Annotated in this window: 81 protein-coding genes, 1 tRNA gene and 2 pseudogenes; 53 read left to right on the top strand and 31 right to left on the bottom strand. The window is 58.1% G+C overall.

All coding sequences use genetic code 11. The features are described from left to right. Positions 1-163: 163 nt before the first annotated feature. From Q0K10_RS04285 to Q0K10_RS04270, 4 genes are all read right to left on the bottom strand, one after another. Positions 164-919: a YebC/PmpR family DNA-binding transcriptional regulator gene (locus Q0K10_RS04285; RefSeq protein WP_294503636.1), complete on the bottom strand. Its 756-nt coding sequence runs from the start codon at positions 917-919 to the stop codon at positions 164-166. A gap of 95 nt (positions 920-1,014) precedes the next feature. Continuing rightward, entirely contained in the window at positions 1,015-2,451 is a 1,437-nt protein-coding gene (locus Q0K10_RS04280; RefSeq protein WP_294503632.1) for a sigma-54 dependent transcriptional regulator, read from the bottom strand. A gap of 13 nt (positions 2,452-2,464) precedes the next feature. Next, positions 2,465-4,114: an Rne/Rng family ribonuclease gene (locus Q0K10_RS04275; RefSeq protein ID WP_294503630.1), complete on the bottom strand. Its 1,650-nt coding sequence runs from the start codon at positions 4,112-4,114 to the stop codon at positions 2,465-2,467. A 43-nt stretch (positions 4,115-4,157) separates the two neighbouring features. Next, positions 4,158-5,114: a methionyl-tRNA formyltransferase gene (locus tag Q0K10_RS04270; RefSeq protein WP_294503627.1), complete on the bottom strand. Its 957-nt coding sequence runs from the start codon at positions 5,112-5,114 to the stop codon at positions 4,158-4,160. A 77-nt stretch (positions 5,115-5,191) separates the two neighbouring features. Between Q0K10_RS04270 and folK the strand changes: the two genes are divergently transcribed. From folK to Q0K10_RS04225, 9 genes and pseudogenes are all read left to right on the top strand, one after another. Then, on the top strand, positions 5,192-5,671 hold the full coding sequence (folK, locus tag Q0K10_RS04265; protein ID WP_294503624.1) for a 2-amino-4-hydroxy-6-hydroxymethyldihydropteridine diphosphokinase: 480 nt from the start codon (positions 5,192-5,194) through the stop codon (positions 5,669-5,671). Positions 5,672-5,758: 87 nt separating this feature from the next. Next, positions 5,759-6,139 carry a hypothetical protein gene (locus Q0K10_RS04260; protein ID WP_294503621.1) on the top strand — a complete coding sequence of 127 codons (381 nt, stop codon included), beginning with the start codon at positions 5,759-5,761 and terminating at the stop codon, positions 6,137-6,139. A gap of 42 nt (positions 6,140-6,181) precedes the next feature. Next, complete coding sequence (locus tag Q0K10_RS04255) at positions 6,182-6,742, top strand: hypothetical protein (RefSeq protein WP_294503618.1); 561 nt, start codon at positions 6,182-6,184, stop codon at positions 6,740-6,742. A 61-nt stretch (positions 6,743-6,803) separates the two neighbouring features. Continuing rightward, positions 6,804-7,151, top strand: coding sequence for a YkgJ family cysteine cluster protein (locus Q0K10_RS04250; RefSeq protein ID WP_294503615.1), 348 nt, complete (start codon positions 6,804-6,806; stop codon positions 7,149-7,151). After that, the gene (gene gmk / locus Q0K10_RS04245; RefSeq protein ID WP_294503613.1) at positions 7,151-7,774 is read left to right on the top strand and encodes a guanylate kinase; all 624 of its coding nucleotides are present in this window, start codon (positions 7,151-7,153) and stop codon (positions 7,772-7,774) included. Before Q0K10_RS04250 ends, gmk begins: the two co-directional genes overlap by 1 nt. After that, entirely contained in the window at positions 7,767-8,315 is a 549-nt protein-coding gene (locus Q0K10_RS04240) for a flavoprotein (protein WP_294503611.1), read from the top strand. The genes gmk and Q0K10_RS04240 overlap by 8 nt, the downstream gene beginning before the upstream one ends. A gap of 212 nt (positions 8,316-8,527) precedes the next feature. Further along, the gene (locus Q0K10_RS04235; RefSeq protein WP_294503608.1) at positions 8,528-9,577 is read left to right on the top strand and encodes a LacI family DNA-binding transcriptional regulator; all 1,050 of its coding nucleotides are present in this window, start codon (positions 8,528-8,530) and stop codon (positions 9,575-9,577) included. Positions 9,578-9,695: 118 nt separating this feature from the next. Further along, positions 9,696-10,418 (top strand): annotated as a pseudogene (locus tag Q0K10_RS04230) (prepilin-type N-terminal cleavage/methylation domain-containing protein); the annotation flags it as partial. Continuing rightward, positions 10,418-13,450, top strand: coding sequence for a hypothetical protein (locus tag Q0K10_RS04225; protein ID WP_294503602.1), 3,033 nt, complete (start codon positions 10,418-10,420; stop codon positions 13,448-13,450). The pseudogene Q0K10_RS04230 and the gene Q0K10_RS04225, both read left to right, overlap by 1 nt. A 90-nt stretch (positions 13,451-13,540) precedes the next feature. Here the strand turns inward: Q0K10_RS04225 and Q0K10_RS04220 are convergent, their stop codons facing one another. Then, positions 13,541-14,332: an AraC family transcriptional regulator gene (locus Q0K10_RS04220; RefSeq protein ID WP_294503599.1), complete on the bottom strand. Its 792-nt coding sequence runs from the start codon at positions 14,330-14,332 to the stop codon at positions 13,541-13,543. Between the two features lie 71 nt (positions 14,333-14,403). Here Q0K10_RS04220 and Q0K10_RS04215 point away from each other — a divergent pair, with 71 nt between their 5' ends. Next, positions 14,404-15,525 carry a uroporphyrinogen decarboxylase family protein gene (locus Q0K10_RS04215; RefSeq protein ID WP_294503597.1) on the top strand — a complete coding sequence of 374 codons (1,122 nt, stop codon included), beginning with the start codon at positions 14,404-14,406 and terminating at the stop codon, positions 15,523-15,525. A 26-nt stretch (positions 15,526-15,551) separates the two neighbouring features. On the opposite strand, the gene Q0K10_RS04210 is transcribed toward Q0K10_RS04215, so the two are convergent. Next, on the bottom strand, positions 15,552-16,958 hold the full coding sequence (locus Q0K10_RS04210; protein WP_294503595.1) for an MATE family efflux transporter: 1,407 nt from the start codon (positions 16,956-16,958) through the stop codon (positions 15,552-15,554). Between the two features lie 121 nt (positions 16,959-17,079). Between Q0K10_RS04210 and cutA the strand changes: the two genes are divergently transcribed. From cutA to xseA, 3 genes are read left to right on the top strand one after another with little or no spacing between them, the layout of a single operon-like run. After that, positions 17,080-17,409, top strand: coding sequence for a divalent cation tolerance protein CutA (cutA, locus tag Q0K10_RS04205; protein WP_294503593.1), 330 nt, complete (start codon positions 17,080-17,082; stop codon positions 17,407-17,409). Continuing rightward, complete coding sequence (locus tag Q0K10_RS04200) at positions 17,406-18,032, top strand: site-2 protease family protein (RefSeq protein ID WP_294503590.1); 627 nt, start codon at positions 17,406-17,408, stop codon at positions 18,030-18,032. Before cutA ends, Q0K10_RS04200 begins: the two co-directional genes overlap by 4 nt. Before the next feature lie 10 nt (positions 18,033-18,042). Beyond that, positions 18,043-19,236 carry an exodeoxyribonuclease VII large subunit gene (gene xseA / locus Q0K10_RS04195; protein ID WP_294503587.1) on the top strand — a complete coding sequence of 398 codons (1,194 nt, stop codon included), beginning with the start codon at positions 18,043-18,045 and terminating at the stop codon, positions 19,234-19,236. Positions 19,237-19,242: 6 nt separating this feature from the next. On the opposite strand, the gene Q0K10_RS04190 is transcribed toward xseA, so the two are convergent. Further along, positions 19,243-22,371 (bottom strand): DEAD/DEAH box helicase, encoded by a 3,129-nt coding sequence (locus Q0K10_RS04190; RefSeq protein WP_294503584.1) that lies wholly within the window; start codon positions 22,369-22,371, stop codon positions 19,243-19,245. A 226-nt stretch (positions 22,372-22,597) separates the two neighbouring features. Here Q0K10_RS04190 and Q0K10_RS04185 point away from each other — a divergent pair, with 226 nt between their 5' ends. The 4 genes from Q0K10_RS04185 to tsaB are packed head-to-tail and all read left to right on the top strand — an operon-like array spanning position 22,598 to position 26,958. Then, positions 22,598-24,679, top strand: coding sequence for a 2-hydroxyacyl-CoA dehydratase (locus tag Q0K10_RS04185; RefSeq protein WP_294503581.1), 2,082 nt, complete (start codon positions 22,598-22,600; stop codon positions 24,677-24,679). Positions 24,680-24,696: 17 nt separating this feature from the next. Beyond that, on the top strand, positions 24,697-25,047 hold the full coding sequence (locus Q0K10_RS04180) for a cupin domain-containing protein (protein ID WP_294503577.1): 351 nt from the start codon (positions 24,697-24,699) through the stop codon (positions 25,045-25,047). A 25-nt stretch (positions 25,048-25,072) separates the two neighbouring features. Then, entirely contained in the window at positions 25,073-26,293 is a 1,221-nt protein-coding gene (gene lysA / locus Q0K10_RS04175) for a diaminopimelate decarboxylase (RefSeq protein WP_294503575.1), read from the top strand. Beyond that, positions 26,290-26,958: a tRNA (adenosine(37)-N6)-threonylcarbamoyltransferase complex dimerization subunit type 1 TsaB gene (tsaB, locus tag Q0K10_RS04170; RefSeq protein ID WP_294503573.1), complete on the top strand. Its 669-nt coding sequence runs from the start codon at positions 26,290-26,292 to the stop codon at positions 26,956-26,958. Before lysA ends, tsaB begins: the two co-directional genes overlap by 4 nt. Here tsaB and Q0K10_RS04165 read toward each other — a convergent pair. Together Q0K10_RS04165 and Q0K10_RS04160 are read right to left on the bottom strand one after the other, a co-directional pair. Further along, positions 26,931-27,584 carry a hypothetical protein gene (locus Q0K10_RS04165; RefSeq protein ID WP_294503571.1) on the bottom strand — a complete coding sequence of 218 codons (654 nt, stop codon included), beginning with the start codon at positions 27,582-27,584 and terminating at the stop codon, positions 26,931-26,933. The two genes, tsaB and Q0K10_RS04165, sit on opposite strands and share 28 nt — an antisense overlap. A gap of 1 nt (position 27,585) precedes the next feature. Then, a complete protein-coding gene (locus Q0K10_RS04160) occupies positions 27,586-28,224 on the bottom strand; it encodes a hypothetical protein (RefSeq protein WP_294503569.1) in 639 nt (212 codons plus the stop codon). 431 nt (positions 28,225-28,655) lie between these two features. On the opposite strand from Q0K10_RS04160, the gene Q0K10_RS04155 reads away from it, so the two are divergent. From Q0K10_RS04155 to queA, 3 genes are read left to right on the top strand one after another with little or no spacing between them, the layout of a single operon-like run. Then, the gene (locus Q0K10_RS04155; protein WP_294503566.1) at positions 28,656-30,224 is read left to right on the top strand and encodes an alpha-isopropylmalate synthase regulatory domain-containing protein; all 1,569 of its coding nucleotides are present in this window, start codon (positions 28,656-28,658) and stop codon (positions 30,222-30,224) included. Positions 30,225-30,252: 28 nt separating this feature from the next. Further along, a complete protein-coding gene (locus Q0K10_RS04150; protein ID WP_294503563.1) occupies positions 30,253-31,107 on the top strand; it encodes a rhomboid family intramembrane serine protease in 855 nt (284 codons plus the stop codon). A 12-nt stretch (positions 31,108-31,119) separates the two neighbouring features. Continuing rightward, positions 31,120-32,184 carry a tRNA preQ1(34) S-adenosylmethionine ribosyltransferase-isomerase QueA gene (gene queA / locus Q0K10_RS04145; RefSeq protein WP_294503560.1) on the top strand — a complete coding sequence of 355 codons (1,065 nt, stop codon included), beginning with the start codon at positions 31,120-31,122 and terminating at the stop codon, positions 32,182-32,184. A gap of 10 nt (positions 32,185-32,194) precedes the next feature. Here queA and Q0K10_RS04140 read toward each other — a convergent pair whose 3' ends face one another. Next, positions 32,195-33,904: a TIGR01212 family radical SAM protein gene (locus tag Q0K10_RS04140; protein WP_294503556.1), complete on the bottom strand. Its 1,710-nt coding sequence runs from the start codon at positions 33,902-33,904 to the stop codon at positions 32,195-32,197. A gap of 72 nt (positions 33,905-33,976) precedes the next feature. Here Q0K10_RS04140 and Q0K10_RS04135 point away from each other — a divergent pair, with 72 nt between their 5' ends. Beyond that, a complete protein-coding gene (locus tag Q0K10_RS04135; RefSeq protein WP_294503553.1) occupies positions 33,977-35,125 on the top strand; it encodes an FAD-dependent oxidoreductase in 1,149 nt (382 codons plus the stop codon). Between the two features lie 7 nt (positions 35,126-35,132). Here the strand turns inward: Q0K10_RS04135 and Q0K10_RS04130 are convergent, their stop codons facing one another. Continuing rightward, positions 35,133-36,290, bottom strand: coding sequence for a helix-turn-helix domain-containing protein (locus Q0K10_RS04130; RefSeq protein WP_294503550.1), 1,158 nt, complete (start codon positions 36,288-36,290; stop codon positions 35,133-35,135). Positions 36,291-36,495: 205 nt separating this feature from the next. On the opposite strand from Q0K10_RS04130, the gene Q0K10_RS04125 reads away from it, so the two are divergent. From Q0K10_RS04125 to Q0K10_RS04110, 4 genes are all read left to right on the top strand, one after another. Next, positions 36,496-37,191, top strand: coding sequence for a type II secretion system protein (locus Q0K10_RS04125; RefSeq protein ID WP_294503547.1), 696 nt, complete (start codon positions 36,496-36,498; stop codon positions 37,189-37,191). An 18-nt stretch (positions 37,192-37,209) separates the two neighbouring features. Next, complete coding sequence (locus Q0K10_RS04120) at positions 37,210-42,351, top strand: glycoside hydrolase family 2 TIM barrel-domain containing protein (protein WP_294503545.1); 5,142 nt, start codon at positions 37,210-37,212, stop codon at positions 42,349-42,351. A 164-nt stretch (positions 42,352-42,515) separates the two neighbouring features. Further along, positions 42,516-42,977, top strand: coding sequence for a substrate-binding domain-containing protein (locus Q0K10_RS04115; RefSeq protein WP_294503542.1), 462 nt, complete (start codon positions 42,516-42,518; stop codon positions 42,975-42,977). Further along, entirely contained in the window at positions 42,974-43,231 is a 258-nt protein-coding gene (locus Q0K10_RS04110) for a hypothetical protein (RefSeq protein ID WP_294503540.1), read from the top strand. The genes Q0K10_RS04115 and Q0K10_RS04110 overlap by 4 nt, the downstream gene beginning before the upstream one ends. A gap of 53 nt (positions 43,232-43,284) precedes the next feature. Here Q0K10_RS04110 and Q0K10_RS04105 read toward each other — a convergent pair whose 3' ends face one another. The 8 genes from Q0K10_RS04105 to Q0K10_RS04070 are packed head-to-tail and all read right to left on the bottom strand — an operon-like array spanning position 43,285 to position 51,292. Then, a complete protein-coding gene (locus Q0K10_RS04105; RefSeq protein ID WP_294503538.1) occupies positions 43,285-44,616 on the bottom strand; it encodes an MFS transporter in 1,332 nt (443 codons plus the stop codon). Further along, positions 44,561-45,517, bottom strand: coding sequence for an NAD(P)H-quinone oxidoreductase (locus tag Q0K10_RS04100; RefSeq protein WP_294503536.1), 957 nt, complete (start codon positions 45,515-45,517; stop codon positions 44,561-44,563). Before Q0K10_RS04100 ends, Q0K10_RS04105 begins: the two co-directional genes overlap by 56 nt. A 12-nt stretch (positions 45,518-45,529) precedes the next feature. Continuing rightward, positions 45,530-46,657, bottom strand: coding sequence for a Gfo/Idh/MocA family oxidoreductase (locus Q0K10_RS04095; protein ID WP_294503534.1), 1,128 nt, complete (start codon positions 46,655-46,657; stop codon positions 45,530-45,532). Between the two features lie 4 nt (positions 46,658-46,661). Next, positions 46,662-47,681 carry an NAD-dependent epimerase/dehydratase family protein gene (locus tag Q0K10_RS04090; protein ID WP_294503531.1) on the bottom strand — a complete coding sequence of 340 codons (1,020 nt, stop codon included), beginning with the start codon at positions 47,679-47,681 and terminating at the stop codon, positions 46,662-46,664. A 36-nt stretch (positions 47,682-47,717) separates the two neighbouring features. Further along, positions 47,718-48,482 (bottom strand): SDR family NAD(P)-dependent oxidoreductase, encoded by a 765-nt coding sequence (locus Q0K10_RS04085; RefSeq protein WP_294503528.1) that lies wholly within the window; start codon positions 48,480-48,482, stop codon positions 47,718-47,720. A gap of 6 nt (positions 48,483-48,488) precedes the next feature. After that, positions 48,489-49,247: an SDR family NAD(P)-dependent oxidoreductase gene (locus tag Q0K10_RS04080; RefSeq protein ID WP_294503525.1), complete on the bottom strand. Its 759-nt coding sequence runs from the start codon at positions 49,245-49,247 to the stop codon at positions 48,489-48,491. Positions 49,248-49,258: 11 nt separating this feature from the next. Next, the gene (locus Q0K10_RS04075) at positions 49,259-50,272 is read right to left on the bottom strand and encodes a Gfo/Idh/MocA family oxidoreductase (RefSeq protein ID WP_294503523.1); all 1,014 of its coding nucleotides are present in this window, start codon (positions 50,270-50,272) and stop codon (positions 49,259-49,261) included. Between the two features lie 12 nt (positions 50,273-50,284). After that, positions 50,285-51,292: a zinc-binding dehydrogenase gene (locus tag Q0K10_RS04070; RefSeq protein ID WP_294503519.1), complete on the bottom strand. Its 1,008-nt coding sequence runs from the start codon at positions 51,290-51,292 to the stop codon at positions 50,285-50,287. 195 nt (positions 51,293-51,487) lie between these two features. Between Q0K10_RS04070 and Q0K10_RS04065 the strand changes: the two genes are divergently transcribed. The 8 genes from Q0K10_RS04065 to Q0K10_RS04030 all read left to right on the top strand — a co-directional run bounded on the left by Q0K10_RS04065 (position 51,488) and on the right by Q0K10_RS04030 (position 60,636). Continuing rightward, the gene (locus Q0K10_RS04065) at positions 51,488-52,486 is read left to right on the top strand and encodes a LacI family DNA-binding transcriptional regulator (RefSeq protein ID WP_294503516.1); all 999 of its coding nucleotides are present in this window, start codon (positions 51,488-51,490) and stop codon (positions 52,484-52,486) included. A 58-nt stretch (positions 52,487-52,544) separates the two neighbouring features. After that, positions 52,545-53,747, top strand: coding sequence for a tRNA uracil 4-sulfurtransferase ThiI (gene thiI / locus Q0K10_RS04060; protein ID WP_294503513.1), 1,203 nt, complete (start codon positions 52,545-52,547; stop codon positions 53,745-53,747). Between the two features lie 73 nt (positions 53,748-53,820). Beyond that, complete coding sequence (gene pilB, locus Q0K10_RS04055; protein WP_294503511.1) at positions 53,821-55,536, top strand: type IV-A pilus assembly ATPase PilB; 1,716 nt, start codon at positions 53,821-53,823, stop codon at positions 55,534-55,536. An 18-nt stretch (positions 55,537-55,554) separates the two neighbouring features. Beyond that, on the top strand, positions 55,555-57,249 hold the full coding sequence (locus tag Q0K10_RS04050) for a GspE/PulE family protein (RefSeq protein WP_294503508.1): 1,695 nt from the start codon (positions 55,555-55,557) through the stop codon (positions 57,247-57,249). A 41-nt stretch (positions 57,250-57,290) separates the two neighbouring features. After that, positions 57,291-58,544 carry a type II secretion system F family protein gene (locus Q0K10_RS04045; protein ID WP_294503506.1) on the top strand — a complete coding sequence of 418 codons (1,254 nt, stop codon included), beginning with the start codon at positions 57,291-57,293 and terminating at the stop codon, positions 58,542-58,544. Between the two features lie 115 nt (positions 58,545-58,659). Continuing rightward, positions 58,660-59,754, top strand: coding sequence for a mannose-1-phosphate guanylyltransferase (locus tag Q0K10_RS04040; RefSeq protein ID WP_294503503.1), 1,095 nt, complete (start codon positions 58,660-58,662; stop codon positions 59,752-59,754). Continuing rightward, on the top strand, positions 59,751-60,467 hold the full coding sequence (locus tag Q0K10_RS04035) for a type III pantothenate kinase (RefSeq protein ID WP_294503500.1): 717 nt from the start codon (positions 59,751-59,753) through the stop codon (positions 60,465-60,467). Before Q0K10_RS04040 ends, Q0K10_RS04035 begins: the two co-directional genes overlap by 4 nt. A gap of 85 nt (positions 60,468-60,552) precedes the next feature. After that, positions 60,553-60,636: transfer RNA gene (locus tag Q0K10_RS04030), tRNA-Leu, on the top strand. 65 nt (positions 60,637-60,701) lie between these two features. Here the strand turns inward: Q0K10_RS04030 and Q0K10_RS04025 are convergent. The 3 genes from Q0K10_RS04025 to Q0K10_RS04015 all read right to left on the bottom strand — a co-directional run bounded on the left by Q0K10_RS04025 (position 60,702) and on the right by Q0K10_RS04015 (position 63,412). Next, positions 60,702-61,754, bottom strand: coding sequence for a LacI family DNA-binding transcriptional regulator (locus tag Q0K10_RS04025; protein WP_294503498.1), 1,053 nt, complete (start codon positions 61,752-61,754; stop codon positions 60,702-60,704). Continuing rightward, positions 61,751-62,614: a peptide chain release factor N(5)-glutamine methyltransferase gene (prmC, locus tag Q0K10_RS04020; protein ID WP_294503495.1), complete on the bottom strand. Its 864-nt coding sequence runs from the start codon at positions 62,612-62,614 to the stop codon at positions 61,751-61,753. The genes Q0K10_RS04025 and prmC overlap by 4 nt, the downstream gene beginning before the upstream one ends. A 90-nt stretch (positions 62,615-62,704) precedes the next feature. Continuing rightward, positions 62,705-63,412, bottom strand: coding sequence for a 16S rRNA (uracil(1498)-N(3))-methyltransferase (locus Q0K10_RS04015; RefSeq protein WP_294503492.1), 708 nt, complete (start codon positions 63,410-63,412; stop codon positions 62,705-62,707). 257 nt (positions 63,413-63,669) lie between these two features. Here Q0K10_RS04015 and Q0K10_RS04010 point away from each other — a divergent pair, with 257 nt between their 5' ends. From Q0K10_RS04010 to Q0K10_RS03970, 9 genes are all read left to right on the top strand, one after another. Next, positions 63,670-64,272, top strand: coding sequence for a V-type ATP synthase subunit E family protein (locus tag Q0K10_RS04010; protein WP_294503489.1), 603 nt, complete (start codon positions 63,670-63,672; stop codon positions 64,270-64,272). 33 nt (positions 64,273-64,305) lie between these two features. Further along, positions 64,306-64,857 carry a DUF2764 family protein gene (locus Q0K10_RS04005; protein WP_294503486.1) on the top strand — a complete coding sequence of 184 codons (552 nt, stop codon included), beginning with the start codon at positions 64,306-64,308 and terminating at the stop codon, positions 64,855-64,857. A 27-nt stretch (positions 64,858-64,884) separates the two neighbouring features. Then, the gene (locus tag Q0K10_RS04000) at positions 64,885-66,639 is read left to right on the top strand and encodes a V-type ATP synthase subunit A (RefSeq protein WP_294503482.1); all 1,755 of its coding nucleotides are present in this window, start codon (positions 64,885-64,887) and stop codon (positions 66,637-66,639) included. Next, entirely contained in the window at positions 66,632-67,933 is a 1,302-nt protein-coding gene (locus tag Q0K10_RS03995) for a V-type ATP synthase subunit B (protein ID WP_294503479.1), read from the top strand. Before Q0K10_RS04000 ends, Q0K10_RS03995 begins: the two co-directional genes overlap by 8 nt. 18 nt (positions 67,934-67,951) lie before the next feature. Continuing rightward, entirely contained in the window at positions 67,952-68,572 is a 621-nt protein-coding gene (locus tag Q0K10_RS03990; RefSeq protein ID WP_294503476.1) for a V-type ATP synthase subunit D, read from the top strand. Positions 68,573-68,737: 165 nt separating this feature from the next. After that, on the top strand, positions 68,738-69,817 hold the full coding sequence (locus tag Q0K10_RS03985) for a 3-deoxy-7-phosphoheptulonate synthase (RefSeq protein WP_294503473.1): 1,080 nt from the start codon (positions 68,738-68,740) through the stop codon (positions 69,815-69,817). Positions 69,818-69,831: 14 nt separating this feature from the next. Next, complete coding sequence (locus tag Q0K10_RS03980; protein ID WP_294503470.1) at positions 69,832-71,307, top strand: FGGY-family carbohydrate kinase; 1,476 nt, start codon at positions 69,832-69,834, stop codon at positions 71,305-71,307. A gap of 30 nt (positions 71,308-71,337) precedes the next feature. After that, positions 71,338-73,110, top strand: a complete 1,773-nt coding sequence (locus Q0K10_RS03975; protein WP_294503466.1) for an ABC transporter substrate-binding protein — start codon at positions 71,338-71,340, stop codon at positions 73,108-73,110. A gap of 21 nt (positions 73,111-73,131) precedes the next feature. After that, entirely contained in the window at positions 73,132-73,644 is a 513-nt protein-coding gene (locus Q0K10_RS03970; protein WP_294503462.1) for a hypothetical protein, read from the top strand. 13 nt (positions 73,645-73,657) lie between these two features. On the opposite strand, the gene Q0K10_RS03965 is transcribed toward Q0K10_RS03970, so the two are convergent. The 7 genes from Q0K10_RS03965 to dnaN all read right to left on the bottom strand — a co-directional run bounded on the left by Q0K10_RS03965 (position 73,658) and on the right by dnaN (position 82,846). Continuing rightward, a complete protein-coding gene (locus Q0K10_RS03965; protein ID WP_294503460.1) occupies positions 73,658-74,896 on the bottom strand; it encodes a beta-galactosidase in 1,239 nt (412 codons plus the stop codon). Next, on the bottom strand, positions 74,893-77,358 hold the full coding sequence (locus tag Q0K10_RS03960; RefSeq protein ID WP_294503459.1) for a beta-galactosidase: 2,466 nt from the start codon (positions 77,356-77,358) through the stop codon (positions 74,893-74,895). The genes Q0K10_RS03965 and Q0K10_RS03960 overlap by 4 nt, the downstream gene beginning before the upstream one ends. 1 nt (position 77,359) lies before the next feature. Then, complete coding sequence (locus Q0K10_RS03955; protein ID WP_294503458.1) at positions 77,360-78,541, bottom strand: substrate-binding domain-containing protein; 1,182 nt, start codon at positions 78,539-78,541, stop codon at positions 77,360-77,362. Positions 78,542-78,552: 11 nt separating this feature from the next. Further along, positions 78,553-79,311 (bottom strand): DUF1559 domain-containing protein, encoded by a 759-nt coding sequence (locus tag Q0K10_RS03950; RefSeq protein ID WP_294503455.1) that lies wholly within the window; start codon positions 79,309-79,311, stop codon positions 78,553-78,555. Between the two features lie 392 nt (positions 79,312-79,703). Continuing rightward, the gene (locus Q0K10_RS03945; protein WP_294503453.1) at positions 79,704-80,666 is read right to left on the bottom strand and encodes a radical SAM protein; all 963 of its coding nucleotides are present in this window, start codon (positions 80,664-80,666) and stop codon (positions 79,704-79,706) included. After that, complete coding sequence (gene recF, locus Q0K10_RS03940) at positions 80,659-81,738, bottom strand: DNA replication/repair protein RecF (protein ID WP_294503449.1); 1,080 nt, start codon at positions 81,736-81,738, stop codon at positions 80,659-80,661. Before recF ends, Q0K10_RS03945 begins: the two co-directional genes overlap by 8 nt. 13 nt (positions 81,739-81,751) lie before the next feature. After that, entirely contained in the window at positions 81,752-82,846 is a 1,095-nt protein-coding gene (gene dnaN / locus Q0K10_RS03935; RefSeq protein ID WP_294503446.1) for a DNA polymerase III subunit beta, read from the bottom strand. Positions 82,847-83,371: 525 nt separating this feature from the next. Here dnaN and Q0K10_RS03930 point away from each other — a divergent pair. From Q0K10_RS03930 to Q0K10_RS03880, 11 genes are all read left to right on the top strand, one after another. Then, complete coding sequence (locus Q0K10_RS03930) at positions 83,372-84,016, top strand: SIS domain-containing protein (protein ID WP_294503444.1); 645 nt, start codon at positions 83,372-83,374, stop codon at positions 84,014-84,016. Then, positions 84,013-84,723, top strand: a complete 711-nt coding sequence (gene uppS / locus Q0K10_RS03925) for a polyprenyl diphosphate synthase (RefSeq protein ID WP_294503442.1) — start codon at positions 84,013-84,015, stop codon at positions 84,721-84,723. The genes Q0K10_RS03930 and uppS overlap by 4 nt, the downstream gene beginning before the upstream one ends. A gap of 46 nt (positions 84,724-84,769) precedes the next feature. Continuing rightward, positions 84,770-85,690 (top strand): CDP-archaeol synthase, encoded by a 921-nt coding sequence (locus tag Q0K10_RS03920; protein ID WP_294503440.1) that lies wholly within the window; start codon positions 84,770-84,772, stop codon positions 85,688-85,690. Between the two features lie 73 nt (positions 85,691-85,763). Continuing rightward, complete coding sequence (locus Q0K10_RS03915; protein ID WP_294503437.1) at positions 85,764-86,246, top strand: Lrp/AsnC family transcriptional regulator; 483 nt, start codon at positions 85,764-85,766, stop codon at positions 86,244-86,246. Further along, the gene (locus Q0K10_RS03910) at positions 86,209-87,408 is read left to right on the top strand and encodes an aminotransferase class I/II-fold pyridoxal phosphate-dependent enzyme (protein WP_294503436.1); all 1,200 of its coding nucleotides are present in this window, start codon (positions 86,209-86,211) and stop codon (positions 87,406-87,408) included. The genes Q0K10_RS03915 and Q0K10_RS03910 overlap by 38 nt, the downstream gene beginning before the upstream one ends. 25 nt (positions 87,409-87,433) lie before the next feature. Beyond that, the gene (locus tag Q0K10_RS03905) at positions 87,434-88,138 is read left to right on the top strand and encodes a hypothetical protein (protein ID WP_294503435.1); all 705 of its coding nucleotides are present in this window, start codon (positions 87,434-87,436) and stop codon (positions 88,136-88,138) included. A gap of 45 nt (positions 88,139-88,183) precedes the next feature. Continuing rightward, positions 88,184-88,759: an ABC-type transport auxiliary lipoprotein family protein gene (locus Q0K10_RS03900; protein WP_294503434.1), complete on the top strand. Its 576-nt coding sequence runs from the start codon at positions 88,184-88,186 to the stop codon at positions 88,757-88,759. Positions 88,760-88,783: 24 nt separating this feature from the next. Continuing rightward, positions 88,784-89,479, top strand: coding sequence for an FAD-dependent thymidylate synthase (thyX, locus tag Q0K10_RS03895; RefSeq protein WP_294503431.1), 696 nt, complete (start codon positions 88,784-88,786; stop codon positions 89,477-89,479). Position 89,480: 1 nt separating this feature from the next. Continuing rightward, complete coding sequence (pdxA, locus tag Q0K10_RS03890) at positions 89,481-90,452, top strand: 4-hydroxythreonine-4-phosphate dehydrogenase PdxA (protein WP_294503428.1); 972 nt, start codon at positions 89,481-89,483, stop codon at positions 90,450-90,452. Further along, positions 90,446-91,414, top strand: a complete 969-nt coding sequence (locus Q0K10_RS03885; RefSeq protein ID WP_294503424.1) for a peptidylprolyl isomerase — start codon at positions 90,446-90,448, stop codon at positions 91,412-91,414. Before pdxA ends, Q0K10_RS03885 begins: the two co-directional genes overlap by 7 nt. Before the next feature lie 137 nt (positions 91,415-91,551). Further along, positions 91,552-94,446, top strand: a complete 2,895-nt coding sequence (locus Q0K10_RS03880) for a protein kinase (RefSeq protein ID WP_294503421.1) — start codon at positions 91,552-91,554, stop codon at positions 94,444-94,446. Between the two features lie 89 nt (positions 94,447-94,535). Here the strand turns inward: Q0K10_RS03880 and Q0K10_RS03875 are convergent, their stop codons facing one another. Then, on the bottom strand, positions 94,536-95,336 hold the full coding sequence (locus tag Q0K10_RS03875; RefSeq protein ID WP_294503418.1) for a carbohydrate kinase: 801 nt from the start codon (positions 95,334-95,336) through the stop codon (positions 94,536-94,538). A 77-nt stretch (positions 95,337-95,413) separates the two neighbouring features. Beyond that, positions 95,414-95,876: pseudogene (locus Q0K10_RS03870) on the bottom strand (hypothetical protein); the annotation flags it as partial.

The raw sequence follows: 95,876 nt of genomic DNA, 5'->3' as shown, positions 1-95,876 counted from the left end.
TGTAAGTTAATCGCCATAAATTACACGCCGCAAGCAGAAACCGCGAACGTCAGCTATTTATCATACCATCTCCTTTCACTTCCTGTTCGCCATGAAAAAAGGGCGGCCTGCCGGATTTCGTTTCCGGAGCCGCCCTTCGGATCGATACGCAAAGAGAAAAACCTTACTCCTCTTCGAGCTGATCGGCAATCGCGTCGGAGATCTCGTAGTTCGCCGTCACCTGCTGGACGTCGTCGAGATCTTCCATGCGTTCCACGAGACGCATCACCTGCCGCGCAGTCGAAACGTCGGTCAGCTCGGTCACCATCTCCGGCTTGCGGATCACCTCGGCCTCTTCGGTCGGAATTCCCTTCTCTTCAAAAAGCTTCACAAGCGCTTCAAAATTCTCGGGATCGGCCCAGATCTCGGCCACGCCGTCCTCCACGACCAGATCGTTCGCACCGGCGTCGAGAACCAGATCCATGAGCTTCTCCTCATCCGCCCATTCGCCCGTGATCGTGAAGTGCGCCTGCCGCTTGAACATACGCGCAACCGCGCCGGAACCGGCCATATTGCCGCCGTTGCGGTCAAACACCATGCGGACGTCGCTGATCGAACGGTTCCGGTTGTCGGTCAGGCATTCGACGATGACCGCCACGCCGCCGGCCGCGTACCCTTCATAGACGATCTCCTCATAGACCACGTCGCCGAGTTCCCCGGCGCCTTTTTTGATCGCGCGCTCGATGTTCACGTTCGGCATGTTGACCGCCTTCGCGGCGACCAGCGCGGAACGCAGCCGCGGATTGGCGTCGGGATCCGAACCGCCCATCTTCGCGGCGACCATGATCTCCTTGGCAATGCGGGAGAACGCCTTGCCCTTCACTTTATCGGCGGCTTCCTTCTTGTGCTTGATATTCGCCCATTTACTATGCCCGGACATTTTTAACTCCAATCGGTTGGGTTTTGAACATAATTCTATTAATTTAACTCCGGAGCCCGAAAATTTCAAGCGGTGGACCGTATAAAGTCAAACCGTCATTTCGCGAGCTTGCGATGCAGCGTCCGGCGACTGATGCCGAGCAGCTTGGCCGCGGCGGTCCGGTTGCCGTTGCACTTGCGCAACGCCTCGTCGATCAAAATCCGTTCGTTTTCATCCAGTTTCAACGGCTTTTCCGCGGGGGGGCGGGTCGCCATGTCCGGCGGAAGAAGCTCCCCGGCCGTCTCCGGATGACGCACGCTCGCAGGAAGATCGCGCACCTCGAGCAGCGGCCCCCGCGCAAGCACGACCATCGACTCGATGCAGTTGCGAAGCTCCCGGATGTTCCCCGGCCACGGATAGTTGATGAGCGCCCGGAGCGCCTCCGGCGAGATCCCCGTGACAGGACGGTTGTTCTCACGCGCAAACTCCGCGGCGAACCGCGCAACCAGTTGCGGAATCTCCTCCCGGCGCTCCCGCAACGGCGGCAGCGGAATGTTCACCACGCTGAGCCGGTAGAAAAGATCTTCCCGGAAACGATTCTCCATAACCATTTTCCGCAGATCGCGGTTCGTCGCGGAAATCAGCCGGACGTCGACCTTGACCGTCTCGGTTCCGCCGACCCGCTCGAACGAACGGCTCTCAAGTACGCGCAGAAGTTTCACCTGCGTTGCAGCGTCAATCTCTCCGATCTCGTCGAGGAAAATCGTTCCGCCGTCGGCCGCCTCGAAACGGCCGATGTGCCGCTCCTGCGCCCCCGTGAACGCGCCTTTTTCATATCCGAAAAGTTCGCTTTCCAGCAGCGTCGAAGTCAGAGCGGCACAGTGCACTGCGACAAATTCGCCGCGTCTGCCGCTTCGTTCGTGCAGCAGCCGCGCAATCACCTCCTTGCCGGTTCCGCTCTCGCCGGTAAGAAGTACGGTCGAACGGGTCGGCGCAACTGTGTTGACCAGACGCATGACCTCCGCCATCGGATCGCGCCCGTCTTCGGTCGGTTCCGGCAGAACATACTCCGGAGCCAATGCGACCGGACGATGCGGCTCAGGCAGTGCCGGAGCGTGAATTTCCGGCTCCGGCTCCGGCATTTCGACAAGCTCGGCACGGGGGGCTTCAACGGAACGTTTGCGGCGCTCGTCGAGCGCCGCGCGGACGACCGACTCAAGTTTGTCGAGTTTGACCGGTTTCGTCACGAAATCGAACGCCCCCTGTTTGACTGCCGAAACCGCATCCTCAATCGAGCCGTAGGCGGTCAGCAACACACAGGCGGGGGGATCCGGCTGGGCGAGCACGGCATGGAGCACCTCCATACCGTCGTGCTTCGGCATGCGCAGATCGGTCAGTACGAGATCGAATTTCTGTGCGGCCAGCTCTTCGAGCGCATCTCCGCCGTCCGCGGCGGTCGTGACCCGGTAGCGGCGGCCGAGATAACGCGCCATCGCTTCACGGGTGTTGTGTTCGTCGTCGACGATCAGAAGTTTCGGGCGATCCTCTTCCATCGGCCGCCTCTGCTCAAAACAGCTCCGCTCCGGTGTCCGGGTCGACCAGCCGGAACTCCTCGTAATGGAGCATCGGATCGGCGCGGAAACTCAGATCGTGATTGTACTTTTCTTCGATATCGCTCAGGAGTTTCGCATCCTCGTTGCGCAACCGAGCAAGGACGTCCGGGTGCATGATGACCCGAACCGGAACATCCTTATAGCGCTTTTCGCGCAGAACGGAGTTGAGCCGCCGCTGAATTTCGACGCTCATCGTCAGCGGCGACTTGACCCGTCCCGTTCCGGAACAGTAGGGGCAGGGATTGTAGACCTGGTCGAGAATGCTTTCGTGTTCGCGCTGCCGGGTCATCTCCATCAAGCCGAGCTTCGAAATCGGCAGAACCTTGGTCTTGGCACGATCGTCCTTCACAAGTTTCTTCATCGTGCGCAGCACTTCGTCGCGATCCTTCGCGCTTTTCATGTCGATGAAGTCGAGTACAACCAGTCCGCCGATATTGCGCAGCCGCAGCTGCCGCGCAATCTCCGCGGCGGCTTCGAGATTCGTCTTGAGGATGAACTCCGGCTGATCGGTTCCCTTGCGGCCGCGGCCGGAATTCACGTCGATCGCGATGAGCGCCTCGGTCTCATCGATGCAGATGTAACCGCCGCCCGGCAGACGCACTTCACGCTGGTAGACCTCCCGCAGCTGATCGTTGATCTTATAGTGGTCGAAAACCGGTTTCGGGGAGTTGTAGAGCGTAACTTTCCCGGCCATTTTCGCGCCGCCGATCCGCCGCAGAGTGTCGGCGATCTGTTTGCAGGCCGCCTTGTCGTCGACGACGATTCCGCCGATCTCATCGGTCATGAAATCCCGGATCGTGCGGGCGACGAGGTCCGGCTCGGTGAACACCAGTGCCGGAGCCTTCATGGTCTCCATCGCGTGTTCGATTTTGCGCCAGTAGTCGAGCAGCAGGTCAAGGTCCCGCTTGAAAAATGCCGCCTTTCTTCCCTCGCCGACCGTGCGGCAGATGAGTCCCATCCCTTCCGGGAGTTCGAGCGATGAGAGAATCTTGCGCAGCCGGTCGCGCTCCTGCGCCCCTTCGATGCGGGTGGAGAGCCCGATGTGCTCGCTGTACGGCATGAGCACGAGGTAACGGCCCGGGATCGACATGTTCGTCGTAACCCGCGCGCCCTTCGTTCCAATCGGGGACTTCACGACCTGCACGAGCAGCTCCATGCCGGGCTTGAAAAATTCCGGAATATCCGCGACGGTCAGCTTCTTCTTGCGCCGCAGCGCTTCGGAGAGCGCCCGGCTGCCGGGCCTTCCCTCCTGCCGCTTGCGCCGTTTGGCGGCGATGGGAGCGTCGGTTCCGGTGCCGCGGGCGGCGGCCTCCTCCTCTTCCTCGGCCTCCTCCTCGCTAATGCGCTTTTCGAGCAGTTCATCGCCTCCGGGGAGCATTTCGTGGTAGTGGAGAAAGGCGTTCTTCTCCGCGCCGATGTCGATGAACGCCGCCTGCAGCGAGGGTTCAAAGTTGATGATTCTCCCCAGATAAATGTTTCCGACCTTGGGACCGGAGTCGTCCCGTTCGATCTGATACTCCTCGAGGCGGCCGTCGTTCAGCATCGCGAAACGGCGCTCCAGCTTCTCGCAGTTCAGAATCATCTGCTTGCCGCTTTTTTCCATGTCTGTGTTCCATCAAAAAAATTGTTTCATCATCCGCAGCGATTCACTGCGGCAGGAATTCGGGAATTTCGCCGCGCAACCCGTTCAGCCAGGCGGTTGCGGGCATGCTGCGCCGTCCGGGAGGCGCAAGTTCGAGAATTTCAATCGCGCCGCGCCCGCAGGCCACGACCAGTCCGTATTTATCGGCGCGAAGCACTTCCCCGGGGCGGCCGGCAAGATCGCGACGCATCGCGACCCGCAGCAGCGTGACCGATTCCTCCCCCTTCGAAGTGCGGACCCGGCTGAATGCGCCGGGCCACGGGCAGTAGGCGCGCACCATCGCCTCGATCTCCTGGCAGAATCCGGTCCAGCGGATCAGCCCGTCCGCCTTGCGGATCTTCGTGCACACGGTGGCGCTGACGGAATCCTGCGGCACGGCGCGAAGCTCGCCGCGGCAGATGCTGCCGAGAACCCCGGGAGCGGCTTCCGCTGCGATGCGACCGAGTTTGAACTCCAGTTCACTCGCATATTCCGTGTGATCGAGCGGGAGCGGAATCGTCTGATAGACCGCTCCGGTATCGAGACCGCGCTCCATGGCCATGAAGCAGACTCCCGTCTCGGAGTCCCGGTTCAGAATGCACTGGGTAATCGGGGAGGCGCCGCGGTAACGCGGCAGCAGAGACGCGTGGATGTTGACGCACCCGGACGCCGGAAGCGCCAGGATTTCCGCCCGCAACAGCTGGCCGAACGAAATCACCAGAATCAGGTCGGGCTCTTTCCGCCTCAGACCCTCAAGAAACGCCGGATCGTTGACCGAGCCGATGCGTTCCGCTTCAATCCCGATCTCGGCCGCGGCGGAAGCAACCGGCGTCGGCGTCGACCGACGGCTGCGCCCGGCCGGGCGGTCGAGCTGTGTACCGACCCCGACAAGCGCAAGCCCGGGCGACGACGCGATCGCCTTCAACACCGGACACGCGATAACGCCGGACCCCAGAAAATAAATTTTCGGCCTGTCTGTCATAAAATCTCTATTGCAAAAAACCAATACCCGTGCGATTATAAATATAAATGCAATATCGGGAAAAGGCTAACGACAAAATGGTAAAATCCACAAAATTTGCAATCATGCTCGGCGGAAACCTCGGAGATTCCGCAAAAATCTTCCACGACGCAGTACGGAAACTCGCCGCGGCGGGCTGCGACGACCTCCGGATGAGCCGCATCCACCGGAGCGCGGCAGTCGACTGCGTACCGGGAACGCCCGACTTCTGCGACGCGGCGTTGACCGGCACCTGGAAGGGCGATGCCCTCGAACTGCTGCGCCTCTGCCGGAGACTCGAACAGGAGGCGGGCCGCCCGGCCAACCACTCCAGCCGGGAGTCGCGGACGCTCGACCTCGATTTGATTCTCTTCGGAGACGAGATCCGCAATACGCCGGAACTCACGCTGCCGCACCCGCGGGCGCAGCTCCGGCGATTCGTGCTCGAACCGCTGGCGGAACTGATCCCGGAGACCCGTTTCCCGGACTCCGGGCGGAAAATCGAGGAATGTTTGAGAAATTTGCCGCCCGAGGATTGACAGCCGGGAGATTTGCAATATATTATCTTTAACAGGATAAGAAACTGCAAACATTAACTTCACCGATACGCGGAGGCGGACTATATTATGAGAGCCGAAATGCTGATTGCAGTCATCATAGCCGTACTGTTTCTGGCGATCTTGATCTTCATACTGGTGCAGCTCACCCGTTTTCTTGCGAAATTTGAACAGGAGCGCCGCGATTTCGACGAGGATCTTATCGGCCTGGCCGGACAGATCAAGAAGATGCAGACCACGCTGGCCGAGATTCTGATCGAACAGAGGCGGATCACCCGCCTCACCGTGGAGGGACTCGATCTGAAGAAGGCGGAGATGACCGGAGACTTCGAGATCATCGAAGAACCTCTCCCCGGTACGGGTGCGGCCTCTCCGCAACCTCCGGAGCCTCCGCCGTTCACCGCACCGCAGCGGCAGGGCGGCCCGCGCTTTCCGGAGTTGATGAAATAATGTTTTTTTCGTGATGAATCAATCTTTTCAGGAGTACTTAAGATGAAGAAATTTCTGATGGTCGTCGGCATCGCCGGCCTTCTTTTCACCGGCGGAATCGCAAAGGCGGACACCAATCGCATCCTCGAAAAAATCGTGCTCTACCCGGCCAACCTCGTGATGGACGCGCTCGACACCTTCACGGTGAATGTCGGCATCGGACCGGTGCTTGAGGCGCGACTTCAGGCAACCGCGGCGATCTGGGGCGGCGGGCGCGTCGGGCTCTGCGGCAAAGTGTACAAGGCGTACAACCGCCAGTACGGACTCGGCGTCGAAGACGGCTGGTACTGGGAGTTCGTCTCCATCGGCGAGGAGAACCTCGGAGTTCTGGAAAGCACGTCGCTCGTAAACAAATACACCGAGAACCGCACCGGCTTCCCCGAGCCGTTCAATCCGGTCTACCGCAACGGCAGCCGCGACTACTGGGCGATCGGCGGATCGCTCGGCGGTCTCGTCATCGGCGACCTCTACATCCATCCGGTCGATATCGCGGACTTCATCACGGGAATCTTCTTCTACGACCTGAAGGGGGATGACCTGATTTTCGACGATTTCACCTGGTGATTGCCGAAGTACCGGAAAAAGCGGGGCGGGGCGGATTGCGTCCTGCCTTTTTCAGCAGAATATGAAACACTTCGAATGTATCCGCTGCGGAAACTGCTGCCGCTGGCCCGGGTGCGTGAAGGTAAGCGACTCGGAAATTGACGCCATCGCCGCGTTTCTCGGGCTGGAAGTCCCGGCGTTCATCGAGCGATATACGGCGCTGATGCCGGACCGGCAGGGACTCACGCTGATCGAAAAACCGGACGGAAGCTGCGTCTTTCTGGAGGAGGAAGCAGGAGTGAGCCGGTGCCGAATCCATCCGGTCAAGCCGGGCCAGTGCGGAACGTTTCCGCGAAAATGGAACTTTCCGGGATGGGAAGCGGAGTGCGCCGGAGCGAAGAGAGAGAAGGAGCGGGAGGAAAATTTGTGATGAACGACAGAACTGGAACAATCATTGTGCTTTCCGGCCCCTCCGGCGTCGGCAAATCGACACTGGTGGGCAAGGTTCGCGAAGCGATGCCGGAGCTGCAGTTCTCCATCTCCTGCACGACGCGTCCGCCGCGGATCGGCGAGCAGGACGGCGTCCACTACTATTTTCTCTCGCACGAGGAGTTCGCCCGGCGCGTCGAACACGGGGAGTTCGTGGAATACGCGCAGGTCTTCGCAAACCGCTACGGCACGCTCAAAAGCGAAGTGCTCGGCCGGATTCGCGGCGGCAACTCCGTCATCCTCGACATCGACGTGCAGGGGGCTATGCAGATCCGTCGCGCGGCGGAGACCGACCCTGAACTCAAGCGAAACACGGTATTCGTCTTCATCGGCCCTCCCTCGATCGGAACGCTTGAAAAACGGTTGCGCGGAAGAGCGACCGACTCCGAGGAGCAGATCACGCTCCGGCTCGAAAACGCGCGCCGGGAACTCTCCTTCTGGAGAAGTTACGACTATCTGGTCATCAACGGCGATCTGGAAACCGCCGCGGCCGAAATGATCGGGCTCTTCCGCAGCTTCGCGCTGCGCACGGCCGCACTCCCGGAGGGGCTGTTCGATGCGTAATCCGAATCTAGTCGCACTCGGCGTGACCGGCGGAATCGCAGCCTACAAGGCGGCGGAACTGTCGAGCATGCTCCGCCGGAACGGCTTTGAACTCCAGGTGTTGATGACGGAAAACGCGACCCGTTTCGTCGGGCCGTTGACCTTCCGCACGCTTTCTCAGCGTCCGGTGGTTACCTCGCTCTGGGAAGTGCCCGAGTGGCGTCCGGAACACGTCGCTCTGGCGGATGAAGCGGCAATTTTCGTCGTGGCGCCCGCAACGGCAAACTTCCTCGCCAAATATGCGAACGGCATTGCGGATGACGCTTTGACCACTTTCGCCGCGACCTTCGACGGTCCGGTGCTGCTGGCTCCGGCAATGAATCCGAAAATGTGGGCGCATCCGGCCTGTCAGGCGAACGTCGAGCTGCTCCGTTCGCGCGGCGTCCGGTTTGCCGGCCCCGAGTCCGGCCGCGTCGCCTGCGGCGAAGGCGGGGTCGGGCGCATGGCCGAACCCGCGGCGATTTTCGAAGCGGTCCGGAATCTGATCGCACCTGCGGAATGATTTCCAAACCATCTTGCGCATGAATTTTTCCAGCCCCCCTCTTTTTTTACGCAACGATAGAAAACTGTTTGCGTAAAAATCAATTCAACTGCATTTTTTTTATTTTTTTCTTGATTACCTCTTGACATTTAGCGGGAAATGAGTCATAATAAAAATAGAAAACGGTTTTCTAAACTGCGCAATTGACATATACGATTGACAGGAATTTCATCATGACTTTAAAAGAGATCGCAGCCGAACTGGGCGTATCGACGTCGACCGTCAGTCGCGTGCTGAACGGCTGCCACAAGAACTTCACCGTGAAGCCGGAATTGCGCAAACGGATTCTCGACCGGGTTGCGGAACGCAATTACCGGCCGAATCCGATGTATCAGGCGATGCGCAAAAAGGAGAATCAGCAGATTGCGATCTTCCTGCCGGATTATCTGGAAACCACGCTGGAAACCGACATCAGCAGCGGCGTGGACGCGCTGAACAACAGTTTGTTTGAAAAAGGGTACAGCGTTCACTACCTGGTCCGGCCGCTCGAACAGCGCGCAACTTACGGTCTGCCGCAGTGGAAAGTCGCCGGAGCGGTCGCGCTGGACGTGCGCAAAAGCGAACTCATCCGGGAACTCGACGAGAGCAGGCTGCCCTATGTGGTTTTGAACGGCGTCGCCGGTCCCCGCGGCAGCGCGGTGCAGGCGGACGATACGGGCAACATGGAGTGCGCATTGAAGCACCTTTACGAGCTCGGCCACCGGAAGATCGGTTATCTGAACCCCTATCGCGATCCGGAGCTGATTCCGATCAGTTTTTCCGAGCAGCATTACAGCGTGATCCGGCGAACCGCGACATATTTCGACTTCTGTCTCACGAACGGGCTGCCGGTGCTCGAGAGTGCGAAAGACTGCACGGCGACGACGGAAGAGGCGGTCGAAGAGGGGATTGCCCGCGGATTCACCGCTTTCGTCACCTACTCCTTCGAACTGTACATGGAGGTCTGCCACCACCTCTACGCCCGGAATCTGCGGGTTCCCGCGGATGTGAGCCTGGTCACATTCAACAATCCGCCGCTGGCCCGTTATGCAACTCCCCCTGCCACATGCGTGGAGATTCCCTCCCGCGAAATGGGGATTGAGGCGGGAAACCTTCTGCTCCGACACCTGGAAAACCCGGATGAGAAACGAGAGAAAATCCGAATGCTCCCCGGAAAACTGATTCTCCGCAACTCCACCGCTCCCGCAGCGGAAAAGCTGGAATCCGGGAGACTGCATCGTTGATTTCAAGAGACAGGCCATTTAACAACAACCCTCATCAAGGAGAAAATTCCATGAACAGAAAAAAACCAACGGTTCCCGTACAGGAACAGCCGCAACGAAATGCAGTAAACATCTTTTTACATTGATCGAGCTCCTCGTGGTGATTGCGATCATTGCGATTCTCGCCTCGATGCTGCTGCCGGCACTGAATCAGGCGCGCGGCCGCGCACGCGACACGAGCTGCCTCAACAACGTCAAGCAGATCGGCAGCTACATGCAGATGTATATCGACGACAACCGCGGTTTCGTCATGTGCTACTGGAAAAACGGCTGGACCGGCGCCAAGTGGCAGGATCTGCTGATGCTCTATCACCGCAGCGGCTCGGAGCTCCGGGACTGGGGGCATTATGACGCCGACCGGAAGCGTCCATACGGAATTTTCGCGTGTCCCTCCTCCGAGTACGATCCGGGCACAGATTACGACGCGGGACGGTTGTCGCGCCACTACGGGATCAACCGCCTGTACGCCAGCGACAACGGCATGTGGGACGATTCGATGGTGGTGAAAGTCTCCCGCCGTCCCGACAAGTTGATGAAACTCTCTGAACGGGCGATGGTGTTCGACATCGACCACCTCACCGCCTGGGCTCCGATGACCGCGCCCGACACCTGGGAACTCCTGGGCCTGTGGAAAGGTACGGAACTTGAATGTCGTCCATTCCGCCACAGCAGCGTCTCGTTCAACGTCGTCTACGCCGACGGCCACGCGGGGAACCGCAAACGCAACGGCCTACCCGGCAATCGCTGGGAAAGCCCGGCCTTCTGGGGACTCCCCGGCGAACTTACTGCGGATGACATCTGATGAAAAAACTGTTGCTCTTCTGTGCCGCTGCCTGCGGGCTGTTCTGCGCGGGCGGCGAGATTGAGTTTCTGCCGGGCGATGCGTTCCGGGTGGAACATGCGCTCTTCAAGGTGATCCGTTATACGGCGGGCTGGAAGGCCTCGGTCTATCCGGGGGAAGAAGGGGGCAACCGGCTCCAGCTGATCCGCAGCGGAGAGTCGTATGAATACCGGTTTCACTCCGATCCGGCTGCGCCGACCGCCTCGCTCTCGCTGCAGATGACGATTCCGGCCTACCGTTTTTTCGGGAAGCCGGTCATCGTCAACGACGAAACCGAATTTCTCTACCCGGAGAAGGCGGCGGACTCCCCGCTGCTGGCGGGTTACGACAAGGTCAAAACGCTCGATGTGCCGCTCTCGGCAGGCATTCTGAAATTCAGCTTCCCGTCGCCGATTTCCGTGCATCTGCTCGACTTCCGGATGTTCCAGCTTGAGGATTACGCCCTGCGGCTGCTTTTCTCGCCCACGGAGGGGGAGATCGCCAAAGCGAACCTGAAGTTCCGGATGCGCTATGTTCCGTACCCGTCGACTCCGCTCAACCTGCGCCGCGCCGCGAACATGGGATTTTCGGACGAAAAGGCCGACGACCGCAAAGGCGGCTGGACCGACCAGGGCCCCGACAACGACTTGAGCAGCCTGAAACCCGAAACTCTCGAGGCCTCTCCCGCCCGGTTCGAGATTCTCGACCCCGCGAAAAACGGCGGGAAATCCTGCATCGCCCTCGGTGGCGGCGGACGCGAATATTTCCCGCGCAAGGCGGTCGTTCCCGGTGCCGGGAAACGGTTTCGCACGCTTTTTCTGCTGCACGCCCTCGCCTGGGCGCGGAACGGCGAAATCGGATCGATCACGCTCGAATTCCTGAACGGAACGACGCATGTGATTCCGGTCTCGGGTGGACGCGACGTGGGCGACTGGTGGAATCCCTCCTCCTGCGCGAACGGTGCTGTGGCGTGGCGCGGTTTTTCCCGCGAAGGAAATCCTGTCGGGCTCTTCCTCTCGGCATTCCCGGTCCCGGATAAGCCGATCCGTTCGATCCGTCTGGAATCCAATGGAAACTCGGTCTGGATGGTTGCGGGCATGTCCGGGTCGACGAAGCGGGCCGCCGTCGAAGCTCCGCTCGAATGGTGCGCCGTTCGCGGCGGCGACTGGCGAATGTTCGAGAGTCAACGTGAAATCGAGCCGGGTTCGGCGCTCGACTTCTCGTTCCTGCTCGATGCTCCCGCCGGAAAATATGGACGGGTCGTGACGGTCGGAGACCACTTCGAACTCGAAAACCGCCCCGGAGTACCGATCCGGTTCTACGGCGTGAACATCTGCATGGGCGCGAACTTCGTCACGCATGAGGAGGCGGAAATCCTCGCGGAACGGCTGAGCCGGATCGGTTACAACGCGGTGCGCTTCCATCACTTCGACGAGGCGATGACGAAAGAGAATCTCGACGGGTTCTTCTACCTCTGGTCGGAACTCAGAAAGCGCGGTTTGTACCTGACGCTCGACTGCTACATCGGGCGGGTCGTCCAGCCTTATTCGATGAACGACTACAAGCTCGCGGCCATGCTGCTGCCGGAGGTCAACAACAACCTGCGGGAGTTCTGCCGGATGCTGCTCGCGACGCCGAACCCCTACACGGGCACGACGCTCGGTGCCGATCCCGCCTGTCTCGGGATCAGCATCATCAACGAGAACTCGATCTTCCACAACATTCTGAACGCGACCCCCGAAATGCGCAAAGAGTACGACAACGCTTTCGCGCAGTGGGCGGTCCGGAACAGCGAAATTGTGACGGACGCGAACCGGAAAGCGCTTTATCACCGCTTCCTGCGTGACGTCTATTCGAACTATTTCGAGGGGATGAAGCGCTTTTTCGGCGAACTCGGCGTCACTGCGCCGCTGACCGACCAGAACTACATCATGTCTCCGAGCCTGGTCGGGATGCGCTCGAAGTACGATTACGTCGACAATCATCAGTATTGGGATCACCCGGTTTTTCCGGAGGTCGAATGGCAGTTCCCGGTGCGACTCTCGAACCTGAGTGCGCTCACGGGACGGCTTTCGGTGCCGGCGGCGCTCGCCCCGGCGCGTGTGCTCGGGAAACCTTACACGGTCACGGAGTTCGACTACTGCTATCCGAACGCCTGCCGGGCGGAGGGCGCGGTGCTGACCGGCGCCTATGCGGCGCTGCAGAACTGGAGCGGACTCTTCCGCTTCGACTATTCGAACAGCGCAGACAGCATGTTCCGGAGCACGACGATCGATATCTTCGATGTGGTGAACGACCCGGTCCGACTGCTCTCCGAGCGGATCGGCATGGCACTGTTCACCCGCGGCGACGTGACTCCGGCGGAGATCAAATATCCGATCGGCGTCCCGGCGGAGACGGCGGAATACATCGCCGGATACCCGCGGCAGCTCAATGAGCTCGCGCTCGTCGCCGGAATCGGCTCGCAGCCGGAGGAGGCGCTGCGCTATCCGGAACTTCCGGACGGGAAAGCGGAGTCGGTCTCCTCCGCAACCGGAGAACTGAAAGCGGACTTCCGGCAGAACACCTTCTCGGCCGTGACGCCGCGTTCGGAGGCGTTCGTGCTCCCGGAAGGGGCGAAGGGGGCGGGCAAAATTCTGGAGGTGGTTGCGAGCAAGGGATTCGGGGTCTTTGCGGTGATCTCACTGGACAACGCACCGCTGACGCAATCGAACCGGCTGCTTGTGCTTCAGCTGACTGATGTGCTCTCGGAAGGGGCCCGTTTTGCTTCGGCCGACCGCAAGCTCTACCTGGAGCGTCCGGCAAATTCCCCCGGGCTGCTGCGGCACGGCACGGCGGAAATCTCGCTTGCCCTGCCGGGGACAGACTGGAAACTCCACGCGCTCGGACTCTCCGGAAAACGGCTCATGGAAATCCCGTTCCAGAACCGCGGCGGCAAGCTCTCGTTCGTCGCCGACAATTTCTCCGGAGACAGCACCATCTGGGGATATGAACTCGTTCGCAACGGGAAGTGACGGAAAATTCCGTCATCTGAAAACAAGCAAATCTGAGGAGAAGTGACGGCTTTTGCCGTCACTTTTCCGTTATACGGCCAAGATAACGGTCTAAATTGCCGACGGCGGCATCCCGAACACCTTTCGAAATACGCGCGAGAAATAAAATGCACTCGAAAAACCGAGCCGGTCAGCCGTCTCCTTGACACTGAGCTGTTCGTCATGGAGCAGCGCATAACCGCGTTCGGCCAGCTCCCGGTGAACGTATTCACCGGGAGAAATGCCGAGTTCCTCCTTGAAGAGCGCATTGATTCTCTGTGGCGTCAAGTGGAATTCACGGGCGAGATCGAGCCGCGTCGGATGTTCCGTAAGGTGGCGTTCAAGAAAATCGAGCATCGACTCGAACCGCTCATTGCCGCGGTCATGACTCGGCTGCTCAAACAAGTAGAGCCAGATCACCCGCCCGAGAGCCGAAAGCAGCTCCTCCGTTCGCCTCCCGGGGTGATGAAACAGCCGATCGGCACGGCGAAACAGTTCCGGCATCGCCAGATCCGGAGAGAAGGCAGTCAGGCGCGGCGGAACTTCCGCCCCTCTGCCGGGATCGATGTGAATGCAGCTGAAAAACGCCCCCGCGGGATCGCCGTCAAGCCGGTAGACGTGCTCTTCGCCGGGACGGATCGACAAAATTTCCCCCGGACGCTGCCGCACCCGTTCACCCGTTTTGCAGTTCATGAACTCGAACTCCCCGCGCAGCGACAAAATCAATTCGTACTCGGAAAGCCGACGCGGCCCCCAGACCGGGTTGCCGATTCCCCCCAGCGAGCGGTAATTCACAAAGCGGATCCGGAGAGCATCGTCCGCCTGAGTATTACGATCGTAGATATGAATAACACTTTCAACCATTGCCGCCGACACTGTTTTTTAGTATAATAATACATATCGCAAATCATTTCAAGTCGAAAGGGAAGTAAAAAATGGCGATCAAGCCGCTGCTGCCGCCCTGGCCGGGAACGATGACCGGCCGGGAACGTTTCCGCCGCCAGATGAATTTTCAGAGCGTCGACCGGAGTTTCAACATGGAATTCGGTTACTGGAACGAAAATTTCACGCTCTGGCCGCTCTTCGTGGAGAACGGCATTCACAACAACGAGGAGGCGGATCTCTTCTTCAGCTTCGACCGGATCGCCACGATCGACGCCAACACCTGGATGTCCCCGCCTTTCGAGGAGAAGGTGATCGAACGACGCGACGGGATGAACATCATCATCAATCATGACGGGCTGCTCGCGGAGGTTCCCGCAGACGGGCACGATACGATTCCGCATTTTCTCAAATCAAGCATCGTGACCCCGGACGACTGGAAGCGGTGCAAGGAGGAACGGTTCCGGCGCGACGATCCGGCGCGCATTCCGGACATCGAGGCGCTCAAGGCGGCCCACCCCGCCGACCGCGACTATCCGCTCGGCGTCTGGTGCGGTTCGATGATCGGCCGCATCCGCGACATGCTGACGTTCGAGGGACTCGCCTACGCGGTCTACGACTACCCCGATATGGTCGAGGACATGGTTGAGACCTGCTGCGTGCTCGTGGAGGATTTTCTCGACCGGGTGCTGCCGCATTTCGACTTCGATTTCGCCTCGGGCTGGGAGGACATCTGCTTCAAGAACGGGCCGATCGTCTCGGTCGACTTCTTCCGCGACGTGGTCATGCCGCGCTACAAGCGGATCCGGCGCAAGCTCGACGCTTACGGAATCGACCTCTGGTACACCGACTGCGACGGCGACGTGCGGCCGCTGCTGCCCTATTTCCTCGAGGGAGGAATCAACTGCCTCTTCCCGTTCGAGGTGATGGGTTGTTCGCATCCGGGCGAACTGCTCGACCGCTACCCGGGCGCACTGCGGATCATGGGCGGCGTGGACAAGATCCAGCTCGGCGCGGGACGCGAGGCGATCCGGCGCTACCTCGAGACGCTCGTTCCCTACGTCGAACGCGGCGGCTTTATTCCGTTCTGCGACCACCGCTGCCCGCCGAACGTTTCCCCGGACGACTATCTCTACTATCTCGACCTCAAGCAGAAGATGTTCGGGATGAAGTAAATTCCGGAACCGTGGGGCGCGGAAGTTCAGGCACGTTCGATCATCCTGATCTTCCGCCACTTTCCGGAGCTGAACCGCCAGAGAAAGACCATCGCGTCAATCAGCCCGCAGACCGCGACGAATCCCCACACGACATAGATCGATACCGGATACACCCGGGTCAGGATGAACATGCCCGGCACGAGAATTCCCCACGCCGTGAGGCTGTTCAGCAGGAAAATCGCGAGCGTATCCCCCGCGCCGCGCAATCCCCCCATGAAGATGAATTTGATGCTGTCACAGGCGTTGAACATCGCTGCCGCGGTCAGCACGCCCGTGCAGATTTTCGTAACCTCGGCGAAATCAACGGCCGAATCCCCTCCCGGCGCAAAGAAGGAGGCGAGCGCTTCCGGGAAACAGAGGTAGACCGCCAGCCCGAAGAGCGCGTAAAGCGCCGCGATCCGCCACGCGCGGTAGACCGCTTTTTCCGCGATGCCCTGCCGTTTGCGCCCGATGTACTGCCCGGTCACGATCGCGGTTGAATCGGCAAGCCCCGTCAGCGGCAGGAAGAAGAGGTTGTTGATCGAGAGTGCGATCCCGCTGGCCGCGAGTGCAACCGGTCCGAGCGTGCCGACGAGAAAGGTCAAAAGCGTGAAGGCCCCCGTGTCGACGAGCGTCTGAAATCCGGCCGGAATACCGAACCGGAAGAGTTTGAGCACGAGATCCGGATGGAACTCCCACCGCTTCCGGGTCGGAATTTTCCGCTGATTCTGGCAGAAGAAGTAGACGATGACCGCCGCCGCACTCGCCGCCGCACAGATGCTCGAAGCAAGTCCCGCACCATAGATCCCGAGCGGCGGAAGTCCGCAGTGGCCGAAGATGAACATCCAGTTCAAAGGCACGTTCAGCAGACAGCCGCCGATGTTGATGAGAGCGACCGGCAGCGTCCGCCCCTGCCCGGAGAAAAACGCATAGAACGGCGCCGCGATGCAGACGAAAACCCCGCTCGGCAGCAGTGAGGTGAAGTAGTCGATCTCCCGGCCGACGATCTCCGGGTCGTGGTCGGTGTTGCGGAGGATCGTCAGACCGATCACCGGTATCACGAATGTGATGAACAATCCCGCCACGATCGAAACCGTCTGCCCCGCCCAGACCGCGCGCAGCAGATTGGTCCGGTCGTTCGCACCGTGATACTGCGCAACCATCGCGGAGGTGAAGTTGCAGGTCACCATGAAGAAGCAGAAGAGTGTGAAATAGAGGATTCCTCCCGGAATCGCCGCCGCCACGTCGAGCGTCGAATTGCGCGCCAGGAACCAGCGGTCGACAAACTGCATGATGCTGTTGCTCGCCGTCATGAAAATCAGCGGATAAGCGATCCGGCAGATTTCGAGATAGCCGCCGCGGCCGATGAAATTCCGGCGGTTGAATGCTTTTCGTATTCCGAACAGTTCCATATCAGACTCTCCGCAAATGGATGCAGGAGAGGTAACATAGTCCGCTTTTGCCGGAAAGCAAGCGGAAAAACGGTTCTTTCGATTGATTTAACGGGCCGGAGCGGTTATATTCTTTTTTACGATGGAATATTTCAAACTTGAACTGTATGTTCCGGTCGATTACGCCGGAAAGGTGAAAGCGGCTCTTGCGGCGGCGGGCGCCGGGAGGATCGGGAATTACGACTCCTGCATCTGGGAGTGCCCGGGCGTCGGCCAGTTCCGGCCGCTGCCCGGCAGCGCGCCGTTCCTCGGGCGCGAAGGCGAGATCGAGCGCGTGCCGGAGAACAAGCTCGAAATGGTGGTCGCGGCCGACTGTCTCGACGCCGTTCTCGCCGCGCTGCGGGCGACGCATCCGTATGAGACACCGGCGTTTCAGTTCTGGCCGGTCAACCTGGGAATGGAGGAGGAATGAATCTCTTTATCAATTATCTGTTTCGTGATCCGCAATTTTTCTTCACGTGGCTGGTGTTTGTGATCTTTTCGATCTGCTGTCACGAGTTCATGCACGCATACGTCGCGTTGAAGCAGGGGGATTCGACGGCGGCGGACGCGGGACATCTCACATTGAATCCGCTCAAGCAGATGGGGCTGTTTTCGCTCATCATGCTCGCGGTGGCGGGAATCGCCTGGGGAGCGGTTCCGGTGCGCCCGTACCTGATGCGCCGCCGTCACAGCGACGCGCTCGTGGCATTTGCGGGACCTGCGACGAACTTCGCGCTCTACCTTGTGTTCGGAGTACTCTGCTTTCTCACCGCGATCTTCTCCGACAAAGAATATCCGGTGGAGATGCTCCAGCTCGCAAGTCTGCTCAATATCGTCCTCTTTCTGCTGAATCTCCTGCCGATTCCGGGGCTGGACGGCTGGACGATTCTGCGCAGTTTCGTGCCGCGCATCGGGGAACTGAGTTCCGAGCTCATGAACGGAATCTTCTTCATTCTGTTCTTCCTGGTCTTCTTCTCCTTCGGCATTCTCTGGAAAATCGGCGCTGTGATGACGGAGCTGTTGCTGTACGGACTCGTGCGGGCATTCGGGTGAGGAGGCGGCCATGGAGAATCAGCAGCAGATCTGGAGTGTGTCGGACGTGAACCGCGCGGTTCGCGAGATCGTCGAGGGAGCGCTGCTCCCGTTCTGGATGGCCGGGGAGGTCGGGTCGCTTACGCTGCACCGGTCCGGCCACGCCTACTTCACGATGAAGGACGCGAAGAGCCAGATCAAGGCGGTCTACTTCAACGGAGCGGCAACCTGTTCCCGGCTCGGCATCATGAACGGCACGTTGATCGAGGCGTTCGGCAACCTCTCGGTCTACGAGGTGCGCGGCGAATATCAGTTCGGCATCCGGCAGCTGCGCCGCGCCGGAATCGGCGAACTCCAGAGACGGTTCGAGGAGCTCAAGCGCAAACTTGCCGCCGAGGGGCTCTTCGACCCGCAGCGCAAGCGGCCGATCCCGAAACTGCCGGAGCGGATCGGGGTCGTGACCAGCCCGACCGGGGCGGCGATCCGCGATTTCCTGCAGATCATCAACCGTCGGTTTCCAAATGTGAACATCCGGATCTATCCATGCGCGGTGCAGGGGGCGGGAGCCGCCGCGCAGGTTGCACGCGGCGTGGAGTTCTTCAACCGGACCGGCGGCGCGGACGTGATCGTGGTCACGCGCGGCGGCGGCAGCATGGAGGATCTCTGGCCCTTCAATGAGGAGCTCCTCGCACGGGCGGTCGCCGCAAGCCGCATTCCGGTCGTGAGCGCGGTCGGTCATGAGATCGACTTCTCGATCTGCGATTTTGCGGCCGATCTGCGCGTGCCGACTCCGTCGGCGGCGGCGGAGCTCGTCATCGGCCGCCGCGAGGAGATGGTGCGCGAACTCGAACGCAGTGAAAAAGATATGCGGTACGCGCTCGATTCGGCGCTGAATCAGGCGAAGGCGCGGCTGGAGCGCGCGGCCGGAAGTTTCGTCTTCCGCGAACCCGTGCATCTTGTGCAGATGCGCCGCCAGCAGCTCGACGAACTCGACACGCGGCTCGGAACAGCTGCCGAACGGCTCCACACGCAGCTGCGTTCCCGACTTGAACGGCTTGAGAGCACGCTCACGGCGCTCGATCCGCGGCGGCAGCTTGAACGCGGCTATGCGATCCTCTTCGACGACAGCGCGGGAAAACCGGTCACGAGCGCCCGGAACGTCCCGTCCGGAATCCATCTTACCGCCCAGCTCGCGGACGGCGATCTGCGTGTCGTAACCGAATAAGCCGCCTCAGGCGTCGAGCAGGAAGCGGAGTTCCTCGATCGAGAGAGTACCGGCAGCGGCCTCCGGCGAATCGACGACGGAATCGAAGATCTCCTGCTTGCGGCTCTGCAGTTCGAGGATCTTCTCTTCGATCGAATCGCGCACCACGAGTTTGAGACTGCTCACCGGGCGGGTCTGACCGATGCGGTGGGTCCGGTCGGCGGCCTGAAGTTCGACAGCGGGATTCCACCACGGATCGTAGATGATGACCGTATCGGCACTGGTCAGATTCAACCCGGTTCCACCCGCCTTCAAGCTCAGGAGAAAGAGCGGAATCGCGGGGTCGTTGTTGAAGTGGTCGACGTGCTGCTGCCGGTTGCGGGTACCGCCGTCGAGGTACTCGAACGGGATGCCGCTCTTCTCCAGCTCGGGAATCGCAAGCGCGAGCAAACTCGTGAACTGACTGAAGAGCAGAACCTTGTGATTGCTGTCGAAGTGTTCGTGCAGCAGTTCGAGCAGCAGCTCCATCTTTGCGGAAGAGACTCCGTTTCCCTCGCCGCCGGGAAGCAGCGCGGGGTGGCAGCAGATCTGCCGCAGCCGCAGCAGCGTGCTGAAGATCGCCGCATTGCCGCGCGTGTCGTCCTTTTTGAAGGAACGGAGCGTCCGACGCCCCTCTTCAAGCACGGCGTTGTAAAGCTCCCGCTGGTCGGGTTCCATTTCGCAGTAGATGGTCCGTTCGAGTTTCGGCGGCAGATCCGGCGTGACCATCGCCTTCGTGCGCCGCTTGACGATGGGGGCGATACGGGCCGCGAGATCGCGCTGCAGCTGTGGATCATCCTTGATCCCCGCATAATAACGGCGAAACGCCGTGAGAGAGCCAAGCATGCCCGGCTGGAGGAAATCGAAGATGCTCCAGAGATCTTCCGGAGAATTTTCGAGCGGCGTACCGGTCAGCACAATGCGATGGGCGCCGTCGATGCTCTTGCAGTTCTTCGCGTTTGACGAGCCCGGATTTTTGATGTGCTGCGCCTCGTCGAGCACGACGAAGCTGAAACTGTAATGCCTGAGTTTCGCGCCGGAAAGCCGCGCGGCCGCATAGGAGAGGATCACCAGATCGTACTCCGGCAGCGATTTCCAGAGCGAATCGCGTTCGGCTCCGTCGTGCGGGGAAGCGACCTTGAACTCCGGAATGAAGCGGGCCGCTTCACGCGCCCAGTTGTCGATCAGCGAAGCGGGGCAGACGATGAGCGCCGGAGCCATGCCGCGCTTCTTGCGCGACGCGAGCAGCGCGAGCAGCTGCACGGTTTTGCCGAGCCCCATCTCGTCCGCGAGGATGACGTTGTAATTCCGGTCGGTCATGTACTGGAGAAACCGGACGCCCTCCTCCTGGTATTTGCGCAGCGTCCCCTCAAAGCGGAAGTCCGGAGTGAGATCGTACCCCGTTGAGGCGTCGTCGATGCCGCCGCCCGCGAGTTCCGGCACCACGGCGCCGGGAATGTCACGCACAAGAAACGTAAAATACTCCGCCGCGAACGATGCGACCTCGAATGTCCGCCCGATCGGATCGAGTTTGCGGATCGCGCCGCCTGCCGCGAGGAAGAAGCGCTGCAGCGCCGGAGAGAGCTTGACCATCCCCGCGCCGGGGAGCGCAAGAAATCCGGTGCCGGACTTCGCCGCTTCGAGACAGTTTTTCCAGTCGGCGGGGACACCTGCGCCGGAGAGCGTATACTCGATCGCCCAGCCGTCTGCCAGTTTCGCAGACATGCGGCAGGAGAATTCGAGTTCCGGCAGTCCGGCAGTGCCGCGCAACTGTCCCGCGAGACGGGCGGAGAGCGCCAGCCCTTCGTGGGTTGCGAGAAACTCCGGCAGCGCCCGGTCGAGAAAGATGCCGATCCGGTCCGCGCCGGAGATGAGAAAATTCCCCTCCGACGGGACGAACCCGAACATTGCAAGATCGTTTTCGAACGCGAGTTCGCCGTTTTCGTCCCGCCGCCAGAAGTGATCGTTCTCCTGAACAAGCCGTCCCGATTCCGGGAGGACGCACTGTTTTCCGCCGTCCGGAGCGTCGTAGAGGTAACGGAGCGAAAGCGTGAATTCCCCCGGCGCGGAAAGTTCCCCGTCCAGCAGAATGCCCGGAGCACGTGTGGCAAGTTCGAAGTCGTCGACCCGGATCACCGGCAGCGGAAACTCCGCGAGAAACTCCTCGACGCTCATCCCCGCCGGCGGCTGCTGAACCCCGGAGCGGAAGAAGTTGCGCAGCCAGCTGATCTCGCAGACTCCGGGAACGAAGAAATACTCCCCCTCGCGTCCGATCCAGCATCCGGAACGGCCGGTGATGACCTTCGCGCCGGCAGTTGGAAGTGCCGCGCCGTTGACCCGGATTCCGGGAGACATGGAGCTCTTCGACCCGTGTCCGGAAACGAGCAGAACCGCTTCGGCGAATTCACCGCGCACATGCAGCTTGCGCCCGTCGCGGGTGAAGCGCGGAAAATTCACGAGACTGTGAAAAAACTCGGCCGTCATCTCGGAATTGAGCAGGATCTGGGAGTTCTCCGCTTCGCCGTTGATCGCGAGAAAACGGATGATCTGCTGTTCGTGCAGCGAAAAATATTCCAATTTCAATGTGACGGTCAGCGATTTATCGAAATAGAGCTGACGCAGATTGTTCAGATTGCCGATGTATTCGCGGCCGGCGCCCTTCAACTTCACCGCGAGCGCGGCGTTCTCCCACTTGCTCGGAACATGCGGAAACGCGGAGGCGGCATCGATGGAGAGCTCGGCCTGCGGTTTGCGGGCCCGTTCGACAAGCTTCGGAAGACTCTCGCAACGAAGGCCGCCGTAATAGGAGGGGGCCTCCTCTTCGCCGCGTTTTCTCGCGGCCGGGTTGAATCTCCCGGCGTAGAGGATGAGCGCCACGGCATGTTCACAAAGCTTTCCGCCGGCGGGGGAGCCGCAGCTGCAGACGGCGGCGGGAGTGTCTCCGGTCCGCACCCGGCAGTCAACTCCGCCCTCGTTCAAATGAAAATGGCCGCAGAGTCTGCCTTCGCGATCACGCCAGGCTCCCGTGAGGCGGCCGTTTTTCAGCAATCCTTTGGCCGCCTTGAGCTCCGCCGGACCGGAGATCTCCTGTAATCTTTCCTCAAAGCTCTTCTTCATCGGTTTTCCAATTCCATATCCGTGTGTCCGAAATTCCGATCATTTCTCCCGCGATTCGAAACATGAATTATTTAACATAGCGCCATTCCATGGATTTTCCAGTTTATTCCGGGATCAAGTTGGAAAAAATTGCAAATGTGGTGTATAGTAATCATTAGCAAAGTGATTATGAGACTCAAACCCGGGGAGCGCCACCCCGTGATTCAAATGGCGGAATTTTAATTTTATGGGAAATCTCTATCTTGGAATCGACATCGGTTCGACGACATTCAAGGCTGTCCTTCTGAACGAGAAGGGACAGGTGCGTCAGGCTCTTTACCGCAGGACGCGTCCGGTCGACACCGGGCGCGTGCGCTGCTCCGGCGTGTGTGCAAAATGCGGAGCCTGCAACTTCGGCCAGCTGCGGCAGACCGTCGACAAATTTCTCCTGGACGCCGGGGTCAAGGGGCTCGGAGAGATCACCTGCACGGTCGTGACCGGCAGCCAGATCGTCGAAGATACGCACGACTTTCTGCCTTACGACTTCCAGGTCAGTGAGGTGACCGCCCACGTCGCGGGCGCACGTCACTACTATCCCGACTGCAAGGCGATTCTCGACGTCGGCGGCCAGGACAGCAAGGCGATGGTCTACAACGACAAGATGCACATGTGGAACTACAAAATGAGCGGGATCTGCGCCGCCGGAACCGGAGCGTTCCTCGACAGCGTCGCAATCAAGCTCAACGTTCCGGTCGAGGAGATGGCCGACCGTGCGAACTACGGCAGCGACCTTGAATTTTCAAGTGTCTGCGCGGTGCTTTCGGCGACCAGCATCAACAAATTCAAGAACCGCTTTCCGATGGGCGACATCATCGGCGGAGCGTGCCGGGCGCAGGCCCGCACGATCATGTCCGGCGTCGGGGAGCTCTTCCTCAACTACAAGGGGGACATCGTCTTTCAGGGCGGCGTCGCCTACAACCGGGCCGTGGCGCACTATCTCAAGGAGATCACCGGCAACAACATCATCACGCCGGAGCTCCACGGAGTGATGGGCGCGCTCGGCTCGGCCTGCCTCGCGCGGCAGTTCCACACGCTGCGCGGCAAGCTCGACGTGACGCGGGGACTTCCTCCGCCGGAGCGCCATCTTGAATCGATCAATCTGCGCGCGAAAGCGACCCGCAAGGATTTCCTCGGTCACGGCAAGGAGCCGCTCGTCTGGCGCAACCTCTTTTTCCCGACCGAGATCTTGAATGCGCTCGGCGTGCGATCGCTGACGCTCGAAACCTATGCGGCGCTCTTCGCCCGCAGCCGCCACAAGGTCAAGCGCGCATTCGACCATGCGGCATGCAAGGGTTTTTCGGGGGAAACCTGCTCGTTCCTGCGTGTGCTGGAAGGGTCCCAGCTGCCGCGTCCGGCGTTCGGGGTTTCGACCTCGCAGCCGTGCCAGCAGGGGGAGCGGATCTTCCGTGACCTCGGACGCAATTACGGCCTTTCGGACCGCTTCTTCTCGCTGCAGACGCCGGCGGCAGGTGCGGACGACACGCTCGCGGTCGAACATCTCGCCGAGGAGATCGACCGCGCCGTGAACCTCATGGAGAAGGCGATGAACCTGAAGCTCGACCCGAAGCGGCTCGCCGAAGCGTGCGAACTTTCGAATGAGGCCCGCCATTATTCTCTGCTGGCGAATGAGCTGCGTTTCAACAGCCCGCCGTTGATCCGCGGCGCGCAGGCGATCTACTTCGCTTCGATCTTCAGCCAGCTCTGGGGACGGCCGGAACTCGTCGACATCCAGAAGAAACTCTTTGAGGAGCTTACGCAGATCCGCGAAGAGATCGGCGACTCTGTGAAACTTGAGGATACGCACCGGCTGCTCTGGCTGCATCTGCCGCCGTTCTACGACACGTCGCTGCTCGATTACATTGAACTCAACCGGCGCGCGCCGATCGTCTTTGAAGAGGTGAACTACATCGGCTGGGAACCGCTGGACGCGTCCGATCCGTACCGGTCGCTTGCAAAAAAGATTCTGACCACTGGATTCATGGAGCCGTCGCAGCGCGTAAAGACCATCGTCGAACAGGCGCCGAAAGCTCACTTCAACGGCTGCATCCTCTACAATCACGGTTTCGGCCGCTGTTCGATGGCGGACAGCTCGTTTGTGAAACATCTGCGCGAGGAGCTGAACAAGGCGGAGATTCCGCTGCTCGTGCTCGACGGTGACTGCGTCGATCCGACCATCGACCCGTGCAGCACCGAAACCAAGATCTCCGCCTACATCGAAGCGCTGAACGAACAGCGGTACGGCAATATCTTCGGTGCATTGAAATCGTAATTTGACAGGAGTGAAAAATGATCCGCCGAAACGGAGAGTACAAAGTCGAGTTCCGCGAGGAGATGCGCGGGGGCAAGGGGACCGTCAAGCTCGAGGAGTTCTGGGCGCCGAAAACCGAAATGCGGTCGAAGAACCGGATGTTTTCGCGCCTGACGCTGAATCCGGGCTGCTCGATCGGTTTCCATCCGCACGATGCGGAGGAGGAGATTTTCGTGGTGATCCGCGGCCGCGCCGAGGCGGACGACAATGGCGAAGTCGTCGAACTCGGCCCGGGCGATACGATCCTCACCGGCAACGGAGACGGCCACGCGATCCGTTGCATCAGCGAAGAGCCGCTTGAGCTCATCGCGGTCATTTCCACCTACTGAACCGAACGGAAGGAGCAACGTTGAAATGTTGAATCGGGAGCTTCTTCTCGCACTTGCGAAAGAGTACGATACGCCGCTGTTCGTCTACGATGGCGACATGGTTGTTGCGCGGTATCGGGATCTTTTCGGTTTCATTCCGTATCCGGGGCTGAAGATCTGCTGCGCAATGAAGGCGAATTACAATCCCGGGCTGCTCGCGCTGCTGCGCGATGCGGGAGCGGGGCTCGATACGGTCAGTCCCGGCGAAGTGATCATGGCTCTGAAACTCGGTTTCCCGAAAGAGCGGATCATCTACACGGCCAACAACATGACCGACGAGGAGTTTGAACAGGTTCTCGCGACCGGCGTGGTGATGAACATCGGTTCGCTGTCGCGGTTGCGGAAGATCGCGAAGACGCACCCCGGCATCTCATTGTGTCTGCGTTTCAATCCGGACGTCTGTGACGGGGACAACGCCAAAACGATGACGGGCGGCGACCTGACCAAATTCGGAATCCTGCTCGAATCGGTGGAGGAGGTCAAGAGCCTCGTCCGCGAGGGAAATCTGAAGGTCATCGGCCTGCACGAACACACGGGCAGCGGCCTGCAGCGGGCGGAATCGGTCTACCAGTCGATGGAGAATCTGATGGCGATCGCGACGCCGGAGAACTTCCCGGATCTCCAGTTCCTCGACTTCGGCGGCGGCTTCAAGGTTCCGTACAAACCGGGCGAGGCACGGATCGATTACGTCGCGATGGGTGCGGAGATCACGCGCCGGTTCGAAGCGTTCACGCAACGTTACGGCCGCAAGCTCGACATGCTGTTCGAGCCGGGCAAATACATCTTCGCCGAGGCGGGATATCTGCTGACCGAAGTCAATACGCTCAAGCGCAACCGCAGCCGCCTGATTGCGGGATGCGACTCGGGCTTCCCGCAGCTGATCCGGCCGGTGCTTTACGATGCGTACCACGAGGTGTGGAATCTCAGCAATCCGGACGGGAAGCCGCAGGTCTACGACGTTTGCGGCAACATCTGCGAGACGGGCGACCGGTTCGCCGAGCAGCGTGAACTGCCGGAGATCCGGGAATATGACATTCTCGCGATCCGGAACGCCGGAGCGTACTGTTATTCGATGGGCGGGGTCTACAATCTCCGGGCGATGCCTGCGGAGGTGGTGGTCTCCGGCGGAAAGGTCGTCTATGTCCGGAGACGGCTGAGCTCCGAGGAGCTCTGCGACCAGATTCTGAAAGAGGGCAGATCGTTATGAACGGCAATTTTGCGGCGGCGCTCGACCTCTCGGGACGGGAGGCCGGTTTTGCGCTGCTGGACGGGACGAAAATACTTTTGTCGGCCACGCGGCCGATGCGGGGGCGCGATTCGGCGCAGCTTGCGGCCTGGGCCGCCTCGGAACTGGACAAGGCGGGGATCGGGCTCAATTCGGTCGCGAAGTGGAGCGTCGGCTCCGGGCCGGGGAGTTTCACCGGCATGCGGCTTGCGGCGGCGCTCGTGAACGGCTGGACCTTCGGCAAAACGGGAATCGAGACGAGATGTGTGCCGACTGCGGTGGCGCTCGCGGCGAATCTCGCCGCTCCGGCGGAAGGGAGCCGCATCGGCGCGCTCTTCGACGGGCGGAATCGCGAGCTGATTTTGTTTGAGATGGAGATCCGCAACGGGGAACCGGTTCCGACCGGGCTGGAAAAGGTGCTGAACGCGGAACAGGCGGCGGAGTTTTTCGCCTCTTACCCGGCCGATCACCTGATCGCGCTCGAGGCGGAGCGGCCCGCGCTTGAGAAACTGCTTGCGCCGGAAGTCGCGGCGAAAATCGAAGCGTTCGATTCGGTCAAGCCCGAGGCGCTTGCGCTCGCGCAGTACAAGCCGTTCGACAACAAGCTCGCGGACCTGGTCTACATCCGCCCCGCCGTATTCTCCTGAGCGGGCGGAGGGTCGCGAAATATGTTCCGGATGCGTTCCTGCTTCAACTCCGCGAACTCTTCCGGCGAGAGGATATTCTCGATTCGCAGCTGTTCAAGGATTTCGAATGCCTGCGGATCCCACCCGCAGGTTATGCAGTGCATCTGCATTTCGAAAGAAGAGTAACGCTTCAGGGCGGTCTCCAATTCGGCCAGGAACGCTGTTTGTTCGGCCGTTTTTCGGCGTGGAACCGGAATTCCGAAACGGTTGCCGTTCTCGTATTCGATCAGATACCAGACCCCCATCCGTTTCCCCCGGCTGGCCCCCGTTTCTGACGAGGAGGTATACGTGAGGAGCATCAGAACGAGCGCGGCAAACGCGAATCCCGTCAGAATTCCGGCAGTCGCGCCGCTGGAGGCGAATCCGGCGGCCGTCAGTAGCTGGAGCATGCTCGCGGTTCCTCCATACCGGAGAAACCGCCAGAAATTCGCGGTATAGTGGTAACAACTCAGAACCGGGAGCTGTCTGCGCAGAGGGATGGTATAGTTGACCTGCTGTCCGCCGGAACGGTCCTCCACGAGCAGACTTCCTTTCCGCAGCCACAAGCGCATTTTCCCGAAACGGGTGAAGTTGGCGGAATCGGTCATACTATTCAAAACCTATATTTCGCTGCAATCCGTTTCCGCCGAACAGCTTTCGGCAGATTTTATCATATTTTTCCCCGGTGAGGATGCCGTCAGCTTTCAGGGAATCGAACTCCCGGCGCAGCTTTTCGACCTGCCCGTATCCATTCAGGTCCGGCCGGTAAAAGCAGAATTTACCGGCGATCTTCCGTTGCAATTCCCGGACGAACGGTTCGGCGGCGACATCGGTTCCATACGGAAACCAGATGAAGAGCTTCCGGTTATTCAGGCTGCTGGAGAAGACCACCGCCTTCTCGCGTTTGAATCTCCGGAGAATCCACAGGACGGACGATGCAATCACCATAATTGCGGCGAAAACCAGATAGAACAGCGCGTTTGAACAGATTTCCCGCCAGCTTTCCCCCGAGAATACGGCGGTCAGAAACGGCAGTGCGGCACCGATCAAACAGAATATCGCTCCATTTCTGTAATTTTTCGCCGGCGTGGAGATGGAATCGTAATCGGGGTTGAATTCCGGGAGCCAGAACCATTCCACCCATTCGGAATTCCAGCTTTTCCCGCTCAGGCAAACCCAGTTTCCATCGTCGGATTCCCGGTACCTGATCCGCAAAACCGGTGGCTTACGGTAAAGATGTTCAAGCATAATCGGCTCCCCTGGTTTCAGATGCTTAAGATACATTCGGGCCGTTTTTTTTCAAGAGAAAGTTTTTCAAAAAGATTTTTCGCTTTCTGCCGGCAAGAATTCCGGCGGGGAAAGGTTGATTTTTCCGGGAAACATAGTATATTGTAAAGAAATTTATTTCCATTGTCGTATTTTTTTATTTGCGGGGGAGTTCCGATGCGTTTTGCCAGACCGGTACCGAAAAACCGGATCATGCTGATTCCGATCGGCATTAGTCGGGGTCATGCCGGTGCGTGCGCCGGGATGACCCGTAAAATGCGTTCGGGAGCTGCCGGATAGACAGGTTGCAAAACCGCAGAAAGTGGAAGAAAGACCATGCCGCACCCCGGATTGGAATCGCACGGCATGGTCTTTTTGTACATGGAAACAGGAAAAATCAAGGTTGAAATCAGATGAAATCCAGACATAGATCCGACAATTACGTGGAAATCATGGATACCACGCTGCGCGACGGCGAACAGACGCCGGGAGTGGCGTTCACCCCTGCGGAGAAGCTCGAACTCGCGAAGATGTTCATGAACCGGCTGAAAGTGGACCGGCTCGAAATCGGCTCGGCCCGCGTATCCGACGGCGAACGGGACGCGGTTTCGACGATCCTCAAATGGGCGGAGCACCGCGGCTGCCTCGAATCGATGGAGATCCTCGGATTCGTCGACGGCGGACGGTCGATCGACTGGATCCGTGAAACCGGCGGGAAAGTCATCAATCTGCTGACGAAAGGCTCTGAAAATCACTGCCGCGTTCAGCTGCGCAAATCGCCCGCCAAACACTTTGAGGATGTCGTCAACGAGATCCATTATGCGGAACAGCAGGGGATCAAGGTCAACGTCTATCTGGAGGACTGGTCGAACGGCATGCGCCACAGTTTCGCGTACGTCCACGAATTTCTGACCCGGCTGCAGGGGCTGCCGGTCGAGCGGATCATGCTGCCGGACACGCTCGGAATTCTCGACCCGACCGAGGTGGCGACCTATCTGGAGTGGCTCTACCGCGCATTTCCCGATCTGCGGCTCGACTTTCACGGGCACAACGACTACGGCATGGTGACGGCGAACAGCCTCGCGGCGGTCCGGGCGGGCGTGAACGGAATCCACACCACGATCAACGGACTCGGCGAGCGGACCGGCAATCAGGCGCTCGCCCAGCTCGTGGTCGCGATCAACGACATGACCAACCGCAGGGTGCGGGTGGTCGAGATGGAGCTTCAGCATGCGTCGGAACTCGTGCAGAGCATCTCCGGCAAGCGTTGCGCGTGGAACTATCCGGTGGTCGGATCCGACGTCTTCACGCAGACTTGCGGCGTCCACGCCGACGGCGACAAAAAGGGAAACCTCTACGCGAATCTGCTCTTGCCGGAGCGGTTCGGGCGGCGGCGCAACTATGCGCTCGGCAAGCTCTCCGGCAAGGCGTCGATCGACCAAAACCTCGAGGCGATGAATCTCGAACTCGCGCCCGAAGTGCGTCAGAAAGTGCTTCAGGAGGTGATCCGGCTCGGGGACAAGAAGAAGAGTGTCTCCCCGTCGGACCTGCCGTTCATCATCGCGGAGGTCCTGAGTTCCCCGCTGGAATCGCGGTTGAAAGTCGTCGATTATGAAATCAGCACCCGCTCCGGCGGCACACCGAAAGCGCGTGTCGCGGTGGAAATGGACGGCGTGAAAGCCGAGGCGACTTCCCCGGGCGACGGCGGTTACGACGCATTCATGCGGGCGCTGCGGAAGTGCATGAAGACTTTCAACCTCACGCTCCCGAAGCTGGTCGACTACGAAGTGCGCATCCCGCCGGGGGGCAAAACCGACGCGCTCGTCGAAACCACGATCACCTGGGCGCTCCCGGGAAAACACGTCACGACCACCGGCATCGATCCGGATCAGATCGTCGCTGCCATCTTCGCAACCGAAAAGATGCTGAATCTGCTGCTGCCGGGAAAACCGGCGGAAAGCGGCGCGGCAGAAACACGCTGAACAGAAACATCGAAAGGAATCGTTTTTCATGGCTTTATACGACCGAGGCTATATGCGCGGCTCCTCGCCCGGAGAGCAGGCCCTCTCCGGGATGGGGATGATTATGGTGTTGATCGCCATCAACGTTGTTCTGTTTCTGGCGGGAAATATTCTGCCGGGCCTTGCCGAGATGTTGCTGCTCACGCCGCAGGGAATCCGCAGCGGGCGGATTTATCAGCTCGTCACGGCGGGGTTTCTGCATCTGGAATTTTTCCATCTTTTCTTCAACATGTGGGGGCTCTATCTGTTCGGGGGGCTGGTCGCGCCGCACATCGGCGGCAGGCGCTTTTTGTTGCTCTACCTGATCGGAGCGGTCACCGGGAATCTGCTTTATCTGGTTTTAAACTGGCATTCGGCGGGGGGATTGCTCGGCGCTTCCGGGGCGGTGTTCGCGGTGATGGTGGCGGCGGCACTGCTTGAGCCGAACCAGCAGTTCTACATCTTTCCGCTGCCGGTTCCGATGAAGACGCGGACGCTCGTCATCTGCTACACGATCCTCGAAGTGATTCTGCTGGCCAACAACAAGGACGGCATCGCCCACCTCGCGCACCTCGGCGGTGTGATCGGCGGTTATCTCTACATGAAGTTGAGCTTCGGCAACCGTCTTTCCTGGGATCCGTTCCGGCGGAAACCGGCGGCATGGCGTCCGCAATTCCGCGGCGGCGCTCCGGAGCCGCCGCCCGTCGGAAGAGCGGGGAACGCGGCGCAGTCCGGCGGGCCGGTCGGAGCGCGGGAACTCGACGCGCTGCTCGACAAAGTGTCGCGCTACGGCATCAACAGTCTTTCCGAGTACGAACTTGCCCGGCTGCGGCAGGCGCGCGAAGAGATGCGCGGCGGAAAGTAGGACGAATCGATCATGCTCAGCACCTCGCTTTTCGACTACGATCTCCCGCCGGAGCTCATCGCCCAGCATCCCGCCGAACGGCGGGACGGGTCGCGCATGCTCGTGCTTGACCGGGTAACCGGGGCGTGTGAAATCCATCCGTTCGGGGCGATCCGGGAGTATCTTTCGCCCGGAGACGCGCTCATCTACAACGATACGCGCGTTCTGCGCGGCCGCATGTATGCGCGCAAGAACGGCGATCCGGCCGGAGCGAAATTCGAGCTGCTGCTCGTGCAGGCGCTCGACCCGGAGCGGCGGCGCTGGAACGCGCTGCTCAAACCCGGCAAGCGCGCATTGCCCGGCGTCTTCGCTCAACTGCTCGAAAACGACGGAACGCTCAACGAAAACGGCGACGGCTTCACCGTTCTCGGCCGCAGCGGCGACGGCGGATTCGAGATCGAATTCAATACGCCCGATTCGGACCGGCTCCAGGCGCGTTACGGCCACATTCCTCTGCCGCCTTACATCACGCGCGGCGACGAAACCGCCGACGCGGAACGTTATCAGACCGTCTACGCCGAAAAAGCCGGAGCGGTCGCCGCACCGACCGCGGGACTTCACTTCACGCCGGAAATCCTGGCCGACCTCACGGCAAAGGGGGTGCGGGAAGCGGCTGTGACACTGCACGTCGGCCCCGGAACCTTCAAACCGGTTTCGGTCGAAAATGCCGAGGAGCATCAGATGCACTCCGAGGAGTATTTTCTGACACAGGAGACGGCGGAGCTCATCAACGCGACCCACGCGGCGGGAAAGCGCGTGCTCGCGGTCGGAACCACAACCGTGCGGACGCTCGAAAGCTGCGCCGATCCGGATGGAACCGTTCATCCCGCCCACGGCAATACTCGGATTTTCCTCTATCCGCCCTATCGGATCCGGGCGGTGGATCTGCTGCTGACGAACTTCCATCTGCCGAAGAGCACGCTGCTCATGCTGGTTTCGTGCTTCTGCGACCGCGAGAAAGTGCTTGCGGCATACGAGCTCGCGATCCGCGAAAAGATGCGCTTCTACAGCTACGGCGACTGCATGCTCCTGAAGTGAGTCTCTCAGCTTATGCCTTGAACCACTTCGGGACGCCGCGGCGGCGGAGGCGGGCGACGGTGGCTTCACGGCGGCGGAAGAGCTCCTCGCGGCTCCCCGCGAGCGTCGGGTCGCGGTAGGCGGTTCCGGCGGTCGAGCGCAGGATGATGCCGCGCTCTTTCTCCGGGAGCGGCAGCGGCGGCAGCGCCGGATCGAACGCCGCGACCGTACCGCCGCGCTTGCGGCCGAACGGCTCCGACTCCCCGACCGCAAGTCCAGCCCGCAAAAGCGCACCGCGATACGGAAACGCACTGCAGTAACTCACGATCACGCCGTCGTGTTTCAGCAATCGCGCGAGCTGCCGCACGAAATCATAGCTCCACAGCTCCGGGTTGCAGTCCGGCGAAAAGCCGTCCTGAAAGATCACGTCGAAACTCCCCGGTTCAAGCCGGGAGACCCTATCGCGCGCGTCGCCGCAGAGCAGTTCGACCCGGCCTTCGCCTTCTACAAAACACCCGGTCTGCGCGAGCGCTTCGACGAGGCGGAATTCAAGGCTTTCCGAAGGATAAAGTCCGCGGGCCGCATGCAGAACGCGCGGATCGTTCTCGAGTGTGACGATTTCGCAGTTTCCCCCACAGCGCAACGCTGCACTGCAGTTCGTCCCGAGCCCGAACCCGATGTCGAGCACGCGGACCGGTTTCCCGCCGGCGAGCCGTTCCCGCAGCCGGGACGGCTGAACGAACTTCCGCTCCGCCTCGGTCGCCGCTCCCGCGAGCGAATGAAAATGCTGACGGAATCCGGGATGGTAGAGCGTCGGCGAACCGTCGCCGGTCGTGACCCCCGCGAACCCGCCGTTCGAGGGGGGATTCCGGAACTGTTCCCGGAAGAAATCGAGAAAACGGCTCTTGGACATCCACCAGCGCGGCGTGATGATCCGCTCCGGCTCCGCCTCGGCCGTGAGACGCATGATGAGCCACTCTTCCGGCAGTTCGCGCAGAAATCCGCCGATCCAGTCGGCGTACTCGTACTCGTTGAGTCCGGCGGGCTTGACCGGAAAATCGGGCGACGCGAGCGGCGTCCCTTTCAGCGTCAGAAGCGGATGGAGCTTGACTGCCCGGAACGGCAGAACTGCAATGCGGCGCGCGGATTCCAGGAACATCGCGCGATCCTCCCCCGGCAGTCCCGCAATCATGTGACAGCCGACCCGGATCCCGGCCGCGTCGAGCCGCCGCACGGCATCCTCCACCGCCGCGAAATCGTGACCGCGCCGGATCAGCTCCAGCGTCGAATCGTGCGCACTCTGGACGCCGAGTTCGACCCATACCTCGTAATCGCGCGCAAGTTCCGCGAGAAAATCGACCGTCCCGGGCGGCAGAGCGTCGGGGCGCGTCCCGACGATCACGATCGCGAACGGAGCAAGCGCAAGCACCTCGCCATAAAGTTTCCGCAAAGTTTCCACCGGCGCATAGGTCGAAGTGAACGCCTGAAAATAGGCGATGTAAGGAGCCGTCGCTCCATAACGGTCGGTCACGAACCGGATTCCCGCCTCGACCTGCCCGGCGAGGTCGAGATGGCGCGCGAGATGACGTGCCCGGTTCCCGTCCTCGGCGCAGTAGACGCAGCCCGGCCCGAACCGGTTCAACCGGTTCGGACAGCCCAGCGCGAGGTCGATGCCGATCCGGTGGCGTTTCCCTCCGTATTTCTTTGCGATATAATCGCTGAAAAAATGAAGTTCTTCCATTGACTTGCCGTTCCTGTCGCGGTAATGTAAGGGAAGGATACGGAAATTGCAACTGCGTAACGGAGGTTTTTCATGAAAATCGCGATCATCGGCGGCGGCGTCGCCGCATTCGAGGCGGCAAAGAACATCCGCACCCTTTCGGACGATGCGGAAATCACGATCTACAGTCGCGAGGCGGTGCCCCCCTACCGGAGACCGGCACTGTCGCGTATGGCTGCAGAAGAGCTTGCCGACGCGCAGTTCTTCATCAAGCCGGCCGCATTCTATGCGGAGAACCGGATCGGTCTCGAACTCGGGCGCACGCTTCGTGCGATTGACCCGAACACGAAAACCCTCACGTTCGACTCGGGCTCTCCATCGACGTATGACCGGCTGCTGCTTGCGACCGGTTCGCACTGCTTCTACCCGCCGGTGCCGGGAATGGATCTTGACGGCGTGATGTCCCTGCGCGAATACGCTGATCTTCAGAAACTGCGCGCACGTCTCGATGCGGGGGTGAAAAATGCCGCGGTCATCGGCGGCGGACTGCTCGGGCTCGAGCTTGCGCAGAGCCTGCTTGAGCGCGGCTGTCTCGTCACGGTGTTCGAAGGTTCTCCGCTGCTGCTGCCGCGCAACCTCGACGAGGAAGCCGCCGGATTCGTCCTGAAGAAGCTCGGCGAAATTGAAAATCTGACGCTCCGGTTCGGCTGCCGGGTAGAAGCAATTGCGGGAGAAGCGGGAAAAGCCACCGGCGTGACGCTCCAGGACGGAACAAACGAAGCGGATCTGGTCATGGTCTCCGCCGGAGTACGTTCGAACATCGAAGTCGCCGCGGCGGCCGGGATTCCGTGCAACCGCGGAATCGTGACCGACCGATTCCTGCGCACGGGAATCGCGGACATCTACGCGGCGGGAGATTGCGCCGAAGTGGAAGGAGCCTCCTACGGACTCTACGACGCCGCCCGGTCGATGGGAACCGTCGCCGCACACAATCTGCTCGGGGAGGAACAGCCGTTCGTACCGCAGGCGTATCCGGCCCGGCTCTCGGTGTTCGGCATAAAACTCTTCTCCGCCGGAAAACTTGCGGGCGCGCGCAGCGAAACCACGCAGGACGCCGCGACCGGAACTTTCCAAAAACGTTTCTATGACGAAGCGGACCGTCTTGTCGGCTGCATTCTGGTCGGCGACCTGCGCGAAGCCGTGAAACTCCAGTCGCAGATCGCAGTTCCGACGCAGGGATGAGACGGCATCACGCCGGATCGTGTTTCTGCGGAGCATGGCGCCGCAACATCCGGTAGGCACCGGGAGCCATGCCGGTTTCCCGCTTGAACGCCAGCGAGAGCGCCATGTCGGAACCATACCCGACCCGGCGCGCCACCTCCGAAAGCGGCAACTCGGTTCCGTCGAGCAGATGACGGATCTGATTCATGCGGATCTCCTGCAGAAACCGGCGCGGCCCCTTGCCGAACTGCTGCTGAAACAGCCGGATCAGCATTCCGCGGGAGACGCCTGCAATGCGCGCGGCGTCTTCCACTCCGATGAAATTCATGTAATTCTGGAGGAAGAATCCGACGGCTTTGGCCAGTCGGAAATCCGTCACCGCCAGTGAATCGGTGCTGCGCCGCGAGATGATCGAGGAGGGAGTCACATAAATCGGCTCCTCGGGAATCTTCTCGCCAGCCATCATCCGGTCGAGAAGTTCGGGCAGTTTGCGGCCGAGCACCGGAAATTCGCCGCTGACGTAGGAGGTCGGCACCATTGCGTTTTCGGTCACGTTCCAGTCATCGGTATTGCAGAGTACGGAGACCTCTTCCGGAACCCGCAATCCGAGTTCCTCCAGCGTCCGGTAGATGATCGGCAGCACCGTGCTTGCCGAGAGAATGAGAGCGAACGGGCGGGGGATTTCAGAAAAAAAACGGCGCAGCAGCTTGCGGCGTTTGTGATAATCATTCCAGTCGGCTCTCGGCAGCCATCCCTCCCAGAGACAACTGAAGAGCTGGAGTTCACGCGATTCAAGCTCATGCTGCACGGCCATGAGCACATCCCGGGGTTTGCCGTCGATATCTTCCGGGAAGATTTTCGATGCCGCGGTCGCGAATCTCGTAAAACCCTTGTCCATGAAATAGTCGACGATCATTCCGGCGATCTGCTGCGTATCCGGGCGGATTGTACGGATGTTTTCCCGTGGCGGCAGCAGTCGCGACACCGTCGGAGTCGACTTGAAGTCCATGACCGCTGCAAAATCCGGCAGCTCCAGATAATCCGAAATGATCCCGTCCCCCGACCAGTGGCCGGGAATCTGCCGGCCGCATCGTTCGATCTGCCAGTTGTGTTCCCGGCCATATTCGTAAATCGGTCTCAGAATCTCCTCGTTCGGTTCCATCAGGGCGCAGAGAATGTGTTTCATGGCAATACCGGATTGTGCAAATTATATAAAAATCTCGCGTTAATATATTGTTTTTTCAGGTATTTTCAAGAAAGACGGGCGAATTGGCGTGTTTCTGAGACAAAAAATATATTTATCCCGAACTTTAATATATTGACTTTTCAATTCGTCTCAGGTATAATTAAAAGCAGAGGGACGCGAAAACATTCACCGCAGGAGGGATGAAATGAAACGGAAATGGTTTACTTTGATAGAGTTGCTCGTTGTGATCGCGATCATCGCAATACTTGCGTCGATGTTGCTGCCGGCGCTGAATCAGGCGCGGCAGCGGGCACGGGGCAGCGCCTGCCTCAACAATCTCAAGCAGATGATGACCTACACGCAGATGTATCTGGATTCCTATGACGGAGTCATCGTCTGTGAGGGGGGAAACGAGACCTGGTCAGGATGTTTGAGACGGGGAGGCTTTGTTCAGCTTTCCGACTGGAAAGCGTTCAACTGTCCGGATGCACCGATTCCCAAGGGCAACATCAGCGATGACATCAAAGTCAGCTCTTATGCCTATCCGGCTAATTATCTGGGGTTATGCGTTCTCGATGAAAAGTATTACGATGGATATCCAAGTCCTTACAAGCTCAGCGCACCGGGTGTGACCGGGGGAACCATGTTGAACTTCAAACTGATGAAGCAGCCGTCGAGTTTTCTGTTTCTTGCCGACGGCAGAAATGCCGACGGATATTCGGTTTCAAAATTCTATCCGATCGGCGATTTCGGCACCTGGGGCAGCGGGCCCTGGCGCGGACATAATCGTTCTCAATTTTCCGTGAACTGGGCGGATGGACACGCATCCTTTATCGGGGAAGCGGAATTGCGGGCTACCACGATCGGTCAGACCACTACGATCAAATGGGCTGCGGAATAGCGGAATTTGGAGATGTTCATGAAAAAATTTTTTTCATTGCTTATCGTGTTCGCGGCGTCGCTGCTTCCAGCTGCGAATCTGATTGTCGACCCCGGGACGGGGAAGCTCCGGGGCGGGAAAGCTCCCGCGGGGATCACAGCTGAACTCCGTGACGGGAGAGGGTTCATCACGATCGAGGGTGAAAATCGCCAGCTGAACATGGTTCTTCCCCTGAAAGCCGGAGAGCGGTTCGTGCGGGTGCGGATGCGCATGCGGGTCACGGGGGTCGTTCCCGCCGCCGAATCCTGGCAGGACGCCCGGCTGGCGATGCGTTTTTACGACCGGAACGGGAAAGGCGTCGGCGAATGGCCGCAGGTTTTCAGCGCACGCGGTACGGGGGATTGGATCGATTGCGACCGGCTCTATCCGGTTCCGGAAGGTGCGGTCTCGCTGACCCTCGGCCCGGCGAACTTCGGAACAGCCGGAAAAGTGGAATTCGCCGATCTGCTGGTCGAGGCCGTGAACGAACGTCCCTCCCCGGTTGCGAATCTGATTGTCGACCCCGGGACGGGGAAGCTCCGGGGCGGGAAAGCTCCCGCGGGGATCACAGCTGAACTCCGTGACGGGAGAGGGTTCATCACGATCGAGGGTGAAAATCGCCAGCTGAACATGGTTCTTCCCCTGAAAGCCGGAGAGCGGTTCGTGCGGGTGCGGATGCGCATGCGGGTCACGGGGGTCGTTCCCGCCGCCGAATCCTGGCAGGACGCCCGGCTGGCGATGCGTTTTTACGACCGGAACGGGAAAGGCGTCGGCGAATGGCCGCAGGTTTTCAGCGCACGCGGTACGGGGGATTGGATCGATTGCGACCGGCTCTATCCGGTTCCGGAAGGTGCGGTCTCGCTGACCCTCGGCCCGGCGAACTTCGGAACAGCCGGAAAAGTGGAATTCGCCGATCTGCTGGTCGAGGCCGTGAACGATCCCGCCGCAATGAATCGTGATGTCCCGCCGCCCGGCGGGCTGACCGTGGAGGAGCTTTTTTCGCTCGCCGATGCGGAACATGTCACCACTCCGAGCCGGGAACGGATCTGCCTCAATGGACTCTGGCAGTTCCGGCCCGTTCTGCAGAAAGAGGAGATTGCGGCCCTCCCTCCGGAGGGATCGGGTTGGGGATACTTCAAAATTCCGGGGGCGTGGCCGGTCGCAGCCAACGGCATGAGTTTTTATCTCTCTCCGCTCCTCATGGCCGAGATTGATCCGTGGAAGCTCAACAGTGCCTGGTATCGCCGGGAGATCGAGGTCCCTGCAGAGTGGAGCGGTCGGGAAATCATACTTTCCGCCGACTTGATCCAGAGTTGCGCGAAGATTTTCGTGGACGGTATCGAAGCGGGGGAGTTCTACTATCCCGGCGGCGAGGCGGATCTGACCGGAAAACTGATCCCCGGGAAGAAGCAGACACTTGCACTTCTGGTCAGCGCGAACCCTGAGGAGAGCGCGACTTTCATGGCGGCCGACCGCCTCATCAAAAACCAGAGCGCGCTGCAGAACCGCGGCATCACCGGAAATCTCTTCCTGGAATCGCGTCCGACCGGTGCGGCGGTTTCCGACGTCCACGTTATCACTTCGGTACAGAATGCCGCGATCACTTTTGACACCGGTTTTGTCGCGCTGCCGGCGGGACGCTACCGCCTGGAGGCGGAACTGTTCGACGCAGACGGCAGGGCGGTGAAGCGGTTTCTCTCCACACCGTTCCGTTCCACGGGGAAACCCGGATTCCGCCACTCGTTCGGCGGTGCCTGGCAAAATCCGAAGCTCTGGGACATCGACACCCCGGGAAATCTCTACACGGCGAAAGTCCGGCTGCTCGACGACAAGGGCGGTCTGCTCGACGAATTTCTTCCGCAGGAGTTCGGATTCCGCGAATTCTGCATCGATGGTCGCGACTTTTACCTGAACGGCCGGAAGATCCATTTGCGCGCGCTGGTCACCAAGACCCCGCAGGAGGCCGATTTCGGTTCGGAACTCTGGATCGAACACCTGGTTCGTGCCGCGCGCGGTTTCGGCGCAAATTTTCTTATCGGCTGGAATTACAGTTTTTCTCCTGGCGTATTCTGTTATCTCGACGGGTTTCACCGGGGGACTTCCCGGCGAGGTATGCTGACCTCGCTAACTCTGCCGCATTTCAAAGATTTCAACTCGAATCTCAAAGATCCGGAACAGGCCGCAGCCTACCGGAGACAGGCGGAACACCTGATCCGCCGTTTTCAGAATGTTCCAGGCGTCGTTATGCTGGTCATGAATCACAACGCGACCGGTTACTCCGGCGATCAGAATCCGATGCGGATCGGCACCGCCTATAAACCCGAAGAGGCTCTGCCGGATGGAGCACTTGCGAACCGCGCCCAGGCCGTGCTCGCGGAAAACATCGCCCGGAAACTCGATCCGAGCCGCCCGATTTATCACCATGAGGGAGGCAACATCGGCGACGTCTATACCCTGAACTGCTATTTGAACTGGGCGCCGCGGCAGGAGCGGGCCGACTGGCTCGAAAACTGGGAGAAAAACGGCACGATGCCGCTCGTCTTCGTTGAATGGGGGCTGCCGCACGTCGCAAGCTGGTCGAGTTACCGCGGTCCCTCTTTCATCTGGTCGACCAAAGGGCTGCAGTGCCTGTGGACCAATGAGTTCAATGCCGCAATCCTCGGTGAGAAAGCCTACCGTGACGAACCTGCCAAACAGAAACTCTATGACCATCAGGAGAAGATGATCAAGGGGAATGAATTGACCTTTTTCAGCGCCCTCGGCGGAAACAGCATTATGAACCGCGTCGAGGATGTGAACCGTGTCCGGGCCTATTATGCGCAGAGAGTATTCCGCTCGTTGCGCGCCAGGGGGATCTCCGGCATCCTGCCGTGGGATCAGTTCCTCTGCTGGAAATGGGTGGCGGATGGTCCGGGCGTACGGCAGAATCCCGATCGCTTCCGGAATCTGAAACAGCCCGGACTTGTTCCGGATCTGCTGATTCCGCGCGGCGAGTATATCAACAATCCTTTTGCCAGGTACGAACTCAATACGACCGGCGAGGCGGTGCACGCGGGATTCACCGAATTTCTCGGCTGGATCGGCGGCAAATCCGGTGATATCACCGAAGAGGGACACAATTTCCGCCCCGGCGAAACCGTGCGGAAAACCCTCGTGGTTTTGAACGACAGCCGTCGGGAAGCGAAAGTCGAATGGCGCTGGAGAGTTCCGACCCTCGGAATCGAAAAAAGCGGCAGCACAGTCGTCGCTCCCGCGGGCCGCTGCGATCTGCCGGTGGAATTCACCATCCCGACCGCCGGAGCACCGGAGAAGTTCGCGCTCGAGGCGGAGTTCGATTTCCCGGGACAGGGGAGAAGCTGTGATCGTTTCATGGTCGATCTTGTCGCGCAGGCTGCGGTGAAACTCGCTTCGAGAGTCGGTCTCTACGATCCGGAGGGGAAAGCCTCACTGCTTTTGAACCGGCTCGGGATTCCGTTCCGTACGGTCCATTCCGACCGCGATCTGAACGGGATTGAGATTCTGATCCTCGGGCGCAATGCGCTGCACGGATTTCCGCTGCATTTGTCGCAGCGACTGGAAAACGGGCTGAAACTCCTTGTGCTCGAACAGCCGGCGCAGGAGCTGAACCGGCTCGGACTGCGCACGACGGAACAGGGATTCCGTGAAGTGTTTTCCGTGTCGGATTTCAGCGGAGATTTGCGGGACTGGCGCGGCAGTGCGACTCAGCTGCCGGGAACCTTTCCGCTTGTGCCCTATGAGGCAACCTCGCCGCAGTGGGACTGGAACGGTTTCAGCAACACCCGGGTCTGGCGGGCCGGCAACCGCGGCAGCCTCACGGAAGTGCTGTTTGAAAAGCCGCAGGTCGGAAACTGGAATCCGCTGCTGCAGTGCGGTTTCGATCTGCAGTATGTGCCGCTGGTCGAGTTTGTCGAGGGAAAAGGCCGGATCATGTTCTGCCAGCTTGCAGTCACAGGCCGTACGGAAATTGAGCCGCAGGCCGATGATCTGCTTGGCCGGGCATTGGAGCGACTCGATTCCGCCCGCGGTCCCGCCCCCCGGAATGTGCGATATCTGGGCGGTTCGGAGGGGGCCGCTCTGCTCGACGCGCTGCGCATTCCCCGCTCTGCCGACTCCGGTTCGACTCCGGCGGAAACGCTGCTGGTGCTCGGCCCGGGCGCAGAGCCGGGTGATCTGACTGACGCGGTGGCTGCCGGGCTGAATGTACTCGCTCTCGGATTCGGACAGGCAGAGCTCGAATCCATGCTGCCCGGAAAATTCCATCTCCAGTCCGGCGGATATTATTCCGATCAAGTGGAGAACCTGCGCGCGACGCCGGAGTTCACCGGAATCGGCAACGCGGAACTGCACTGGCGCGGGAAAATGCAGTTTGACGCCTTTGCGCCGGATTCCGCGGGCGGACGTTCTCTCGGAATTGTCCGGCACGGGAAAGGTGTTTTCGTAAGTTGCCAGCTTCCGCCGTGGAAATTCGACGAGGAAGAGTTTTACTACCGGACGACCCGGCGGCGGTCGACTTTCCTCGTCTCCCGTCTGGCCGCGAATCTCGGAGCACGTTTTGAAAGCGGACTCTTCGCTCTGTTCGACGGCGTGAAAGGCAATCTCAAATTCGAGTTGCCGAACGATCGTTGGATCGGCATCGCCGATCCCGAGGGAGAGGGGCGCGACCGGGGATGGATGAACCCGGATTTCCGCCCGAATTCCAGATGGCGTCCGGTTCGGGTGCCGGGAAATTTCGATGTGCAGTTCAAAGAGCTGGCGAAATACGATGGGCTCTTCTGGTATCGGCTGGAATTTGAACTGCCCGGAGAGTTTGCTTCTTCCGGCGATGTTGAGCTGTTCCTCGGGGCGATTGATGATGAATCCTGGACCTGGCTGAACGGGCACTTCCTCGGAGAGGTCACCAAACAGACCCATCCGGATAACTACTGGGAGGCGGCCCGCATCCATCATGTGGATTCCGATTGGCTTCGCCCCGGAAAAAATGTGCTGGTTGTGCTCTGCAACGACACCTACCGGTACGGTGGAATCCTCGGAATTCCCAAGTTCAAGATTCCCCGGAGATTCGATTTCTACACGGATCGGCCGATCGCCTCCGACGATCCGTACCGCTACTATCGCTGGTAATCTCCGGCGGCCGCTTCCCGGCGGAGCGCTCTGCTCCGCCTTTTTCCAGGGAGGGGCCGCCGGTCGCTTTTTTTCATTTTTCTTCTGCCGCGCACTTGCTTTTTTTCTCCTCTTTGCATCATAATATTTACAGGTAATATTACATGTAAACATCGAGGTGCGGCGTGAAGAGGAACATCACCGACGACATATATACGTATCTGCTCTCCGAGATACGGGAGCATCGTCTGCTGCCGGGCGGGATTCTGCCCTCGGAAAGCACGCTCTGCCGCCAGTTTTACGTGAGTCGTCCGACGGTGCGAAAGGTGCTCGCGCGTCTCGGTGTCCGGCTGCCGGAAGATCTCGACGTGATCTGCTTTGACGATGTCGAGAATTTCACGGAAACCATCGGGGTGCCGGTCTCCTGCATTCGGATGCCGCTCCGGACCATGGGGGCGCAAGCCGTCGAATACCTGATTCGGAAGATCCGCAACCCTGAGTGTGAAAAGGAGGAACAGACGTTCCGATCCTCACTGGTTGTGAACCGGTGCAAATTTCTGCTACCGCCGAGCTCGGCGGCGTTCTGCCGGACTCCCGTTTCGCCGGATGCGGAGCCTCCGTCGCTGCCGCGCAGGATTCCCGGATGAACGGAAACGGAGATGTGGAGTGCCTCGCGTTCCGGAATCCGGAAAAGTTCGGGGTGCTGCTCATCAACAAGAGCGGGCGCGAGACGGATGTGAAACTCGATCTGCTCAACGCCCCGGCGACGACTCCCGATCCGATTCTCCCCTCGGTCGAATCGATCGCGCTGCGGGAGGGAGAAGTGAAACGGGGCATGATTCCGGAGTTCCCCCCGGTCGTCACTCTGCAACCGTATGAGGTGCGGCTGCTGATGCTGTAAAAGAAGCTTCCCCCCTGCGGGAAACCGGTGCTCAGGCGGCCGAAGAGCGGAATTCATGGCGAACGCCTTTCGCGCAGCTTCATCGCGCAGAAAAATACCGCGGTCGAAGCGAACGCCAGCACCGAAAACACCGCAAGGTAGGAGCTTCGGGAATAAACCAGCGCTCCGCCGACCGATTCCGGCGGAAAGCTCTTCAACAGCCAGCCGGCCAGATTCCCGAAAAAAGCAACGGCAAGGTAAAAACTGAAATTCATAAAGCAGACCGCAGGACCGCCGAGATCGCGCGGATTGGTGTCATGCAGCAGCGGAATCACGATCGACGACATGCTTCCGGTGGCGGCGAGCAGACAGAAAAGCAGCGCGATCCAGCCGCTGCGAATGTCGAAGAACAACAGCAATGCAATGAGAGCGAACACCGTGAGCGAAACCGTTCCCGCGACGCGGCAGAAGACGCTCCGCCGATTACCCGTCATTCGGCTCAACACCGCGAGCAATGTTCCGGCCACTGCGGAAATCAATCCCGTCAACGACAGAATCCATGCCGCGTGAAGCGAGGAAAATCCGCAGAAGTCCTCCAGAAACTTCTTGCCGATCACTGTCTGAATCACATAGTATAAACCGAAGTTGATCCCGCTGAACAGAAACACCAGCCGGTTGTTCCGCTCACCAAGCACCTGGAAGAACGGGGTGAATCGAAACGGTATGTCGCGCCGGACCGGCGGCAGTTTCCGCCGGGAGGAGAACACGACAAAAAGCACATAGAAAAGAATCGTCGCGGCCGCAACGCCGAGCAGCGCCCGCTGCCATCCGGTTGCCCGGACCAGTGCGACGAACGGCGCATTGGCAACGATGCCGCCCGCGTATCCGGCCGTAATCACCAGAGAAACCGCAATGGCATAGTTTCTCCGGCTGGCGCGGATCGTCTCATCGATGAGCGCCAGATAGAGCGAACTTGCACCGAATCCGGTCAATGCCCGGCTGAAATAAAGCCACCCTCCCGACGAAAGCGGAAAACACAGCGACCCGAGGCAGAAAAGAAACGCCCCTGGCAGAATGACCCGCCGCCCCCCGAAACGGCTGACGAAAAGCCCGATCAGCAACTGATTCAGCGCGTAAACGTACATGAAAACCGAACCGAGCGCCGTCACTCCCGGCGCAGAGAGATGAAGATCCCTCTGCAGGAGATCGAAGATCGCTCCCGGAACCGCCACCCGCTGAATGTTCGCAAAGAAGTAAAGCCCGGTCCCGCACAGGATCAGTCGGAGAAAGAACCTCCGGCGGAAAACGAGCGGATCCGCCCCCCCGCCGCGAACCGTGCGGAACACCATTTCAATCGATCTCCAGCACCACCTTGCCGATGTTTTCATTGCGCTGAAGAATCGCATGCGCCTCCTCCGCCCGCCGGATCGGCAGCACCGCATGGATCACCGGACGAATCTCCTTCGAACCGAACTTCGGCCAGACTTTCTCTTCAAGTTCGCGCAGGATCCGCGCCTTCATCTCCGTCGGGCGGCTTCGCAACGTGCTTCCGATCAGCCGGATTCCGCGCTTGAGAATCGGCCGGAGGCTGATCCGGGCAAATTCGCCGCCGAGGGTCGAGATAAGAATCCAGCGCCCTCCGGGAGCGAGTTTTTCGATGCAACTCCCGAGCACCTCGCCGCCGACGCAGTCGAGCGCGACATCCACAGGATGCGCCTCGAACGCCGCGACCGGATCATCCCGATGGCGTTCCAGCACCCAGTCCGCCCCGAGAAGGCGGACCGCCTCGGCCTTCTCCGGCGAACCGACCGAGGTCATCACCTTCGCGCCGAACGATTTCGCCAGCTGAATCGCCGCCAGTCCGAGCCCGCTCGCCCCCGCCTGTACGAAAACCGTCTCCCCGGCCCTCATATTCGCCTCAAAGAAGAGATTCAAATACGCGGTTGCGAATACCTCCGGCAGCGAAGCCGCCTCCGTCATCGAAAGCCCCGGCGGAAGCGGCAGAACCATCCCCTCCGGGACGGCGATCTTCTCCGCGTATCCGCCGCCGCCGAGCAGCGCGCACACCTCGCCGCCCGCCTTCCAGCGGCTTCCTGCGGGCGCGGCGAGAACGACGCCCGCCACCTCCAGCCCCATCCACTCCGGCCAGCCGGGCGGCGGCGGATACTTGCCCGCCCGCTGCAGAAGATCCGCACGGTTCAAAGCCGCCGCCCGGATTCCCAGCAGAACCTCGCCGGCTTTCGCTTCCGGATCGGGAACCTCCGTCCAGTGCATGGCCCCTGTTTCATCAACCTTCATCGCATACATGGTCCATCTCCCTCACAAATGATTCGTCTCGAGCGGGTTCTCCCGATCCGTGAGCGGCAGCGGAATCACCCGCCCGGCCAACTGCGACGAATAGGCCCCGTAAATCATCTCCAGTGCCGCCCGGGCGTCATACGCACTTGCCAGCGGCTGGCGATCCTCCTCGATCGCACAGAGCAGATCCCACGCGGCAAATCGGTTGTTATCCCGGAAATACCACAGAAAACCGAAGTCGCGCAGCTCCTCCGCGCCCGGAATGACCCGGGTCTCCACCAGCGGCACCTCCTCGTAGGCGGCTTCGTCCTCCGGCGGAAACTGAGTGCGGCTCAGCCGCAGTTTCCGGTCGTTGTCGTAGCGGACACTTAAAATTCCCTCAGTACCGGCCACAGAAACTCCCATCCGCACCTGCTTCCGAAACAGTCCGCGACGGCTCTCGAAAATTCCGCGGACGCCGTTCGGAAAATGATAGAGCGCAAATACATTATCCCCGGCGACCGCCCCGAGCGGCTCCTTCGTGACGCAACGATCCTCCCGCCGAAGCGGACGACCCTCCTGCATGATCTCCGCCGAGACCGATTCCGGAGCGCCGAAGAGATAACACCCCAGATCGAGAATATGAGTGCCCAGCACCACCATATCCTCGCCGCCGCCACGCTCATCCTCCTTGCCCCGGCCATAGAAGGTGAGCGGGGTGCCGATCGCGCCTTCTTCGATCATTCGCTTCATTGTCCGGAACACCAGAGCATGGCGCGCCAGATGGGCGACGGCGATTTTCACATTATGCTTCTCCGCGATGGCGATGAGCTCATCGGCGATGCGGAGATCGTTGGTCATCGGCTTTTCGCAAAGCACGTGAATGCCCCGCTCCGCAGCCGCCCGGATCTGGAACGTGTGCTCCTCCGGAATCCGGGAGCCGAGCACGACGATCTGCGGTTTCTCCCGGTCGAGCATTTCCAGATAGTCGTCGTAATGGCGCTTCACCCCGAGTTGCCGCATTCGCTCATCGAGTCCGTCCGGATTGGAATCCGCCAGAGCCACATGTTCGACTCCGGGCAGCCCGACAAAAGCGAGGTGGGTGCCATGTCCACCGAGAAAAATCCGCTTCGTATCGAACGCGACCGCAATACGCCACTGTTTCTTCATGATTTCACCTCCTGAAAGAGCGGCGGTCCATCGCCGCAAGATAATCGTCCATCGCAGCATTGACCGGCCAGACGGTCTCTTTCGGACAGCGGCCGATCTCCATCTTCAAACCGTCGTAGAGCGGCATGAGTTCGCTCTGTTTCATCCCGAGCGTGGAGAGGATTTTCGAATTGTCGGTCTCGCGGGTGAAGAGACGGGCATATTCGAGCTGCCAGCGCGGTCCCATATTGTAAGGATCCGGCGAGAGGATGCGCAGATAATCCTCCTTGTCCACCCAGACCGCCTCCAGGTTGCAGATGTCGTGATAGTAGTCGGCGATCTCCTCCCAGGAGTGATGTTCCCCGGTCGCGACGTTGAAATCCTCCCCGAGCGCCTTGTCGAGGAAGAGCAGTCCGGCAAGCATGCGGGCGACGTCACCGCCCCAGCTCAAGGTCGCCTGTTTCCTCCGCGCCTGCTCGGGAACAACAACCCGCTTCCCGGCGAAGGCGCGCCCCACGTTGTCCGCCGCTTCAAGCGTCACGAGCTGGTAGCGCAGAAACGAGTAGGTGGTCGCGGGACGGACGATCGTCCAGTTCCGCCGCGGGGAAGCGCGCAGAATATTTTCGCCGCGCGCCTTGTAGATGCAATAGTCGTCCGAATTGCGCAGCAGAACGTCATCCGACGAATCGATCAGCCGCGGCGAACTCTCCCTGACCGGATGCTCTTTGTCGTCGAACACCCGGCAGCTCGACAGAAACATGTAATGTCCGGTATGATTCAGCGCCTGCGGCAGATACCAGGTGAGTTCTCCGGTGCCGTAGGTCAGGAAGTCGACGATTCCGTCGTAGTTTCTTTCGAGGAGTTCGCGGTAGACGCTCCGGTCTTTTGCGTTCGCCTGAATGTGGGTGACCCCCCGAAGCCCCGGATCGGCCGCATCCAGCGAAACCGCGTCGATCTGACAGCCCAGCTCCGACAGCCGTGGAAGCAGATACTGTCCCATCGCCCCGGAAGAGCCGAGCACCAGCACTTTTCTGGTAACGTTCATTTTTCCCTCTATTGGAAGTGACCTGTTTGTTGAATTTTATTGTTCTTCCCGGTTGTGGTAACGCACCCCGAGAACACGTCCGCCGTCGATGGTATGGTTTTCACCGGTGATGAAACTGGAATCGTCCGATGCGAGAAACGCCACCAGCGCCGCGATTTCACGCGGCTCCCCGGTACGCCCCAGCCAGGTTCCCTGATGAGGAATCGACGCCGCACCGACGACCATGCCTGGAGAGATGCAGTTGACGTTGATGTTGTATTTTCCGGTTTCCAGCGCCAGCGCCCGGGTCAGAGAGAGGACTCCCCCTTTGGCCGCGGAGTAGTCCACCCGATCCAGAATCCCCTTTTCCGCGGCGATCGAAGACATATTGATGATTTTACCGTATCTGCGTTCCATCATCTGGCCGAGCAGAGCGTGAATACAGCAGAGCGTTCCGTTCAGATTGAGGTCTATGATCCGGCGCCAGATCTCCTCGGTTGTGTTTTCAAAGCGGGAGAGCCGATGGAACAACCCGGCGCTGCCTCCCGCGTTGTTTACCAGGATTTCGACCGAACCGAACTGCCTGAGCGCCGTTTCCGCCATTCGGCGGACTTCGTCACTCCGGGTCACATCCACCTGACAGGGAAGGGCGCATCCCCCGGCGGAACGGATTGTTTCAGCTGCTTTTTCGGCATTTTCCCGGGTGAGGTCCGCGCAGACGACCGCGGCGCCTTCCTCCGCAAGGCGCGAACAGATTGCGATGCCGATTCGCCCACCCGCGCCGGTGACCACGGCGGTCTTTCCTTCAAGCATTTTATCCATGTTCCCCTATTCCTCCTTCGGCCCGAGAATGCAGCCGCCGTCAATTATGTAATTTTGACCCGTGATGTAGCCGGCGTCTTCCGAACAGAGAAAACAGACCAGTTTCGCGACCTCCTCCGGCGTCCCGGAACGGCCGAACACGCTGCCGCCGATCGTGGATTCCGGACCCGGTTTCATCTGGATCGCTCCCGAAGCAATGCTGTTGATGCAGATGTTGCATGCGCCGCAATCCATCGCCAGGCTCCGGGTCAGGGCGATGATTCCTCCTTCCACCGCCGAGCGGATCGGCGCCCCCTGCAAACCGGAGACTCCCGCCACCGATACCAGATTGACGATCCTGCCCGTCCGGCGCACGATCATTTGCGGCAGGACATAACGAATCGTTGCAATGGTTCCCCGCAGGACAGACTCAAGAAAAGGAGCCCACTGCGCAGGTTCCGACTCCGAAAAAGCTTTGACAATTCCGACCGCATGGAGGTTGTCTCCCCCCGCATTGTTGACGAGAATATCGATCGAACCGAGCGTTTCGGTCACACATCGAACCATCCGCCTGACCTGATCAACATCGGCTGGATCGGCGGAAAATGCAATCACTTCTCCACCCGATTCGCTGATTTCCGCAACGACTTTCTCCGCCTCCTCCCGGACAGGGGCGGCGACTGCGATTCTTGCGCCATGCGAAGCGAACATGCGGGCCACCGCCCTGCCGATTTCATTTTCCGCTCCTGTTACAAGGACGTTTTTTCCATTCCATTGTCTTTCCATAGTCTCACCTGTTACAGCTGAACACCGGAGGCGCGCAACAACGCCTCCTGTACGATCAGTTCGTGCGGGAACGAATAGGGGTTCTCCATCTCATTGCGGATAATCTTCGCAAACTCGATCAGCTGGTTGTCATACCGTCCGTTCATAACACCGACATCGACGATGTGTGTTCCGGCCTCGAACGCTTCGTTTCCCTCGAGCAGCGTCAGCCGCAGATGGAGCGGATCGAGCCGGTAACGGTCGGCAGGGTGCTCCAGCGGGCAGATTTCGATCGTCCCTTTTGTACCGCAGACGATCAGCCGCCGGTGCTTCATCCCGTCCACCTCGGTGACGCCGGTCCGCACCGTGGCGACCGCGCGCGGATACTCCAGCACGGCGACGCCGGTGTCGTACAGATTGTCGTCGCGCGTTTTCGTGAGGTAGGGGGTCACCCGCAGCGGCCGCCCGAGCAACGTCACGACCAGATCGATCAGGTGTCCGGCGAAGATGTAGACCGCCCCGCCCTGAAACTGCGCAAGCCAGCGGCGATAGGCCTCGTCGTGGCCGTCGTAACGGTTCATCACGGCGTGTACCTCGAAGATCTCCCCGAGCCACCCTTTCCGTACCGCATTCAAACAGTATTGAATCGCCGGATTGTTGCGGTACATGTAACCGAGCTGAATCGTCAGATGTTTCCGGCGGAACTCGTTCAGCAGATCGCGGAACGGTTCCAGTTTCTCCCCGCCGGGCTTGTCCATGTGAATGGAGAGATTCCGGTCGACGCAGCGGCGCGCGGTCTCGAGAAGCTCGAAACCGTCGGTCTCCACCGCGACCGCCTCAAGCCCGGGCGTGTTGAAGAGCTCCTCCGCCGTGAGACGCGGAACTCCCTGATACTCGGGGAATCCGCCGCGGCGGCTCCACCAGGAGTCATCCTCCTCCACGACGCCGACCACCTCGTAAAATTCGCTGAGGCGGCGCAGAGCGGCCATCTTTTCCGAAGCATGATTGTGACCGATGCCGATCTGTCCGATTCTGATCTTCCGCATGGGCGAGGCTCCTTATCTTTCCGTAAAACTCTTCCAGTCGAAAATGACGCCGAGCAGCTCCGGATCTCCCCGGGCGATTCTTTCGAAGATCGCCGGGGCGTCCGCGGGAGAGGCCACGACGTCCAACAGCGACTCCGTCCGAATCCGGCCCGCGGAAAACAGCCGCAGCAGCAGCGCCATATCCTCCCGCATGGTCCAGTAGCCGGGACGCGCGTCGTGGAGCGGCCGCGCCATGTTGTGCGCTCCGATGATGCTGATCCCCGGACGGTGAACCTTGTGGTAGAAATCGAGCTCATGCGTCGGAGTCCGGGAACAGCCGGTGAGCGTGACGCGTCCGAACGGCGCGGTGAAGTCGAGAGCTTCGTTGACCGCCTCCGGATTTCCGGTCACTTCGACAACCACGTCCGCGCCTTTTCCGCCCGTGAGACTGCGGATTCTCTCCGCCAGATCAGGTTCGTCGGGCGAAAAGGCCGCGTCGGCACCGAACTCCAGCGCAAGTTCCCGCCGCCGCCGGTTGTAATCCATCGCAATCAGGGGAAAAAGTCCGTTGAGATATGCGCAACGGACGGCGAAGAGCCCGAGCAGCCCCAGCCCCATCACCACCAGAGACTCTCCGAACTCAGGCCGCGCCTTGCGGACTCCCTGCAGCCCCATCGAGGCGACGATTGCGAAAACCGCTGTGTGCGCCGGCAGAGCGTCATCTTCGATGCGGACCAGATCCTGCGCCTGCTTCACCAGAAGGGAGGCGTGCATGCTGTGATAAACCGCGACCCGTTCCCCGGGGAGGAATCCGGCTTCTTCCCCGGCACGCAGCACCTTCGCCACCGCGCTGTAGCCGAGATATTTCGGAAAATCTCCTCCGGCGAGTCCGAGCAGACATGCCCGTTCGGTTCCGGGGCTGACCAGGGTGCACTCCGTCTCCAGAAGAACCTCGTCCCGTTTCAGTTCCGGCTCCGCCATTTCGGATGTCTGCAACTCCGCCCGGCCGGGCGCGGTGAATACAATCGCATGTCGTTTCATCTCCGGTTTCGATGCTCCTTTCGCTTTGCCGTTTTCCCAATACAGTAACAGCCCCGGTCGTTTTTGCAAGAACTCGGAACACAATCTTCTGAAAAACAAATTGAAAAAAGAATTTGTTTTCAATTAATTTCGGAATATATTGTAAATGAATCAATATTTTTGCAAAAATCATCTTGTGTTCCGGAGGGAGGCGTTATGAAAATCCAGGAGATTGCGAAGAGAGCGGGGGTTTCCACTGCGACGGTATCGCGGGTATTCAGCAACCATCCGAACATTCGGGAAGAACTGCGCGAACGGGTTCTGGCGGCGGCGCGGCAGACGGGATATCACCCGCGTCTCTCGCAGAAACAGCAGAATGTGGTGGTCATCAGCCCGCTTCGGGAGATCTATCCGATCCGGAGCTATGTTGAAATGGTGCTCTCCGAACTGGCGCTGACTCTCTCGCAGCGCGGTTACCGGATCGAAATGCTGCCGCAGGACAACCTCAGACAGTTGGAGCGAATCCGTTTCTGCGGCGCCGTTTCGGTCGGGGTCGGGGTGGAACATTTCGCCGGCTGGGAGGAACGTTTCGCCGCGCCTCTCATCGTCATCGACCGCGATGTTCCTCCGGGAACCGACGAGATCTATTCGGTCCGTTCCGACGAAAGGGAGGCGATGGAGCTCGGCATCGACTGCCTCGCCCGCCACGGCTGCCGCAAAGCCGGAGTCATCATTTACGGAGAAGCCGGAGTCGGCAACACCGAAATCCGGCGCGAAGCCGTTCTCCGGGCATTGCACGCGCATCGGCTGCCGGTCTCGGACCGGCTCGTCCGTTTCGCCCTCGCCGACTCCTATGTGGAGGAGATCGGCAAACTTCTGAAACTCGGCATAGACAGCCTCTTCTGCCCCGGCGGAAATGCCGGGATCATCGCCGCCTATGTGCTCTCCCTCTACAATCGGCGCATTCCGGACGACATTTCGCTGGTCGCCTCCGAACGGAGCATGTACTCCCGTTACGCCATTCCCCCGCAAACCACGATCACGCAGGATTACGCCGCGCAGGCCGCCGCCGTCGCCGACCTGCTCGACGCGCGGCGGCGCGGCATCGCCTTCCCGCGTCACACGGTCATCCCCTACCGGCTCATTGAGCGTGACAGCGTAAGAGACGCCGCCGTTCCTCCGCCGGAGGAAAGTTTTCGCGTTGCGCGCGCTTGACTTTCCGGGCGGGGCGGGGTATCTTTTGCGTTGACACACAAAGGAGTTTCCCGTCATCATGTACAATTCCATCATCTGCCGCTACCATGAGATTGCCACGAAGGGCAACAACCGGAACATGTTCGAGCGGTGTCTCGTTGAAAATATCCGCCATCTGCTCGACGGCAAGGCGCCCTGCCGCGTGCACCGGGTCCGCGGCCGGGTCTGGGTAGAGCCGAAACATGAAGGAGATTTTACGCCGGAGGAGCTTCGTGCGATCAAGCCGCAGCTCGCGAAAGTGTTCGGACTCGAATCGTTCTCTCCAGCGGCACGCGTCGCAGTCGATATGGACGCGATCCGCGCAAAAGCGCTCGAACTCGCCGGCGAGGTGCTCACCCCGGTCTTCGCGGAAAGAGAGAACATCTCGTTCCGGGTGCGGGCGCGGCGGAGTTTCAAGAAGTTCCCGTTCCGTTCGCAGGAGATCGAAATCGACCTCGTGACCTCCATCGCGAAGCTGTTCGGCGACGACCGTTTCCGGATCGACCTCAAACACGCGGAATACACGCTCGGCGTGGAGGTGCGTGACGAATTCGCTCTGCTCTACTGGGATGAGTACCGGGCGCCGGGCGGACTGCCGGTCGGGAGCAATCCGCGCGTGCTGACGCTGCTCTCGGGCGGAATCGACTCGCCCGTGGCCGCGTGGATGATCATGAAACGCGGCTGCCCGACCGACTTCATCACCTTCCACAGTTCGCCTTACACGCCGCCCGAAACGACCGACAAGGTGCGCGGAATCGCGGAATTCCTGAACGGCTGGCAGATTCACGGGAAACTGCATTTGTGCAATCTCGCACCGCTGCAGAAGCTGATCCGGGACAACTGCACGGAACGGTTCCGGACCGTGCTCTACCGCCGGGCGATGCTGCGCATTTCCGAACAGGTCGCGCGGGCGACCGGATGCCGCGCGCTCGTTACGGGCGAAGCCGTCGGCCAGGTCGCCTCTCAGACGCTCGTCAACATGAACACGATCAACCGCGCGATCGACATGCTCGTACTGCGCCCGCTGGTCGGAACCGACAAACTCGAAACGATCCGGATTGCGGGGATGATCGGCAGTTATGAGCTCTCGAACACGCAGGTTCCCGACAGCTGCACGGTCTTCGCGCCGGCCTCTCCGGCGACCGCGATGCCGGAACCGGTCGCCGAGGCGGAAGAGCGGAAAATCCCCGATTATCCCTCCGTACTGGAAAAAATAATCGCAGATATTGAAACTATCGCTTGAAATTTACGGAAAAACGGGTTAACTTTCAGTCAAGGATATTTTTACAGACTTCTTTGATACAGGAGATGTTATTTTGGCCAGAGATACCGAATATATTCTTGAGCTCCTTGTGGAGTACGGGATGGTCACCCGGGATCAGGTCGACCGGGCGCGGAGCGAAGCGGCTGCGTCCGGGGGGACGCTCGACCCGGTCGAATGTCTGAAAAAGGACGGATCGGTCCAGGAACGCGACCTGCTCGCCATGCTCGCCCAGCAGTACGGCATGGAAGTCATCGACCTCAACAGCTACGAAATCCCCCAGGAGGTGATCCAGAGCCTGAGCCCCGAAGTCGCATCGCGCTACAAAGTCGTGCCGGTCATGAAACGCGACGACGTGCTGACGATCGCGATGAGCGATCCGACCGACATGGAGACTCTCGACGCACTGCGTTATCTGCTCGGAACCGAAGTCGATGCCATGGTGGCAAGCAAAGATCAGATCGACGCGATTCTCGACCGCTACTACCGGGTCGGCGCCGACAGCGTCGAGGGATATCTTCAGGAGCTCACCGACGGCGAGGAGATCGACACGACCATCATCGAGAGCAACATCGGCACCAAGGAGTCGATGGACGACGAGAACGCCCCGATCATCCGCCTTGTGACGCAGCTCATCATCGATGCGTTCAAGATGAAGGCGTCGGACATCCACCTCGAACCGATGGAGAAGCGTTACCGTGTCCGTTACCGCATCGACGGAGCGCTGCGTGAAGTGGAGGGGCCGCCGAAATACATGCAGGCGAACTTCACCAGCCGCGTGAAGATCATGGCGCGGCTCGACATCACCGAAAAGCGGATTCCGCAGGACGGCCGTATTCAGGTGACGGTCGGCGACAAGGACATCGATTTGCGTGTATCGTCGGTACCGACCGTGCACGGGGAGTCGATCGTCATGCGTATCCTCGACAAGTCGAGTATTCAGCTCGATGTGCCGAAACTCGGTTTTTATGCGGACGACCTTGAGATTGTGAACCGGATCATCAGCCTGCCGGACGGAATCTTCCTCGTGACCGGGCCGACCGGTTCCGGCAAGACCACGAGTCTGTATGCGTTTCTGAACACGATCAACACCACGAGCCGCAAGATCATCACGGTTGAGGACCCGGTGGAATACCAGCTCGCGGGCATCAACCAGGTGCAGGTGGACCGGCATGTGGAGATGACGTTCGCAGCGGCGTTGCGCTCGATGCTGCGTCAGGCGCCGAACATCATCATGGTCGGTGAGATCCGCGACCTCGAAACCGCGGAAATCGCGATCAACGCCGCACTCACGGGTCACCTTGTGTTCAGCACGCTGCACACGAACGACGCGCCTGGCGCGATCACCCGTCTCGTGGACATGGGGGTGAAGCCGTTTCTGGTGGCGACCGCGCTGCGGGCGGTGATGGCGCAGCGGCTGCTGCGTCGGATCTGTCCGAACTGCAAGGCGCCGCACACTCCGACGCCGATGGAGATCCGGATGCTCGGGCTCTCGCAGGAGTATCTGGACAATCACCAGTTCTACAAGGGCAAGGGGTGCGACCGCTGTGGAAGAACCGGTTACAAGGGGCGTATCGGCATCTACGAAATCTTCCAGATCACGGAAGACATCGGCAAGTTGATCTTCGCGAACGAGCCCAGCGGCGTCATCCGCGAAGCGGCGCGACGCAACGGCATGCGCTCCCTGCGCGACGATGCGATCCGAAAGGCCGAAGCCGGCATTTCGACGCTGGAAGAGGTCATCTTCGTGACGCTGATGGATGAAAACTAATTCCGGAATGGTGAAAATATGCTCGATATTGAAAGTTCAGCCTTAATCGATCTTCTGAAAACCAACTATTCCGCCGAGCGTCCCGGCCTCAGGGAACAGCTCAACGAAATCGCTGAGGAGTATGAGCGCAGCGGCAAGCCGGTGATGGAGATCATCGAAAACTACGGGCTCTTCAAACGCGGGGAGCTGCTGAAAATCATCGCGGACAGCCTCGGATCGTATGTCTGGGATCCGCGTGTTGCGGATGTGCCGAAGGAGATCATTGAAAGCATCGACACGAACACAGCGCGCAGCTACGGCGTGATTCCGGTGGCCATTGAGGATGACGGCACAATTCAACTGGCGATGCGCAATCCGCTCGATTATCAGACGATCGAATCTCTGCGCTTCATTCTCGACCGGAATATCCTGCCGGTTGCGGTCGACGCCGATCTTTTCGAGTCGGAGCTGGAGCGCTACTACCCGGAAGAGGTCGATTCGGTTGCGGACATCATCGCCGAACTCGGTCCGGCCGAGCAGGAGGAGGACAAGACCAAGACCGACGAAGAGCGCGCGAACGATGCGCCGATCGTGAAATTCGTGGAAGTCGTGATCCATCAGGCGATCAAGGACAAGGCGTCGGACATTCACTTTGAGCCGTTTGAAAAGGAGTTCCGGATCCGCTACCGTGTGGACGGCGCGCTTTATGAGATGCCGCCGCCGCCGCGCAGTCTGGCCGTACCGGTCATCAGCCGCGTGAAGATCATTTCGGGGCTGAACATTTCCGAGCGTCGGCGTCCGCAGGACGGCCGTATTCAGCTGAAATTCCATGGGCGTCCGGTCGACCTGCGCGTTTCGTGCCTGCCGACGAGTTACGGGGAGTCGGTGGTGCTCCGCGTGCTGGACCGCACGGTGGTGAACCTGCAGCTTGATTCGCTCGGAATCGGAGAGGACGTGCTTGCCAAGCTGCGGGAGATGATCCATCTGCCGAACGGGATTCTGCTCGTAACCGGGCCGACCGGTTCGGGCAAGACCACGACGCTCTACTCCGCGCTCGGGGAGGTCAATACGGTCGAGGACAAACTTCTGACCGCCGAGGACCCGGTGGAGTACGACATCGAGGGGATCATCCAGGTGCCGATCAACGATGCGGTGGGGATGACCTTCCAGCGGGCGCTGCGTGCGTTCCTCCGTCAGGACCCGGACCGGATTCTGGTCGGAGAGATCCGTGACTTCGAAACCGCGCAGATTGCGATTGAGGCTTCGTTGACGGGGCACTTCGTGTTCAGCACGCTGCATACGAACGACTCAGCCAGTACGGTGACGCGTCTGGTGGATATGGGGGTCGAGCCGTTTCTGATCTGTTCGTCACTGGCGGGAATTCTGGCACAGCGCCTGGTTCGCCGGGTCTGCAAGAACTGTCAGACCTACTATGTGCCGACCGACAATGACCTTTACCGTCTCGGCATCGACCGGAGCGTCATCGGGGATCGGAAATTCTCCTACGGCCGCGGGTGCCCGAACTGCAACCACACCGGTTACAAGGGTCGGAAAGCTCTGACCGAGCTGCTCGTCGTGAACAACGAGATCCGGGAAATGATCGCCGACGAGGCGCCCGCCAACCATCTGCGCGACAAGGCGCGGGAGATGGGAATGCGGACGTTGCGCGAGGACGGCCTGGCCGCGATTCTCAACGGGGAAACGACTGTGGACGAGGTACTTCGTTACACTTAATATAGATCTGATCAGAGTTATTTTAATCCGGAGACGATAAAATGCCGCAATTCACGTACACCGCGATGGACGCATCCGGCAAGGAGCAGAAGGGCAAGATCACTGCCGCTTCCGAAGAGGCCGTCGCAGCCGAGCTCAAGAGCAAGGGAATGTTCCCGACCATGATCAAGGAGATCGGCGGGCAGAAGAAAAACCAGAAGGGAGCCAAAGGCAAGAAGAAGGCCGGCGGCTTCAACATGACCATCGGTACGGTGAAGATCAAGCGCAAGGAGCTTACGATCGTAACGCGCCAGCTCGCGATTCTTCTGAGTGCCGGTCTGCCGCTGATTCGTTCGCTGCGGACGCTGGAGAAACAGGCGAAGAATCCCGCGGTCAAGCAGATTCTCGGCAAAACCGCCGATACGGTGGAAGGGGGGTCGACCTTTGCGGAAGCGCTTTCGCAGCATCCGAAGTCGTTCGACAAACTCTATTTGAACATGGTTCGCGCCGGTGAGGCGTCGGGTGCGATGGAGATCATTCTCGACCGTCTTGCGAGCTTCATGGAAAAGGCGGCGCGCATTTCCGGCAAGGTGAAGTCGGCGATGATCTACCCGTCGGTGGTGTTGTGTATTTCGATCCTCGCGGTGATCGGTCTGATGATCTTCATCGTGCCGAACTTCACGAAGATCTTCGCAGAACTGCTCGAAGGCGAACCGTTGCCGGGAGTCACGGTATTCGTCATCGACGTCAGCAACACGATGGTGGAGCAGTGGTGGTGGTACTTGATCGGTATTGTGGCGATTATTGTCATATACAAGATTACCGTGAAGATTCCTGCGGGGAAATACGGTGTCGACTGGGTCAAATACAACATGCCGCTGTTCGGTCCGATTATCTCGAAGACGGCGATCTCGCGATTCGGGCGTACGCTCGGAACGCTGATGGCTTCCGGAGTGCCGGTGCTGTCGGCGCTCTCCATCGTGAAGGAGACCTCCGGCAACGAAGTGGTTGCGAACGGCATCCAGAAGGTGCACGACGCGGTGAAGGAGGGCGAAGGAATCGCCGCACCGCTCTCCGCGACGAAGATCTTCCCGGAAATGGTGATCTCCATGGTGGAAGTCGGAGAGGAGACCGGTAAGCTGCCGGAGATGCTCGACAAGATCGCGAACACCTATGACGAGGAAGTCGACAACGCCGTGAGCGCACTGACCTCCATGATCGAACCTCTGATGATCGTCGGTCTGGCCGTGATCGTCGGCGGCATCGTCGTGGCGCTGTTCGCGCCGCTCGTGAAGATCATCGAAAAGATGAGCTGAGCGAGGAAGCAGGAACCGGATTTTGCTCCGGTTCCGTTTCATGAACAGATCGGGCCTCCCCGCTGCGGGAGGCTGTTTTTTATGGAAATTGAGCCGGAGGGGGGACGGCGCAATCATGCTGGACAAAGTGTATGCCGTCGTGATGGCGGGGGGGAAGGGAGAGCGTTTCTGGCCGCAGAGCCGGATCGGCCGCCCGAAACAGTTTCTGCAGCTCCTCGGCGATGCGACGATGATCGAATTGACGGTGGACCGGTTGCGGTTGCTGCTGCCGGTGGAGAATATCCTTGTGGTGACGAACCGGGAGTACGTCGAGGGGGTTCGTGTACTCATGCCGTTTCTGCCGGAGGAGAATGTGATCGGCGAACCGGCCGCGCGTGATACCGCGCCCTGCGCGGCGCTGGCGGCCGGAATCATCCGGGCGCGCGGGGGAGAAGACGCGGTAATGATTCTGCTGCCGGCGGATCACCTGATTGAGCGCACGCATGATCTGGCTTCTCTGCTGGAAGATGTGGCGCTGCGGGCGCGGAAAAATCCGGAGTGGATTTATACAGTAGGAGTCGTTCCGACCGAACCGGCGACCGGCTACGGATATATCCGCTGCGGAGAGATGCTCGAATCGGCGGGGGAGACGAAACTGTTCCGCAGCCTCGGATTCCGGGAGAAGCCGGATCTGGCGACCGCGCAGGAGTTTCTGAAGGACGGCAGTTATCGCTGGAACTGCGGAATGTTTCTGTTTCAGGTGCGGACGCTCGAAGTGGAGATGGAGCGCCAGTGTCCGGAACTCGCAGCGATGCTCCGGCAGGTCAGTGAACTTGAACAAACCGGCAAACTTGCCGATACCTTGCCGTCGCTTTTCGGACGCCAGCAGAAGCGCTCCATCGACTATGCGGTCATGGAACACGCGCAGAAAATGGCGGTGGCGGAGTGCCGCTTCGACTGGGACGACATCGGCAGCTGGACCGCGTTGCGGAATCACCTGACCGCCGACCGCAACGGCAATGTCGCAACCGGGCTCTTCGCGGAACTTGATTCGCACAATCTGATCGTTTCAGGACAGCCGAACCACCTGGTTGCGGCAATCGGAGTCGATGATCTTGTAATTGTGACGACGCCGGATGCGACGCTGGTCTGCCACGCCAATCAGGCGCAGCGGATCAAGGAATTGCTCGGAACCTTCGGGCTGCGCCCGGAATTGCGTCCTTTTCTGTGAGGTTGCTCTTGACTGTCGTGGTGAACATCGGAAATACTTTCAGCCGTGCGGAGTTGTGGAACGGAAAATATTTCGAGCCGCTGTTCCGGATTGAGACAGCGCGGTTCGATCCGAATGCGCTGCCCGAGGGAGTTCCGGTCGTTGCGGCAACGGTGGTGCCGGAGGTGAAGAGACGCCCAGGAGCGGAAAAAATCCATTTTATCGACGCACGGGAGAGCGGGACTTTTGTCGATTTTACACAGATCGACTGCTCGACACTCGGTGCGGACCGGGTGGCGAACGCAATCGCTCTGGCGGAATTTTATGAGCTTCCGGCGATAGCGGTCGACTGCGGAACGGCGATCACGCTGGAGATCGTCGATGAAAAGCGGGTATTCCGGGGCGGAGCGATCGCACCGGGACGGCGGCTCATGCGCCGCGCGCTGGCAACGGGAACCGCGCAGCTTCCTGAAATTCCATTCTCGGCGAAGCTGCCGGAACAGGCAGGAAACGGCACGGTCGAGTCGATCCGGTTCGGGGTCGATCGTGGCGCGGTCGGGCTCGTGCGGGAGCTCGTACAGGTCGCCGCCGCTCCGTTTGGAGGGGTTGAAAAGGTTCGCGTCGTCGCGACAGGAGGGGATGCGCCTTACTTTGCGGCGGCGTTGCCGTTTCTCGAACTCGCGCCGGAAGAGTTCACCCATCACGGGATCCGTCTTGCCGGTGGGGTTTTCTAGTCTTGCAACGTAGAAAAATCTGCGGCTTTTTCGGTGCGGGACTTGATTTTTCAGGGAGACGCGGCTATTTTAATAAACATGGTATGCCGGGGTGGCGGAATGGCAGACGCAGTTGACTCAAAATCAACCGGTTTCGACCATGCGGGTTCAAGTCCCGCCCTCGGTACCACTTCCTTGCGTTTTTATCCCGCGATTCTTCCGTACAGGAAGGAGAATGGGTTTTTGTGTCCGGAATCATGCTTTGCCGGGGAGAAAACGCGGATTCGTAACCGTGGTTCCCGGAATCAAACAACGAATGCGGCTGCGTTTCCCCTCTATCAACTCCAGCAGCGAAGAAACCGCAATACGGCCGACGGCGGAATCATCCACCTTTCCGGCAGCGACCTCCTGCGGCAGCAGCGCTCCCCGGGCCGGACTGTCAAGCGTTGCAAACGGAAACGGGAAACCTTCTCCGGAAGCCGCCTCAACCACTCCGGGGGTCATCTCACGTGAGGCGCACAACACACCGTCGAATGCGAGGCCGCTCTTCCGGGCGGCAAGCACGGCTTCACGCGCATCCTCGGGCACGTAGCGGGAATAACGAATAAAGAGTTCCACGCCACTCCCGGCGAGCGCCTCCGCGACTCCACCCCGCATGGCAGATGTGACGGAGCTCTTTTCGGGGCCGGCGAGAAACAGCAGTTTCCTGCATCCGACCCGCAGCAAGGCTTGCGTCACATCGCGGGCGGTCGCGTGAAAATCACTTGAGACCAGATTCACTTCGTCCGCGACGGCTTCCAGCGGCCGGCTGGTGATGAATACATAAGGGAGTTTATTCTCCTCAAGTTCGCGGAAATATCCACACTCGGGAGCGGCTCCCCAGATCAGCAGTCCGTCGATGGTTCCGGCACGAAACAGCTTCCCATAACGCTCCTCCGGTCTCCGTTCCTCATTGCGGAAAAGCAGCATCAGATGGGAATCGTTCTCTTCGAGCAGCGGCTCCATTCCGCCGAGGATGTCGACGAAATGGGCGTCGCCGAAGACGTTCCCGGACGTGAGCGGGTTGGCCGGAACAAGCAGCCCGAGCACCCCGCTGCGTTTCCGGAAAAGGCGCTGTGCGTTCACATTCGGAACGTAATCCAGCTCCTTCGCCGCGGCCAATACCCGCTGCTGGGTCGCGGGCGGAATTTTGTTTCCGGCACGATTGTTCAGCACTTTCGAAACGGTACAGGTCGACAATCCGACATATTTCGCCAATTCGCGAATGCTGCAGCTGCGTCCGGGAAGAGCGTTCTTTTCGTTTTTCATTTTTCCTTCTCCGGCGTAATCGTCTGTGCGGTGATGAACCGTTCCCGACGGGTGTAATCCCGTAAAACGGCGATCCGGCTCCACGCCCGGGAAGCGGCCAGAAGTTCCGCGAGTCGCGGCGCCTGAGGGGGGGAAAGTTCAAAGATGATCTGTCCGCCCGGCTTCAGATGGTGCGGAGCCGCGCATGCCGCGCGCCGGATCAGGTCGAAGCCCGCATCCGCCGCGGTCAGAGCGAGACGCGGCTCGTGGCAGCGGACCTCCGGCTCCAGTGTTTCATACTCCTCATCAGTGACATAGGGAAGATTCGCGGCGATGAGATCGAACCGCTCCCCCTCAAGCGCATCGAAAAGATCCGATTCGAAAAACCGGACCCGCGCGGAAAGTCCGAGTTGTTCGCCGTTGTGCATCGCCAGCGCCAACGCTTCCGGACTCACATCCACCGCGGTAACGGCAAAATCAGAACGTTCATGTGCCGCCGCAAGCGCGATCGCACCGGAACCGGTGCCGAGATCGAGCAACGTTCCACCCGGGGGAAGCTGTTCGACAACCCATTCGACCAGCCGCTCGGTCTCCGGGCGTGGAATCAGCACTTCCGGAGAGACATCGAGCCGGATATCCATGAAATAAGCGTAGCCGAGCAGATACTGCAGCGGTTCACGCTGCGCGCGCCGGGCGGCGAGAGAACGGATGCGCCGTTCCAGTTCCTTCGGAACTTCCGTATCGGCGCGTAGGAAAAGTTCACACCGGTCGATTCCGGCCAGTTCGGCAATCAGGATGTCCGCATCCACGCCCGCCGACTCGATTCCGGCGGCGGCGAATTTTTCATGCAGTTCGCGACGCAGTTCAAAATAACGGCTCATCCCGCAGTTTCTCCTCTTCCCGTCGGTATTTGGGGTGAATCATTTGCGTAATATACTGCTCACAGTCGAATTTGCAAACGGTCGAACCGTTTATTCCATGCGTGCAAGCAGCGCCGTAACGGCAAATTCAGTCCGCATGATCCGCCGGCCGAAACTGACCGGACGAACCCCGTTCCGCTCCAGCAGGCCGATTTCATAATCGGTGAACCCCCCCTCGGGGCCGACCAGCAGTGTGACCGGGCCGGAAAGATGATGCGGCATCTCCTCCGGCGCGGTCGGATGACCCGCAAGGGCAAGTGTTCCGGAAGCAATGCCGGGGAGCTCGTCCTCGACGAACGGTCGGAAGCGGCGGCGGAATTCCACCGGAGGCGGAACCGTGTCTCCGGCCTGCTCAAGTGCGAGCAGCAGATTTTCCCGGATGCTTTCGGGTTTGATCAGCGGAGTCGACCAGTAACTCTTGTCGACCTTCCAGCATTCGAGAAAGATCATCCGCTCGACCCCCATGACCGTCGCCGTGTGCAGCACCTTGAGGAACGTTTTGGGCCGCGGCAGCGCGGCAATCAAAGTAACGGAGAGTTTCGGAGGGGGATTTCCGCTCAAAGTGACGGATAATTCCGTCATTTCCGGAGTAATGACGGTTATTTCCGCCGTGCCGGTTTTTCCGTTCAGGAGTCCGGCGCGGCAGATTTTTCCGGGGGTGGCGCGGATCACATCGAGCAGTTGGCGATGACGCCGTCCGGAGATCCGGACAACCGATTCCGAGATGAAGTCGGCAGGTTCGAGCAGCAGCAGATTCACAATTCCATTATCTCCGAAAAACAGATGCGATTGACCGGACAATTGCAAAACATTCATCCGATTTCCTTTCAAATATACCGGTTCGAAAGCCGGAATACAACCGCAAAAGAGCCGTGAAACTCCGCCGGAACCGGAAAAAATCGGTAAATCTTTCCAAATTCGGGCGTCATGATTTGAAAAATAAGGTTTTCAGAACTACATTACCAAGCGAATATTTGCAAACAAAAATCAAAGCCTGACGGCACAGGGGGATGAAAATGGCGGAAAAATTCCAGAGCCTGCTCGATAAAATTCACGAGAAGGGCGTGAAAGAGGCGGAAGCCACCGCGGCGGGGATTATCGCCGACGCGGAGAAAGAAGCGAAGTCGATCCGGGAAAAGGCGAAAACCGAGGCCGAAGCGATCGAAAAACAGGCAGCGGAACAGGCCGCGTCCCTTGAAAAGCGGGCGGAAGCCGCAGTCCGTCAGGCCGCTCGCGATATCATCCTTGAACTTCAGCAGGAGCTGGAAAGCCGTATGACCCGTGCCGTCTCCACTGCGGCGGAACAGGCGCTGACTCCGGCCTTCATGGCCGCGCTGATCAAAGAGCTTGCCGCGAAATTCGCGGCCGATCCGAACAGTCAGCTTACGATTCTCTCCGCCGTGAAAGATGTTCCGGCCCTCGAAACGGCGCTGAAAGGTTCGCTCAGCGCGAGCTTCCGGACCGAGCCGAAAGTGTTCGGCGACTCCGGAATCAAGGGCGGACTCGAAGTCAATTTCAAAAACGGCGAGGTCTATTTCGACTTCACGAGCGAGGCGGTAACCGAACTCGTCGCCGCCTACATCGGCCCGCGGCTGGCGGAGATTCTCGCGGAAAAATAACGGAAAATCAGGCGAAACGGAACGGCGGACACCATGTATTACTATTTTTCAGCCTCCCTGCCGAGTCTGAGCTTCGGTCAGAATCCCGGCATGAGCGTCGCGGATTTCGATGAGCTTGCCTCCGGGCAGATGTCGCCGGAGTCGCTCGCTGAACTGAAGTCCGGAACACTCCGCGTGAGCCGTGAACCCGGCGCCGCGGCCGGGCTGCCGCGTGTCTATGCCGACTACACGAGATTTGAGCAGTATCTGCGCACCCGCATCGCCGAGCGACGTGCGGGACGGGACGAGGAGCGCGCCGTAAAACTGCCCGATCCTGAACTCTATTTCGGCGAGGTCGATACGGCCCTTGCCGCCGCGGCCGCGGCATCCGATCCGTTCGAGCGGGAAAAACAAATCGACCGCATCCGCTGGCGGATGCTTGACGACCTTGAAGCAGGACATGATTTCGACTTCGACGGGCTCTGCGTCTACCGCCTGAGGCTCGCGATTCTGAACAAGTACCGCAACCGCAGCGCCGAAACCGGGCGGGAAAATTTCAACGCGGCGGTCGACCGCATCACCGATTCGGCGGAAAAAAGCATATAACATCCACTTGAGTCAGGAGTTTCAATAATGGCAGAGGGAAAGAAGAATACTGAAAAAGTGGTCGCGGTCAACGGCAACATGATCACGATTGAATTCAGCGACCGCGTCATGCAGAACGAAGTTGCGTTCGCCAAAGTCGGCGGAAGCAACGACGTGAAGCTCAAGAGCGAAGTCATCCGCGTCCGCGGCAACCGGGCGGACCTGCAGGTTTTTGAGAGCACGAACGGGCTGAAGGTCGGTGACGAAGTGGAATTCACCGGGGAACTGCTTTCGGTGGAACTCGGACCCGGACTTCTGACCCAGGTTTATGACGGGCTCCAGAACCCGCTGCCGTTGCTCGCGGAGAAATCGGGATTCTTTCTGCAGCGCGGCGTCTATCTGCGCGCGCTCGACCGCGAGACGAAATGGGCGTTCACCCCGATCGCGAAGGTCGGAGACAAGGTCCGCCCCGGAGACCGGATCGGCTCCGTTCCGGAAGGGGTTGTGACCCATTACATCATGGTTCCGTTCGCCTGGAAGGGCGAGTGGACGCTCGAATCGGTCGCGCCCGCGGGAGAATATACGGTCGATGAAATTATGGCCGTCGCTGTGAGCGATCAGGGAGAAAAACGCAACATCACAATGACCCAGCAGTGGCCGGTGAAGATCCCGATCTCCGACTACGCCGAAAAACTTCTGCCGGAAAAGACGCTTGTGACGCAGCAGCGCACGATCGACACCTTCTTCCCCGTCGCGGTCGGCGGAACCTTCTGCACTCCGGGACCGTTCGGTGCGGGCAAGACCGTGCTTCAGCACGCGATCAGCCGTTACGCCGAGGCGGACGTGGTCATCATCGCGGCGTGCGGAGAACGTGCGGGCGAGGTGGTGGAAATTCTGCGCGAGTTCCCGGAACTTGAAGATCCGCGCACGGGCCAGCCGCTCATCAACCGCTCGATCATCATCTGCAATACGAGCTCAATGCCGGTTGCGGCGCGCGAAGCGTCGGTCTACACGGCCGTGACGCTCGCGGAATACTACCGCCAGATGGGACTCAATACACTGCTTCTGGCGGACTCTACCTCGCGTTGGGCGCAGGCGCTGCGCGAGATGTCCGGCCGACTGGAGGAGATCCCGGGCGAAGAGGCGTTCCCGGCCTATCTCGAATCGCTGATTGCCGGATTCTACGAGCGTGCGGGGCTGGTCAGGCTCCGCACCGGAGAGATCGGCTCGGTCACGATCGGCGGCGCGGTTTCGCCTGCGGGCGGCAACTTCGAAGAGCCGGTCACGCAGGCGACGCTGAAGGTGGTCGGCGCGTTTCTCGGTCTTTCTCGCGAGCGGTCGGACGCGCGACGTTATCCGGCAATCCATCCGCTCGACAGCTGGAGCAAATACAAGAGCGTGGTCGACGCGAAGGAGGTCGAATTCGCGCGCGGCATTCTGCGCCAGGGCGCCGAGGTCAACCAGATGATGAAGGTGATCGGTGAAGAGGGTACGAGCCTCGCGGACTTCATCGTCTATTTGAAGAGCGAATTTCTCGATTACGTCTATCTGCAGCAGAATACGTTCGACAATATCGACGGTGCGTCCAGCGCGGAACGTCAGCGGTATATGTTCGACCGGATCTACAAGGTTCTCACCGGCAGCTTCTCTCTGCCGGACAAGGATACCGCCCGCAGCTACTTCCTGAACCTGCGTCAGATGTTCATGGACCTCAACTATCTCGCCATGGACAGCAGAGAATTCAAGGAGCAGGAGGCTGCCATCGAAGCAAAAATCGCGGAACGGAGCACGGTAAATGCGTAAAGTCTATCACAAAATCATTCATATCGCCGGCAACGTGATCACGGTCGAGGCCGACGACGTCAGCTACAACGAACTGGCCGAGGTGACGAGCGCACGCGGTGTTTCGCTTGCGCAGGTGATCCGGCTGGCGGACGGCAAGGTTTCGCTGCAGGTGTTCGCGGGCAGCCGCGGCATCAGCACGGGGGATCAGGTGCGGTTTCTCGGACGCGAGATGCAGGTCTCAAGCTCGGAAGCGCTGCTCGGTCGCGTATTCACGGGACGGGGAACGCCGCGCGACGGCCGCCCGGAAGTGACTTCGGACATGGTCGACATCGGCGGACCGTCGGTAAATCCGGCCAAGCGTATCATTCCCCGCAATATGATCCGGACGAACATCCCGATGATCGACGTGTTCAACACGCTGGTCGAGTCGCAGAAGCTGCCGATCTTCTCCATTGCGGGTGAACCTTACAACGAACTGCTCGCGCGCATCGCGCTGCAGGCGGAGGTCGATGTGATCGTCCTCGGCGGAATGGGACTTAAATACGACGATTATCTGAAGTTCAAAAACACACTTGATGAACAGGGAGCTTTGTCGCGTACGGTCATGTTCATCCACACGGCGGCCGATCCGACCGTGGAGTGCCTGATGGTTCCGGATATGTCTCTGGCCGTGGCGGAACAGTTTGCGCTCGAAGGGAAGCGGGTTCTCGCGCTGCTGACCGATATGACGAACTTCGCGGATGCGCTCAAGGAGATCGCGATCACGATGGAACAGATTCCGGCGACGCGCGGTTACCCGGGAGATCTTTACAGTCAGCTTGCGAGCCGCTATGAGAAGGCGGTCGACTTCGACTCGGCCGGTTCGATTACGATTCTGGCGGTCACCACGATGCCGGGCGACGATGTGACCCACCCGGTGCCGGACAACACCGGTTACATCACGGAAGGGCAGTTCTATCTGCGCCACGGCCGTATCGAGCCGTTCGGATCGCTGTCGCGCTTGAAGCAGCAGGTCAACGGAAAAACCCGTCCGGACCACCGCGCGATCATGGACTCGATGATCCGGCTCTATTCGGATTACCGCAGCACGCTGGAAAAGCAGTCCATGGGCTTCCAGATGTCGGCGTGGGACAAGAAACTTCTGAAGTACGGCAAGCTCTTCGAGAAGAATATGATGGATCTTTCAGTCAACATCTCACTTGAGGATGCGCTCGATCTGGGCTGGAAGATTCTGGCCGACTGTTTCGACCGGAACGAAGTCGGCATCAAGACCGACCTCGTGGAGCAGTACTGGCCCGAGGCGAAGAAGTAAGCCTGCGGAGGGCGACCGATGGCCAAGATCAAATTTACGAAAACCGAGCTCAAGGCACAGCAGGATTCGCTCAAGCAGTTTGTCCGCTTCCTTCCGACGCTGCAGCTCAAGAAGCAGCAGCTTCAGATGGAAGTGCGCCTCAGCACCGAGCAGCTCGAAAAAAATCTGGAGGAGCAGAAAGCGCTCGTCCGGCGAATGGCGGGATTTCTCGAGCTGTTCAGTCGGAAAGAGGAAATGGAGTTTCTCGAAAGCCTGGTGCGCGTTCAAAGTGTGACAACCGGCGAAGCGAACATCGCCGGTATTGCGATTCCGACCTTCGACCGGGTTGAATTCGAGCCAGTCACCTGGGATCTTTTTGATACGGACTGGTACGTGGATGATGCGGTTCAGGCATTGAAAGAGGCGGTTTCACTGCGCGAAGCGTACAAGGTGCTGGAAGAGCAGCATCGGCTGCTTGCGGCGGAACTGCGCAGCACGTCGCAGCGAGTGAATCTCTTTGAAAAGGTGAAAATTCCGGAGTGCAGGGAGAACATCCGTCGTATTCGGATCATGCTCGGCGATCTCGAAACCAGTGCGGTCGCACGATCCAAAATTGCCAAAAAGAAATCGCAGGAGGCCGCGGAACAGGCAGCGTCCTGATGAATTTGCGAATCAAAACCAGGAAGGCGGCCGGGCCGCCTTTCCTTTTTTACAGGTGAAATCCGGGAGGAGAGGGGGATTCTTCCTTCACAAACTTGCCGGAGCGCTTGTAAAAACGACGGGGGGATTGTATATTATTCCCCTCATTAAAGGAACTTTATTTTCATGGTCAGCAGTAACAATTTAAATATTGCCAGCCGCAGTGTGCTCTCCAGCCCAGGTGCGGTTCGCTCCGAGTTGCCGTTGTCGCTGGACGCGGTCATGCGGGTCATGGAGGCGCGGCAGGAGCTTTGCGACATTCTGGATCGGAAGTCGAAAAAACTGATAATGATCGTGGGTCCGTGTTCGATTCACAATCCCGATTCCGCGCTCGAATATGCGAGGCGGCTTCGCGCGCTCAGCGACGAGGTCAAGGATCGGATCATGATCGTGATGCGCGTTTATTTTGAAAAGCCGCGCACAACCATCGGCTGGAAGGGGCTTGTTTACGATCCCGACCTGAACGAGAGTTACAATATCGAAAAAGGGATCTTCATCGCACGTAAGCTCATGCTTCGAATCGTCGATCTGGGTTTGCCGGTGGCGACGGAGATGCTCGACCCGATCATCGCACAGTATCTGGCCGATGCGGTCTCCTGGGCGGCGATCGGAGCACGCACGACAGAAGCACAGACCCATCGCCAGCTCGGCAGCGGGTTGTCGATGCCGGTGGGATTCAAGAATGCGACAGACGGATCGTTCCAGATCGCGATCGACGCGATTTCCACTGCGCGCAGCGAACACAGTTTCATCGGTGTGCTTGAGGATGGTCATGTCGGAGTTTTCCGCACACGCGGCAATCCGTATGCACATATCGTGCTGCGGGGCGGCGGAGGACCGAACTACGGAGCGGAACATATCGCATTTCTGAAAGTCGCGATGAAGAAGGCGAAAATTCCGCAGACAATCATCATCGATTGCAGCCACGCAAACTCCGGCAAGGATTACCGCAAGCAGAACATCGTGCTGCGGGACGTTCTCAATCAGATCAAGGAAGGGGAAACTGCAATTGCAGGCGTGATGCTTGAGAGCAACCTTCTTCCCGGCTCCCAGAAAATCAAACCGGGGGAAAAACCCGATCCCTGCATCTCGATTACGGACGGCTGCATCGGCTGGGATGAAACCGAAGAGCTGATCCGGATGAGCTACGACCGGCTCGGCGAAATTTACGGCGAGGATGCCTTCAGGAAACATACAGCAGAATAAGGGGGAAAGGGTTTATGAGCAGCTTTCTTGCGTTCGACCTCGGCGCTTCCAGCGGCCGTGCCATCATCGGGAAACTCGAAAATGACAAGCTGTCGCTGACGGAAGTCCACCGTTTTGCAAACGGTCCGACAGAACAGGACGGAGCGATCTTCTGGAATTTTCCGCAGCTGTGCGCCGAACTCAGGGAAGGACTCCGTAAGGCGCTTGCCGTTGAACCGGAACTCAAGGGAATCGGAATCGACACCTGGGGCGTCGACTATGTTTTCTTCGACAAGAAAACCGGAAAAATGCGCCGCTGGCCCTACCACTATCGCGACACCCGGACGAACTCTCCTGAAAGCGACGTCTGGTGCAAGGTTTCGAAAAAGGAACTTTATGAACGAACCGGCATCCAGTGTATGCTGCTCAATACGGTTTATCAGCTTGCGGCGCATCACCGCATGCACCCGGAGGATTTCAAGGAGAGCTTTTTTCTGACGATGCCGGACGCTCTGGCATACGCGCTCGGCGGGGAACGCACGAGCGAATATACGGAGTGCTCCACCACCAATCTGCTCGATCCGGAGACGAAAGAGTGGGATTGGGAGATCATCGACCGCCTCGGCCTGCCGCGGGACGTATTCCCGGAAATCGTGAAACCGTGCACGTTTTCCGGAACGTTGTCAAAAGAATTGCAGAAAGAGCTTGGATGTGGTCCGATTCCGATCATCAAGGTTGGTTCGCACGACACCGCCAGCGCCGTTGCGGCGGTTCCAGCCCCGGAGCGGGGAAGCTGGGCCTACATCAGCGCCGGAACCTGGGCACTGCTCGGAGCCGAAATCGACAAACCGTTCCGCAGCGAGGAGTCGGAGCTCTTCAGTTTCACAAACGAAGGGGGACTCGACGGCAAGATCCGGTTCCTTTCGAACATCATGGGCAGCTGGCTTTTTCAGGAGACCCGCCGCATCTGGAACGAAACCAAAGCCCCCGTTACCTTTGCGGAAATGGAGGATATGGCGCGAAGCGCGGAACCTTGCAAGTTCCTCATCAACCCGAACGATCCGTCGTTCGTCACACCCGGTGACATGCCGCAGCGGATCATCGACTTCTGCAAACGCACGGGACAGGGTGCCATCACGAACGACGGCGAAGTTGTGCGGGCGATCTATGATTCGCTGGCACTCTATTTCCGCAACAAACTCAACGTGCTTGCGAAACTGCTCGGAGTGAAGTATCAGTGCTTGAATGTCGTTGGAGGAGGCACGAAAGACGGGCTGCTCATGCAGCTGACCGCAGATGCTCTGAATTTTCCGGTTGTAGCCGGCCCGGTGGAAGCGACAGCGATCGGAAATCTGCTTGCGCAGGCGATGGCCGCCGGAGAAATCAATTCGCTGTCTGAAGCCCGCAAAGTGGTCAATGGTTCATTCGAGGTGAAAACCTACATTCCGGACGAGAAACGGCACGCCTTTTACAGCACACAGTTCGAACGGTTCGAAAAACTCGCGAAATAAGTGGAGAGTAGAGAATTCAGAAAGAAAGGAGTGTTCCGCCTGGCGGCGGCTGCGCTCCTTTTGTTTTTTTTTCACGCCATGGCGGTCGACGGAGAAGAGCCGGAGCGAACGCTCTACACTTCCGGCGGCAGCCGGGTCAAGACACTCGATCCGGCCCAGGCGGATGATCTGGCGAGCCGGAACATGGTGGCCGCCATCTACGATACACTGCTCGAATATGACTATGCGGCGAAGCCTTACCGGCTCATTCCCTCGATGCTGGCGGAGATGCCGAAAGCGAACAAGACACTCGACATCTATACCTTCCGGCTGCGTGACGATCTGCGGTTTGCCGCCGACCGCTGTTTCGACGGTCTGCCGGAATCGGCGCGCCGCATCACGGCAGGAGATGTGCTTTATTCGATTCTGCGCATCGCGGATCGGCGGAATCACAGCCCTGTTTACTGGCTCTACCGTGGTAAAATCCGGGGAATCGACGCATTCTATGAGGCGGAAAATCCCGATTACGAAGCTGGAATCGAAGGATTCCGGATCATCGACGATTTGAATTTCGAGATCCGCCTGAGCAAGCCTGATCCACGGTTTCTCTACATGCTTGCGATTCCGAACAGCGGAATCGTATCACGCCGGGCGGTGGAGTTTTACGGGGATGAATTCGCGCGTCATCCGGTCGGGTCCGGACCATTCCGGTTGACACTCTGGATCAACGACTACAAGCTTCAGCTCGACCGCAATCCCGACTACCGGATACAATATTTTTCCGAGGCGGAAAATCCGGCCGACCGGACACGTCCGCTGCCGCTGGCGGATCGGGTGGTGTTCTATCTTGTGAAGCAGCCGATGTCCTCGTATCTCATGTTTCTGCAGGGAAGGCTCGATTTGAACGCGCTGGACAAGGACAACCTCGATCTGGTGGCGGGGGGTGGAGAACGCCTTGCTCCCACGCTGGCGGCGCGCGGAATCAAGCTGTTGCGGGTTCCTGAATTCGAAGTGCGTTACGTCGGCTTCAACTTTTCCGATCCGCTTCTGGGCAGAAATCTGGAGCTGCGCCGCGCGATCAGCCTCGCATATAATGTGCAGCGACGGGTGGAACATACGAATTATCAATTGATTCCCGCTCAGGGGCCGATTCCGCCCGGTGTGGCGGGATTTGATGACACATTCCGGAATCCATGGTGCGCGGACGATCCGGAAAAAGCGAAGCAGCACCTCGAAAAAGCCGGATTCAAGGATGGAATCGACCCGGCTACCGGCGAAAAGCTCCATTTTACCTTCGATCAGACCGGCAACAATTCCGTCTACCGGCAACTCGGGGAACTGACCATAGCCGACCTCGCGCAAATCGGCATCGAAATTGAGTCGGTGTTGAATAACAACGCACGTTTCTACGAAAAACTCAGACAGGGGAAATTACAGCTTTTCCGTCTTTCCTGGATCGGAGATTATCCGGATGCGGAAAATTTTCTTCAACTTTTCTACAGCAAAAACATCGGCGGCTGCAACCGGATCGGTTTTTCAGATCCGGAATATGACCGGATGTTCGAAGAGATTTTGCCGATGCCGGATTCTCCGGAACGTACTGAAAAATACAAGGCGATGGTCCGTTATCTTTCCGAACAGGTTCCGTGGGTGTTTGAAGGATTCCCGATCGCTTATCAGCTCAATCACGGCTGGCTGGAAAACTACATTCCCAATGATTTCGTATTCTCAAAATGGAAATACCTGAGCGTCAACCCGGCCAGACGCGAAGCGCTCCGGAAAACGTTCAAGCCACTGAGTTTCGCCGAACTGAATGGACAGTAAGACAAAAGGAGAACAATCATCATGAACATACTTCCGAAAAAATGGTTTTATCTGATCTTGATTCCGATTCTGGCGCTCGGAGGAGTGTCGCTCTGGTATCTGCTGAGGGACAGCGATGAAGTGCAGATCCGGAAAACCCTGGATATGTTGTGCGATCTCGCGTCGAAACGGGAAAATGAGAAGAACGCCATGGCGATGTTGAAACTCAACAGCACCGACAAAGTGTTCGCGCCGGAATGCAGCATCGACTTCCGCCACGAGATGTTTACCGGAACCTATACGCCGGAAGAGTTGAGGAGTCTGCTCGCCCGCAGCCGCGGAATCCTGCGAAACTGCACAATCAGCATCCGGGATCTGACCGTTTCCGTGGAACCTCCGGACAAGGCGTCCGCTGTATTCACCGGACTGCTGAATGCAACGATGAATGACGGCAGCCGGGTCGACGAAGTACGGGAACTCTTCTGCACCTTTCGCAAAATCGACGATCACTGGCTCATCGACAGCATGTCTGTCCGCGATATTCTGGAAAAATAACGCCGCGCGTTTCTCAGATTCCGATCAATGGAACGGAATTGCGAAGCGACTGTAAAATACGGTCGCCGTTTTCCGCTGAAACCGCAATCCGGACCGGCTCCGGTCCGATGGTCAGATCGATCGTATTTCCCTTCTGATAAAGCGGCAAAGGAGAACCGGTCATTGAAAAGAGGGAGATCCCGTAATCAATACCGGCCAGCAGTCGGGTGTGCATGGAATCCGCATAGAGCAGAAACCACTCCTCCTCCGATTGTCTGAACCGGATTACCCGGCTTCCATCCGGGAGGATGAATTCTCCACGATATGCTGCCGATGATAGTCGTTGCGTCACCTCCCGACAGGCAAAATATGCTTCTTTCCGCCGGAACCCTGCGTCGATGACGCCGAAATGATGCTCAAAATTCTCCGGATCCGTGCCGTCATCCCGGAAATCGTACCAGTAAATCCGTTCGATTTCCGGCCGTTTTACCGCACAGAGCCAATGACGAACCAGATGAAACGCCTGCTCCGTCTCATTTCGGACAAAACGGTGATGAATCGGCGTACCAAGTTCCGTCAGCCAGACCGGTTTCGAACAATGATAGCGGTGCATCAGCTCCGCCAGCCGATCGAAGGTTGCATCAAATTCAACCTCCGGAACATTCGGACCCGAATAGGGATGCACGTTCACTACATCACAGCAGTCGGCAACTCCAAGCCGGAAGAGTTGTTCGAGGAATGCAAAATTGATCCGCTGTTCCCGGCAGCATGCGACACCGCCATGGAGAACAAGAGTCTCCGGCGCCATCTCCTTGATCGCGTTGAATGCGGCGCGCAACAGAGTCATATAACTTTCCGGATTGGCTTCCGGATACCAGAAATTGTTGGAATTCGGTTCATTCCAAATCTCCCACGCCGAAATGCGCCCGCGGTAATGAGCGGCGAGTTTTCCGGAGAATGCGGCGAATTTTTCCGGCTCCCTGGGGGGATGAAAGCGGAAACAACCATCTTTTTCATCTCCGCCGGCCCAGATGGGGGTTCGGGCGATGGTTCCGAGGATTTCGATTCCGGCTGCACGGAGAAGATCAACGACCTCATCGACCGGATCAAAGTGCAATTCCCCTTCAACAGGCTCAATCCGATCCCAGAGAAAACCGGTACGGATCGCCGTGACGCCAGCCTCTCGCAACAGATCGATCTCCTGTTTGACGTCAGCAGATCGAACAAGTTTCGTGAGATGCGTCGCCATCCCGAACAACAGCATCGACTTCATTTGCGCATTTCTCCAAATTCCAGATAAACGGGAGCACTTCCTATCTCAAGCATTCCATTCTCCGGCTCAATTGTTTCCCCCATCATTCCGGTTACGCCGGCAACTCCGGTCGGAAGCCGCCATTGGATTGGATGATCGCTCCACACAACCCAGCGCGACACTCCATGAATCAAAAAATGGTGAATCACCACTTCGTTTTCCCGTTTACATTCCTTGAATTCCGCGCCATCGAGCATCCGCATGATGTGACGCAGAGCGAACAGCGCCGGTTTCGGCGAAAAATCCGAATGGACGATCCCGTAATTGTGTTCGTTGTAATCGGGATTGTCGCCATCTTCCTGAAGATTGTACCAGTGCACCTGTTCGATTTCCGGATCGGCTGCACAAAGCGTCAGGAGAACGGTCAGAACTTCCGCCTGCCGTCGTTCATCGATCGTGCGCGGCAAATCCGGTGCGCCGATTTCCGTCAGCCGGAAACCGGCCTGGTCTTCATGATGGTTGCGGACACTCCGGAGGCGGCCGATCATTTCCCTCAACTGCCGTTCAAGGTCGGAATTGGTGATTCCCTTGCGCATTACGGGATACGGATGATAGGCGATCCTGTCGAAAATCCGTTCTTCTCCAGCATATTCATAAAGATCGTCGAGAAACAATTCCGCGGCAACATCGGGATCACTGACGAATCGATAAGGAACCAGTCCCGCCGTCAACACGCAGGCGGCGGGATCTCCCTTTGCAACACCGCGGTATCCGGCGGAAAGCAGCTGAAAATATTCGTATGACTCCGGAATCGGTTTCCAGTAAGATTTCAGATTCGGTTCATTCCAGATCTCCCACGAAATGTTTTCCTTCCGATAACGTTCAGCAATGCGTTCCGCATATTGTGCAAACCGGTCGGATTGTGGTTGGCGTCCGGATTTGCGCGTCAGTCCCCGGCGTTCGAGCGGATCTGTGGAAGCCCACGCGGGGGCGCCGGCCAGAGTGGCGGTCAATTCCATACCGGAATCGCGGATTCCCCTGACCGTCCGGTCGAATCGTTTCCAGTTCCACTCCCCCGGCGACGGTTCAGCGTCTTTCCAGAGAAAACCGGTGCGTATCGTTTTCACTCCGATTCGTTTCAATAGTTCCAGCGAAGAAGAAAATTCAGCGTCATGCAGCCGGTTCAGATGGCAGGCGATCCCGAAACGGCTGTCTTGAATTTCCGTCTTTTCCGGAAGAACACCAAAAGTGAATTCCGCACCTGCGGTCAATCCATCCGCTGCTTCCAGAGTCGTTTCAAGGTAATAAAATCCCTCCGGAAGCGGTCCGAGTGTATGGCGGAACTCTCCCTTTCCCTCCCGGAGAACCGGCCGGCATGTGAAAACCGCCGCAGTGGAACGGTCGTACCGTCGAACCGTTCCCCGCAACAGCGGCTGTTCCACTCCGGATCCGGCGAGATCGTCGATCTTCAGCGTGAATTCGACCGGTTCGCCGGGAGAGAAGAGATTTCCATTTTTGGCGGTAACGAGTGTCACCTTCCGATACTCCTCCGGTTCGGCCAATTGCAGCTGAACCGGGGAAATCCAGATTCCTCCGGACTGGCCGCCGGCTCCGTCGTGAACCCGGATTGCAAGCGTATGTTCTCCGGCGCCCGTTGTCAAACGCGCTGGAATCAGATAGCGGCGCATTCCAAACGTGTCTCCCTTGAAGCCGGGCGGAAAACTCCCCTGTTTACCAATTCGCACTCCATCGAAAAACGTTTCGTCCGCCTTCGAAATTCCGCCGACAACCAGCATGAGATGATTATTTTTCAAATGATCAGGCAATTTGATTTTCCGACGATACCATGCAAATCCCTCCAATTCCGGATAACCCTCCTTTTCCCACAGCGCCGGAACTTTGATTTCCTTCCATGCCGTATCGTTCAGTTCCGGTCGAAATCCTTCCGCCGCATCGCCGGGATAAAACTTCCAATTTCCTTCCAGCGACAGCGCTTTTTGTTCAGAGACGATTTTGAGTGTTACATCGTCAAACCATGCTTTTCCATCAGCGACAAAAAGCGTTACAATCAATTCCGTCGTATCCGGCGGAACCTGAAATGCAAGCGAAGTTTCTTTCCATTCCAGAGAACCGGGAAGAGAAACGGAACGCATGAAGGCAGTCTTCCCGGCCCGTTTTCCGGTCACTTGCAGTTGCGCGCATTTCTTCCCCAGTGATGTACGAAACCAGCAACCAAATTCGTAATTTCCGGGAACCGGATTTTTCAGCCGCTGCAGATATGCTCCTTTTTCTCCCGCCGGGGCGGAAATGAAAGCGCAACGACCGTTCCTGCCGTTCTCGGAAAGCCGCCTTTCCACCTGTTTTCCATCCCGCCACTTCTCCCAGCCATGTTCCGTGTCGAATGTCGGATTGACCAGCTGTATGCCGAACACAGAGCCCGTCATCATCAGAAGCGGTAAAATAAAGCGGTGGCATCTGACCATATTACTTTCCTTTCTTCATGAAATGAGTACCACGAAAACACCACTTCGCGAGCATGGCAATCGACCGCATCTCGTGTCCGGCAGTCAGAAGATGGGCAAGCAGCTCATTCACTGCAACCACCCCGGTCAGATCACGGTTGAAATCCAGGCTCGTCCAGTCCGGATGAATCTCACTGCTCCCTTCAGAGTGACTGATGGTAATGACCGCCAGATCGCGACCGGGAAGAAGATTGCGTTCAGCCAGAACATCTTTTACCCCCTCAATCAGCAGATCTTCCCCAATGAACAGTGCCTCCGGCGGTTCTGGGGCGTCAAGCATCTCGGAAACCGCCCGATACGCAGCTTCCCGTTTCACTTCGACGTGACGGGAAAGCCGGTAGTCGAGGCCGGCCCGGCTCATTGCAAACTCATAAATGCGACGGTCGGCACAACTGGAGTGATAAGTTGTATCGATCCCGAGAAATGCAATTTTCTCAAGACCGTTCCGGGCAAATTCCCTGACTGCGCGTATGACCGCCTCCTGTCCATCCAGCCGGATTTCCGGCTCATTGAATTCGTCATCTCCCCAGCTGGAGAGAAAGACGACGGCGGAAGGATGCGTACCAAACGCCATCGTGTAGGCCTTGATGAAATGTTCCCCCAGCGGAGAAGTGACAAGATAACCGTCCGCAGGATGAGTTTTGAGCGTTTCAGCAACCTCTTCCAGCGGAACCGGCCGCCAGTGGGAGTCGATGATGTCACAAGTCTCCAGAGCATGTCCCGCCAGTTCCAATTGTGAACGGATTTTACAATAAAGAGAATAGTTTTCGTTACGACCGGGATTGCGGTGAAATCCACTCCACAACTGAATCGTCAACCGCTGCTGTTCCGGAAGCGAAGCAAGGTGCGGAGCGGCATCCTCTTCCAGCTCCGAAGCAGGAAACAGTTGTTCGACGCTGAGATCAGCCGCCACCGGATCCCCGGGAATCCGGCGGATGTAATTGCCGCTCCCATGTCGTTTGGAGAGAATTCCCTCATCCGTCAATATCCCAAGCGTCCGGTTGATGCACTTCGGGCTGACATTCAGGAGCCGTGCAAGTTCCCGCTCAGGATTCAACCGCATTCCCGCCTTCACCGGCGGATTTGAAAAAGCCGCCTTCAATCTCCCGGCAAGACGGGTGGAGGGGCTGGAAGTTCGTGTCATGGCTGGTCTCCTCACTCATTTTTATCAAATTTCCACATCCGGTCATCGTTTTGCCTGGTTTCCTTCAACGGAAGGCTTGCGGTATGGCCGTCTCCAAACAGAAAATTGTTGCGACTGTCAGAAGCATGAAAATCTCCGCTGCGGTTTGGATCGGTTCCCAGCGCGTTGCTCACAGTATTGTTCACCAGCCACCGATCGCCCATAAGAATGGTTGCCGACCGCTCCGTCAGTTTCGAAAATGCGACTGAATTCACCGTTCCGGTCGTATCCCCGTCCTGTACTTCAAAATTGAGTCCATAACTGTTTGGAGCGGAAACATCCGCACCATTGCTGCGGGGCAGTGAATCGGAAGGACAACGAAACATCTTCATTTGTTTCATTTCATTTTGTGCACTTTCTTCTCCCCAGCCCGCTTTTCCAATATACGGCATCAGCAATCGCGTGTAATGATAAGTGGAACTGACCGGCTTATACATCACCGGAGGCATGTTCTTGTTTTCATTTTCGTAAAGTGCAAACGCCAAGCCGAGCTGCTTTAAATTGTTGTTGCAGGAAATCATTCGCCCCCGTTCCCTGGCTTGATTCAAAGCCGGCAGCAGCATTGCCGCCAGAATTGCGATGATCGCAATCACAACAAGAAGTTCGATCAATGTAAACGCCGCCTTTCTCGTCGCAGAGCCGTGGGCTTTAACCGCCGCCCTCCGCACCCCCTGCGTCCGGCAAGATGCCTCGCGGGGGAGCGTTGCATGGTCGCGGGAGGTATCAGGCATGTCCGCCGCCTCAGCGGCACAGGCAGCGAAAAATCGATCCGCTGTCCCCTGCACTTTCCTTCTCCGGCAAGGAAGTTGAAAATTCAAACTGGAACTCCCGATACCGAACCGACTGCTTCGCACCGACGATTTCTCCATTTGGGAACACCTCCTGATTGGATGAATAAAGAGGAAACCTGAATGAATCTAAGGTATACAATAATCACAATTGTTACCTTTTCAAGAGTAAAACGCGAAAAAAATCGATTTTTTCTTGATGAAAAAAACAGTAGAATTGAAAACTGCGGCAAAAAAAAAAGCCGCGCATTCAGCGGCAGATAGGAATTCGAGTCACCTGTTTTGAGCTGCAAAACAGCGCCTGAAAAGTAACGGACAAATAACGGATCAATCCGTCACTTTTTGTAATGCGGTGCGGAATAGAAGGTTCCGCGCTGCTGTTTTTCAATTTCCAGCAATCCGGATTGGAAAAGCCGTTCAAGAATGGGAGTAATTTCACTGCCGGCCCGATTGAGCGCCACTTCAAGATCAGCGACCGTTGCAGGGCGACGACTCACAAGATCGAGAATCCGTTTTTCAGCTCCCGTGAAAAGTGACGGATCATGGACGATGCTTTTCGTCCGATACCGGAACGGGCCGACCGCTTCCACCGGAACAAACGGTTCGAGAGCGGCGATGAAACGACGGGTATTTTCGGCAGTTGAAGGTTTGATCCAATCAACCACACCGGGGCGATCCAGCGTATTGAGCTGAACAAGTGAAACCTTCATCGGACGAATAAGTTCCACAAACCGCGCAATCGATTCATCCGAATCATTCACTCCTGGAACAATGAACAGTTCCAGATGAATTTCATTGCTCGCATTCCGGCAGAAATCCGTCAAATCACGGATAAATCCGTCAAATTTCAGATCCGGATGCGGCCGGTTGATCATCTCAAATTCCTCCGCATTGGAAGCATCCAGCGAAGGAATAATCCGATCGACCGGTTCAATCTCTTTGCGGAGCTTCGGGTCGCCCAGTGCAAATCCATTGGTCAGGAGACAGATTTTATACTCGGGATGTTCCTTCTTCAGATATGTGACGACTTTCCCGATCCCCGAATTCAACGTCGGCTCTCCCGATCCGGAAAAGGTGATGAAATCAAGTTCCGGTTTAGAACGCAGCACTTCATCCAGCTCCGCGATCACCGCATCAATCGGAACATACTCTCTGCGTTCGAGCGTGAGCTCGGTCGTCTCTTTCGCTTCGCAGTAAATACAGTTCAAGGAGCAGGTCTTCGGACGAACCAGATCCACTCCGAGAGAGATTCCCAGCCGACGCGAAGCCACCGGGCCGAATACATATTGTTTAATCATTTTCTCTGCCTCCGCGCAATATCACTCGATTGACCGGTATCTCCTCCGCATCCGCGAAAAACGCAAGCGAAGGAAACTCCGTAAACGTATAAAACTGCTGATCCGCATCGGCAATCGTCTCGAAAAAGCGGATCTTGTTCTCTTCATCCAACTCACCGGTAACGTCATCGACGAGAACCGCAACCTTTTCCCTGGCCGAACGGCGGACCAGATTGAACTCCGCAAGTTTCAGCAACAGAGAAATCAACCGGATCTGCCCGGTGGAGCCGTAATACCGCAACTGTCTTCCGTTCAAAAAAAATTCGAATTCATCGAGTTGGGGACCGCTGCCGGTACAGCCGCGGACCATCTCCTTCTCACGCGATCTTTCCAGCAAACTCCGATACTCTTCCGCATCTTCCGGATAATCACAACGGTAGAGAATCCGGAATTCTCCACCTCCACGCTGTTGCAGCAACCGATTCATCTCCGCCTCCACCAACCCGGAGAATTCCCGGCGCCTGCGGGCAATGAGCGGAGCGTTTTTCGCCAGTTCCGGCTCAAATGCCGCCGCAATCGCGGGTTTTGCCGGAACCTTCAGCGCCCGGTTCCGCTGCGCAAGCGCCCGATTGAAATTGACCAGTGACGCCAGGTAAATTCCATCCAGCGTCGAAATCAGCATATCGAAAAAACGGCGCCGAAACGAGGAACTCCCGCCGACAATGCTGCGATCCTCCGGAACGAAAACCACAGTCCGGAACTCCCGGATAAATTCGCTCGAACGGCGAATCCGGTTCGAACCGATCCAGGTCTCCCGCCGGTTTCCCTGCTGAATCACTTTGAGCATCTCAGGATATTCACGGGAACAAATCCGGGCGGAAAGCTCGAATCCACGGCTGCCGATCCGCGTGAGTTCCCTCCCGGAAGCGCTGCGGAATGAGCGAAGAATGCTCAAAAAACAGATGCTCTCCAGAAGATTTGTCTTCCCCGAACCATTCGGACCGGTGAAAACAATCTTCTCGCCGGAAAAACTGAACTCGCCTCTTTCACAATTCCGGAAATCGGCGAGTTTGAGTTGTTCAAAAAGAGCCACGCCGGACTCGGAGTTATTTCTTGCGGATCGGCATGATCACGTAAAGGAATCCTTCATCTCCCTCGATTGCAACGGGATTGAGCGGATCGTTCAGCTTCATGCGGATCGTCTCCGCACTGCAGTTGCGCAGCGGATCAGCCAGAAACGCCGGATTGAAGGAGACTTCAAACGGTTCCCCCTCGAAGGCGACTTCAACCATATCGCTGCCTTCTCCCACTTCCGTACTCGACGCCTGAAGCGTCAACCGGTTGTTCTCAAAACGCAGAATAATGAAGCTGCTCGAATCAGAAAGCACGAGCGAAACCGTCTCAATCTTGCCGAGAAACACCGCGGTAGGTACTTCAATCGTCCGGCTGAACGAGGCCGGGACCACCTGCCGGTAGTTCGGATAATTTCCTTCGATCAGTTTGGTGGTCACTTCAAATCCGTTCCCGAGGAACATGCACTGCTTTTCCCCGATCCGGATCGTCATAAGTTCATCGCCGTCGAGCAACCTCCGTATTTCCTGGGCGGTTTTCAGCGGAATGATCGCATCTCCGTCGCCGCCGGTGATGGATTCGGGCGTTTTTTCCTGCATGGCGAGCCGCTTTCCATCGGTTGCAACAAGCGTAAGAGCCGTATCGCGCGCACTCAGCAGAATCCCGGTCAACACCTTGCGGGAATCGTCCGCGCTGACCGCGTATGCGATGGAAGCGATCATCTTCTTGAATTCGCTCTCCTTGATTTTGATTTCACGAACCGCTTCGAAGGTCTCTGCCCCCGGAAAATCAGCGGCCGCGAGACCGAGCAGCGTAAAATGGCTGGTTCCGCAACGCAGTTTGATGTGATCTTTTTCATCGATGTCGAAGACCACGTCCGCACCGATAAAGCAGCCGACCAGCGAGGCGAGTTTGCGCGCCGGCGCAGTCGTCACGCCGGGAACTTCCACGACGGCTTCCAAAGTTGTCGAAATTCGAATCTCAAGGTCGGTCGTGGTCAATGTCAGAAGATTGTCTTCCGCCTGCATGAAAACATTGCCGAGAACCGGAAACATCGAACGGGATCCGATGATGCTCCCTACCCGCTGCAGCGCTTTCTGCAGTTTTTCGCGGTTAACGGTAAATTTCATTTTTCAGCCTCCAGGAATGTTCCTATATTTTTCCGATGCTCGTACGGGTAATTTACACCGGTATTCTCAAAAAAACAACTGGAAAAATGGAGATTTTCGGCTATTCTACATGGAAGGAAGCTTTTCTCCATATTTGTGAATTTTTCAAAAAAGAAAGGAAATAACAGTAGCAGTAGAGTGTACCGTTTTCTGTGAATAACTCATTTTTCCTATCGTTAAGAGTCGTATTTTCAAATGATTCCATTCCACCCTCCGATTGTTGATAACTCTGATGAAAAGGGATGCCGGTGGATGTGAATGGACGGTTCTTAACAGAAGTTTGACAATTTGTTTACGATTTATTAACAGGGTTATTGTCAGGTATTCCTGTCCAAAAAAAAGAGTAAAATCGGTCTCTTTTTCCAAGGGACAATTGAAAAAGCTCTTTCGGCCTGTTATTTTATCTGGAATCATTGTTTTGAGGTTTCCGGGCCGGTCATCCGGACGCCGCGGTTTGATTTGGATGGTTTGGGAAAGGACGGAAACATGGATAGAGAAGTGGATCAATTTCTGGAAAGGCATCCTGAACTCTCGGTTTGCCGCGAATCGTTGAACAACATGGTTGAAACAGTTGTGCAGATTTTCCGGAACGGCGGAACGCTGTTCACCTGCGGCAACGGCGGCAGCGCTGCGGATTCGGAACATATCTGCGGGGAGTTTCTGAAAGGTTTTCTGAGTCTCCGGCCGCTGAATGCCGATCGGCGCGGACGATTTGAATCGCTCTTCGGAGACGAAGGAGCGAAGATGGCTGCGAAACTCCAGAATGGTTTGCGGTGTATTTCTCTGCTGAGTCATCCGGCTTATGTGAGTGCTTTTGCAAATGATGTCGATGCGGAACTGGTGTTCGGGCAGCAACTCTGGGCTCTCGGTCGAGAAGGGGATGCGCTGCTGGCGATTTCGACCGGAGGAAATGCGGGAAATGTGAAACGTGCGCTGATGGTGGCGAAAGTGATCGGAATGCGGTCGATTCTGTTGACCGGAAATCGGCACGGCTGCTGTGAAACGTATGCGGATTGTGTGGTGGCGGTCCCGGAATCGGAGACGTACCGGATCCAGGAACTGCATCTGCCGGTTTATCATTTTCTCTGTATGGCGGTGGAGTCCCGGATGTTCGGAGGCGGTTTGGCATGAAAGAAAAGAAGATTCGTCATGTTGCGATCATCATGGACGGCAACGGCCGCTGGGCTGAGCGGCACGGACTGCCGAAAACGGAAGGGCATCGTCGCGGCGCAAACCAGGTTTCCGTGATTCTCGAAGCTGCACAGGAAGCGGGCATTGAGTTTTTGACGCTTTATGCGTTCAGTACGGAGAACTGGAAACGGTCGGCGCAGGAAGTGTCCGCCCTGATGAGGCTCATGGAGAAGTTTCTTGATGAAAAAATTCCTGAACTCATGGAGAAAAATGTCCGGCTGCGCGCAATCGGCCGTCTCGATGATCTGCCGGTGAATGTCCGTTCGAAACTGTTCCGGGCGATTGAAGCGACCCGGGAAAACAGTGCCGGTACTTTGATTTTCGCTTTGAGTTACGGCGGCCGCGCCGAGATTGTCGATGGAGTGAACCGTTATCTTGAAGAGGCGTGGAAAAGCGGAAGGAAACCGGCGAAATTGACTGAGGAGTCGTTCCGGAACTGTCTGTATGCACCCGATGTGCCGGATCCTGAACTTATGATCCGCACAAGCGGAGAGTTGCGGATCAGCAATTTTCTGCTCTGGCAGCTCTCCTATTCGGAGTTTTATGTGACCGATACGCTCTGGCCGGACTTTGGCAGGGAGGAGTTTTTCGCGGCGCTCGAATCCTTTGAAAAGCGGGAGCGCCGATTCGGTGGAAGATTAAAATAACGGAACTATGACGGAAAAGTGACGGATTAACAACAAGGAGTGTAACGTGCTGAAATACAGAGCAATCAGTTTTCCGATCCTCATTGCGCTTCTGGCGCTTCTGGTATTCTGGCCGGAGGTGGGAAAGTATCTTTTCCCCTTTGTGGCGGGGGCGATGGCGGGGATGATGTTTTATGAAGCGGGGTCGATGCTGGAAAAAATCGGAATCCGTTCTTTTGTAAAAAGCACGGCGATCCTAGGCGGTTTTGTGCTTGCGTTTCTTTTGCTTGCATCTGCGTTTCAACCGGATTCTCTGCAGGATTCTCTGGATGCCTATCTCAAGGGCGAAAAAGGGATGGAGAATGTTCGGATACTCTGTCAGATTTTGATGCTCTGCGGATTTCTCGCATTGATTTACGGCGGCTGGCTGCTGCTGCTTTTCCGGAAGGAGAAGAAGGAAATTCTGGAACGCATGTTTGTTTCCGCCGGGATTCTTCTGCTCTGCGGAATTCCGATGGTCGCGCTTGCCCTGGTTTATTTTACGAAGGAACTCGGGCCGGTGGCACTCTTTTTTGTGATGATGGTCACGAAGTCGATGGATACGGGCGGTTACATTTTCGGTATGCTCTCGAATCGCTGGATGGCGGGCGGCAACCATAAGATCGTCCCATCGATCAGCCCGAAAAAGTCATGGGAGGGAACGATTGGCGGCGTGATTCTCAGCATCGGGGTGAGTCTGCTGTTTTACTGGCTTTCCTGCAGTCAGAATGTCGGCGTGGAAGCCTCGGTCGGCTGGTATGTGATCGCCGCGGTTGTGCTTGCGCTGGGGAGTTTTGCGGGAGATTTGACGGAATCGGCATTGAAACGCACCTGCGGAATCAAGGATTCGGGACACTGGATTCCCGGAATGGGAGGCGCGTTCGATGTGCTTGACAGTTTCATTTACAACGGGATTCTTTTCTGGCTTCTCACATTTTTTCTCGGCTGACAAGTGGAAAATCCCGTGGGGTCATGGTACAGTATATAAGAGTGATTGAAGTAGACAAAGGGGATTGGTACGCATGAAAGCAAAAATTCTGAATCTGCTCGCGGAAAACGCGCGCATGAGTCTTGCCGAAATCGCCGGACGCGTCGGCGCGACCCCTGAAGAGGTCAAAGCCGCAATTCATTCTCTGGAGGAAGAGGGGGTGATTCGCGGTTACAAGGTGATTTTGAACGAGAGCGATCTCGGAGTCAGCAAGGTGCGGGCACTGATTGAGGTCAAGGTGACGCCGCGCCGCGACGGGGGATTTGACCAGGTGGCCGAGCGCATCGCGCGATACCCGGAGGTCACGGATCTTTATCTGATCTCCGGGGGATTTGATCTGTTGCTGATGGTCGAGGGCGATTCACTTCAGGATGTGGCATCGTTCGTTTCGGCGAAACTTTCCACGATCGACGGGGTGATCTCGACATCGACCGGTTTCATGCTCAAAAAATATAAGGAATCCGGCAGGATTATGCAGAATGATGAAGAATATGAACGACTCAAAGTGTGCCCATAGGGAATTTGTCGCCGAACATGTGAAACAGCTGCCGAAGAGCGGCATCCGGCGGTTTTTCGATCTTGTCAACACAATGGACGATGTGATCAGTCTCGGCGTCGGTGAGCCTGATTTCGTGACGCCGTGGACAATCCGGGAGACGGGAATTTTTTCCCTGGAAAAAGGCCATACCAGTTACACGTCGAACCTCGGAACTCCGGCGCTGCGTCGGGAAGTATGCCGGTATGTGGAGAAAAATTATCATGTTTCCTACAATCCGGACAATGAGTGCATCATCACGATCGGCGTGAGCGAAGCGCTTGATATTGCAATGCGCGCCCTTCTGAATCCGGGGGATGAGGTTCTCTACACGGAGCCGTGTTTTGTTTCCTATCCGGCTGAAGTGCGCATGGCGCACGGCGTTCCGGTTCCGGTGGAGACCCGGTTCGAGGATGAATTTGCGCTTGATCCGGAGATGTTGCGCGCAAAAATAACGCCGAAGACCCGTGTGTTGCTGCTGAACTTTCCCTGCAATCCGACCGGGGCGGTTATGCCGGTCGACAAGTTGCGCAAGGTTGCGGAGATAGCGATTGAACATGATCTTGTGGTCATCACCGATGAAATCTACTCCGAGCTTCTTTATGAGGGAGAACATGTGTCGATTGCCTCTCTGCCCGGCATGAGGGAACGGACGCTGTTTCTGCACGGTTTTTCGAAGGCGTTTGCAATGACAGGCTGGCGAATCGGTTACGCCTGCGGTCCGCGGGAGATCATCGATGCGATGATGAAGGTTCACCAGTATGCGATCATGTGCGCTTCAACCATGGCGCAGGAGGCGGCTCTGGAGGCGCTGCGCAACGGTGAGAAGGAGATGGCCAGGATGCGTGACTCCTACTGCGAGCGGCGGAATCTGATTGTCGATGGATTGAATCGGATCGGTCTGGAGTGTCTGCTGCCGAAGGGGGCGTTTTACGCGTTTCCGTCGATCCGTTCGACCGGGCTGGATTCGACGGAATTCGCGGAACAGCTGCTGAAGGCGGAACGGGTTGCAGTGGTGCCCGGGGTTGCGTTCGGTGCCTGTGGCGAGGGATTTGTCCGCTGCTGTTACGCCACGGCCGCCTCGGAAATCATGGAAGCGCTTGACCGGATGGGTCGGTTCATGGAGTCATTGAAACAGCAGTGAATCCCGGTGCGCGGTGGGAGCAGTCATGAAAACAAAGATCGTACTTTTGATTTTTTTTTCATGTCTGACCTTTTCGCTCTGCGGAGAAGTGTTTACACTCTGGCCATGGAAGGGGGGTGGAACAACTTCGCGCGGGTCGTTGTCGGATCGGATTCCGGAGCTTGGTCCGGTTCTTCACACGGAGCGGATGCGGGTCAATGGAATTGATCTTGAGCTGACAGTTTCGGCGATCCACACGGATTTCGCCACTTTGGCGGAATTTCTGCTGCGGACATTTCAATCGGAGAATCTCCGATTTGGTAACGGCAGCGTGAAGGTGACCTACCGGGTCGGAGAAAACAGCGTGGAACGATGGCTGATGGTGGATGGCGGACCCGGAAAAGCAGTGACGTTTTTCAAAATAAAAGCACCGGAACATATTCCGGCAGTGGTGGAGTGGCCGGTGGAACTGCCGGAGCTTCCGCCGGGTGCGATTCCGGAGCAGATCATCTATTTTCCGGATCGAAAAGCGGTTTATGGATCATTCCGAAACGGCGGCGGGGAACCAGCGTCGCTGTTGCGAAATGTTTCAGACCGGTTGTCTCTCACCGGCTGGACGCCGCTCGGACGCGAGGCTGAAACAATTTCCGGAGGCAGCGGTGAGATTTTCATCCGTCCGGATGAGAGGCGGATTCTCTGGATCAATTATGGAGAAAATGGAGTTGGCGCGGCTTATTCCCGCCCATATTGAAATAACGGAAAAGTGACGGATAAATAACGGAAGATGAGGTTGAATGTGAAGAGAAAAATCTGGTTGAGCGGGTTGTTTCTTCCGGTTCTGGCTGGGTGTGCCCTGATGTCGACCTCGTATGTGGAACCGGCGGAATATGATCTGGCGGTGAAGGCGAATCCGCTGTCTGAGGTTCGATTTGAGGTCGGATCCTTTCGCAACCTTTCCGGATCGGACCGCCGTTTTCTCTATCGGGAGAAGAGTGGACGGATGATTTCGGATGATTACAACCGCTGGCTGCTTTCTCCGGACCTGCTGTTGCAGCGGCAGTTGCAGCAGACGCTTTCTCCGGAAGAGGTTCGTTCGGGAGGACGGAATGGTATGCTTGCCCGGATTGGCGGTACGATCTATCGGTTTGACTTCGACAGTGCTGCGCGCAAAGCCGTTCTCAGTGTCGATTATACGGTTCGGATTTTCTCTCCGGATCGGAAAATGGTCGGTAGTGACAGCGTGACGGTTACTACTGAAGCGGAGATTCAGGGGAACAGCCCGGAAGCTGCTGCTGCTGCGATGTCGGATTGTGTGGAACAGTCCATCGCCCGGGTGCGCGACCTGCTCTTGCAGAACAAAAGTGAAAAATAACATCCGATTCATGAAGGAGAGACCATGGAACATCTGAATGTACCGCCCGTCAATCACGTGAAGGTTCTCGACGGCCAGGGATGGGTCGGCCTGATCGATCACCTCGGCACGGAAGCGACAATAGTGAACGCCGCCCGCGTCTCGTTCGGAAAAATCAAGAAGGAGATGGACGAAAAAGATGTGGGACTTCTTTCGTACCTGATTGCAAACAAGCACACCAGTCCGCTCGAACACATGGTTTTCACGTTCAGCATTCACTGCCCGCTTTTCATCCGCGGTCAGTGGCATCGCCACCGGACATGGAGTTACAATGAGATTTCGCGCCGGTACACGGAGATCGACATGGAATTCTACACGCCGCCGATTCTGCGGCGGCAGTCGAAAAACAATCGCCAGGCCTCTTATTTCGATCCGGAATTTGACGGAAAGGAGTTGCGTGAAGAGATCCGCCGCCACAACGAGGCGAGTCTGAAGCTCTATGAGCATCTGATTGCTTCCGGAGTCTGCCGGGAGCAGGCCCGTGGCGTGCTTCCTCAGAATATGATGGTCACTTTCTGGGGAACGGTCGATCTGTCGAATCTGCTCCATTTTCTCGAATTGCGCGACAGTGACCATGCGCAGGCGGAGATTCGGGAGTATGCCAAAGCAATCAAAAAATTGATCAAACCGCTCATTCCTCATGTTGCGGAATACTATTCAAAGCAGGGACAGGAGTGGTAATATGGCGGAATACATTCCGAAGATTGCGCTGACCGCCGGAGATCCGGCCGGAATAGGACCGGAACTTGTGGTGAAGACGGTGGCTTCTCCGGAATGGAAAGGTCGTGCCCGATTCGTCATTTACGGAGAAGTGACGGTTCTTGAGGAGGCGGCACGCCGCTGGAGTGACGGAAAAGTGACGGAAATCCGCTCCGCCGGTTCTCTTCCGTTCGGAAGTTTTGAACTCGGTCGAGCCGATGGGCGGTGCGGAAAAATCGCATATGATGGATTGTCGATGGCTGTGCGCGATGCGCTTGCCGGAGAGGTCGACGCGATTGTAACGGCGCCGATGAACAAATATTCGGTCAATCTTGCCGGAATTCCATTCACGGGTCATACGGAGCGGATTGCGGAATTGTGCAACTGTTCGAATTACGTCATGATGCAATCTTCGGGAAATCTGCGTATGGTTTTCGTCACCTGCCACATTCCGCTTGCGGAAGTTGCTTCGCGGGCGGTGAAACCGGAGATCGTGCGGGTCACCCGTCTGCTGGATGATGCGGTTCGTGCGGAAGGGATCGTTTCTCCGAAACTGGCGATGGCGGCGATCAATCCGCATGCGGGTGAGAACGGTTGTATGGGGATGGAAGATGAGCGGGAGACAAAGCCCGCAATCGCTGAACTTCGTGCTTCCGGGATCGACGTGGAAGGGCCGTTTCCGCCGGATACGTTGTTTGTTGAATCGACTCGGAGCCGGTATGACGGGCTTGTGACGATGTATCACGACCAGGGGCACATCCCGTTCAAAATGCTGGCGTTCGACAGTGGGGTGAATTCGACGCTCGGGCTGCCGGTGATTCGAACAAGTCCCGATCATGGAACCGCTTTTGATATCGCCTGGCGCGGAACAGCGGACGAAGGCAGCTTTCGTGCGGCGGTGAATCTGGCAATCCGGCGTGCCGTCCGCAGGCGGGAAGGAGGATCGGCATGTTGAAGAAACGTTGCTTTGAATGGGTTCTGACAATCATTTTTGCGGCGGGGTTCGTTGTTTCAGGTGTGGAGGAACAATCGCTGCAGGTCAATTCGATTCTGGCGTCGGTCAACGGGGAGCCGGTCAGTCTGGTGGATATTCTCGAGGAGACGCGCAACAGTGAATTTCAGGCATATGCGATCTATTCGGGGAAGCGGCTGGAAGAGGAGATTCGGAAAATTCGGATGAAGGCCGTCGACGATCGGATCGACCGAATTCTGGTGCTGGAGGCCTATCGGGAAAAACCGTTTGAAATTCCGAGCCGGAATGTGGAGGAGGAACTCGATCATGTGGCGGAACGCATGGGGGTCCGTTCCCGGAGCGAATTTACGCGCAAACTCCGGGAGTCCGGGACATCGATTGAAAAACTCCGCAAAGAGATTGAAGAGTATATCATTGTTCAGACGATGATTTACGATCAGATCCGGATTGAAAGCAATCTCACCCCGCGTGAAGTGTACGAATATTTTCAGTCACATCAGAAAGAGTTCGTCAAACCGGAAAAAATCGGGCTGGCAATGATCCTGCTGGATGTAAATGATCCGGATCTGGAGTCGAAGATCAAGACCATTTCAGAAACACTGGCAGCATCGCCGGAGGCGTTTCCAGAGTTGGCGCAAACTTACAGTGTCGGTCCGGATCCGCAGAACGGAGGAAATCTTGGAGAAATCGAAAGGCGTCGGCTCAGAACGGAGTTTGCTGCGGCGATGGATTCGTTTGAACCGGGGAAAGTTTATGGTCCGATTCGAACGGCGGATGGAGTTTCATTTCTGCGAATTCTTTCGCACACTCCCGAAAAAAAGGGTGTATTCCGGGAATTGAGTGCGGAAATTCGGGAGAAGATGGAATCCGGCCGCCGGGAAGAAATACGGCAGGCCTATTTGAACCGCCTCCGGTCGAAGGCGATTATTCGCTATTTTTTCTAAGCTACTGCTGTTTCCGGAAGATTTCCTGAAAAGCTCTCGGATTGACTGTAAAAAACTTGTATTTCCCTTGCTGCAGGTATATATTCCAAAGCGACGTTATACAGAAGAAGACAATCGGCAACTGACATGGTAATGAGATGAAAATATATTGCGAAAAGTGCAAAAAGGTGTTCGAGGCTGAAAAGCCTGCGGAAGGCAGTCAGGTGGAATGCCCGAATTGTAAGGAAAAAGTAAATTATCCTGAAACCCGGACTTCACCGGGTGCGGTGATCGGTGGATTTGTGATCGAACGGGAACTGAGCAAAGGGGGAATGGGTGAAGTTTACCTGGCGCGGCAGATCTCCCTTGACCGTCTGGTAGCGTTGAAGGTGCTTCAGGCGAAGTTTCTGAATGACAAGGAGTATGTGGAAGCGTTTTTCCGGGAGGCGCGTGCGGCGGCCCGCATCAACCACCCGAATGTGGTTCAGGCATACGCCGTTGGCGAAGAAAATGGAATTTTCTATTTTGCAATGGAATATATCCGTGGCAAAACGATGAAGGAAATTCTCAAGGAGAAGAAGGTTCTTGACTTTGTCAAGTCGGCCAAGATCATCCGGGAGGTCGCCAGTGCGTTGGAATGTGCGTGGCGCGATGAGAAACTTGTTCACCAGGACATCAAGCCGGACAACATCATGCTTGATGCGAACGGCTTTGCGAAGCTGGCCGATCTGGGGCTTGCCCGCGTTGCCGGGATCAATGACAAAGAGGCATCGGAAGGGGATGAGGTTCTCGGCACACCGCAATACATCAGTCCGGAACAGCTCACAGGTGTGCCGACCGACGTCCGGAGTGATATCTACAGTCTCGGAGCGACCTTTTATCAGTTTGTAACCGGCCGGTTTCCATATGTTGCGGACACTGCTGAAGAGATTGCCAAAATGCATGTGGCGGGTCATCTGCAGCCGCCGAAGGAAGTGAATCCGGATCTTCCGGATGAACTCAACACCATCATTATGAAAATGATGGCTCGCAATATAGAGGATCGGTACCAGACGCCGGCACCGCTCATCAAGGCGCTTGACATGTTTCTCATGCATTCGCAGTCGGCAAAGAATGCGGTTCCGCATTTGAATTTCCGGCTGCCGAAAGCGGCACCATCTGCAGGCGGAGCGAGACCCGCTTCCCCGTTCGGCGGCGGAGTGAGAGCTCCATTTGGAGGTGGAAAATCTCCGTTCGGCGGCAAGGGACCCGGCGGTGGGGGTGTAAAGGCGGTTCCGGGCGCAAAACCCGTTCCGGCTTCCGTACCGAAAGCGAAACCCGCTGCGGCTACAGCTCCAGCTCCAGCTGCAAAAATGCAACCAGTCACGACAAGTGCCGCCGTCTCCGGGGAAAAAACGGCGCCGGAAGCGGCAGTTGCGGGGAAGCCCCTTCCTGCCGCCGCCGCAGCTGCTCCGGAGGAAAAACCGGTCGCGGCAGCCGCTGCTCCGGCGGAACCGGTTTTGAAGGCAGTTCCGGCCGCGGAACCGGTTTTGAAGCAGGTTTCCCCGGCCGGAAAAGAGGCGGAGAAAGGGAGTGCGAAATCCGGAGATGATGATGTTCTGACACTGAAAGTTGTTCAGAAACCGGAGAAAAAGGAACCCGCTCCGGAAGCACCCGCTCCGGATGAGAAAAAGGGCCGGGAAAAGAAGGGAAAAAAAGAGAAAGATGAGGAAACGAAAAAACCCGGTGCGGGAAAGATCGTTCTTTATCTTGTCGTTTGTATCATCCTTCTTGGAATTACATTGGGATGTCTCGGAGGCGTATTTTACTTTCTCGCGGTCAGCGGCAAACTGCCGGAGTCGGTCAAGCCGTTCGGCGACAAGGTAATTGCTCTTGTAAAAGGAAAACAGCCCGAGCCTGAGAGAGAGATTCTGCCGGGTGATCCTTTCCATGAAAAGGAGGAAAAAGCGGGAGTTGAGCAAAAAGAGAATTCCCGGCCGAAAGAACCGCCGAAGCCGCCTGAGCCGCCGAAGCCGGTTACCCGGCCCGAATATCTGGCGGGAATTGAAAATCTGCTCCAGATGCGGCGCACCAATCCGGATGATTATCTTGGATTTCTGGAGAAATCCGATGCGTTTTTCCGGAAATATCCAGCGGCTCTGACACCGGAGGAGAATTCGGCATTGCGTTCTTATCTGCCGATTTACAACCTGCTTGACGAGCGTGGCCGCGTAGCTCCGGCGCGTGAAGAGGCGAGGAAAAAATTCCTGGCCGGACTTCAGGAGCGGCGCAACGCAGAAGAGGCAGAGAAGCGTGAAGCCGCGGCAAAACTTGAGGAAGAGAAACGGCGGCAGGCGGAGGCGCAGGCACAGGCCAGAACTGCTGCTGAAGAGAAACGACGCCGGGAAGCTGAAGAACAGGAACAGGCACGCAAACGTTTGGCGGAGATTGTTCCGAAATTGAATCCTTTGCTGGAAAATGCCGCAGAATCGTTTTTTACGGCGATTCGAACGGGAGAAACGGCGCAGTTTGAGCAGGCGATCAGTGATTTGCAGGTGTTTCCATTCCCGGTCGGGCAGAGTCAGGAGGAGCTGGCGCTTGTGAATCAGGTCAACTCATTCTGTTCGGATCTGCCGGGAGAAGTGAAGAAGATTCGTGCTTTCCACGATCAGCTTGCGACGATTACTCCGACGACCGGCAGCTTTTCCGTGGAGACGCCGGGCCGTGATCTTGTTACCATTGTGGGAATTTCACCTGCAGGGGTGAAGGCGGTTGACGGCCTCAACAAGCCGGTTCCGTATGATCTGGCTGACAAGCGGCTCCATGCGTTGGTTGTCAATCGCTTGGAAAAGCGTATGAAACTGGAGAAGCCGACACTTTACCTGGATCTTCTGACCGGAACTTTTTCGGATGAAACGGCGAAGGCCGCTGCTGGACACAGCTTCTGGAAAACCTACTATAAGCCGTTTATGACGGAGTATTTCCGGAGACTTCTGTCGAAAGCCTCCGCGGCGGAACGGGCGGAACTGGAAAAACGTTACGGAAAACTGCCGGAATTTCAGGCGGCGAAATAGGCGCCGGACCGGGAAAGCCTCCCGATTCGCATTGAGACCGGGGCCGGGGGAACACTTTATTCCCCCGGCTTCTTTTGGCTTGCGGTTGTTCAGAAAGCGCCGGGAAGGGTGGCAACCTGAGCAGCAAGACGGTTGCCGGCATCGGCGGCGGCTTTTACCCCCTCTCCGGAAAGGAAGTGAAAGAGAAATCCCGCACTGAATGCGTCGCCTGCGCCGACCGTGCTGACCACCTGTGCCGGGCAGGCCGGAGAGGAGATGGTTTCGCCTTTGTTCCAGACCTCGCATCCTTTCGGGCCAAGCGTGAGAATTACCGTTTCGAGCTGGAATCGTTCCGCAATGGCGCCTGGATCGGGTTTGAGTTCGAAAAGACGGGCGATGATCCCAAGTTCCTCCTCGTTGAGTTTTGCGAGATTCGAGTTGGCAAGAGAATCGGCAAGGATTTCCCTGGAGAAGAAATTCTGCCTCAGATTTACATCGCAGAACACTTTGCAGGAAAGCGCCGCGAGCAGTTTCCGGAGCGTGGTGCGCGAAGCGACTCCCCGCTGTGCAAGCGTTCCGAAACAGAAGAGATTAAATTCATCCGGGTTGATTTCCGGCATCGGGATGAAATCGAAGGCGCACCCTGGAAGAAAGTGGTAAGAAGGGATTTTCGCCTTGTCGAGTATGACTTTGACACTTCCGGTCGGTTGGGAAGTACGGGCGATCCCGCTGGTATCAACTCCTTCCCGGGTGATTTCGCGAAGAGCCCGGTTCCCGAGTTCGTCCTCACCGACAGCGGAGATGAGAGTTGTTTCCGCTCCGAGCCGGTGCAGATGAACGGCGAGGTTCAGCGGTGCGCCGCCGAGGCGGGCACCATCATCGAACACATCGAAAAGGATTTCTCCGAACAAAAGGATTTTCCAAGGTGGTTTCATAGTGAAATTCGTTATTTTATTGTTTTTTTGAGCAGAAATGACGGAAAAATCCGTTATTTTCTGTGAAGTGACGGATCAAGTGGTTCGGTGGCGTACCGCAGGATGCACCGCTCCCCGTGGTTGATGAACGCCTCAACTGTTGCTGTATCTTCAACGACGAGGATCTCTTCGGCGGCCGGGAGTTCCACGCCGCGGATCATGACCGGTCGGTCGGGAGAGGAGAGAACGTAACTGCCTGGAACTTCAACAGCGGGATTCACGAGGATGCGCTCCTCTTTCATCGTCAGTTCCACGGGAATGGACATCTGCTGGCTGAAGCCCTGTTCGCGGAAGATTCCCTTCCGGTCGCGCAGCCAGAATATGGCGATGCGGCGGTCGCAGTTTGCAAAGGTCTGCCCCGCATAGGCGTCCCCCTCGAAGAGCGGCCGGGGAAAAGTCTCCGGCGTGAACGTTTCTCCGTCGAACCGGCCGATGGAGTAGACGCCGTTTTTTTTTTTAATGATACGGCGACCACCG

Origin of the sequence: uncultured Victivallis sp. (genome assembly GCF_944391105.1) — a bacterium.
In the GTDB taxonomy this organism is placed as follows: Bacteria; Verrucomicrobiota; Lentisphaeria; order Victivallales; family Victivallaceae; genus Victivallis.
Note: the sequence above shows the minus strand (reverse complement) of the source record. Positions and strands in the feature narration are given on the sequence as shown.

Bases quoted from the DNA above. Each gene is read 5' to 3' on its own strand.
- Q0K10_RS04095 (WP_294503534.1), bottom strand. From the start codon at position 46,657: ATGAAGAAACAGTGGCGTATTGCGGTCGCGTTCGATACGAAGCGGATT.
- Q0K10_RS03965 (WP_294503460.1), bottom strand. From the start codon at position 74,896: ATGAAGTCGATGCTGTTGTTCGGGATGGCGACGCATCTCACGAAACTT.
- Q0K10_RS03885 (WP_294503424.1), top strand. From the start codon at position 90,446: ATGTTGAAGAAACGTTGCTTTGAATGGGTTCTGACAATCATTTTTGCG.
- Q0K10_RS04065 (WP_294503516.1), top strand. From the start codon at position 51,488: ATGAAAATCCAGGAGATTGCGAAGAGAGCGGGGGTTTCCACTGCGACG.
- Q0K10_RS04100 (WP_294503536.1), bottom strand. From the start codon at position 45,517: ATGTATGCGATGAAGGTTGATGAAACAGGGGCCATGCACTGGACGGAG.
- Q0K10_RS04260 (WP_294503621.1), top strand. From the start codon at position 5,759: ATGAGAGCCGAAATGCTGATTGCAGTCATCATAGCCGTACTGTTTCTG.
- Q0K10_RS03990 (WP_294503476.1), top strand. From the start codon at position 67,952: ATGGCCAAGATCAAATTTACGAAAACCGAGCTCAAGGCACAGCAGGAT.
- thyX (WP_294503431.1), top strand. From the start codon at position 88,784: ATGGAACATCTGAATGTACCGCCCGTCAATCACGTGAAGGTTCTCGAC.
- Q0K10_RS04240 (WP_294503611.1), top strand. From the start codon at position 7,767: ATGCGTAATCCGAATCTAGTCGCACTCGGCGTGACCGGCGGAATCGCA.
- Q0K10_RS04225 (WP_294503602.1), top strand. From the start codon at position 10,418: ATGAAAAAACTGTTGCTCTTCTGTGCCGCTGCCTGCGGGCTGTTCTGC.
- Q0K10_RS03950 (WP_294503455.1), bottom strand. From the start codon at position 79,311: ATGCCTGATACCTCCCGCGACCATGCAACGCTCCCCCGCGAGGCATCT.
- pdxA (WP_294503428.1), top strand. From the start codon at position 89,481: ATGGCGGAATACATTCCGAAGATTGCGCTGACCGCCGGAGATCCGGCC.
- Q0K10_RS04285 (WP_294503636.1), bottom strand. From the start codon at position 919: ATGTCCGGGCATAGTAAATGGGCGAATATCAAGCACAAGAAGGAAGCC.
- cutA (WP_294503593.1), top strand. From the start codon at position 17,080: ATGGAATATTTCAAACTTGAACTGTATGTTCCGGTCGATTACGCCGGA.
- Q0K10_RS04235 (WP_294503608.1), top strand. From the start codon at position 8,528: ATGACTTTAAAAGAGATCGCAGCCGAACTGGGCGTATCGACGTCGACC.
- folK (WP_294503624.1), top strand. From the start codon at position 5,192: ATGGTAAAATCCACAAAATTTGCAATCATGCTCGGCGGAAACCTCGGA.
- Q0K10_RS03930 (WP_294503444.1), top strand. From the start codon at position 83,372: ATGGATAGAGAAGTGGATCAATTTCTGGAAAGGCATCCTGAACTCTCG.
- Q0K10_RS03985 (WP_294503473.1), top strand. From the start codon at position 68,738: ATGGTCAGCAGTAACAATTTAAATATTGCCAGCCGCAGTGTGCTCTCC.
- Q0K10_RS04165 (WP_294503571.1), bottom strand. From the start codon at position 27,584: ATGACCGATTCCGCCAACTTCACCCGTTTCGGGAAAATGCGCTTGTGG.
- Q0K10_RS03945 (WP_294503453.1), bottom strand. From the start codon at position 80,666: ATGATTAAACAATATGTATTCGGCCCGGTGGCTTCGCGTCGGCTGGGA.
- Q0K10_RS04200 (WP_294503590.1), top strand. From the start codon at position 17,406: ATGAATCTCTTTATCAATTATCTGTTTCGTGATCCGCAATTTTTCTTC.
- Q0K10_RS04070 (WP_294503519.1), bottom strand. From the start codon at position 51,292: ATGAAACGACATGCGATTGTATTCACCGCGCCCGGCCGGGCGGAGTTG.
- queA (WP_294503560.1), top strand. From the start codon at position 31,120: ATGCTCAGCACCTCGCTTTTCGACTACGATCTCCCGCCGGAGCTCATC.
- Q0K10_RS04010 (WP_294503489.1), top strand. From the start codon at position 63,670: ATGGCGGAAAAATTCCAGAGCCTGCTCGATAAAATTCACGAGAAGGGC.
- Q0K10_RS03960 (WP_294503459.1), bottom strand. From the start codon at position 77,358: ATGGTCAGATGCCACCGCTTTATTTTACCGCTTCTGATGATGACGGGC.
- Q0K10_RS04185 (WP_294503581.1), top strand. From the start codon at position 22,598: ATGGGAAATCTCTATCTTGGAATCGACATCGGTTCGACGACATTCAAG.
- dnaN (WP_294503446.1), bottom strand. From the start codon at position 82,846: ATGAAATTTACCGTTAACCGCGAAAAACTGCAGAAAGCGCTGCAGCGG.
- Q0K10_RS04045 (WP_294503506.1), top strand. From the start codon at position 57,291: ATGCCGCAATTCACGTACACCGCGATGGACGCATCCGGCAAGGAGCAG.
- tsaB (WP_294503573.1), top strand. From the start codon at position 26,290: ATGAACGGCAATTTTGCGGCGGCGCTCGACCTCTCGGGACGGGAGGCC.
- Q0K10_RS04050 (WP_294503508.1), top strand. From the start codon at position 55,555: ATGCTCGATATTGAAAGTTCAGCCTTAATCGATCTTCTGAAAACCAAC.
- Q0K10_RS04190 (WP_294503584.1), bottom strand. From the start codon at position 22,371: ATGAAGAAGAGCTTTGAGGAAAGATTACAGGAGATCTCCGGTCCGGCG.
- Q0K10_RS04105 (WP_294503538.1), bottom strand. From the start codon at position 44,616: ATGCGATTCTTCAGCGCAATGAAAACATCGGCAAGGTGGTGCTGGAGA.
- Q0K10_RS04025 (WP_294503498.1), bottom strand. From the start codon at position 61,754: ATGAAAAACGAAAAGAACGCTCTTCCCGGACGCAGCTGCAGCATTCGC.
- Q0K10_RS04255 (WP_294503618.1), top strand. From the start codon at position 6,182: ATGAAGAAATTTCTGATGGTCGTCGGCATCGCCGGCCTTCTTTTCACC.
- Q0K10_RS04110 (WP_294503540.1), top strand. From the start codon at position 42,974: ATGAACGGAAACGGAGATGTGGAGTGCCTCGCGTTCCGGAATCCGGAA.
- thiI (WP_294503513.1), top strand. From the start codon at position 52,545: ATGTACAATTCCATCATCTGCCGCTACCATGAGATTGCCACGAAGGGC.
- Q0K10_RS03995 (WP_294503479.1), top strand. From the start codon at position 66,632: ATGCGTAAAGTCTATCACAAAATCATTCATATCGCCGGCAACGTGATC.
- Q0K10_RS04160 (WP_294503569.1), bottom strand. From the start codon at position 28,224: ATGCTTGAACATCTTTACCGTAAGCCACCGGTTTTGCGGATCAGGTAC.
- Q0K10_RS03880 (WP_294503421.1), top strand. From the start codon at position 91,552: ATGAAAATATATTGCGAAAAGTGCAAAAAGGTGTTCGAGGCTGAAAAG.
- Q0K10_RS04075 (WP_294503523.1), bottom strand. From the start codon at position 50,272: ATGCGGAAGATCAGAATCGGACAGATCGGCATCGGTCACAATCATGCT.
- Q0K10_RS04140 (WP_294503556.1), bottom strand. From the start codon at position 33,904: ATGGAAGAACTTCATTTTTTCAGCGATTATATCGCAAAGAAATACGGA.
- lysA (WP_294503575.1), top strand. From the start codon at position 25,073: ATGTTGAATCGGGAGCTTCTTCTCGCACTTGCGAAAGAGTACGATACG.
- Q0K10_RS04125 (WP_294503547.1), top strand. From the start codon at position 36,496: ATGAAACGGAAATGGTTTACTTTGATAGAGTTGCTCGTTGTGATCGCG.
- Q0K10_RS03910 (WP_294503436.1), top strand. From the start codon at position 86,209: ATGATGAAGAATATGAACGACTCAAAGTGTGCCCATAGGGAATTTGTC.
- Q0K10_RS04005 (WP_294503486.1), top strand. From the start codon at position 64,306: ATGTATTACTATTTTTCAGCCTCCCTGCCGAGTCTGAGCTTCGGTCAG.
- xseA (WP_294503587.1), top strand. From the start codon at position 18,043: ATGGAGAATCAGCAGCAGATCTGGAGTGTGTCGGACGTGAACCGCGCG.
- Q0K10_RS04040 (WP_294503503.1), top strand. From the start codon at position 58,660: ATGCTGGACAAAGTGTATGCCGTCGTGATGGCGGGGGGGAAGGGAGAG.
- Q0K10_RS03970 (WP_294503462.1), top strand. From the start codon at position 73,132: ATGAACATACTTCCGAAAAAATGGTTTTATCTGATCTTGATTCCGATT.
- Q0K10_RS04000 (WP_294503482.1), top strand. From the start codon at position 64,885: ATGGCAGAGGGAAAGAAGAATACTGAAAAAGTGGTCGCGGTCAACGGC.
- Q0K10_RS03980 (WP_294503470.1), top strand. From the start codon at position 69,832: ATGAGCAGCTTTCTTGCGTTCGACCTCGGCGCTTCCAGCGGCCGTGCC.
- gmk (WP_294503613.1), top strand. From the start codon at position 7,151: ATGAACGACAGAACTGGAACAATCATTGTGCTTTCCGGCCCCTCCGGC.
- Q0K10_RS04080 (WP_294503525.1), bottom strand. From the start codon at position 49,247: ATGGAAAGACAATGGAATGGAAAAAACGTCCTTGTAACAGGAGCGGAA.
- Q0K10_RS04210 (WP_294503595.1), bottom strand. From the start codon at position 16,958: ATGGAACTGTTCGGAATACGAAAAGCATTCAACCGCCGGAATTTCATC.
- Q0K10_RS04120 (WP_294503545.1), top strand. From the start codon at position 37,210: ATGAAAAAATTTTTTTCATTGCTTATCGTGTTCGCGGCGTCGCTGCTT.
- Q0K10_RS04220 (WP_294503599.1), bottom strand. From the start codon at position 14,332: ATGGTTGAAAGTGTTATTCATATCTACGATCGTAATACTCAGGCGGAC.
- uppS (WP_294503442.1), top strand. From the start codon at position 84,013: ATGAAAGAAAAGAAGATTCGTCATGTTGCGATCATCATGGACGGCAAC.
- Q0K10_RS04250 (WP_294503615.1), top strand. From the start codon at position 6,804: ATGAAACACTTCGAATGTATCCGCTGCGGAAACTGCTGCCGCTGGCCC.
- Q0K10_RS04280 (WP_294503632.1), bottom strand. From the start codon at position 2,451: ATGGAAGAGGATCGCCCGAAACTTCTGATCGTCGACGACGAACACAAC.
- Q0K10_RS03915 (WP_294503437.1), top strand. From the start codon at position 85,764: ATGAAAGCAAAAATTCTGAATCTGCTCGCGGAAAACGCGCGCATGAGT.
- Q0K10_RS04180 (WP_294503577.1), top strand. From the start codon at position 24,697: ATGATCCGCCGAAACGGAGAGTACAAAGTCGAGTTCCGCGAGGAGATG.
- Q0K10_RS04135 (WP_294503553.1), top strand. From the start codon at position 33,977: ATGAAAATCGCGATCATCGGCGGCGGCGTCGCCGCATTCGAGGCGGCA.
- Q0K10_RS04090 (WP_294503531.1), bottom strand. From the start codon at position 47,681: ATGAACGTTACCAGAAAAGTGCTGGTGCTCGGCTCTTCCGGGGCGATG.
- Q0K10_RS04215 (WP_294503597.1), top strand. From the start codon at position 14,404: ATGGCGATCAAGCCGCTGCTGCCGCCCTGGCCGGGAACGATGACCGGC.
- Q0K10_RS03905 (WP_294503435.1), top strand. From the start codon at position 87,434: ATGAAAACAAAGATCGTACTTTTGATTTTTTTTTCATGTCTGACCTTT.
- Q0K10_RS04270 (WP_294503627.1), bottom strand. From the start codon at position 5,114: ATGACAGACAGGCCGAAAATTTATTTTCTGGGGTCCGGCGTTATCGCG.
- Q0K10_RS04130 (WP_294503550.1), bottom strand. From the start codon at position 36,290: ATGAAACACATTCTCTGCGCCCTGATGGAACCGAACGAGGAGATTCTG.
- Q0K10_RS03955 (WP_294503458.1), bottom strand. From the start codon at position 78,541: ATGACACGAACTTCCAGCCCCTCCACCCGTCTTGCCGGGAGATTGAAG.
- Q0K10_RS04085 (WP_294503528.1), bottom strand. From the start codon at position 48,482: ATGGATAAAATGCTTGAAGGAAAGACCGCCGTGGTCACCGGCGCGGGT.
- prmC (WP_294503495.1), bottom strand. From the start codon at position 62,614: ATGAGCCGTTATTTTGAACTGCGTCGCGAACTGCATGAAAAATTCGCC.
- Q0K10_RS04155 (WP_294503566.1), top strand. From the start codon at position 28,656: ATGAAATCCAGACATAGATCCGACAATTACGTGGAAATCATGGATACC.
- Q0K10_RS04275 (WP_294503630.1), bottom strand. From the start codon at position 4,114: ATGGAAAAAAGCGGCAAGCAGATGATTCTGAACTGCGAGAAGCTGGAG.
- Q0K10_RS04150 (WP_294503563.1), top strand. From the start codon at position 30,253: ATGGCTTTATACGACCGAGGCTATATGCGCGGCTCCTCGCCCGGAGAG.